The organism is Coprococcus sp. LG101-27 (genome assembly GCF_027695515.1).
GTDB classification, from domain to species: Bacteria; Bacillota; Clostridia; order Lachnospirales; family Lachnospiraceae; genus Allocoprococcus; species Allocoprococcus comes.
Genome location: NZ_JAQEUJ010000005.1, coordinates 1 through 115,343, shown reverse-complemented (window position 1 = coordinate 115,343; position 115,343 = coordinate 1). Strand labels below are relative to the sequence as shown.

General features: G+C 40.4%; 100 protein-coding genes and 3 pseudogenes (1 of these 103 running past the window's edge). 13 read left to right on the top strand and 90 right to left on the bottom strand.

The window, feature by feature from the left end; genetic code table 11:
- The 6 genes from rplA to PG766_RS06140 all read right to left on the bottom strand — a co-directional run.
- Positions 1-464, bottom strand: partial view of a 50S ribosomal protein L1 gene (gene rplA / locus PG766_RS06165; protein ID WP_008373486.1) — the 5' portion only. It extends 229 nt beyond the left edge of the window; only the first 464 of its 693 coding nucleotides appear in the window; the start codon lies at positions 462-464; its stop codon lies off the left edge, out of view.
- Positions 465-548: 84 nt separating this feature from the next.
- Positions 549-977 (bottom strand): 50S ribosomal protein L11, encoded by a 429-nt coding sequence (gene rplK / locus PG766_RS06160; RefSeq protein ID WP_055247516.1) that lies wholly within the window; start codon positions 975-977, stop codon positions 549-551.
- A 70-nt stretch (positions 978-1,047) separates the two neighbouring features.
- Positions 1,048-1,563, bottom strand: a complete 516-nt coding sequence (nusG, locus tag PG766_RS06155; RefSeq protein WP_008373482.1) for a transcription termination/antitermination protein NusG — start codon at positions 1,561-1,563, stop codon at positions 1,048-1,050.
- 36 nt (positions 1,564-1,599) lie between these two features.
- Positions 1,600-1,812, bottom strand: coding sequence for a preprotein translocase subunit SecE (gene secE / locus PG766_RS06150; protein ID WP_008373480.1), 213 nt, complete (start codon positions 1,810-1,812; stop codon positions 1,600-1,602).
- Positions 1,813-1,834: 22 nt separating this feature from the next.
- Positions 1,835-1,984: a 50S ribosomal protein L33 gene (gene rpmG, locus PG766_RS06145; RefSeq protein ID WP_081445272.1), complete on the bottom strand. Its 150-nt coding sequence runs from the start codon at positions 1,982-1,984 to the stop codon at positions 1,835-1,837.
- A gap of 301 nt (positions 1,985-2,285) precedes the next feature.
- Positions 2,286-3,536, bottom strand: coding sequence for a threonine/serine ThrE exporter family protein (locus PG766_RS06140; protein WP_270541033.1), 1,251 nt, complete (start codon positions 3,534-3,536; stop codon positions 2,286-2,288).
- A 263-nt stretch (positions 3,537-3,799) separates the two neighbouring features.
- On the opposite strand from PG766_RS06140, the gene PG766_RS06135 reads away from it, so the two are divergent.
- Positions 3,800-4,981, top strand: a complete 1,182-nt coding sequence (locus PG766_RS06135) for an MFS transporter (protein ID WP_270247090.1) — start codon at positions 3,800-3,802, stop codon at positions 4,979-4,981.
- 211 nt (positions 4,982-5,192) lie between these two features.
- Here the strand turns inward: PG766_RS06135 and PG766_RS06130 are convergent, their stop codons facing one another.
- From PG766_RS06130 to PG766_RS06015, 25 genes are all read right to left on the bottom strand, one after another.
- Entirely contained in the window at positions 5,193-5,546 is a 354-nt protein-coding gene (locus PG766_RS06130; protein ID WP_055247510.1) for an arsenate reductase family protein, read from the bottom strand.
- Complete coding sequence (locus PG766_RS06125) at positions 5,547-6,119, bottom strand: DUF3841 domain-containing protein (RefSeq protein ID WP_117834603.1); 573 nt, start codon at positions 6,117-6,119, stop codon at positions 5,547-5,549.
- Positions 6,095-6,652, bottom strand: coding sequence for a DUF3841 domain-containing protein (locus PG766_RS06120; protein WP_008373458.1), 558 nt, complete (start codon positions 6,650-6,652; stop codon positions 6,095-6,097). The genes PG766_RS06125 and PG766_RS06120 overlap by 25 nt, the downstream gene beginning before the upstream one ends.
- A gap of 121 nt (positions 6,653-6,773) precedes the next feature.
- Positions 6,774-7,091: a hypothetical protein gene (locus tag PG766_RS16920; protein ID WP_330378220.1), complete on the bottom strand. Its 318-nt coding sequence runs from the start codon at positions 7,089-7,091 to the stop codon at positions 6,774-6,776.
- Positions 7,036-7,635, bottom strand: a complete 600-nt coding sequence (locus PG766_RS06115) for a hypothetical protein (protein ID WP_330428631.1) — start codon at positions 7,633-7,635, stop codon at positions 7,036-7,038. The genes PG766_RS16920 and PG766_RS06115 overlap by 56 nt, the downstream gene beginning before the upstream one ends.
- Positions 7,625-8,737, bottom strand: a complete 1,113-nt coding sequence (locus tag PG766_RS06110; RefSeq protein WP_118199068.1) for an iron-containing alcohol dehydrogenase family protein — start codon at positions 8,735-8,737, stop codon at positions 7,625-7,627. The genes PG766_RS06115 and PG766_RS06110 overlap by 11 nt, the downstream gene beginning before the upstream one ends.
- 165 nt (positions 8,738-8,902) lie before the next feature.
- Entirely contained in the window at positions 8,903-10,483 is a 1,581-nt protein-coding gene (locus PG766_RS06105; RefSeq protein ID WP_008373449.1) for a glucose-6-phosphate isomerase, read from the bottom strand.
- 122 nt (positions 10,484-10,605) lie between these two features.
- A complete protein-coding gene (locus PG766_RS06100) occupies positions 10,606-12,684 on the bottom strand; it encodes an efflux RND transporter permease subunit (protein WP_118199069.1) in 2,079 nt (692 codons plus the stop codon).
- Between the two features lie 230 nt (positions 12,685-12,914).
- Positions 12,915-14,186 (bottom strand): cytosine permease, encoded by a 1,272-nt coding sequence (codB, locus tag PG766_RS06095; RefSeq protein ID WP_117834600.1) that lies wholly within the window; start codon positions 14,184-14,186, stop codon positions 12,915-12,917.
- A 44-nt stretch (positions 14,187-14,230) separates the two neighbouring features.
- Positions 14,231-15,319 carry a hypothetical protein gene (locus tag PG766_RS06090; RefSeq protein WP_044999117.1) on the bottom strand — a complete coding sequence of 363 codons (1,089 nt, stop codon included), beginning with the start codon at positions 15,317-15,319 and terminating at the stop codon, positions 14,231-14,233.
- A 157-nt stretch (positions 15,320-15,476) separates the two neighbouring features.
- On the bottom strand, positions 15,477-16,835 hold the full coding sequence (locus tag PG766_RS06085) for an ATP-binding protein (protein ID WP_270590612.1): 1,359 nt from the start codon (positions 16,833-16,835) through the stop codon (positions 15,477-15,479).
- A gap of 187 nt (positions 16,836-17,022) precedes the next feature.
- Entirely contained in the window at positions 17,023-17,751 is a 729-nt protein-coding gene (locus PG766_RS06080) for a GntR family transcriptional regulator (RefSeq protein ID WP_118198673.1), read from the bottom strand.
- 47 nt (positions 17,752-17,798) lie between these two features.
- Entirely contained in the window at positions 17,799-18,518 is a 720-nt protein-coding gene (locus PG766_RS06075) for a tryptophan synthase subunit alpha (RefSeq protein WP_022219924.1), read from the bottom strand.
- Between the two features lie 2 nt (positions 18,519-18,520).
- Complete coding sequence (locus tag PG766_RS06070; protein ID WP_055247497.1) at positions 18,521-19,669, bottom strand: iron-containing alcohol dehydrogenase; 1,149 nt, start codon at positions 19,667-19,669, stop codon at positions 18,521-18,523.
- 20 nt (positions 19,670-19,689) lie between these two features.
- Positions 19,690-20,478: a BtpA/SgcQ family protein gene (locus tag PG766_RS06065; protein WP_022219925.1), complete on the bottom strand. Its 789-nt coding sequence runs from the start codon at positions 20,476-20,478 to the stop codon at positions 19,690-19,692.
- Positions 20,471-21,238, bottom strand: a complete 768-nt coding sequence (locus tag PG766_RS06060; protein WP_117824480.1) for a nucleoside phosphorylase — start codon at positions 21,236-21,238, stop codon at positions 20,471-20,473. The genes PG766_RS06065 and PG766_RS06060 overlap by 8 nt, the downstream gene beginning before the upstream one ends.
- Before the next feature lie 14 nt (positions 21,239-21,252).
- Positions 21,253-22,191, bottom strand: coding sequence for a carbohydrate kinase family protein (locus PG766_RS06055; RefSeq protein ID WP_008373430.1), 939 nt, complete (start codon positions 22,189-22,191; stop codon positions 21,253-21,255).
- Positions 22,192-22,203: 12 nt separating this feature from the next.
- Positions 22,204-22,770, bottom strand: a complete 567-nt coding sequence (locus PG766_RS06050) for a cysteine hydrolase family protein (protein ID WP_022219927.1) — start codon at positions 22,768-22,770, stop codon at positions 22,204-22,206.
- Between the two features lie 11 nt (positions 22,771-22,781).
- The gene (locus PG766_RS06045; RefSeq protein WP_008373427.1) at positions 22,782-23,696 is read right to left on the bottom strand and encodes an ABC transporter permease; all 915 of its coding nucleotides are present in this window, start codon (positions 23,694-23,696) and stop codon (positions 22,782-22,784) included.
- Entirely contained in the window at positions 23,696-24,760 is a 1,065-nt protein-coding gene (locus tag PG766_RS06040; RefSeq protein WP_182438591.1) for an ABC transporter permease, read from the bottom strand. Before PG766_RS06040 ends, PG766_RS06045 begins: the two co-directional genes overlap by 1 nt.
- Positions 24,744-26,303, bottom strand: coding sequence for an ABC transporter ATP-binding protein (locus PG766_RS06035; RefSeq protein ID WP_117824478.1), 1,560 nt, complete (start codon positions 26,301-26,303; stop codon positions 24,744-24,746). The genes PG766_RS06040 and PG766_RS06035 overlap by 17 nt, the downstream gene beginning before the upstream one ends.
- Positions 26,304-26,330: 27 nt before the next feature.
- Entirely contained in the window at positions 26,331-27,524 is a 1,194-nt protein-coding gene (locus PG766_RS06030) for a BMP family lipoprotein (RefSeq protein ID WP_117557392.1), read from the bottom strand.
- 295 nt (positions 27,525-27,819) lie between these two features.
- Positions 27,820-28,752 (bottom strand): AEC family transporter, encoded by a 933-nt coding sequence (locus PG766_RS06025; protein WP_118198672.1) that lies wholly within the window; start codon positions 28,750-28,752, stop codon positions 27,820-27,822.
- A 178-nt stretch (positions 28,753-28,930) separates the two neighbouring features.
- Entirely contained in the window at positions 28,931-29,464 is a 534-nt protein-coding gene (locus tag PG766_RS06020) for a hypothetical protein (RefSeq protein ID WP_118198671.1), read from the bottom strand.
- A gap of 164 nt (positions 29,465-29,628) precedes the next feature.
- Positions 29,629-30,039: a peptide deformylase gene (locus tag PG766_RS06015; RefSeq protein WP_055247494.1), complete on the bottom strand. Its 411-nt coding sequence runs from the start codon at positions 30,037-30,039 to the stop codon at positions 29,629-29,631.
- 164 nt (positions 30,040-30,203) lie between these two features.
- Between PG766_RS06015 and PG766_RS06010 the strand changes: the two genes are divergently transcribed.
- Complete coding sequence (locus PG766_RS06010) at positions 30,204-30,764, top strand: DUF1653 domain-containing protein (RefSeq protein ID WP_179976207.1); 561 nt, start codon at positions 30,204-30,206, stop codon at positions 30,762-30,764.
- A gap of 76 nt (positions 30,765-30,840) precedes the next feature.
- Here the strand turns inward: PG766_RS06010 and PG766_RS06005 are convergent, their stop codons facing one another.
- Positions 30,841-31,665 (bottom strand): glycoside hydrolase family 3 protein, encoded by an 825-nt coding sequence (locus tag PG766_RS06005; protein WP_243014370.1) that lies wholly within the window; start codon positions 31,663-31,665, stop codon positions 30,841-30,843.
- A 30-nt stretch (positions 31,666-31,695) separates the two neighbouring features.
- On the opposite strand from PG766_RS06005, the pseudogene PG766_RS17080 reads away from it, so the two are divergent.
- Positions 31,696-32,118 (top strand): annotated as a pseudogene (locus tag PG766_RS17080) (GH36-type glycosyl hydrolase domain-containing protein); the annotation flags it as partial.
- Positions 32,119-32,418: 300 nt separating this feature from the next.
- On the opposite strand, the gene PG766_RS05995 reads toward PG766_RS17080, so the two are convergent.
- From PG766_RS05995 to PG766_RS05965, 7 genes are all read right to left on the bottom strand, one after another.
- Positions 32,419-33,036 (bottom strand): YesL family protein, encoded by a 618-nt coding sequence (locus PG766_RS05995; RefSeq protein WP_117557386.1) that lies wholly within the window; start codon positions 33,034-33,036, stop codon positions 32,419-32,421.
- Positions 33,037-33,049: 13 nt separating this feature from the next.
- Complete coding sequence (gene arfA / locus PG766_RS05990) at positions 33,050-34,564, bottom strand: arabinosylfuranosidase ArfA (RefSeq protein ID WP_118198669.1); 1,515 nt, start codon at positions 34,562-34,564, stop codon at positions 33,050-33,052.
- A 42-nt stretch (positions 34,565-34,606) separates the two neighbouring features.
- Positions 34,607-35,455, bottom strand: coding sequence for a carbohydrate ABC transporter permease (locus PG766_RS05985; protein ID WP_117557374.1), 849 nt, complete (start codon positions 35,453-35,455; stop codon positions 34,607-34,609).
- Between the two features lies 1 nt (position 35,456).
- Entirely contained in the window at positions 35,457-36,341 is an 885-nt protein-coding gene (locus PG766_RS05980) for a carbohydrate ABC transporter permease (RefSeq protein ID WP_117557372.1), read from the bottom strand.
- Positions 36,342-36,440: 99 nt separating this feature from the next.
- Positions 36,441-37,811: an ABC transporter substrate-binding protein gene (locus PG766_RS05975; protein WP_117557370.1), complete on the bottom strand. Its 1,371-nt coding sequence runs from the start codon at positions 37,809-37,811 to the stop codon at positions 36,441-36,443.
- A 65-nt stretch (positions 37,812-37,876) separates the two neighbouring features.
- A complete protein-coding gene (locus PG766_RS05970) occupies positions 37,877-39,826 on the bottom strand; it encodes a glycoside hydrolase family 127 protein (RefSeq protein ID WP_118198668.1) in 1,950 nt (649 codons plus the stop codon).
- A gap of 311 nt (positions 39,827-40,137) precedes the next feature.
- Positions 40,138-41,184 (bottom strand): LacI family DNA-binding transcriptional regulator, encoded by a 1,047-nt coding sequence (locus tag PG766_RS05965; protein ID WP_117557366.1) that lies wholly within the window; start codon positions 41,182-41,184, stop codon positions 40,138-40,140.
- 171 nt (positions 41,185-41,355) lie between these two features.
- Between PG766_RS05965 and PG766_RS05960 the strand changes: the two genes are divergently transcribed.
- Positions 41,356-42,822, top strand: a complete 1,467-nt coding sequence (locus tag PG766_RS05960; RefSeq protein WP_270590608.1) for a family 43 glycosylhydrolase — start codon at positions 41,356-41,358, stop codon at positions 42,820-42,822.
- Positions 42,823-42,903: 81 nt separating this feature from the next.
- Here PG766_RS05960 and PG766_RS05955 read toward each other — a convergent pair whose 3' ends face one another.
- From PG766_RS05955 to PG766_RS05935, 5 genes are all read right to left on the bottom strand, one after another.
- A complete protein-coding gene (locus PG766_RS05955) occupies positions 42,904-43,803 on the bottom strand; it encodes a dihydrodipicolinate synthase family protein (protein ID WP_117557362.1) in 900 nt (299 codons plus the stop codon).
- A 50-nt stretch (positions 43,804-43,853) separates the two neighbouring features.
- Positions 43,854-44,741, bottom strand: coding sequence for a fumarylacetoacetate hydrolase family protein (locus tag PG766_RS05950; RefSeq protein ID WP_243014365.1), 888 nt, complete (start codon positions 44,739-44,741; stop codon positions 43,854-43,856).
- A gap of 17 nt (positions 44,742-44,758) precedes the next feature.
- The gene (locus PG766_RS05945; protein ID WP_330412027.1) at positions 44,759-45,931 is read right to left on the bottom strand and encodes a UxaA family hydrolase; all 1,173 of its coding nucleotides are present in this window, start codon (positions 45,929-45,931) and stop codon (positions 44,759-44,761) included.
- A 34-nt stretch (positions 45,932-45,965) separates the two neighbouring features.
- Positions 45,966-46,256, bottom strand: coding sequence for a UxaA family hydrolase (locus tag PG766_RS05940; protein WP_243002802.1), 291 nt, complete (start codon positions 46,254-46,256; stop codon positions 45,966-45,968).
- A gap of 95 nt (positions 46,257-46,351) precedes the next feature.
- The gene (locus tag PG766_RS05935; protein WP_118198667.1) at positions 46,352-47,326 is read right to left on the bottom strand and encodes a 2-keto-3-deoxygluconate permease; all 975 of its coding nucleotides are present in this window, start codon (positions 47,324-47,326) and stop codon (positions 46,352-46,354) included.
- Positions 47,327-47,607: 281 nt separating this feature from the next.
- On the opposite strand from PG766_RS05935, the gene PG766_RS05930 reads away from it, so the two are divergent.
- Positions 47,608-48,381: an IclR family transcriptional regulator gene (locus PG766_RS05930; protein WP_117557356.1), complete on the top strand. Its 774-nt coding sequence runs from the start codon at positions 47,608-47,610 to the stop codon at positions 48,379-48,381.
- A 50-nt stretch (positions 48,382-48,431) separates the two neighbouring features.
- Here the strand turns inward: PG766_RS05930 and PG766_RS05925 are convergent.
- From PG766_RS05925 to PG766_RS05915, 3 genes and pseudogenes are all read right to left on the bottom strand, one after another.
- A pseudogene (locus PG766_RS05925) lies at positions 48,432-49,172 on the bottom strand (alanine:cation symporter family protein); the annotation flags it as partial.
- A gap of 16 nt (positions 49,173-49,188) precedes the next feature.
- Positions 49,189-51,120 (bottom strand): diguanylate cyclase domain-containing protein, encoded by a 1,932-nt coding sequence (locus tag PG766_RS05920; RefSeq protein WP_118198666.1) that lies wholly within the window; start codon positions 51,118-51,120, stop codon positions 49,189-49,191.
- Between the two features lie 222 nt (positions 51,121-51,342).
- Entirely contained in the window at positions 51,343-53,466 is a 2,124-nt protein-coding gene (locus PG766_RS05915) for a CocE/NonD family hydrolase (protein ID WP_182438590.1), read from the bottom strand.
- A 258-nt stretch (positions 53,467-53,724) separates the two neighbouring features.
- On the opposite strand from PG766_RS05915, the gene PG766_RS05910 reads away from it, so the two are divergent.
- The gene (locus PG766_RS05910; RefSeq protein WP_118198664.1) at positions 53,725-54,825 is read left to right on the top strand and encodes an endonuclease/exonuclease/phosphatase family protein; all 1,101 of its coding nucleotides are present in this window, start codon (positions 53,725-53,727) and stop codon (positions 54,823-54,825) included.
- Between the two features lie 64 nt (positions 54,826-54,889).
- Here the strand turns inward: PG766_RS05910 and PG766_RS05905 are convergent, their stop codons facing one another.
- From PG766_RS05905 to PG766_RS05880, 6 genes are all read right to left on the bottom strand, one after another.
- Positions 54,890-55,327 (bottom strand): cation:dicarboxylate symporter family transporter, encoded by a 438-nt coding sequence (locus tag PG766_RS05905; RefSeq protein WP_330428599.1) that lies wholly within the window; start codon positions 55,325-55,327, stop codon positions 54,890-54,892.
- A gap of 35 nt (positions 55,328-55,362) precedes the next feature.
- Positions 55,363-56,553 (bottom strand): GntR family transcriptional regulator, encoded by a 1,191-nt coding sequence (locus PG766_RS05900; protein ID WP_118198663.1) that lies wholly within the window; start codon positions 56,551-56,553, stop codon positions 55,363-55,365.
- Between the two features lie 59 nt (positions 56,554-56,612).
- The gene (locus PG766_RS05895; protein ID WP_118198662.1) at positions 56,613-57,584 is read right to left on the bottom strand and encodes an ABC transporter permease; all 972 of its coding nucleotides are present in this window, start codon (positions 57,582-57,584) and stop codon (positions 56,613-56,615) included.
- Between the two features lie 10 nt (positions 57,585-57,594).
- Positions 57,595-59,094: a sugar ABC transporter ATP-binding protein gene (locus PG766_RS05890; protein ID WP_118218637.1), complete on the bottom strand. Its 1,500-nt coding sequence runs from the start codon at positions 59,092-59,094 to the stop codon at positions 57,595-57,597.
- 19 nt (positions 59,095-59,113) lie between these two features.
- Entirely contained in the window at positions 59,114-60,064 is a 951-nt protein-coding gene (locus PG766_RS05885; protein WP_118198660.1) for an ABC transporter permease, read from the bottom strand.
- A 102-nt stretch (positions 60,065-60,166) separates the two neighbouring features.
- Positions 60,167-61,327, bottom strand: a complete 1,161-nt coding sequence (locus PG766_RS05880; RefSeq protein WP_270590605.1) for a sugar ABC transporter substrate-binding protein — start codon at positions 61,325-61,327, stop codon at positions 60,167-60,169.
- A 538-nt stretch (positions 61,328-61,865) separates the two neighbouring features.
- Between PG766_RS05880 and PG766_RS05875 the strand changes: the two genes are divergently transcribed.
- From PG766_RS05875 to PG766_RS05865, 3 genes are all read left to right on the top strand, one after another.
- A complete protein-coding gene (locus PG766_RS05875; RefSeq protein ID WP_173825243.1) occupies positions 61,866-62,321 on the top strand; it encodes a MarR family winged helix-turn-helix transcriptional regulator in 456 nt (151 codons plus the stop codon).
- Positions 62,322-62,324: 3 nt separating this feature from the next.
- Complete coding sequence (locus tag PG766_RS05870; protein WP_055247477.1) at positions 62,325-63,656, top strand: MATE family efflux transporter; 1,332 nt, start codon at positions 62,325-62,327, stop codon at positions 63,654-63,656.
- Between the two features lie 590 nt (positions 63,657-64,246).
- Positions 64,247-65,464 carry an aminotransferase class I/II-fold pyridoxal phosphate-dependent enzyme gene (locus tag PG766_RS05865; RefSeq protein WP_173825288.1) on the top strand — a complete coding sequence of 406 codons (1,218 nt, stop codon included), beginning with the start codon at positions 64,247-64,249 and terminating at the stop codon, positions 65,462-65,464.
- A gap of 258 nt (positions 65,465-65,722) precedes the next feature.
- Here the strand turns inward: PG766_RS05865 and PG766_RS05860 are convergent, their stop codons facing one another.
- The 4 genes from PG766_RS05860 to PG766_RS05845 all read right to left on the bottom strand — a co-directional run bounded on the left by PG766_RS05860 (position 65,723) and on the right by PG766_RS05845 (position 71,696).
- Positions 65,723-67,207, bottom strand: a complete 1,485-nt coding sequence (locus PG766_RS05860) for an AAA family ATPase (RefSeq protein WP_117834585.1) — start codon at positions 67,205-67,207, stop codon at positions 65,723-65,725.
- Between the two features lie 283 nt (positions 67,208-67,490).
- Positions 67,491-70,283, bottom strand: coding sequence for an SbcC/MukB-like Walker B domain-containing protein (locus PG766_RS05855; RefSeq protein WP_270590603.1), 2,793 nt, complete (start codon positions 70,281-70,283; stop codon positions 67,491-67,493).
- Positions 70,280-71,416 (bottom strand): exonuclease SbcCD subunit D, encoded by a 1,137-nt coding sequence (locus PG766_RS05850; protein WP_270590601.1) that lies wholly within the window; start codon positions 71,414-71,416, stop codon positions 70,280-70,282. The genes PG766_RS05855 and PG766_RS05850 overlap by 4 nt, the downstream gene beginning before the upstream one ends.
- A gap of 88 nt (positions 71,417-71,504) precedes the next feature.
- Positions 71,505-71,696 carry a helix-turn-helix domain-containing protein gene (locus PG766_RS05845; RefSeq protein WP_195255902.1) on the bottom strand — a complete coding sequence of 64 codons (192 nt, stop codon included), beginning with the start codon at positions 71,694-71,696 and terminating at the stop codon, positions 71,505-71,507.
- A gap of 174 nt (positions 71,697-71,870) precedes the next feature.
- Here PG766_RS05845 and PG766_RS05840 point away from each other — a divergent pair, with 174 nt between their 5' ends.
- Positions 71,871-73,058 carry an MFS transporter gene (locus PG766_RS05840; RefSeq protein ID WP_270590598.1) on the top strand — a complete coding sequence of 396 codons (1,188 nt, stop codon included), beginning with the start codon at positions 71,871-71,873 and terminating at the stop codon, positions 73,056-73,058.
- Between the two features lie 37 nt (positions 73,059-73,095).
- Here PG766_RS05840 and tnpA read toward each other — a convergent pair.
- The 3 genes and pseudogenes from tnpA to PG766_RS05825 form a co-directional block, all read right to left on the bottom strand.
- Positions 73,096-73,574 (bottom strand): annotated as a pseudogene (tnpA, locus tag PG766_RS05835) (IS200/IS605 family transposase).
- A 430-nt stretch (positions 73,575-74,004) separates the two neighbouring features.
- Positions 74,005-74,790 carry a GTP pyrophosphokinase gene (locus PG766_RS05830; RefSeq protein ID WP_270590596.1) on the bottom strand — a complete coding sequence of 262 codons (786 nt, stop codon included), beginning with the start codon at positions 74,788-74,790 and terminating at the stop codon, positions 74,005-74,007.
- Positions 74,780-77,563, bottom strand: coding sequence for a translation factor GTPase family protein (locus tag PG766_RS05825; RefSeq protein ID WP_270590595.1), 2,784 nt, complete (start codon positions 77,561-77,563; stop codon positions 74,780-74,782). The genes PG766_RS05830 and PG766_RS05825 overlap by 11 nt, the downstream gene beginning before the upstream one ends.
- Positions 77,564-77,730: 167 nt before the next feature.
- Here PG766_RS05825 and PG766_RS05820 point away from each other — a divergent pair, with 167 nt between their 5' ends.
- Complete coding sequence (locus PG766_RS05820; protein WP_270590593.1) at positions 77,731-79,386, top strand: DUF885 family protein; 1,656 nt, start codon at positions 77,731-77,733, stop codon at positions 79,384-79,386.
- 365 nt (positions 79,387-79,751) lie between these two features.
- Here PG766_RS05820 and PG766_RS05815 read toward each other — a convergent pair whose 3' ends face one another.
- The 30 genes from PG766_RS05815 to PG766_RS05670 form a co-directional block, all read right to left on the bottom strand.
- A complete protein-coding gene (locus tag PG766_RS05815) occupies positions 79,752-80,369 on the bottom strand; it encodes a DUF4317 family protein (RefSeq protein ID WP_270590592.1) in 618 nt (205 codons plus the stop codon).
- Between the two features lie 96 nt (positions 80,370-80,465).
- On the bottom strand, positions 80,466-81,482 hold the full coding sequence (locus tag PG766_RS05810) for a M20/M25/M40 family metallo-hydrolase (protein ID WP_270590591.1): 1,017 nt from the start codon (positions 81,480-81,482) through the stop codon (positions 80,466-80,468).
- Positions 81,483-81,503: 21 nt separating this feature from the next.
- Positions 81,504-82,703, bottom strand: coding sequence for a MalY/PatB family protein (locus PG766_RS05805; protein WP_270590590.1), 1,200 nt, complete (start codon positions 82,701-82,703; stop codon positions 81,504-81,506).
- A gap of 3 nt (positions 82,704-82,706) precedes the next feature.
- Positions 82,707-83,552, bottom strand: coding sequence for a carbohydrate ABC transporter permease (locus tag PG766_RS05800; protein ID WP_055155463.1), 846 nt, complete (start codon positions 83,550-83,552; stop codon positions 82,707-82,709).
- Entirely contained in the window at positions 83,553-84,467 is a 915-nt protein-coding gene (locus PG766_RS05795) for a carbohydrate ABC transporter permease (protein WP_055155464.1), read from the bottom strand. It abuts the gene before it with no gap.
- Positions 84,468-84,576: 109 nt separating this feature from the next.
- The gene (locus PG766_RS05790; protein ID WP_055260325.1) at positions 84,577-85,935 is read right to left on the bottom strand and encodes an ABC transporter substrate-binding protein; all 1,359 of its coding nucleotides are present in this window, start codon (positions 85,933-85,935) and stop codon (positions 84,577-84,579) included.
- Between the two features lie 294 nt (positions 85,936-86,229).
- On the bottom strand, positions 86,230-87,054 hold the full coding sequence (locus PG766_RS05785; RefSeq protein WP_055260326.1) for an AraC family transcriptional regulator: 825 nt from the start codon (positions 87,052-87,054) through the stop codon (positions 86,230-86,232).
- Between the two features lie 231 nt (positions 87,055-87,285).
- Positions 87,286-88,311 (bottom strand): DUF3878 family protein, encoded by a 1,026-nt coding sequence (locus PG766_RS05780; RefSeq protein WP_118198651.1) that lies wholly within the window; start codon positions 88,309-88,311, stop codon positions 87,286-87,288.
- Entirely contained in the window at positions 88,312-89,340 is a 1,029-nt protein-coding gene (locus tag PG766_RS05775) for a transglutaminase domain-containing protein (RefSeq protein WP_270590589.1), read from the bottom strand. It lies immediately after the preceding gene.
- Between the two features lie 268 nt (positions 89,341-89,608).
- Positions 89,609-91,330, bottom strand: coding sequence for a sensor histidine kinase (locus PG766_RS05770; protein WP_182438589.1), 1,722 nt, complete (start codon positions 91,328-91,330; stop codon positions 89,609-89,611).
- A 77-nt stretch (positions 91,331-91,407) separates the two neighbouring features.
- Positions 91,408-93,000 (bottom strand): response regulator transcription factor, encoded by a 1,593-nt coding sequence (locus PG766_RS05765; protein ID WP_055260329.1) that lies wholly within the window; start codon positions 92,998-93,000, stop codon positions 91,408-91,410.
- Between the two features lie 116 nt (positions 93,001-93,116).
- Entirely contained in the window at positions 93,117-94,103 is a 987-nt protein-coding gene (locus PG766_RS05760) for an ABC transporter permease (protein ID WP_055247455.1), read from the bottom strand.
- Between the two features lie 35 nt (positions 94,104-94,138).
- A complete protein-coding gene (locus PG766_RS05755; RefSeq protein ID WP_227119754.1) occupies positions 94,139-95,329 on the bottom strand; it encodes a sugar ABC transporter substrate-binding protein in 1,191 nt (396 codons plus the stop codon).
- A 35-nt stretch (positions 95,330-95,364) separates the two neighbouring features.
- On the bottom strand, positions 95,365-96,306 hold the full coding sequence (locus tag PG766_RS05750; RefSeq protein ID WP_055247451.1) for an ABC transporter permease: 942 nt from the start codon (positions 96,304-96,306) through the stop codon (positions 95,365-95,367).
- Between the two features lie 11 nt (positions 96,307-96,317).
- Positions 96,318-97,811 carry a sugar ABC transporter ATP-binding protein gene (locus PG766_RS05745; RefSeq protein ID WP_118198647.1) on the bottom strand — a complete coding sequence of 498 codons (1,494 nt, stop codon included), beginning with the start codon at positions 97,809-97,811 and terminating at the stop codon, positions 96,318-96,320.
- Between the two features lie 34 nt (positions 97,812-97,845).
- Positions 97,846-99,372: an arabinosylfuranosidase ArfA gene (gene arfA / locus PG766_RS05740; protein ID WP_055247446.1), complete on the bottom strand. Its 1,527-nt coding sequence runs from the start codon at positions 99,370-99,372 to the stop codon at positions 97,846-97,848.
- A gap of 285 nt (positions 99,373-99,657) precedes the next feature.
- A complete protein-coding gene (locus PG766_RS05735) occupies positions 99,658-100,017 on the bottom strand; it encodes a DUF1667 domain-containing protein (protein WP_118198646.1) in 360 nt (119 codons plus the stop codon).
- 3 nt (positions 100,018-100,020) lie between these two features.
- Entirely contained in the window at positions 100,021-101,289 is a 1,269-nt protein-coding gene (locus PG766_RS05730; protein ID WP_118198645.1) for an NAD(P)/FAD-dependent oxidoreductase, read from the bottom strand.
- Positions 101,290-101,306: 17 nt separating this feature from the next.
- On the bottom strand, positions 101,307-102,743 hold the full coding sequence (locus PG766_RS05725; RefSeq protein ID WP_118198644.1) for an NAD(P)/FAD-dependent oxidoreductase: 1,437 nt from the start codon (positions 102,741-102,743) through the stop codon (positions 101,307-101,309).
- 144 nt (positions 102,744-102,887) lie between these two features.
- Positions 102,888-103,601, bottom strand: a complete 714-nt coding sequence (locus tag PG766_RS05720; protein WP_022220047.1) for an MIP/aquaporin family protein — start codon at positions 103,599-103,601, stop codon at positions 102,888-102,890.
- 60 nt (positions 103,602-103,661) lie between these two features.
- Positions 103,662-105,158, bottom strand: a complete 1,497-nt coding sequence (gene glpK / locus PG766_RS05715; RefSeq protein ID WP_008373317.1) for a glycerol kinase GlpK — start codon at positions 105,156-105,158, stop codon at positions 103,662-103,664.
- Positions 105,159-105,297: 139 nt separating this feature from the next.
- Positions 105,298-105,867: a glycerol-3-phosphate responsive antiterminator gene (locus tag PG766_RS05710; protein ID WP_117557314.1), complete on the bottom strand. Its 570-nt coding sequence runs from the start codon at positions 105,865-105,867 to the stop codon at positions 105,298-105,300.
- A gap of 541 nt (positions 105,868-106,408) precedes the next feature.
- Positions 106,409-106,738, bottom strand: a complete 330-nt coding sequence (gene cutA / locus PG766_RS05705) for a divalent cation tolerance protein CutA (protein ID WP_055260335.1) — start codon at positions 106,736-106,738, stop codon at positions 106,409-106,411.
- A gap of 223 nt (positions 106,739-106,961) precedes the next feature.
- The gene (locus PG766_RS05700) at positions 106,962-107,759 is read right to left on the bottom strand and encodes an energy-coupling factor ABC transporter ATP-binding protein (RefSeq protein WP_118198643.1); all 798 of its coding nucleotides are present in this window, start codon (positions 107,757-107,759) and stop codon (positions 106,962-106,964) included.
- Between the two features lie 4 nt (positions 107,760-107,763).
- Positions 107,764-108,615, bottom strand: a complete 852-nt coding sequence (locus tag PG766_RS05695; protein ID WP_055260337.1) for an energy-coupling factor ABC transporter ATP-binding protein — start codon at positions 108,613-108,615, stop codon at positions 107,764-107,766.
- Entirely contained in the window at positions 108,603-109,358 is a 756-nt protein-coding gene (locus PG766_RS05690; protein ID WP_055260338.1) for an energy-coupling factor transporter transmembrane component T, read from the bottom strand. The genes PG766_RS05695 and PG766_RS05690 overlap by 13 nt, the downstream gene beginning before the upstream one ends.
- A 24-nt stretch (positions 109,359-109,382) precedes the next feature.
- Entirely contained in the window at positions 109,383-109,979 is a 597-nt protein-coding gene (locus PG766_RS05685; RefSeq protein WP_118198642.1) for an ECF transporter S component, read from the bottom strand.
- Positions 109,980-109,990: 11 nt separating this feature from the next.
- Positions 109,991-110,956, bottom strand: coding sequence for a nucleoside hydrolase (locus tag PG766_RS05680; RefSeq protein WP_117824694.1), 966 nt, complete (start codon positions 110,954-110,956; stop codon positions 109,991-109,993).
- 1 nt (position 110,957) lies between these two features.
- Complete coding sequence (rbsK, locus tag PG766_RS05675) at positions 110,958-111,881, bottom strand: ribokinase (protein ID WP_118198641.1); 924 nt, start codon at positions 111,879-111,881, stop codon at positions 110,958-110,960.
- On the bottom strand, positions 111,881-113,788 hold the full coding sequence (locus PG766_RS05670) for a PfkB family carbohydrate kinase (RefSeq protein WP_055260342.1): 1,908 nt from the start codon (positions 113,786-113,788) through the stop codon (positions 111,881-111,883). The genes rbsK and PG766_RS05670 overlap by 1 nt, the downstream gene beginning before the upstream one ends.
- 291 nt (positions 113,789-114,079) lie before the next feature.
- On the opposite strand from PG766_RS05670, the gene PG766_RS05665 reads away from it, so the two are divergent.
- Positions 114,080-114,760: a helix-turn-helix domain-containing protein gene (locus PG766_RS05665; RefSeq protein ID WP_207662346.1), complete on the top strand. Its 681-nt coding sequence runs from the start codon at positions 114,080-114,082 to the stop codon at positions 114,758-114,760.
- Positions 114,761-114,978: 218 nt separating this feature from the next.
- The coding region (locus PG766_RS17230; protein WP_442872519.1) for a DDE-type integrase/transposase/recombinase at positions 114,979-115,343 on the top strand (365 nt) is incomplete at its 3' end.

Sequence of the window (115,343 nt, the reverse complement as noted above, 5' to 3'; positions counted from 1 at the left end):
TCGTTGATAGCTTTTGTAACGTCCATTGTTACTGTACCAGCCTTCGGGTTTGGCATTAAACCTTTTGGTCCAAGTACACGTCCGAGACGTCCAACAACACCCATCATATCCGGTGTAGCTACAACTACATCGAATTCGAACCAGTTTTCATTCTGGATCTTCGGAATGAGTTCATCTCCGCCTACGTAATCTGCTCCGGCTGCTTTAGCTTCTTCAGCTTTAGCGTCTTTAGCAAATACAAGGATACGAACCTTTTTACCAGTTCCGTGCGGAAGAACTACAGCGCCACGGATCTGCTGATCTGCATGACGTCCGTCACATCCTGTTCTGATATGAGCTTCGATTGTTTCGTCAAATTTAGCTGTCGCGCTCTTCTTAACAAGTGCGATTGCTTCATCTCTATCATAGAGAGTTGCTCTGTCGATTAACTTTGCAGCTTCTACGTATTTCTTTCCTCTTTTCATTCTAAATACCTCCTAGTGGTGATTACGGGAATTCCCTCCCACGTATTTTTTCAGTTTCCTTACATTCTGCTTATGCAGTCTGAATTAGTCCTCTACTACAGTTACACCCATGCTGCGGCATGTTCCTTCGATCATGCTCATAGCTGATTCTACGGATGCAGCGTTCAGGTCTGGCATCTTGAGTTCTGCGATTTCCTTTACCTGAGCTTTTGTAATCTTAGCAACTTTTGTCTTGTTCGGAACACCTGAACCAGATTTAAGGTTGCAGGCTTTCTTAATAAGAACTGCTGCCGGAGGAGTCTTTGTAACGAAGCTGAAACTTCTGTCACTGTAAACTGTAATTACTACAGGAATGATCAGATCTCCCTGATCAGCTGTCTTTGCGTTGAACTGTTTTGTAAATTCAACGATATTTACACCGTGCTGTCCAAGAGCAGGACCAACCGGTGGAGCCGGAGTAGCCTTTCCAGCTGGAATCTGTAATTTGATATAACCTGAAACTTTTTTTGCCATTTTAAAGTACCTCCTTGTGGTATTTGCGGGGATTTCCCTCCCACGTGTTCATTATGCACTGCGCATAAAGTTACATTTTTTTGACTTCTGCGAAACTGATTTCTACCGGCGTTTCGCGGCCGAATAAATCAACATTGATCGTCAGGCTCTGCTTAGCCATATTGATAGTCTGAATCATGCCGACTGTTCCTTCCCAGGCTCCGCCTGTTACTGTCACAGTATCTCCTTCTTCAAAATCTACCACGATGTCTTCTTTCTGGATACCAAGTGGTGCCATCTCTTCATCTGTAAGCGGAACCGGTTTGGATCCAGGACCTACAAATCCTGTAACACCTCTTGTGTTTCGTACCACATACCAGGTATCATCGTTCATGATCATGTGGATCAGAACATATCCCGGAAACATCTTTTTCTGAGACGCTTTCTGTACGCCGTTCTTCAATTCGACAACTTCCTGCATCGGAACACGGACCTCAAGGATCTCATCTTCCAGATGACGGTTCTCGATCGTTTTGTCAATGTTGGCTTTTACCTTGTTTTCATACCCTGAATAGGTATGCACAACATACCATTTTGCTTCTGCCATAAACTCACCTTTCCTGCATTACCATTTATCAGTATCTTATCTAACTAATAAATCTACCCCGAATTTTACCAGGATATCACAGATCGTGATAATCGCTCCTAAGATAACGGAAACAACTACGACCGCAGCTGTCTGTTTGGTAAGTGTGGTTTTGTCTGGCCAGATAATCTTATTAAACTCAGCTTTCAGACCTTTGAAGAAAGGAGTTTTCTTCTCTTTTGTCTTCGCTTTGTCTTTAGATTCGCCCATAACATTCACTTCCCTTCAACGACTATTTCGTCTCTTTGTGTAATGTGTGTGATTTGCAGAATCTACAGTATTTTTTTGTTTCCATGCGTTCCGGATGAGACTTCTTATCCTTTGTCATGTTGTAGTTACGATGCTTGCATTCTGTACATTCCAGTGTAATTCTTGTACGCACAACTTCCACCTCGCTTTTTATGTTCTAATTTTTAGTTGCATGACAGCTTGCGAGGCTGTCGTGAAAGCTTCACGCCTGAAACTTTCTTTGTTAAAAATAGGCATAAAAAAAAGACCTATACTTCCATTCGCTAGGTTAGTGTACCATACCGAAAGTATAAAGTCAAGAAATTAAATAATTTTTTGTGAAAGCCTTCGGACTGTCTAGGTACATCCGGAATCTGCTCTCATCCAGGCATATTCCCGGTGCACCAGGCTAAAATTTCAGCCGCAGAATGAAATCCGCGGCTGAAACTTCTTATTTATCTGTCACTTTTTCCAATGTGATATTCTACCTTCATACCACGCATGATAGTTCTTGATGCGATATCCACAAAGTTAAATCCAAATGCAATTGCAACACAGGTTGCAAAAAGTGTGATCGTCTGTTCCAGAAGCATATGCATATTCCCACTTACGCATGCGTACATTACATAGTACAGATTCGGTCCAGGAATCAGCGGGAATACAGACGCTGTCAGGAAAATTGTTGATGGAGCTTTATTTATCCGTGACATGATAAATGCATAGAATGCAACGAATGTCGCCGCAATTGTAGTTGCAAGGAAGTTACTTGGACGCACCTCATAAACAAGTGCATAAATCAGCCATGTAAAAAATGCTCCGATTCCGCAGTAAACCACCTGCATGCCCCGGATCTTAAACCACAGTGCAAATCCCACGCAGGCTGCGGTACAGGAAATCAGCTGTACGATCAGATTCGGGGTAAGGATAAATCCTTCCGCCTCTACACCACCAAAAAGAATCATCGGTATTGCCGTACCAAATGCGATTCCGGACGCACCAAGCATAGAATTCATGATATTGATCGATCCGGAAATAAAATCTTTCTGAAGCAGATCACGGATTCCATTCGTCGTACTCAGTCCACTGATCAGGAGCATGACAATTCCGATCATGATACGCTCCTCATGATCCGCAAATCCAAATTTGACAGATAACAGAATGATCATCTCTGCAATAAACGATAAGATCAGGTTATATGCCATCAGGTTCTTCTCACGTTCGGCAAGCCAGTTTCCTACTGCAACGATCACAATTGATACAATCACCGCAATGATCGCATCCCTTACATTACATCCAAAGAATACCGCGAATCCGGTACCTCCTAAAATACCGGCCGCATAATGGGTGTACCACTTCTGCTCCGGTCTTCCCATCACCTCTTCAAACTGTCTTCTCAGTTCTTTTGCATCCGGCTTTTCTTTACAGACTTTACGGCACAGATTATTCAGATAATCCAGCTTGTCAAAGTCACATTCCCCTATTTCTACCAGCCGAATCTGTGTAATAATCTGCCCTTCCGGTGTCTCTACCGTAATCTGGATATTGCTTGGTATAACAAAAATATCATACTTTACAAATCCATAACTTCTGCAAATACGGTACAGACTGTCCTGCAGACGGAAGTTCTCCGCTCCGCATCTAATCATAGCTTCCCCAATGTCCAGGATCCCCTGTACAATTCTCTCGTAATCGTATTTCACATTCATTTTCCTTTTCCCAAAACCTCTCTCTTTTGTTCTTCTTACAAAGCCAGTTGTTCCGCCCTCCCGAACACTTCAGCCATACGAAGTAATGATATCATGATGTATCAAAAAGTCAACTAAATTCGGAGAATTTTTTCTAACCATGCCCATTCAATCTCATTATACCTTTTGTGTTTTGAAAATATTGTACTATGTTTCTGCGATATTCGTCAAGACATCCACCCTTCAATATGATATAGTACTATTTTGAAAGGAGCTTTTAAGAAATGAAAAAAAACACAAATTGTATGCAGACCATCTACGCTTGTTTTATTGGTTACATCGTTCAGGCTATCGTAAATAATTTTGTTCCTCTTCTTTTTGTCACTTTCCAAAATAATTACCATATTTCACTAGAACGAATTACCTTTTTGATCACACTCAACTTTATCATTCAGCTGTTTGTCGATCTTCTATCCGCATTCTTCATCGACAGGATCGGATACCGCATTTCGATTTTAATTGCGCATATTCTTTCTGCGGCAGGACTGATATTACTCACCGTTCTTCCGGAAGTTTTTTCCTCCCCTTATACCGGACTTGTAATCGCAGTTATCATTTATGCGATCGGCGGTGGACTTCTCGAAGTACTGGTAAGCCCGATCATTGAAGCCTGCCCTACTGATAACAAAGAAAAAGCAATGAGTCTCCTGCATTCCTTTTACTGTTGGGGGCATGTGGGCGTTGTTCTGTTATCAACCGCATTTTTCTGGTTTTTCGGAATATCGCACTGGAAAATCCTCGCACTTATGTGGGCTGTCATCCCAATATTTAACACTTTCCTCTTCAGAAGTGCACCAATCTACTCCCTTCACGAAGAAGGTGAACAGGGACTTTCTCTCAGAGAATTGTGCACATCTAAAATCTTCTGGATGTTAATGCTTATGATGACCTGTGCCGGTGCCAGCGAACAGGCAGTCAGCCAATGGGCATCCACTTTTGCCGAGACAAGCCTGCACATTTCCAAAACACTCGGCGATCTTGCCGGTCCTCTTACCTTTGCAGCCTGCATGGGGGCTTCCCGGCTACTTTACGGGAAATATGGAGACAGGATCCGGCTGGATCTGTTCATGAGAGGAAGCTGCATTCTTTGCATCCTTTCCTATTTATGTATTTCCATCCTTCCATTTCCTGCGCTGAACCTTTTTGGATGTGCGCTTTGCGGATTCTCCGTTGGAATTATGTGGCCGGGACTTTTCAGCACCGCATCCGTCTCTATTCCACGTGGCGGCACAACAATGTTTGCCCTCCTTGCACTTGCCGGAGATCTGGGATGTTCCGGTGGCCCGACGCTTGCAGGTCTGGTATCTTCCTACGCCGGCGGCAGTCTGAAAACCGGAATTTTCGCAGCCATTACTTTTCCGGCCGTCCTGCTCCTTGGTCTAATAAAATCAAAAAAATCTGAATAAAAAATAACGGGTTCCTCTTTTCATTGAGTTACCCGTTATTTTTCTTTTTAGTTTATTGTTTTTTCAAATCGGTCCTCTTCCGGAGCCGTATCCTGTCCAAACCATTTCTTACTCAGTTTCGTAAGTGTTCCGTCTTCTTTCAATTCTTTTTACACATTCTTTACAGGCAGAATAAAAAGATGAGCACCTTTTACAGCACTCATCTTCTCCACTACTTCAACAATTTTTCTTCCCATTCTTTTTCTTTAAACCCGGTCAGTACAAATCCGTCCCCAACTACAAACGGTCTTTTCACCAACATACCATCTGTCGCCAGCAGCTTTATCTGCTCATCTTCCGTCATCGTCGGAAGCTTGTCTTTCAGCTGCATCTGCTTATAAAGCATCCCACTTGTATTAAAAAACTTTTTCAGCGGGACCCCACTCATCGCATGCCATTCCTTCAGCTCTTCATAGGTTGGATTTTCCTCCACGATTGCCCGTTCCTCAAATGCAATCTCATGCGCCTCCAGCCATTTCAGCGCCTTCTGACAGGTGCTGCATTTTCTGTATACCAATACTTTCATCTATCTGATCCACTCCTTTTTTATTCTCCAAAGTCCTGCTTGTACATCCCTTACAAACTCTGTATTTCCATGTACCAATTCTTCATGATACCGTGTCAGACGTTGCCAGCTTTTCAGGATCTGCTGCTTCTGTAACGGATAAAAATTACTCAACACCGCATCCATCTCTTTGATCCCATACATCTCCAGCTGCTCCTGGAACTGCTTCTCATCTTTTTCATCTTCCCCAATATATTTGAGACAGAGAATCTTATTCCAGTCATACATATCAAAAAGCAGAACTTCATCCAATGGTACTTCCAGTGTCAGGAAGTTGCCGCCCATCGACTGATCCACATTATAGGCTTCACGGAATGCCCAGTACGGATACTCCGCACCATCCGGCTTCTTCACATATTTCTCCATCTCACGCACAAACCAGGAATAGGCTGTTGTGAAAATCTTTGCACTCTCCTGATATTTTTTCCGCACATACGCCTCTTTGGAATAGCACACGCCATTCCGCTCAATTGCTTCGATTACCGGGTCTGCCTGTGATGCATATAAGGTTATTGTATTACATTTTTCACCCATTCTCTTCGCACCTCCCAGATGTTTCCATAACATCCATCACTTCCGATCTGGATGTCATCATCAAAAAGCCTCTTCCAGCTCTCCCGGATCTCCCGTTTGATCTCCGGATAGAACTGCGACATATACGCCTGCGTGTCGCTGACTCCATAGGCTTCCAGAAGCTCTTTGTGCCGCTTTTCATCCGCCTTGTCTGCCGGAATATAGGAATAGTTGAGGATCATTCCCCATTTTGTGAAATTCACTCTGGTAATCAGGGATTCTTCGATCTCCAGTTCCAAGATCACTCTTCCTTTTTCCGGAAGCATCGTTGCATCCTGCCTGAAGGATACCCATACCGGAAATTCCACATCCGCCGGTTTATTCCCGTAGTCCGGTCCGTTCTTGACCAGCCATTCATAAGTATCCAGAACCAGCTCCGAATGTTCTTTGAGATCCTTTATGATATACTCTCGCTTTACCGTATATCGTCCGGTCTCCTGAAGAACTTTCCAGACATTTTCATGCTGCTTTGACCACACTGTAATCTTTGCCATTCCATCACCTCACTAATGGTAAAATATAAGTACTCCAAAGATAACTAACCGGCATCACCATACTTACATTTACTATAACACCGATTGGCATCTTTTGTCCTCTTTTCCCTTTATTCTCTCATTACTTCGTATCAAATCTGGTCACTGCCATGTGGATCAGATATGGAATAAGGATTACCGGAATCGCCAGATACGCCAGCACACTATACGCCTTCTGGATCAGTGTCAGAAGCCCGAACTGTGCGATTCCAAAATCTACAACACAGCAGATAAATGCTGCCACAATTTCCTTTGTACCAATTTTACTTTTTTTACCTGTTTCCGTCTCTTTCTTCACTTTATTAAGACCACTGCAGATTCTTTTCACCATTGCAGCCACCATATTAACTGCCGTAGATACCGCTCCAAGAATGATCAAAACAGAAATCAGCGGCATCATAAATCCTTTTCCAACACCGCACTGCACCTGCGATGATATTCGGAATATACACGATCAGAAGACCTGCGATAATGCAGACAGACAGGACAGAAGCCACCTTACGCACCAGGTCTGTTCCAAATACTGCCACAACGAAGATAAATATGCCGATAATCAACGTACACAGCAGATACGGAAGTCCGGTCAGGGTACTTAAGGTCGCTCCGCCTGTCGCAAATGCAACTGCGGGAGCCACGCACATCACACAAATATACAGTACTTCAAACAAATTGGAAAATACCGGCGCAAACTTCCCGTAAAACGCATTGTTATAAGACCGGTAATCATATACCTCATGCTTTCTCGCAAACCGGAGGCAGTACGCGAAAAATACAGCATTATATCCCATTGCCAGAACCGGCATCAGAAGACACCAGATTCCATAACGCACATAATAACTGTAGATCTGCGCACCCGAGGCAAATCCACCTCCGAAATGTGTTGTAAACCAGACAAACGCTACCCCAAGAATCATAGAGGAAGCTGCGGATTTCTTATTCTTCATGGCTCTGATCCTTTCTGACTCTTTCTTTCAGTTTCTGCATTGCATCTTCCAGCATTTCCCGGGTTACCTTATATGGGTAATGTGCTACATCCGACATTTTCGTAATATGTCCCATACTTTCTTTCCATTCATCCTCTGTAATCTCAATTTCTTTCAAGGACACCGGAAGCCCTATCTCGCGATTCAGCTGATATATTTTCTCAAATTCTTCTTCCTGTCCATCTACAAGAAGTGCCAGAAGCACACCAAATCCAACTACTTCCCCGTGCAGATGCCGCTGCTCGATCACCGGATACTTCGTCAGAGCATAAAAAATTGCATGTGCAAGTCCACTGTTATAATCCGGTGTGAAATCTTTTGTAAGGAAAATGGATGCAATTCCGGTTGTCACAACGATCGCCAGAACCACCTGCTCTACATCGTATGTACACAGTCCCTTTTTATGGTCTGCAAATGCCTTCGGTCCATATTCCAGAAGAGGATTCCTGCACATCAGACTGACTGCTACACCAAGTGAGGTAAAATGTTCCAGTCTTTCATCCCTTGATGAGATTGTTGCTTCATAGTATTTTGCATAGGTATCACCAATTCCTGCCCACATATACTGACTCGGTGCTTTTGCTATGATTTCTGTATCGATAAATGCATGCATGACCGGACGCACGAAGAAATTCGGTTTCAGAAATGTACCATCCTCGTTATACATGATCGACACCGATGTACATGCCGAACAGTTGGATGCGATTGTCGGGAAGCTGAACACCGGCTTATCATCTGTAATACACAGACATTTTACCGTATCCAGTGCTTTGCCCCCTCCTACTCCAAATACCATATCTGCTTTCTGATAAACCGACATCCGGCGAAGCTTTTCTACCGTCTGATAGGTACAGTCTTTCCCATAAAGTTCTTTTCCAATAATCTCCAGATTCGTCTGGTCGACCGCCGCTTTGATCTTATCAAAAGCCGCATCAAGTGCCCTTTTTCCGCCGATCACAAGTACCGTTTTTCCATAAGATTCACAGACCGGTCCGATTTTATCGTAAATTGCATCTCCGATGGAATAATTCGGGAGATGCACCTCGTAATTTTCTAATTTCATAGTCTTTCTCTTTTCCTGGTTTTATGTCTTTTTCCTAAAAAACAATCATTCAGCCGGAAATCCTGACAGAATATCCTGGTAGCTTCTCTTGCATATTTTCGTATCCAAAAAGCCGGTCCGAATCCTAAAATTCGCACCGACTCTGGTCTCTTTCATTAATTCTGATTAGATATCTAAAAGATCACTGTATACTTTCAGTGCTCCGTCTGTCTCATGGGCAAGTACACGTTTGGCAAGTACTTTCCCAAGCTGAACACCTTCCTGGTCGAAGCTGTTCACATTCCATACAAATCCCTGGAACATAACCTTATTCTCAAAATGTGCAAGAAGTGCACCGAGTGTCTCTGGTGTCAGTTCTTTACCGATGATAATACTTGACGGACGTCCACCTTCAAAATTCTTGTTGCGGTTCTCGTCTGATTTACCGCATGCAAATGCTACGATCTGTGCAGCTACGTTTGCGCAGAGCTTCTGCTGGCTTGTGCTGTCCTGGATCACAACATCGGTTCCGATCTGGCTGTTCTTGAAGCCGATGAACTGGAGCGGTATGATGTTGGTTCCCTGGTGGAGAAGCTGATAGAAGGAATGCTGTCCGTTTGTTCCTGGTTCTCCGAAGATCACCGGACCTGTCGGGTAATCTACCGGCTCGCCAAAGCGGTTAACTGATTTACCATTGGATTCCATATCCAGCTGCTGCAGATGTGCCGGGAAACGGCTCAGTGCCTGTGAATATGGGAGAACGGCTGTTGCCGGATATCCGAGTACATTACGCTCGTATACACCGATCATCGCATCCAGCATTGCCGGATTCTTCAATAAATCTTCATTCTTGGAAACTTCATCTACCTTTGCTGCTCCTGCAAGGAACTGTGCAAATACTTCCGGTCCAAATGCCAGCGAAAGTACGGCACCACCGACTGCTGAAGTAGATGAGTAACGTCCTCCGATATAATCATCCATGAAGAATGCTGCAAGATAATCATCGCTCTTTGCAAGTGGTGATGTCTCGCTTGTAACAGCGATCATATGCTTGGAAGCATCCAGACCTGCATTCTTCAGGGCATCTTTTACAAATGACTCATTGGTAAGAGTCTCAAGAGTTGTTCCTGACTTTGATACCAGAACAAAAATAGAATGTGCTACATCAATTGAATTCAGTACTGCTGCTGCATCATCCGGGTCAACATTGCTGATGAATTTGGCTTCCATCTTGAATGTGCCGTTCTTCTTAGCCCAGTTCTCAAGTGCAAGATACATTGCGCGAGGACCAAGGTCACTTCCACCGATACCGATCTGTACGACTGTTGTGAATTTCTCACCTGCTGCATTTGTAATCTCGCCGGCATGTACTTTATTGGCAAAATCTGCGATCCTCTGCTGCTGCTTAACATAGAATTCTCGCTTGTCTACTCCGTCAGCTTCTACTTTATCTCCAAGCTGTCCACGGGTGAGCTGATGAAGAACCAGTCTCTTTTCTCCTGTGTTGATCACTTCTCCATTGTAGAGTGCTGCGTACTTTTCTGTCAGCTGCGCTTCTTTTGCAAGCTTTGCAAGTGCTGCAAGTACTTTATCATCTACTGCTTTTGCAGCGTAATTGTAAGTAAGATCCTCTGTCATCGGAACGCTGTAATCCTTAACACGTTCTGCTCCGTTCTCACCGGACATCACTTCTGCAAGATTGACACGTTCTACTTCCGAAAGTTCTTTAAATGATGTAAGTGTATCCAAATTGTTCCAATTAATCATAGTGGATTCCTCCTTATTCCTTTTATGATAGCAGGATTGTATCAGCCCTTTTGATACGCACGGATCTTTTTCTCCGTTCCTTGTATCATATAATAATCCAAGAGAATTATACTATGATGTGGTTATGATTTCAAGTCTGACGGTCGGAAACCTTTGCTCGTCTTTACGATAATCTTGTCAAATACCATGAATAAGGACGGAAGGATCAGCACAACAACCACCATACTGATCAGTGCACCTCTCGCCATCAGGATACACAGTGAACTGATCATATCGATATTGGAATAAAGTCCGACACCGATCGTTGCAGCAAAGAAACTGAGTGCACTGACGATGATCGACTGCGCAGAGAACTTATGCGCTGTTGTGATCGCGTCAAATTTGCCTGCGCCGCGGCTTCTCTCTCTCTGGTATCTGGTAGTCATCAGAATCGCATAATCCACGGTCGCGCCAAGCTGGATCGTACCGATTACGATTGATGCCACAAACGGCAGCTTTGTTCCAGTGTAAAACGGAATACCCATATTCACGAAGATTGCAAATTCGATCACACCGACCAGGATCACCGGAATAGTAACTGATTTGAACAGAAGCAGAATAATCACAAATACAATTCCAATAGACACTGCACTTACACGCTTAAAGTCCGTGTCTGTAATGTTGATTAAATCTTTTGTCAATGGTCCTTCTCCTACCAGCATTGCACCCTTATCATATTTATCCATGATCTTATCAATCTGCTCAATCTGTTTGTTTACTTTATCCGTTGCTACTTTGTACGTAGAATTTACCATCAGCAGCTGGTACTTGTCATTTTTCAGCATACCGGTGACAGATTCCGGGAGCATATCTGCCGGAACACCGGAGCCGACCAGGTTATCCAGTCCAAGTACCCATTTAACACCATCTACTTTTTCAATCTCCTGTGACATCTTCTTGACATCAGAACCTGCAACCGAGCTGTCCACCAGGATCATATGTGTGGTGTTCATATTGTAATCTTCTTTTAATTTCGTGTTCGCAATGACACTCGGAAGATCCTTGGGCAGTGACTCGTCCAAATTGTAATAAACACCCGTGTGGTTGTTTCCGTAAATAGCCGGAAACAGAAGGATCACAAATGCTACTACATAAATCACGTAACGCTTTGTCACCTTATCTGAAATCCTTCCAATATCCGGAAGCAGCGGTTTGTGTTTCGTCTTCTCGATCAGTTTGTCACAGCACAGAATCATGGACGGAAGAACGGTTACACAGACCAGGACTCCAAAGATAACACCTTTTGCCATAACGATACCAATATCTTTTCCAAGCGTAAAGCTCATAAAGCAGAGTGCGATAAATCCGGCAACCGTCGTGACTGAACTTCCGATTACGGATGAAAAGGTCTGGGAAATCGCGTGTGCCATCGCCCGCTCTTTATCCCCGTTATAGCGCACCTGCTGCTCCTGATAGCTGTGCATCAGGAAAATAGAATAGTCCATAGTGACACCAAGCTGTAGTACCGCTGCCAGTGCCTTCGTGATATAAGAAATTTCTCCAAAAAATACATTCGTTCCAAGATTATATACAATTGCGATTCCGATACTCAAAAGGAACAGTACCGGAACAAAAATCGATTCCATCGTAATTGCCAGAACCAGTGCAGAAAGTGCGACTGCGATCAGTACATAAAGCGGTGTTTCCTTTTCGGCAAGCTCTTTGGTGTCCTCTACAATCGCAGACATTCCACTTAAGAAGCACTGCTCTCCGGTAATCTTACGGATCTCGGTAATCGCTTTCATGGTCTCATCGGATGAAGTTCCGTCTTTGAAAAATACCGCCATCATTGTTCCGTCTTCTGTGTTGTACTCATCATACAGCTTTGACGGAAGCATGCTCTGTGGAACCGAAATATCAGCCAGTGAATCATACCAGAGTACATTCTCTACTCCGTCTACCTTCTCTACCTTTTCTTTCAGCTTCACAATCTCTTTATCTTCCATGCCGTCTACCATCAGCATCGAAAATGCCCCGATCCCAAAATCATTCGTCATGATCTCTTGTCCCTGCATTGTCTCAATGTCTTCCGGAAGATAAGTCAGCACATCATAGTTGATCCTGGTGTTCACATACCCCCACACAGCCGGAATCAAAAGGATAATACTGAGTATCAGTATCGGTACTCTGAATTTAACAATCTTTTTGCCAACCTTTACCATACTTTATTCCTCTTTTCTTTTTATTCTTTCTCTCTTAATGACCGCCAGTCATTTATTTTACAAAACCAATATACAACAAAACTGACCATAAGTCAATTTGTTTATTGACTTATGGTCAGTTTTTTTAATAATATTGTTTAGACTGATAACCTTATGCGTAATCCTGCTCCATAATATAACAACGGGCAGACTCTGTCCCCCGAATCTGCCCGTTCATTTACGCTATTCATTTATGCATTTTCTGCCGCTTCTTCACGATTTTTGCAAAGCACCTGTCCAGCCACATAGCAGACCGCTGCAACTGCCATACCATTGATCGAAGCAATTCCCCATGACACAAGATTTGCTACCACTGCACCTGCGATCACACCGATCACAGCAAACCAGTTCACAGTTTTGATTTCTACTTTATCACTGTCGTACTCCTTCTTATTTATAAAGTACGAGAGCACCAGGATAATCCCTACCGGCGGAAGGGTACAGTTCAGTACGTTCAGCCAGTTACAGAAATTGTAATACAGCCATACAGAAAGAAGTGTTCCGATAATTCCTGAAATCAGAACCATCGGTTTCTTCTTCTGCCGGAAAATATTTGCCAGTCCAAGACCTGCTGAATACAGCGCATTGTCATTGGTTGTCCAGATATTGAGTCCCAGAACCAGAATCGCCATATAGAACAGATTCAGACGGATCATAACCTCAAAGATATCATTTCCGCCAACGAAAATATAGGCAATCGCCCCAAAAAAGAACATCAGTGAATTCCCGATAAAGAATGCTACAACCGTTGCAATTGTACCTGATTTGGCATCCTTTGCAAATCTTGCAAAGTTCGGAGTTGCCGTTCCGCCTGATACGAAGGAACCGACTACCATACCTGCTCCACCGATCACGGTCACAGATCCACTGGATACTGCAAACTGGTCAACGATCGTTCCATTTCCCTGCCGAACTGCCATCACCATTGCTACCGTTCCAAGAATCGCAACGAGCGGAACTGCAATATAGCTTACCACCGTAAGGGAATCAATTCCGAAATATGCAGAAGCGGTCATACAGCCTCCTGCAACCAATACCAGAGCCCACATCGCAGCCTTACTTCCACCGAGAAGCTCTCCTGATACCGGGATTGCAAACATCGCAACACCCACACCGAACCATCCGATCTGAGTGAAGCTGATCATTGCAGAAGAAAGATAAGATCCTTTTTCTCCAAACGCTCTTTTTGCCAGAAGATCCATGCTAAGTCCGGTCTTTGCACCTACATATCCCAGAAGTCCTGTATACACACCAAGGATCGCTCCTCCAAGGAGAAGGGACTTGATAAATCCCCAGAAATCAAGTCCTGCTGCCATCTGCTGCCCAACCCACATACTTGCCGAGAAAAATGTAAATCCCAGCATGATCATAAACATGGTCAGGAAACCTTTTCTGCCCTCTTTCGGGACTGCCTGGTCCGCATAGTCAATATCAACAGTTGTATCTTTCGTGTTTTTGCTCATTTTTTACCTCATTCCATTCTCTGTGATCAACAAGTTCATTCTTTTTATAGCATATATTTCTTCAAAGAATCGGTAAATTCGGTAATTCTCTGATCTGCCAGTTCTTTTAATGTAATATTTTTCATACTCTCGATATATCCCTGTTCCTGACGGTACAGCCACTTGGTGTCTGCCGGACGGATCTTCTCATAGTGGTTCTTCTCGATCCAGTCCTCATAACTGATCGGTGTCGGGTATCCAATCTTTTCATCAAGCAGTTCTTTAAAATCGATCTTATCTGCTCTCTCTTTGATTCCTTCCCAGAATTCCAGAACTTCCTCTACATGCTCATGAATCTCATAGCGTCTTGCCCCGCCATCGTAGATGATACATTTTTCAAAAAGCGGACTGCACATGGAAAGTGTCTCTCTTCTGAACTCCGGCGCGATGATTCCGTCCTTCCAGTAGAAGTCCACATCCGGAAGGTTGATTCCTGACACACCTTTATCCTGATAAGTACTGAAAATTCCTTCATAATACACGGTAATGAACCCTTCAAATTCCGGCCAGAACTCACGGATCTCTCTGGTAAGATTCTCAAGAATCTCAATTCCCTTTGTTCCACCAATTGTGAAAATGATAATATTGCGAAGCTTTGCTCCGTTCTTCCTGTAAAAATCTGTCACATAGCGCAGGCAGTGGATCAGAGTCTCCCCACTTGCAATGATATCTCCGATCATCAGTGTGCTGTCCGGAACCATGGTAAGCTTACTATATTTGATTTCAAGCCCTGCAATCTCTTCATCCGCAAATACACGCTCACTGGATAAGAAACTGATATCGTGTACACGGATGTGCTCTCTGTAGCAGCTTTCCTCCAACGGATAGTTCAACGCTCCTCTCAAGATAGAAAGAATATTTGCAGTTGTCACTTTCTTCTGTTCCTTAAAATAGTAAAGCATCTGAGATGTAGAAGGAATCAGGCAGTCATATACCTCATATCCGACGATCTCCGGTGTATTCAGAAGCTTTCTTGTCTCTGCTTCCGATACAACATAATATTCATTTACATAGTTTCCACCGGCCAGTTTATAACAAGCTACACCCTGTTCATTAAATTCCGGCACCAGCTTAACCTGATTCCAATTTTTCATCTGTGATTTTCCCCTTTTCTGTAAGTCCATTTTTCATTGACAATAAACATTCTACAAAATGGTATGATGAAAGTGGGGGAATGTCAAGTGGAAAATGAGTAGTGAAAAATAAGCAGATGTAAAAAATACCCTTTTTGCATCAAAGAGCACTCTCTTTTTATAACAATCCCGACAAATCCACTTCATATTTATATTCTTTTGGTTCTTTATTCACCTGGTAAAACATTGCCAGATACCACGGAAGATATTCCATTCCTTCTTCTTCCTCTACATTTCCGGAACAGAATATGATTTTTCTTCCAAACTCCCAGTTTTCTACTGCCGACACTTTTGATAATGCAAAATGTTTTTTGTAATCTTTTCCGGATTTTATTTCCAGCAAATCTACTTCCATTCCGTTTTGAATCACAAAATCTAATTCTCCATATTTTTTCGATTCAAAATAATTCAAACTAAAACCGTTGCTTTTAATAATCTGTGCAAATACATTTTCCAAAATGCTTCCCATGTTCACTTCCATATTACCATTCAACAGCGCAAATTGAATATTTTCCATACATGCTGCACACAGAAGCCCTGTATCTCCCATAAATAGTTTAAACAGATTTCTTTTTTCATTCAGACGCAATGGCGGCTGAGGTTCTTCAATATTGTAAGAAGGAAGTGCAACTCCTGTATCACTCAGCCATAAAAATGCATTTTCATAACGGTTCATCCTTCCTTTATCATCTATTTTATTTAAAATAAATCTCCGATTTTTGCTGTTAAGCTGTGCCGGAATACTGTCAAAAATTGCCCTGATTTTAATTTTGTCTGACCCTTCTGCATATTTTCCAATATCCAGACGATACAATTCTAAAATCTCTCTCTGAAGTGCAACGACTTTTCCTATATCATGCGTATTCACATAAATCTGGACAACTGCAGGCATTCCTCCGACAACAATATACGTGTAAAATAATTTCAACATAGTCTGATGAACCACTTCCGGGACCTCACTGTGTTCAGAATAACATGTTTTCAATAATTCAATTGTAGAGTCCTGAACTCCATTTGCTCTTATATATTCCTCAAAATCCATCGGATACATATAGCAGATTTCTTCATAGCCAACTGCATAAGATGGTACTTCTTTGTATCGTACTCCTAAAAGCGATCCTGATTCAATATAATCAAATCTTCCATCCTCAACCAGAAACTTAATTGCACATCTGGCATTTGGACATTCCTGAATCTCATCTAAAAAAATCAAAGTTTTTCCAGGTACAAATTCCTGCATTTTAAACGCAGTCAGATTCGTAATGATTGTATCTGCATCCAAATTACCATCAAATATTTTCCCCGCCTCTTTATCTAAGATAAAATTAACTTCAACATAATGCTCATAATTTTTCTTTGCAAATTCTCTTATAATGGTAGTTTTCCCTATCTGTCTGGCTCCAATAATGCACAGTGCTTTTTTATCTGATGTCCGCTTCCACTCATCTAATTTTCTGTATATCTTTCTTTCCAGCATGCTTTTGCACCTCCATTATTAGTATTGTAACATTTTTCCATCTATATTCACACCTGTTTGCCACTTTTTTCTTTGTTTTTTGTATTAGATTTGTAACATTTTTCCAAAAATTGAAAAGTCGCCAACATTTCTGCTGACGACTTTTCGAAGAGCTCGATGTGCTCAATTTTACTATTTCCCTGATTTTTTATCTCACCTGATCAATATAAAATTTAAATTTATCTGTTCGATAATAGCATTTAAAATTCTCGATCGGAATTTCTCTTCCATTCACAATACCATATGTAATACAACGGAACAGAATAATAGGTGTCCCTTCCTCGATATCCAGATACTCAGCAATTTCGTCCTGCGCACCAATCGCTTCAATCGTTCTTCTGGCCTTCGTTATCTTAACACCATAAACTTCTGTTATAATCCGATAAAGAGATTCCTCTTTCAAATCATACTTTGATAATCCCGGAAAAATCTTCTCTGGCACAAAAGTCAGTGTATAGTTTAAAGGTTCCTTATCTGCATATAAGATTCTTCCTATCATATAAACATTATCACTGCTTGTAATCTCAAGTGCTTTTGCTCTCTTTACATTTGCATTGACCAACTCTGAAACAACAACTTTTTTACTTGGTATCATCCCCAGTTTTAATACATCCTCTGTACAACTCGTAATTGAAAAAAGATTGTTACTTCCTTCATCCGTCTTTACATAGGTTCCTTTTCCCTGGACTTTGTACAAATATCCTTCTGTGACCAATTCATCAATCGCTTTCCGGATCGTAATTCTGCTGACCTGATAAGTCTCCATCAATTCTCTTTCGCTCGGAATCGGCTCCTTTGAATCGTAAACTTCATTATCAATATTCTCTACGATTGCCTTCTTCACAAGATAATATTTAGGTAACTTTTCGTCGAACATCTCCTTCACCCCATCTCACCTTTTTTAATCACAGAATATTCCAAGTGTTAACACATAGCTTTAAATTCCCTGATCTTTTCTTTCATTGCAGGAATATTTTCATGAAGTTTTAGAATTGTACTGCCAACGAACGCTGCATCCCCGCCTGCCTCTCTTACTAGTCTTACATCTTCTGGTGCATGAACGCCTACCCCACAATAAATAGGTCTTTCAATTCCACAGCTTCTTAAATACTCTACACAATCTTTTAATGTAGGATATTCCTCATTTTTTTGCTGTGTATCATACGGCTTCGCCTGTAAATATACAAATCCATTTGATTGTTTTGCCATTTCCACTTCTTCTTTCGGTAAATGGAACTGTACATAACAAGATACCTGAAGCCCCGCTGCAATTATCTTATTTTTAATAATATCATCTTTTAAGCCAACAAGCAAAATATCTTTTAAATTATTTGTCAGGCAGAACTCAATAAATCTGTCTACACCAATCTCTTCAACTGTATTTTCATATGCCAGAACCAGAATCTTCACATCTGGAAGTCTCTTCTGAATGGCAACAATTGAATCCATATATTTTTCATAATCATCGCAAGCCTCCAGTGCTTTTTTCATTCTTCCTGCAATATAATCACTCTCCAGGTATGGATTTCTGGATGGAAAATCCACTTCCATCATTCTGCATCCTGCATCTGCATATTCTACTGCCATATTATAACTTGCTTCAATTGTAGGATATCCATTTGATAAATAACAAATAATCTCCATTTTTATTCTCCTCTGTACACCTTGATAAATAATTCTTTAAATTCGTCAATTTCCGGAATAACCGGATTTGTTTTTGTGCATCCATCAGCTTTTGCAAGCGGAGCCATCTCATCCAGTTTTGCCATATATTTTTCTTCATCCGGAATGATCTCTTTAAAGCATTTTGGAATATTTAACTTTTCATTTAACGCTTCTACTGCTTCATGAAGATTTTCTGCTCCGATTCTCTTTGCAAATTTTGCATAAACTTCTTTCGCAGTTTCATTCTGCTCATTATATCTGATGATGTACGGCAAAATAATGGCGTCTGCCAGACCATGTGATACATGGAAAATACCACCGATTGTATGCGCCATAGAATGTACAATTCCAAGCGATACATTGGTAAATGCAATTCCAGCTACCATAGATGCCTGTACCATAGTCTCTCTTGCTTTTATATCATTGCCATTCTCATATGCAGTCGGTAAAGTTTCCATAATATCCTGGGCTGCCTGGCTTGCAAGAATATCTGACAGATAATTTGCACGGTTTGAAGCAAGTGCTTCCAGTGCATGGGTAAGCGCATCCATTCCTGTCTCTGCGGTAATCTTAGCCGGCATAGACATTGTTACTTCCGGATCACAGATTGCGATATCCGGCATCATTTCCATATTTCCAACACCATGCTTTAATCCTTTTTCATTATCTGAAATTACGATAGAACGTGAAACTTCACTTGCTGTTCCACTTGTCGAAGGAATACAACACATTCTTGCTTTACCTCGTAATTTCGGAAATTCATTCGGCGGAAGAATATCTTCCATCTGAGTCAATTCCGGATGTTCATAAAAGATCCACATTGCTTTTGCAGCATCCATTGCTGATCCACCGCCAAGTCCGACAATCAGATCTGGTTCAAATTCCAGCATTTCATTTCTTCCTCTGAGTACAGTTTCAAAAGACGGATCTGGTTCTACGCCTCTGATAACCATTGTTTCAGCACCGGTTTCTTTAAAATATCCTTCTACCTTTGCCAGCATTCCACTCTTTTCCATGCTATGTCCGCCAATAACAATACTGACTTTTTTTGCTTTAATTGTCTTAATATATGCAAGACTTCCTTCTCCAAACATCAATTCTGATCCTGCAAGTTTCATTGGTCGCATCATTTTTATCTTCCTGCCTTTCTCTATTTCAATCCGTCTAATACTTTCTTAACCAGTTCATAAGAGATTGGATTTGTTAAAATTCCTCCCTCTTTCAAGCTGGAACCGATAATCGCACCATCTGCTGTCTGAAGCTGATCATGAATATTTTCTGCATTTACACCACTTCCTGCAAACACCGGAAGATTTACTACATTTTTCACTCTCTTAATCAGATCCAGTGGTGTCTCTTCTCCAACCTGTGTACCTGTAACAATAATTCCGTCTGCTCCGTTTGATGCAGCATCTTTTGCTGACTGCTCAATCGTAATATGTTCTCTTAACATATGCGCATGTTTTACCTGCACATCGGCAAGAATTTTAACATTTTCCTGTCCCATCATCTTGCGATATTCCATACATTTCTTTGCACATGGCTGAATAATTCCATCTGTAAACAATACTGTATCCACAAATACTGGAACTCTGATAAAGGATGCTCCTACCATTGCAGCAATCGCAATATCTGCTTCACAGTCATTAAACGCTGCGTCAAGTCCTACTGGAATCTGAACTGCCTGTTTCACAGCATATGCTGCAGCTGTAAGCGCCGCTACCTGTGCTTTATTTAAAAAAGCGGAAAAAGGTGTATCCCCCATATTTTCTACAATAACAGCATCTACCCCTGCTTTTTCAAGTGTAACCGCATCCTGAACTGCACGGTCAATAATTCTCTGATAATCCCCATCAAATCCAGCTGTTGTCGGAAGCGGAAGGCAATGCACCATTCCGATTACTGTCTGTGAATTTAAAGTAAGTATCTCTTTACTCATGTTTACCATCCTCTCTTTTTATATGATAATTATAAATTCCTTCCAGCGCTGTTCTACAGAGTAAATCCTCTGCATCTACACGATCCTGTCCCTTTAAAGTTTCCTTCAAATTTTCAAGTACCGTAACCACTGTTAAAATACAGGTCTTAACTCCCATCAGTCGTCCCAGTGTCAGAATACATGAAGATTCCATATCGATTCCTGTTACCCCAAGTTTCTTGACCTCTTCAAATGTTTTTGACATATCACGTCCACACTCCAGAGAAAATTTAGAATCATGCATACAACTGTAAAATCCATCCATCGTACAATTAAGTCCATTCAAATACCGTTTTCCCATTTGTTGAACTGTTTCGTTCATCACATTAACAAGTTCAATATCTGCAACCGCAGGGTAACTCAGATCCACATAGGTCTGACTGGTTCCCTCACGCCTCATTGCGGCAATCGGAATCATAAAATGTCCCAGCATATCATCCTGCATAGACATTACTGTCCCCATTCTTACAGCGACCTGCATTCCAGACTCATACATCTCTTCCATCGCAATCGCTGCGGACGGTGCCCCGATTCCCGTCGACGTTACTGTAATCTCTACTCCTTTATAGGTTCCTGTATATGTATTGAACTCTCTCATGAATGCAACTTTTTTGGGGTTATCCAAATACTTTTTTACAACTTCTACTCTCCATGGATCTCCCGAAAAAAGTACATATTTCGCAACCGTTTCTTCGCTTGCTCCCATATATAATGTACTCATCTGCATTTCCCCTTTCAACGTAATGTTTCAAATTTCTGTAATAATTCCTGTTCTGTTGGCGCATTTGTACAGCACCCTTCTGCCTGTAAAACAAAGTAAGATAATACACTTCCAAGCCTACAGCAGTCTGCCGGAGAATATCCATGTAAATATCCATAAACAAATCCTGCCATGTAAGCATCTCCCGATCCAGTTGCATCTACTACCTGTTCCACTTGACAAATTCCAATCTCTTCTTTCCGTATTTTTCCGTCTTCCCGCACATAACAAATGCTTCCGTCTTTTCCCAGAGTTGTCACAATGATATCTGCTTTTCCAATTTTAAACAGCTCTGTAATCGTATTTAGTCCGAAAAGCTTTTCAATAATTTCACATTCTACTTCATTTGTGAAAATGATTTTGCTTTCTGTTAACAACTGTTTCAAAAATGGTTCTGGAAATGCATCAAAATCATCTTTCATTCCAAAAACTACCGGTACATGATGCTTTTTACATTTTGCAAAAAACTCTTCATTGTCTGGTCTTGATGCAACGGTTATCACTCCCAGCTTTGCCGTTTCAAACAAGCTGTCTTTCATTTTCTGTGCATATCTTCCATCCATTGCTCCAGGATAAAATATGGTAATATGATCGTTATTATTATCCTGTAACAAATAACATACACTGGTTGCTTCCTCTGCTATTTGTGTAATCCCATCCTGTGGTACATTTCCTTCTTCCAGAAACTTTTTAAAACCATTACTTTCATAATCTCCGCCTACTCTTAAAACTGGCATTGCCTTCATTCCAAGCCGGCAAAGTGCATAGGCAATATTTACAGAACAGCCTCCGTAAAAAATTTTTGAATTGGATTTATTTGTAACCAGTGATGTAAATCCCACTTTGGCAGGTGTTGCTATTTTTATAATGTGATCCATACTTACATAGCCGCTTGTCAGAACATCTACTTTCATTATCCGTGCCTCCTACAACTGTCCCTCTTCCAGCATCTTGCTGAATGTATTCATATCGATGACTTTTCCCAGATACTTATCAATATCTGTCAGATGAACTTCATTAACTGTTTCTGAATTCGTTGCCACACATTCCCGGATAACATATGGGTTGTAATTCAGATAAAATGCATCTGTCACCGTTGCCCGAATGCAGCAGTTTGTTTTCGTTCCAACAACGACTACATTTTCCACTTCATTTTCCCGCAATACCAGATCCAGGTCTGTGCCGAAGAATCCACTGTACCTTCTCTTTCGGATGACATAATCTTTCTTTTCATCAACTTCCAACATTGGATCAATTTCAATTCCAAAAGTCCCTTCTATACAATTTGGTCTCATGGACTGTGCTTTTTTATCTACTTTATCTTTTCTGTTACAGTGCTGTAAAAAAACAATCAGCAGTTCATGTTTCCGGCTTTCATCCAGAACCTTTTTAATCCGTGGAAGAATCTTTTGATTCTCAGGATAAAATACCAGACCTTCCGGATCCGTAAAATCGCGAACCATGTCCACAATAATCAATGCTGTCTTTGCCATTTTCCTCCCCCTTAGTCGAACTTGTATCCTCTTACCTTAACATCCTTAAATTTCATAAATGAAACAACTGCAAGCACCGCTACCATGATGATATATGGAATTGTATCGAACATTCCTGCTGCCGGTCCTGCATATACACTTAAATTGACCGCAAGTGATCTTGCAACACCGAATAAGATTGCATAGAGTGAAGACTGTACCGGTTTCCCCTGTCCACAATAAATTGCTGCAATTGCGATAAAGCCTCGTCCTGCTGTCATATCACTTGTAAACATTGCCATTCTCTCCATTGATAAATTGATTCCGGCTAATGCACAGCAAAATGCTCCAATCAGAACAGCAATATATTTGTATTTCTGTGTTTTCAGTCCAAGACTGATCGCTGAATCTTCATTTTCACCAACAACTCTGACATAGATTCCAAATTTTGTTTTGTACATCAGAATAGCTGCTGCCGCAATTCCAATAAATGCCAGATATGTAATGACCGGATGACCACTTACGATTCCACCAATCAGCGGAATACTCTTGATGCCCGGTATATTGATCTTAAAATCTGCAACTCCTACATCTTGAAGACTGATATTAGCAAGCTCCATAACTTTCAGTACAAATTTTGCAATCGCTGGAACAATCAAGTTAATTCCAAGACCGATAACAATAACATTACCATTACAAGTAATTCCTAAGAATGAAAATACAAGTCCCCACAATAAAGTCGTTACGATTGCGGCAATCACTGCCAGAGCCACACTTCCTGTCAGATACTCGACTAACACTGAAATAAATGCTCCATTCAGCATCATTCCTTCCAGTGCGATATTCAATACATTTGCTTTATATGCAAATATTCCACCGATCACGCATAGAATAATAGGAGCACTATGGTATACTGTGTCATACAAAATACTATTTAATAATTCCATTATGCATCCTCCTTTTTCGCCTTTTTAAAACGACCAAATACGCTTGTTTTATCACCAATAAACTTAACTGCCAGGAACAGAATGATCATTCCCTGAATAATTGCAACGATTTCTTTCGGAACTGCAGTATACATATTGATGCTGTCACTACCGGTTTTTAATGCAGCATAAAAGATTGCCGCGATCAAAATACCAATTGGCGAATGTCCACCGAGCAGAGCAATCAACATACCATCCCATCCAAGACCAGGGTTTGCAGAAAATGTCAGTGTATATTTAAACTGATCACTTAACATCCATCCTGCTCCAGCCACACCGGAAAGTGCGCCACTGATCAGCATCATGATAATGATTTTCTTGCTGACATTCATACCTGTTGCTTCTGCGAATTCCGGATTTTTTCCGATTGCTGTAATTTCATATCCCAGTTTTGATTTTTTCATAACAAAATACATAATCACCAGAATAATCATTGCAATTACAAAAAACATAGTCATTCTTGATGCTCCGAATCTTTTGAACATTACATCCTCTTTAATCGTTGGTGTAGCCACATACCCTGCACTCTTATCTTTGAATACACCGGTGGTTAAAAATTCCAAAGTCTTTGAAACTGCATAGTTTAACATCAAAGTTACAACCATCTCATTTACATTACATTTTGCTTTCAAAATTGCCGGAATCAATGCAAATAACATTCCACAAATAATTGCAACTAAAAAGCAAATCAGTTTACTTATAAATGGATTGGAAATGTTAAGATATGCTCCAGTGATTCCTGCAAAGAATCCTCCCAAAAGCATTTGTCCTTCTACACCCATGTTGTACAGATTAGCTTTGAATGTAATTGCAATCGCAAGTCCTGTCAAAATAAGCGGCGATGCATAATGCAGCGTATTCATAAAGCCTTTTTCTGTCAAAAGTGATTTCCTGATCAATACCCCGTAAGTTTCCAGTGGACTTTCTCCGATCGCTGCAATAACAATTGCTCCAAATGCAAATGCAAGAATTACCGGAAGTACAGAATTGACGATTCCTTTTATAATACTATCTTTCTTTTTCATGATCCTGTTCCTCCTTTCCAATTCCGGCCATCAGTAGTCCCATAGCAGCCATAGATACTTCTTTTGGCGATACTTCACCTGAAATTTTACCTTTATACATAACAATTACCCGATCAGATAAACTCATAATTTCTGACAGCTCACTTGAAATCAGGATAACAGTATTTCCTGCATCCCTGAATTTCAGAATCTGTTTATGGATGAATTCAATAGATCCGATATCAACGCCTCGCGTTGGCTGGCAGGCAATCAGAAGTTTGGGATTTGCAGAAAGCTCTCTTGCAATGATAACTTTCTGTGCATTTCCTCCTGACAAATTGCCTATATTGCCATTCACATCACCAAGACGGATATCAAATTCTTTAATATATTTATCTCTTTTGGCATTGATTATTTTCTTATTAAAAAGTCCGTGTTTACAAACATCTTTTTCTCCGTGATATCCTGCTATACAGTTATCGGAAACCGTCATTTCCCGGCACAATCCCTGTGCATATCTGTCCTCAGGAATAATTCCAATTCCTGCTTTTCTTAATTTTTCCGGCCACCAGTTTGTAATATCTTTACCGTCAAAAAATACTGTTCCTCTCGTCGATTCCATCAAACCAGTCATAAGCTTTACAAGCTCTGACTGTCCGTTTCCTTCAACACCGGCTATTCCAAGGATCTCACCTTTATGCACTTCAAATGACATATCTGATACAACTTCTTTTCCATAGTCATTCACAGTCGTAAGATTTTCTGCTTTGTACATAATCTCTGATTCAACTTGTTGTTTTCGTTCATTATTTACAGTAAGAACAACATCTCTTCCGACCATCATCTGTGCCAGTTCTCGTTCACTTGTGTCCTTCTTTAATACATTTCCAACAACTTTTCCCTGTTTTATTACAGTAATACTGTCTGCCAGTTCCATTACTTCCCTTAATTTGTGTGTAATAACAATGATTGTTTTTCCTTGCTCTTTTAGATTTTTGAGCGTTGCAATCAATTCATCAACTTCCTGTGGTGTAAGTACGGCTGTCGGCTCATCCAGAATCAATATGTCTACATTTCTGTATAACATCTTCAGAATTTCTACTCTCTGACGTCCACCGACAGATATATCTTCAATCTTATCTGTTGCATTTAATTCCAGATGATTTTCCTGAATCAGTTTCTCAACTCTTTTAATTTCCTCTTTCTGATCGATAAACGGAGTTTTCATTCCGCCTTTTTTCTGTGTAATTTCCGCACCCAACAGTATATTTTCATATACGGTAAGAGACGGCACCAGCTTAAAATGCTGGTGCACCATCCCTATCCCGTTTGCAATCGCATCAACCGGGCTGTTCAGTGTAACTTCTTTCCCCCGGATCAGGATTTTTCCGCTTGTTGGCTGCAGCAATCCGTAGAGCATATTCATCATTGTAGATTTTCCTGCACCGTTTTCACCTACAATACATTTAATCTCCTGTTCTTTTACATCCAGATTAATATGATCATTTGCGACAAAATCGTTAAACTTTTTGGTCAGATCAACCGTCTGTATCATGCTGTTCATATTGCTGCTTCCTTTCTGTCAAAACAACTATTTTACTGTAACATTCGGGCATTTAGAAGCATCGAATTCTTCTCCACTCTGCGCATCCGTTACTACAATTGTTCCATCTGAAATCTTGTCTTCTACATCTTTGATTTCAGTTTTGATTTCTTCCCATTTGTCTTTTCCGCTATCCTGTATATGTTTGCTGATTTCTGAAAGATCTGTAATAGAAGCTGCGCCTGATGCTAATGAATATGTCTGTGCACGATCCATCTTATCAATCTTTCCATTTACTGCTTCTTTTACAATGTCATATACAGGTACTTCTGTATTTTTAATAACACTTGTCAGAACATATCCTGGCTGCTGATCATCTTTGTTAGCATCTACCTGAATTGCAAGCTTTCCTTCTTCTTTTGCCTTTGATGCAACACCATCACCTACAGAACCAGCTACTGAGAATACAATATTTGCTCCCTGATTATAATATGTTCCTGCTACTGTACTTCCTGTTGCAGAATCAGCAAATCCTGCATCATATTTTGCATAGTAATCATAATTTACACCCAGCTTTTCAGCTTCATAGTTGATACCTTCGATATATCCATAAGAGAATACCGTGATACCATTTGAATTAGTTCCTCCGATAAATCCTACGGATCGTCCGCCATTATCTGCAGGTGTGAAATTATAACCATCTGTACCAAATAAAGTTTCTGCATTTTCATTTACCAATGTAGTAAGTGCACCTGCTACGAAAGATGCCTGATGTACATCAAACAATACACTGATTACGTTATCATGGATTGTCTTTCCATCTTTATCCTGGTTTGGATTATCATTTACACATACAAATGTTGTATCTGGATACATCTCTGCAATTGGCTGTGCTCCACCAGTTCCCTGAATCAACGCTTCAAAATCATATTCCAGATTGAAAATTACATTGTATCCATCATCAGCCAGTGATTCCAGCGCCTGTGGTACACCTGTTGTAGGCTCGACAACCTTATATTCAATTCCAAATTCATCGGCAGCTTTTTTTGCTCCTTCCACAGCAGACTGATTATATCCATTATCATTCTGTCCGGCAGCCGAACAAATAATTGCAACCTTTACATCGCTTCCTTCCTTTTTTTCCGCTTTTTTCTCAGATTTTCCTCCACATGCTGTCAGGCTTCCTGCTACCATTGTCATTGCAAGTAAGCATCCCAATGCCTGTACTACTCTTTTTTTCATTTTTCTTCCTCCTTTGTTATGATGTCATGTCGTCATGACCAGTTCCTTTTTCTTTAATATACAACTTGGTTTCAAAAATGTAAATACTATTATTTATTTTTGTCATATCCAGCAATTTCATACTATATCTTTTGTGCATTTATAACAAAAACTCTCTTTCTTACTATTTCACATCATCTGTATAATATTTTCTTTATATCCATATAATCCTTCCCTAAAATCAAATATTTTTCCAATAAAAAAAGAACATCCCCGCCTCCAGGAACATTCTTTTCTCCATTTATCTATTTTTTATTTACATCACCATCTGGAACACCAACACCATCAGCGGCATCGTCACGATCGCCCCAAGTGTCGTCAGCACATTGATCGTGCTCGCATACCTGGAATCATTTCCATACACCTGACTCATCTGCGTAACTGTCGAAGCAGCAGGTGCAATGATCGCCAGAAATACGATCAGAAGGATCTTCTTCCCATCTGCATTCCATCCAACCAGTCCACTGATCTTCAGGATCAGAAGTGCAATAAACGGAAATCCGATCAGACGCATTAACGCAATAAAATACGCCTTCTTATTCGTCAGAACCTTTCTGATATTCATTCCGCCCATCAGCATTCCGATTACAAACATACTTGCCGGTCCCACCATTGCCCCGACAGAACTTAACGTACCGGTTATAATTTCCGGCAGCCGGATCTTTGCAAAGAACAACACGATTGCTGCTATGATCGTAATGATATTGATATTGGTAAATATTTTCTTCAGGTTAAATCCTTTTTCATGGCTCAGTACATTTTTACAGTGTGTCCAGAAAAAGATGGTCTGAATCCCCATAAACACACATGCATAAAACACCCACTCTTCGCCAAGCATAAATGCCACAAGCGGTACGATCATATTTCCTGAATTGGAATAATAAATGGACATGGTTTCCACTTCATTCAGATGCAAGACTTTTCCGATCAGGTTGACGATCGGGAGCAGGATAAATAAAAGAAGCAGTGACGCGATGCATGCCAGCATAAGGCCGCTCACCTTTTCCGGGGTATAATCCACCTGAAATGCATTCAGAATCACACATGGCACGATCAGATATAATACCAGTGTTGACAGTACCTTACTGTCTTCATCCTTCAGAAATCCCATTTTGACTATCGCATAACCCATGAATATCATAATGAACAGCTTTGCGATCTGCTCCATCAGAAGTATACTCAGTTCCATTTTTGCCCTCTTTTCTTTCTCATCAAAAGAAGCGGATTGCCAGACGCAACCCGCTTCCCATTATTTCATTTCTTTTCTATCGGTTCATTTCTCGTCTGTCAGATTTTTCCATCCTTTAAACAATATCAAATCCCCTGTTCTCTGTCAAGAAATCTCATTTTTTCAGACTATTCTCTTGCTACACCTGTCCAAGAAGCCTTCTGCACTTCTGGTTCATCTCGCCCAGTTCCTGCACAACCGGTAACAGATCCTCTTTACTCATTCCATAACTGATCATGCAGAGTGCCTTATAGAAAAATTCGTTCACTTCCGCATCTGTTTTCCCAATGACGACCGCCGGGGAAATGATAGCTGCCATCTCCCGGATTCCGAAAAGGATTGCAGTCTCCACGCCGCGCACATCTGTTTCGTGTTTCCAGATATTGCTCACATCATATTCGGAGGTATTGCCACACGGTGCTGCACAGACTGCGCAATCCGGTGCGACGGTATCTTTTTCTTCTCTTACTTTTTCGATCATCGCTTTTAAAGATGTTGTACCGATGTTACTGTTCGTAATCGTATGCACAAGACCTTCGACGATAATCTCATCTGTGTTTTCTGTCTTTGGATTGTTACCACAGGATCTGGCAAGACCGATCAGCGCACCGGTCAGTTCATCCTGGAGTGCTAAAATCTCCTGTCCCTGCGAAATCGTCGCTGTATTACTCATATTTTCATTCCTCGTACCTTCTTTTTTGTATGGATAAGTATACGGTTTCTGGATTTTTATTTCTGTTGTAATAACAACATCATACCTGTTTATCTGTTACAATCAGGATTTTCTTTCCATAAAATGCAAAACCATAATACCGGCTCTTTGATTTAGGTATTCCATCAAATAATAATTCCATTCAGATGATCGCACTCATGTTGAATAATCTGTGCCGTCCATCCACTGTATTTTTGTCTCTGCCGTTTAAAATTGATATCCTCGTATTCTACTTCAATTTCCTGATAACGCACACATTTTCTTACGCCATCCAGAGACAGGCATCCTTCTTCTGTCTCATACTTTCCGTTTCTCTTTACAATCTTCGGATTGAACATCGCAACATTCATAAATCCCATATTGACTGCAATGATCGCTTTATTTACCCCGATCATATTTGCTGCCATTCCCACACAGCCATCTTCGTGCGCTTTTAATGTATCCAGTAAATCAATTGCAACTGGAAAATCTCCTTTCGTTGCTTTCTCTGCCTTCTGGCGCAGAAAAAAGAGATCTCTCATAATTGGTTTTACCATTTTATCTTTCCCCTTTCCGTAGTACTAGTTACTGTTCACAGTACCTGTGACCAGCAACTAGTACTTTCCAGTATACACGATTTTTCCCATTTTTAGGTTGGAAAAATTGGAAAATGCACATATAATTAGATTAGTTTTCAAATACAAACAGGAGTGTACTATCTATGGATAAGATTAAAATTATAAAAAAGAACGATGAATATTCTTCCGAATATCAGATCGGAGATACTTTTGAAATCGAAGGCACCTGGTATGGTGGTGTCCATATTATCGGAAAGACCGGCGCACCGGTTTCTCTTGATAAAGATGAATATATTTATCTGGATGCCGATCCGGAAAATAAAGCAGATTCTGCGTCTGTAATTTTCCACCCGGAATCGTCTGCCTCAACACAAACCAGTACGGTTATCCCAGAAGCACAGCCTGCTTCTACGCTTTCTGCCAATACCGAAAAAAATGACGCAGAACCCCTCCATGAAATCCATGTTGGCGATATCGTGCGCCATTTCAAAAGAGAATGGGTATCCGAAGAGAGCACCAAATATCTCTACAATGTACTGGCTTTCGCCGAGCATACTGAAACAGGCGAAAAGCTGGTTGTCTACCAGGCAATGTATGCACCATTCAAAATCTGTGCAAGACCATACGATATGTTTATGAGCGAAGTCGATCACCAGAAATATCCGGGAATCAGGCAGCACTGGCGTTTTGAAATAAATGAATAAATCATGATTAAATAAAAATGGAGAATCTCCCAGTCCCCGGCTGATACCGGAGCGGATGATTCTCCATTTCATCTTCTTACAACACTCTCGCAATTCTTATATTCCTTGATGAGCTTCCGATTCTGACTTCAACTACATCGCTTTCTTTTCCTGCTCTGTCTCCTGTGTTGGTCACATCACAGCTGACTTGCAGCTTAGCCCCGTTCCTTTTTATCTCTGCACCTGAATAGGCAAAGGTTGTATAGGAAAGTCCATGTCCGAAACAGAATTCCGGTTCAATCCCAAAAGTATCATTATAGCGGTAGCCTACGAAAACACTTTCTTTATAACGCACCTTTTCGTCGCCCGGAAATTCTCCGACTGCATGTGCAGAACAGTCCGTATGCTTTTTGTAGAAGGTTTCCGGCAACTTTCCGGATGGACTTACTCTTCCAAATAAAACTTCGGCAAGCGCATTTCCACCTTCCATTCCGGAATACCAGTTCCATACAACAGCCTTTGCGTCTTTGATCCAGCTCCCCATCTCAACCGGACTTCCTGCCATCATGACAATCACCGTATTCGGATTTGCCTTCAGTACTTCCCGAATCAGTTCATCCTGCTCATATGGGAGTTTCATATCTGCGCGGTCAATTCCTTCACTGTCATGCTCATGGTTCAGACCACCAACCAGAATGACCTCATCATACTGCGCGGCAAGCTCTGCTGCCTCTTTTCTGAGGAGTACTCTTTCTTCTTTTACTTTCACATCTACAGACTGCTCTTCTTTTCTGCTTCCGCCGCCATCTTCCAGGCTGGTCTCCTGCCAGTTCGCCTCAGACTCTTCTTTCTTTTCATCCCGTTTGTATCCCTGTACAAATGTAACTTCTGCATTACCACCGAGAAGTGTCTTAATTCCCATCAGTGGCGTGATCTCATAAAGTGCTTTGATCTCCGTGCCTACGATGCATTTGGCGAAAAAGTCGGATCCAAAGAATACAAAGAAGGCCAGATTTACATCGAACCACAGGGATTCTGTGTACTTGCCGATGTCGGTGTAAATGACGGCCAGGCGAAAAAAGCTCTGAATTCTGTTAAAGAAAAGCTGGCTACAAAGTACGGTATTGTTCTGCTCCAGCCTGCATATACAACTTATCACCTCAACCTTGGTGAAATTTCTTCTTATTCACCGGGATATAAAGAAAATGCAGGTATCTTCTGCCACAACAATCCATGGGTATCGATTGCTGAGACGAGAATCGGACGTGGTAACAGAGCATTTGAGATCTACCGCAAGACCTGCCCTGCTTACCTTGAAGACATCAGTGATATCCACCACACAGAGCCATATGTGTACTCACAGATGATCGTCGGATGCATATGACGTGGAATCAGAAGATCTTGCACCTGTAAGAACCGATAAAGAAGCAAAAGGCGGAATCTGTATTCGACCGGATGAGAATGTGAATGAATATCATGTAGAAATTGTTATGGGATAATTTCTTCCATCAGAAAAGCCATCAAAAGTTGGAAATTTTGAAAATGAAGGAATCTGGTACGGCGGTGTCCATATTACCGGATCGGCAAAAAATCGCTATAACACCTGAATTTCCAGGCATTATAGCGATTTCTGTCTTGTCCCTGTTATATTATTTTCTATTTAGTGTTCACAACTCTATTCGTATTTTTCAAAAATCCGGCACAGCAGAAATGACTGTGCATACGATAATACTGCAAATCCGAAGAACACCCATAAAATACTTGCAACTACAAATGATCTGGATGTAAATAATGTCACTATCAGTGATCCGACGCTTAAACCTGTAATCACGATTGTAAACGGAATGTTCACTGCTGCAAGAAGTAATGCATTGCGCAATGTCGCAAAAATACCATTTTCAAATCTTGCAATATACGGGAACAGATACTGGAACATCAGTATCCACATTCCAAGAATAATTGCCAGAATCACACGCATCACACTATACATGCTTCCCTGAAAAACTCTTATGATACGAAAATCCACAAACAACAGTATGGCAACGACAGCCATGATCAGCCAGCAAATGGTTGCCTGTTTGAAGTTCCTTTTATACGCTTTCCAGAATTCCTTCCACACGGATGGTTCTTCCCCTCTTGCCATCTTCATCGCTACCGCGTACAATGCACTTAATGAAGTTCCAATGGTGATCACTGGAATGCATCCGACTACAAAGATCATATTCAATATTATAATATCTCCAAGTCGCCCAAGTACCCTCATTACCGGACTGTCAATTGCCAGAAATTTCATTATCTATCCGCCTCTACTTACTTAATCTGATTACATTCCATGATGCTTTTCCAAGAAGAGTTGTCATAATTCCGCCGTCCATCTTTGAACGGTTTACTGTCTTTGGTACTACTTTTTGTTCATAAGAACTGTTCACCAGTTTCAGATTGGATTCTTCCATTACAATATGCTCTGTCAGATGGAAGCCTTCCATACCTCTTAAATCTGTTGTCAGTTCAATATCTTCATCCAGTGTACGGTTAACAGCGAAAATTGTAAGTTCTTCTTTCTCTTCATTATACACTGCAACACTTTCTACGTCAGTAACATTTTCATGTTTTGCAGTATCATGCTTAGCTGTCTGAACAAGCGGCATTAATGCAACACCACGTCCATATCTGGATGCATGAAGGAACGGGTAAAAAATTGTCTGTTTCCAGGCTGCTCCGCCTCCCTGATCTGTCATGATCGGCGCAATTACGTTGACCAGCTGTGCCATACATGCAATTTTTACTCTGTCTGCATGTTTCAGCAATGTGATCAGCATCAGACCGACTAACAGTGCATCTTCAAATGTATAAATATCTTCCAACATCGGAGGTGCTACCTGCCATGGATGATTCTGTGTGATATCATCATCTGCCGCATTTGAATGGAACCATACATTCCACTCATCAAAACTGATATTGATATTTTTCTTTCCACGTTTTTTCGCTCTTACATAATCACAGGTTGCAATGACTGTACGGATAAATTCATCCATATCATCAGAGCATGCAAGGAAATCTGCAGTATCATCATCACGATTTCCATAATATTGATGCATAGATACATAGTCTACATAATCATATGTATTCTCCAGAGTGGTAGATTCCCACTTCGGGAATGTCGGCATATCAAGAGCTGAGCTTCCACAGGATACCAGTTCAATGGATGGATCGATCAGTTTCATTGCCTTTGCGGTCTCTTCTGCAAGACGTCCGTATTCTTCCATGGTCTTGTGTCCGAGCTGCCACGGTCCGTCCATCTCATTTCCCAGGCACCATACCTTAATGTTATGTGGATCTTTCACTCCATGTTTGATACGAAGATCACTGTATTTCGTTCCACCAGGATGGTTGCAGTATTCCAGAAGATTGCATGCATCTGCAATTCCTCTTGTACCAAGATTTACTGCCATCATCATGTTGGAATTTACTTTATCCGTCCATTTTACAAATTCATTTAATCCGATCTTATTTTCTTCCAGACTTCTCCATGCAAGTTCCAGGCGTGCCGGACGCTCCTCCACCGGTCCTACGCTGTCTTCCCAGAAAAAGTTTGATACAAAGTTTCCACCCGGATAACGGATGATCGGCACATTCAGTTCCTTTACCAGATCAATGACATCTTTACGGAATCCATCATCATCCGACAACGGATTGCCCGGCTGATATAAGCCATCGTATACGGCACGTCCGAGGTGTTCAATGAAAGAACCATAAATTCTCTCATCTACCTTGGAAATCCGGAAATCTTTATCAATGATCATCTTCGCTGTCTTACTCATTTTCAGCCTCCTATTCTATCTTACCTTCTTATTTTACAACAATTATTCTTTTACTGCACCTGCTGTCATACCTTCAATAAAATACTGCTGGAAGCATACAAACAGTATAAAAATCGGAATGATCGAGAAGAATGAACCTACAACCAGAAGACTATAATTATCTCCATATGGGTTGATCAAGGTGTTAAGTCCAAGTGTCAGTGTATATTTTTCTGAAGAACGGATTACCAGTAATGGCCACAGGTAATTGTTCCATGCGTTCATACCATTTAAGATCGCCATGGCCGCAAATGCAGGTTTCATAATCGGCATGATCAGTCTAAAAAAGATACCATACTCCGTCGCTCCGTCAATTCGTCCGGCTTCCATAAGTGATTTTGGAAGTCCAAGAAGATACTGTCTGAAGAAAAAGATTGTGGATGCATGTGCAACAAATGGTAATATGATCGCAATATAGCTGTCCATCAGTCCCCAGTTAGTCATCTGCTTATACAGAGGAAGCATGATGACTTCCAGCGGAACAGATAAGATCAGAAGAACGACAACAAACATTGCATTCTTCCCTTTGAATTCATAAGCCGCAAATCCATATCCTACAAATGCACTTACCAGAAGTGTGGCTACTACGGTAATTACAGTAAGAAAGATACTGTTAAAGAACCATCTCCAGTAGTTATGCTGTCCTGTAAACAGAAGCACGTAGTTATCCAGGCTCATACGTTTCCAGTCAATTCCGAGGTTCAGTCCATACTGCAGAAGATCTCCGCCCGGCTTGAAGCTGGCAAGAAAGATCGTATAAATCGGAAGAATAATCAGAATAGCCAGGATTGAGAAGAAAATGAGCATCAATACTGTGCAAAGCCGGTCTTTCTTTTTTCTCTTTTCACCCATACTATCTCTCCTCCTTCTTAAATGTTCCTGTTGCCGCCAACTGTATCATATTGACGATCATAACAATAACCAGAAGTACAAGCCCTACCGCGCAGGCATAACCCATTGCACGTTTTTCAATTCCCTGCCTGTACAGATATCCAACGATCGTAAGCCCGATATTCTGTGGCGAGTTATTACCTTTCCATAACATGTAACTTTCATTAAACATGGCAAGACCTGCGTAGATACTGATCGTCAGCACGTATACGGTGGTTGGCTTCAGAAGTGGAAGGGAAATTCTTGTAAATTGCTGCCATTTATTTGCTCCATCAATAGAAGCTGCCTCATAAAGGTCTGTTGAAATGCTCTGTAATCCGGCAAGGAAGTACAGGATGTTAACACCTGTCCATCTCCAGCATGCCAGAAGTAACAGTGCAAAATAACCAGTCAGATCATTCTTTAACCATTTGATCGGTCCAAGTCCGAACATTCCGATCACCTGGTTGGCAAGAGAAGTCTCCATCTCACCAAACATCAGACGGAAGATTGTACCTGCAACTACAACTGATGTCAAAGCCGGAAGAAAATAGATTGATTTAAAAAATCCTGGTTTCTTCATCAGCTTACTGTTCAGCAGCGTTGCGAAAAACATCGGAAACGGAATCAGCAGCACCAGTGTTCCGATCATGTATCGAGTACTGTTAGCCAGAGCTTTTAAAAATATCTTGTCGGACAGAAGTCTCTTATAATTATCCAATCCAACCCATTTATCCTGTAATACATCCTGAAAACTTAAAAGGACTCCGTTCGCGATTGGAACTGCCCAGAAAAATATAACAGTAAGGACAAAAGGAAGGATGAACACATAAGGAGCTAATTTCTGAGAATAGAACAGTTTCTTCATGGTTTATGTATCCTCCTTCTTAAATTATAGAAAGGGCTGCGGCAGCTTTTGCACGCAACCCCTGAATATTACATTACCAGTTACTTAATTGTAACTTTTTTATTTGCCACCAAATTCATTTTCAAGAGTTTCCTGAGACTGTTCCAATGCCTCTTTAACATCCATTCCTTCTTCAAAAATGTTATTCAGTGTTGTTGTGCAGAACTCGTTATTGATAGATGGATATTTTTCGCTTGTGCAAGAAGCAAGTGAGCCAATGCCATCCTGGAGCTCTAATAATGTATCAAACGGTTTTGTCTTGAAGTATTTTACAAACTGGTTGTCCGGATTCTGAGTAAGATCTGTATCTGTCCATACTGCTGTATTAACAGGGTCAAATCCTAATACATTCCAAACTTCTTTGTTAGCGTCTTCAGACAGTTTGATGTAAGCGAATACTTCTGCTGCAAGTTCTGCGTTTTCAGAAGATTTAACAACTGCTGTACCGGTTCCGCCACCACCGATTGTCTTAACTGCATCGTTGTCACCAAATACCGGAGGTGCTGCAATAGCGATCTTGCCATCAAGGTCAGACATATAGTTTGTGAATCTTGATGTCTGCCAGAAAGGCATAATCTGTACTGCAAAGTTGCCACTGTTGTATTCCGGATAAGCTTCTTCGTTATCCGGCTGTCCACCAGCTACGGTTGCAAGTGCGCCTGCTTCCTGCATATCTTTGATATACTGAAGTACTTCTACTACTTTATCGTTTGTAAGATCAAGTTTTCCATCTTTGTCAAGGTAATCTGTACCTTTCTGAGCTAACATCAGGTTGATCATCCACTGAGCTGTTGTTTCAGCGCAGGCAAATTCTTTACCTGTAGCTTCATGGTATTTAACACCGGCTTCTTTAAAGTCATCCCATGTCTTGATCGTTGTGTAATCAATTCCTGCTTCTTTTAACAGATCATCGTTGTAGAATGCAACGGTTGTACCAACGTGTGTTGGGAAGCCATAATATTTTCCATCTTTCCCATAGATGTCAAGACGGGATTCTACTACATTATCTTTATATGGTTCGATCGCATCTGTCAGATCCATAAGTCCGATTTCACCACTTGTAAATGCCGGGAATTTTCCAAGCTCAATATCAACTACATCCGGAGCACCTTTTCCGGATTCCAGTGCAAGAGATAATTTGTTGTGCATATCATCATACTGCATATTAGAAAGTACTAATTTAACCTTCTTATCCGGATGTGCCTCATTCCACTTCTCTGCCATGTTGGTGTAGAATTCCTGGTGTAACTCGATGAATGTCCATACATTAAGAGTGGTTGCATCTCCATCAACTTCCATCTCTTTTGTTCCGCCTGATTCCCCTTTTGCTTTGCTGTCGGAGCCGCTCTTTTCGCTTCCTGCGCTACAGCCGAGCAACATTGTTGCTGTCATAGCTGCACAAAGAATCACTGACACTAATTTCTTTTTCATATTTCTTCCTCCTTTTGGGTATTTATTTCTCCACAGGGTTGTATGTCCCCTGATAGATTCTTTAATTAAAACATCTCTTTCATCCATACCAGCATCTCACCCGTCTTGCGGTTGTCCCAGCAATGATATGGAACTGCTTTCAGATTTACTTCCTCGAATGCCATTTCCCGGCTATCATATAACGCTCCGTCTTTCCACGTATCCACGTTCAGTTTCTTTCCCTTAAACCGAAGTGTTGTCACGCCTCCAAGAAGTTCCGGTTCAAACATTTCTCTGACTTCCTGTTTCGTATCCACGAAGATAGCCGGAAGATTCTCTCCATTGTCTGTTTCTTCAAGACAGTACACCAGAGGTCCTTTCACCAGTGCAGTTTTTCCCACATCTTCTCTGACATTCGGATTTGCTCTCACAAATCTTGCAGGTACTTCAAAATCAATTACGATCTCGGTCTGTTTGCTGATTCCACCGATCGTAAGATATGCCTGACAGATATCCTGATGCTCTAAAAGTGCCCCGTCTTTCCGGATGGTGTACGCTTTCACATAATCCGGAATTCTGATCGCCAGATTATTTGTGCTTCCTTCATCCGGTGTGACCTTTAATACGATGTGACCGGTATTGGTCAGGTCGCTTTCTATCTGAATCTTTGTTGTTCCTTCATCCAGATCGATCTGTGCTTCATTGGAAATATATAAGTTTACATATACTGTGTTCTTATCTGTAAAATAGATGTATTGTCCCATAGATGCCAGTGTTCTCGCAATGTTCGGTGGACAACATGCTACTCCAAACCATTTCTGTCTGACCGGTTTTATATGTTCCTTAGAAGTACGTTCAATACAGTTATCCGGCCATACTTCCAGTGGATTTACATAGAAGAAGCTCTTTCCATCCTGCGCAATTCCCGACAACAGAGTATTGTAAAGTGCTCTTTCCACAACATCCATGTAAGACGCATCTTTTGTGATCTGTGCCATTCTTCTTCCGAAGAGCGCAAGTCCAATCGATGCACATGTTTCTGAGTAGTTACTGTTATTTGGAAGATCGTAATCCGTTGTAAACCGTTCCAGAAGTCCGGATGCCCCGATACTTCCTGTGATGTACATCTGGCGTTTCGTCATATCTTCCCACAATGTCTTACACGCTTCCATCAGCTCTTCATCCTGATACTCATATGCCAGATCTGCCATTGCACAATACATATACACAGCCCTTACTGCATGTCCCTCTGCCGTCTTCTGTTCTCTTACCGGCTGATGGGACTGTGAATATCTCGGATCATATTCGGCAAACTCCGGAAAGATCTGTTTATATTCCGGTTTCTTTTCCTCTTCTAAGAAATAATTTTCACCTACACCTCTGCGGTCGATGAAGTATTTTGCTGTCTCCAGATATTTCTTATTCCCGGTAACATGATACAGACGGATCAATGCAAGCTCGATCTCCTGATGTCCCGGATACCCGTGATTCTGACCTTCTTCCGGTCCAAATGTCCTGCAGATCAGATCTGCAAACTTTTTCATAATATCCAGAAATTCCGTCTTTCCGGTTGCTTTATAATATGCAACCGCTGCTTCTGTCATGTGCCCTGCTGTATATAACTCATGTCCCTCTTTCAAGTTCGTCCAACGCTTTGACGGATCTTTGATCGTAAAATATGTATTCAGATAACCATCTTCGCACTGGGCACGACCGATAAGGTTAATTGTTTTATCAGCAAGGTAAGATAAATGTTCATCCGGCTCTACTGCCAGAGAATATGCTACAGCTTCCAGCCACTTCGCTACATCTGTATCCTGGAATACTGCTCCTTCAAAATCGCCTTCCGCTTCTCCTGCCGCAATCCTGAAGTTTTCAATGCAATGACTGGTTTCCACATCCGGAAGCTTGTCATTTAAGATATCCCACTGATATGGAATCAGAACATCTTTCACAAGATGGGTGTATCTGTTCCAGAACCGATCTGAGATCTTAATCTTATTCAGCGGTACCGTTTTTAGTTTCTTGTCATCCATAATTTTTCCTCGGAATATTAAATACGATCTATATATACTTACTTAATCGTTTAATATTCTTTTTTACAATTTTCCCGTTTTTCTTAAATATGCAATGCTGTTTTTGTTTTTCAGGCTCATATTTTTATTTTATTTACCTGTTTCTTGCTTGTTTTAATTATATACGCACTTTTATTATAAATGCAAGTAGAACTTAAACGTTTAATTTTGTGTATTTTGCACAATCACACAATAAAATAAGCACTTACAGAGCATTTTTCTCTTCTATAAGCGCTTATTTTTTTCTGATTTCTGTTATTTTTAGTGTAAATTCATGAATTTTCTGTAATATTTTCAACCGAGCTCCGCTCTAACATATGACATCCAACACGGTATATTCCTTCCGGCTCTTTTAATCTTTTTCCTTCTACCATACGCATGATCACCTCACTCGCCGTATAACCAATATCATGCAGAGGCAGGGAAATGGTGGTAAGTGGTGGTTTATAATATCCGGATAATTCACGGTTATCATAACCGGTTACTGCAATATCCTTCCCCGGAAGTATTCCGTTCTCTTCCAGACAGTCATATACTCCACCCGCCATCAGGTCATTCATACAACAGATTGCTGTTATCCCCTGTTTCAGAAGCTGCTTCGTTCCCTCATATCCACTTTTTCTTGTCCAATCTCCATAATATACTGCCTGAGGATTATATAATATCTGATTTTCAAAAAGAGCTCTCTGCATACCAAGAAGTCGTTCCTGCATATGGATACTGTCCGGCTTACCAGTAATAATTCCGATACGCCTGTGTCCGTTTGCAATCAGATAATCCACGATCTGATGCGCTCCATCTTCGTCATTCACTACCACTGACGGAATGTCTTTATTCGCTGTATATCCATATGCCATAACGACTGGTATCGGCAAATTCTCCGGAATACAGCGCATAATTCTCTCATGTGCCGTAACATAAATAATCCCCTCTACCTGTCTTGCGATCAGCTTGTCAATCTCCTCACCGACACGTCCATAATAATCATCTCTGTGATAGTAAAAATCATTGTATTTCTTGAACAGTCTCAGATTGATCAGTAGAATCTGATAACTGTTCTCCTCGCAATGCTCTGTAATACCATCTACAATATCCGGGATACTGAAGATCGTCATATCTTCAACAATAACCCCGATTGTTCTGGTATTCTTTGTCTTCAGATTTCTCGCCACAGTATTTGGCTTATAGTTCAGCTCTTTTATCTTATCCATCACGATCTTCCTGGTTTCATCACTTGCGCCAGGTTTGTGATTTAAAATATTTGATACTGTTGCTACAGAAACATTGCATTCCTTTGCAATCTCCTTGATCGTAACCATCTCTTTGCTTCCTTTTCTCCCTTTTTTATTCTTCCGGTCATTCTTCCCATTTATTTTTCTTCTTATTCTCTATCTTAGACTATCCATTTCCGCCTTGTCAATCAGTTAATTCTATGCTAAAATTAATAAAAATCCTTGTTTTCTTATAAATGCAATGCCAAAGGAGGATTTATGAAACAATCAATTACACTTCCTATGGCAGATAAATTCTATCACGATCAGCAGGATTCTGCTTATATACGATCCGTGAATGTCTCATGGGAGATCCCTGAAGAAAATCATTATTATCTCGAATACAGCTACAACCGCAAAGACTGGTACGCCCTTAACGGCGGATTTTCAATCATCCTTCCGTGCGAAGAACTTCCTGTATCCGACGCATTAGCCAATCAAGATCCAAACGGCGAAAAAATTGCTGTCTCCGGTCTCTTTTCTTTACAAAATAAATATGGGAAGCCAGAGCCAGTATGTATACAATCTGTCTCCAAAATGGACGATTCTTCCGCAACCGTACAGGTAACTTATACCAATAGAATGAAGGAACTGCGCAGAATCATCCGCAGCGAAGATGGTATTGGACATATTCAGGACAACGACTATGCAGCACCGATCATCAGCCACCGTGCAGACCCTTATATCTACAAGCACACGGATGGAAAATACTATTTTCTCGGCTCTCATACCGACGCAGGCCATAATTTGAATGGTACTTATCAGTATCTTTACATCATCCTGCGCAGCGCAGACACGCTCGAAGATCTGACTGACAATTCCGGGCGCTACACAGAAAAAATAATCTACGAAAGAAAACCTATCGGTCCTGATCGTGTAAGTCCTCACATCTGGGCTCCTGAGATCCATTATATTCAGGGTGGCTGGTATGTATATTATACCACGACTGTATCTGACCACTCTTCATGGCGGATCCGTCCACACTGCCTTGCCTGTACCGGTGATGACCCGATGACTGATCCATGGATCAGCAAAGGGCCGATCCAGACAACTGTAGAAAATGATATTGCTTTTACAGACTTTTCGCTGGATCACACTTTTTTCCATCACAACGATACAGATTACTTTGTATGGGCACAAAAGACAAACAATATTTCCGATATCTTTATTGCCAAATTATCCAATCCATGGACAATCTGTACTCCATCTGTTCTTCTGACACATCCGGAGTATAACTGGGAGCTCCACGGATTCGCTGTAAATGAAGGTCCCGCTGTGCTAAAGCATGACGGGCGGATCTTCCTTACCTTTTCAGCAAGTGGCACAGATGCTCTTTACAATATGGGACTTTTATATGCCAGCGAAGATTCTGATCTTCTGGACTCTTCTTCCTGGACAAAGCTCCCTTACCCGGTATTCCAGAGCAGTCGCACCACCGGCTTCTTCGGACCTGGACATAACAGCTTTATCCGTTCTACCGATGACACAGAAGATCTGATGGTCTATCACGCACGCCAGGAAGAACGTTATCTGGGTGAAGGAGACTATCAGCCACTTTATGATGCCGGAAGAAATGCTTATATCGGCAAAGTTTTCTGGGATGAAAATGGTATGCCGGACTTTTCCGTTCCAGGCGCTTCTCTTGCAATGCGTAAAGAAGACCTTATATTACCTGAATCCTGGTAAGTATTCATTTCATATATAAATATGCAAAAGAGCAGACATTCCTTGCGGCGGGAAGGCAATGTCTGCTCTTACTACATATTATTATTTCAATTTCTGATATTTCTTTATAACTTTATCTAATAAAATCTCTGCTTTTTTATACACACTTTCTTCCATCTGATTGTACGGGAAGATTGCACGGTCTTCAATTTCTACACCTCTGTGCTGCATCAATTTTTTAAACAGCAATGAGAAATTTGAATCCAGATCATAAAGTGGCATAAGCTCATGCGTCAATTCCGATAACGCCATAACTCTGTCAAAATCTTTTTCCTTTGTTGATTTTACAAGATCACTCCAGATCTCAGGGACAATATTGGAAAGTGCCCCGATACATCCTACTCCTCCGGATGTAAGATTATAAAGGAACTGATCATCAAATCCTGAGAACATCTCAAACTCATGTCCTTCTACTGCCAGCATCAGTTCATTTGTATGATTTGGTTCTGATACGGAGTCCTTTAAGCCTTTAATGTTAGCATTATTTTCCACCAGCTTTTTCAAGGTTTCCGGAGCGATGGAATGTCCACTTCTTGCCGGGAAATTGTAGATATAAAGATTTCCTTTTACCGCTTTTGCAAGCGTATCATAATATACAAAAATCTTTTCCTGATCCAGTGCATAATAGCATGGTCCGATAACCATTGCTCCTTCATAACCCATTTCATTCACTTCATTTGACAACGCCACAGTATCTTCAAAATTAAGGCTTCCGGTTCCAGCATAAAGCTTTGTGCGCCCTGCAGTATAATCTGCATAGAATTTGAAGAAATCATGTTTCTCCTGTTTCGTAAGTCCTGTAAATTCACCGGACGATCCCAACACAAGAATTCCATCAACGCCTCCTTCAATCAGGAAATCAATTACCTTTTTATTCCCTTCATAATCCGGTTTTTCATTTTCATCAAAAACTGTAACAACTGGTGTAACGATTTTACACATATTTTCTACCTCTCTTCCTATCTTTATCCTAATTCACTTTCTTGTAAAAATCAGACAATATAATTCGTCAGCTGACCAATCCTGTCTATCTCACATGTAACTTTATCACCTTTCTTCAGGAACCTTGGTGGCGTAAATCCCATTCCAACACCTGCTGGTGTACCGGTTGCAATAATGTCACCAGCCTCCAGAGTAATTCCTTTGGACAATTCAGCAATCAGCCCCGGAACTTTTTTAATCAGATATTTTGTATTTGAATTCTGTCTGAGTTCACCATTCACATAACTTTTAATATCAAGTTCTAATGGCATCGGAAGCTCTGTACGGTCTACGATCACAGGTCCCATGATCGTATAATTATCCAGACTTTTTCCCATCAGCCACTGTCCATGTCTGGTCTGAAGATCTCTTGAAGAAAGATCATTAAATACGGAATATCCAAATACATATTCTTCTACTTTTTCTTCCGTGATTCCTTTTCCTTCTTTTCCTATAATGACCGCTAATTCTGTTTCATAATCCACTTTTTCATCGATATCAAATCGTCCCTGGATCTCTTCATTTGCCCCAAGAATACGGTTTGTTCTTTTTGCAAAATACACGGTACCGGATACTTCATCCGACACAGCTCCTGCCAGATGTTCCTTTGTCTCTTCCAGATGATCTGTGTAATTGACTCCGACACAGAGGATATCGTGAACCGTATGTTCAATCGGTGTCAACATCTGCTGCTCTTCCATTCTATGTACCGATCCATCTGCAGCACAGATCATCTGTGCTGCTTTTTGCGGATCACCATTTACCATATGAACAAAATCTATCAACGTTTTCCCTTTTAATTCCGGGAATAATTCATCCAGAAAAAACACGGTTTCTTCCTTTTCGAAAGCTGCTAGATGAATTTCTCCATTTTTATCTTTTACTCTGGTATAGCGCAATTTTTTCACCTCATTTTTTACATATAGTTACAAACTCTCGCAATTGCCATTTCTGTATATCCAAGAGCTTCTGCTTTTGTCAGCTTGCCATCCGCAACTTCCTTGATTTCTTTCATCAGCTCATCACCAAGTTCTGTCATCGTCTTGGTTCCGTAAATATACGGGCTTGCATCAATATCAATATTATCGGACATATTTGCAAAAGTAACTTTATTACCGGTGATCTTAATTACCGGTGCAAGCGGATTTCCTGTCGGTGTACCACGTCCGGTAGAAAATACGACAATCTGACATCCACCGGCTACCATTGCCGCTACTGATGATGGGTCATTTCCCGGAGTATCCATAATAACAAGTCCCTGTTTTGATTCTACCTGTTTTGCATAATCATATACTGCTGTTACTTCTGAATGACCACCTTTATGGATACATCCCAATGATTTTTCTTCCAATGTTGTAAGTCCTCCTTCTTTGTTTCCAGGAGAAGGATTTCCTTCACGGATATCATGTCCTACCAACTTAATCGCATGCTCATAGTCATGAACGATCTGGTAAATTCTGTCACTGATTTCTTTTGTCTTTCCACGTCGTGCCAGAATATGTTCTGCGCCAATAAATTCTGTTGTCTCAGAAAGAATCGAAGTACCTCCAAGTTCTACCATACGGTCACTCATCTCTCCGATCAGGACATTTGCTGCAAGTCCTGAAGTCGGATCCGAACCTCCACATTCTGTTCCGATGATCAGCTCAGAAAAATCAAATTCTTCTTTCTGCAGAAGAGAAGCTTCCTGTGCCATCTCTTTTGCTGCACGGACAGCTTTTTCTACTGTAGAAATCGTTCCTCCGTTTTCCTGTATAATGAAATGACGGATTGGTTTATTCGTTCTCTCTTTAATTGCATCTAACACAAGATCCATCTGACAGTTTTCACATCCAAGTGATACAACGACCGTTCCATATACGTTCGGGTTTGCTGCATATCCGGCCATTACATCCATTGTGAACTGCTGGTCTGACGGAACCTGGGAACATCCATTTTGGTTATTGAATGTAACTGCAGATTCTACCTGGGATGCGATAATTCTTGTTGTATCTGATGCACAGACACTTGCCGGTAAAATTAAAATTTTATTTCTGATTCCAACTCTTCCATCTGGTCTTCTATATCCCCAAAAAGTCATTTTTTCCATTTTTAAATTCCTCCTGTCTTCTTATATTCCGTATTTAAAGATTTTCTCTGTGATTCTGGACATTATGTACATGTACATGCTCGCCAACATGGATGTCACATGCTGCAAGACCAATGTGTTCTCCATATTTTACTACTTCCGTTCCTTTTGGCATTTCCTTGATTGCTACTTTATGGTACATTGGTACATCTGTAGCTGCTGTAATCTTCTGTACATCTCCGTTTCTGTCTCTCCAGATTATTTCATCTCCTGCATTAATCTTTTCAATTGCTACAACGACGGTATCTTTTTCATCAATAATTGCTGCGTTAACTGTTACTGCCATTTTGCTCATCTCCTATTTTCATGTTTAAATGATGTTGTGGTCAAAAGATATTTTGACCCTGGTATCTTTAAATTAATATGTTACAATATATCTTGTTACTTCGCTGCTTCTGTTTTCTTCTCTTCCAGAGGGAATTTCGGGCAGCCATATTTATGTGCCCACCAGTTTGTGACGATTGGAACAAGAATTGCTGTAATAACTACAGATGCTGCAACCTGTGCTGTTGCCTGTGGTACATATGCTTCCAGACTCTTATCTGCCAGTCCTACAACTGCCGGTACAGCTACTGCATTTCCTGCTGTTGTCGCTACTGCCCAGCCGGCATAACCCGGTCGTTTTGAAATCTTCCGATCACATAATACAATAAATGCTCCACCAATAAAAGTAGTCATAAATCCAAGCAGAACTCCTGACGGTCCTCCCTTTATAACTGCGGAAAGATCAATTCCTGCTCCAAGTGTAAGTCCTACAAAAGGAATTAAAATCGGTCCTGCCGGTGCAAGGAAATCAGAAAATGATTTATCAAGATTTCCAAGGATCATACCAACAATGATCGGTGTAATTGCTGCAAGGATTGAAAGAATCGGAATATTTGCAAGTCCTGAAGCTCCCATTGCGACCAGTGTAAAAAATGGACCATCATTCAATGAGAGTAATGCCATTGCGCCACTATCCACTTCATCACCATAAGACTGCATCAGGGAAAGATATACGGAACCATTGCTGTTTGTTACCGCACAGATAATTGCTAATGCAGATAATCCAAGAAATCCATCTGTACCGAACACTTTACCAACAACAATACCAATTACTGCTCCAGCCACAAATTTGGAAATCAAAAGGACTCCGCCCCTTTTTAACACACTTCCGAGTTCATTAAATCTTAACGTTGTTCCAAGACATACCAGCTGAATTCCCATCGCTGTTGCCGCACCTGCATTTGAAAAAGTTGCTGTTGTAAGTGAACCTACCTGAAGTACCGACGAACAGAACGTATTTAAAATTGCTCCAATCAAAAGCGGAACGATCATCATTCCAGCCGGCACTTTCTTCAAAAAGTTCATAATCATAGTTTTTTGCCTCCTCTTTACCTTTTACTTTTCACTTGTTCGTATATACGTACTCCGTATGTATTTACATACTTTATGTTCTTAAAATAGCACTCGTACACTTTATTGTCAATATATCATCAAATAAATTCATTATTTTTATCATTTTGCACAATTTTTTTAGGTAAATTTCTACATATACAACACGCAACTCTGGAATTCTATACGATTATCTGATATAATTTTTATATATTTGATTGAAATTTGAATAATTTCAATGTTAATAAAGGAGATTTAAATCAATGGCAACAACTGAACATCGCCCTACTGAGCGGGTACTTGATATACTGGAGCTTCTTTCAAACTCAGAAGATGGAATGACCCTCACTGAGCTTTCCAAAGCACTGAACGCTCCAAAAAGCAGCATTATGCCGCTTGTTCATACGATGACTGCCCGGAATTTTATTTATATGCAAAAGAATACTCTGCGCTATTTTATTGGTGTAGCAACTTATTCTGTAGGAATTACATATAATAACCGTAAGACTTCCCTACAATTCATTCAGCAGGAAATGAGTAATATCACAACACAAACCAACGAAACTTGTCAGCTTGGCATCCAGTCCCGAAACATGGTACTTTATATTGCAAAAAAAGAAGCACCTCAGCCAATCCGTCTGATGTCTTCTGTAGGAAAACAACTTCCTCTGTATTGTACTGGTCTCGGAAGAGCACTTCTGGCTTACAAATCCGAAGAAGAAATACGCAGTTTATTTCCGGAAGTTCTTACCGCATACACCCCGCATACACTTGCTACCGTCGATGATCTGATAAAAGAACTGGAGCTTACCCGACAGCGCGGATACGCATTAGAGCATGAAGAAACTAATTTAATGGTGAACTGCATTGCCGTTTCTCTGGATTACAATAACGCGCCAATCGCAGCTTTAAGTGTATCCATACCAACTTTCCGTATTTCTGGGGAAAAAGAAAAAGAAGTTGTTCAGATTTTATGGGAAGCCAAACACCGAATTGAAGCCCACTTTCAAGTGTATGGTGTTGATTTTGGAAATTAAAAAAACCTGGCAGAAAGAAAAATTCACTTTCTGCCAGGTATTTCATTTTTCTATACGCCTTTCCCTTCCCCTGCAAAATATTCTTTTACAAGTTTTACCACAACTCCTGATAACAGGAAGACTGCAATTAAGTTCGGGATTGCCATCAGTCCGTTAAATGTCTCTGCAATATTCCACATCAGTCCAAGATCCATCGTTGCTCCGACGATCGCAACCAGTGAATACAGCACCATAAACGGTTTGTTGATCTTCGTTCCAAATAAAAATTCAATACATCTGGTTCCATAAAGTCCCCATCCGATAATCGTTGAAAATGCAAAGCAGCACATTGCAACCGCGGTAAAGATCGATACCCAGCTCCCATATGTAGAAGTAAATCCAAGAATCGTAAGCTCCGCACCTGCTGCCTCCCCGTAACCAATCGGAACTCCGCTGCACAGGATTACCAGTGCGGTCAGTGTACAGATTACGATCGTATCTATAAATACCTCAAAGATTCCGAAGAATCCCTGTTTCACCGGTTTTTTTGTATCTGTACATGCATGTGCAATCGATCCGGTACCAAGACCTGCCTCATTAGAGAAAATTCCTCTGGACACACCTTTTTTCATACTGATAAAGAAGCTTCCGACTGCCCCCGGTCCTCCGATCGCGATCGCTCCTGCAACTCCTACAATATTTCCGGTTCCGACCGTTGCCGCGAGTGCCGTACAGACTGCCTGAAATGGCGTCATCGCACCATCTGATGCATCCTTTTTCCGAAGCATACGTCCGATCGTTACCTTCATGGCGGACGTTTCTTCTTTTTTATGCCTCGTAACGTATTTCTTCTTTTATTTTATCCTGGATTTCCACAAGAACTTCCATTAAAAGCGGATTGAACGCTCCGCACTCTCCGTTCAGGATCATCTTCATCGCCTGCTCATGTGAATACGCATCTTTATATACACGCTTACTCACCAGTGCATCATAAACATCTGCCACAGATACAACCTGTGCCGCAATTGGAATCTGTTCTCCGATCAGACCATCCGGATACCCTTTACCATCATAACGTTCATGATGCCATCTGCAGATCTGGTACGCGATCTTGATCATCTTCTCATCCTTATAATGCTCCAGCTTATCCAGCATAGAAGCACCAATCAGCGTATGCTCTTTCATAGTCTCAAATTCTTCTTTAGTCAGCTTTCCAGGCTTATTCAGAATCGACTCATCAATTCCAACCTTACCGATATCATGAAACGCGGATGCTGTTGAAATCAGATAGCAGTCATCCGGCGTCAAATTATATGCATCCGTATTCTCAACAAGTCTTTCCAGAAAAAGTCTCGTCAATGTATTGATGTGGACAACATGAAGGCCGCTCTCTCCATTACGAAATTCCATAATCTGGCTTAGAACTTCTACCATCATCTGATTGTTCTTTTCCTTTTCATGCATCTGATCGGATACCATGGAAATCAGCCTTCTCTGTTTTGCATACAGCTTGATCGTATTAAATACACGCTGGTATACAACCTTGCTGTCAAAAGGTCTGCTGATGTAATCGGATACTCCAAACTTGAACGCTTTCCGGATATAGTTCTCAGATTCCTCGCTGGATATCATAATTACCGGCACATCTTCAATCCAGTGATTCCGGTTCATATACATCAGAATTTCAAAACCGTCCATAACCGGCATCACGATATCAAGCAGTACCAGTGATATCTCTTTCCCGTATTGTTCTATTAGCGAAACGCATTCCTGTCCGTTCGTTGCTTCGATGATCTCAAAATCATCTTTCAGCATCTCACAGAGAATCGCACGGTTCATCTCTGAATCATCGACAACCAGGATCCGCTGTTTAATCTGGTTATGCTTCTCGTACTGCTCTCTTTCATCTTTCTGTGTAACCACTTTATTCTTCGTAGCCTTCGCCTGATACATCAGCTTGTCCGCTCTGTTCACGGCTTCCTCAATACTGTCTCCTTCCGTCAGCACGCCACCGGCACTGATAGAAAGCCGCAAATTCAGGTATCCCGGAACATTTGCATTATAGATACGCTCCTGTATCAATTGCAGTTTCTGGCTAAAAACTTCTTCCGTAACTTCCGGCATCACAAGAAGGAATTCATCCCCGCCAAAACGGATCAGCTTATCCGTCTTACGGATATTTTTCCGGATAATATCTACAACCGTATAGAGTGCCATATCCCCTGCCTGATGTCCGTAGGTATCATTATGCAGTTTAAAATCATCTAGATCGATCAGTGCAACCCCGGCATTTTTCTTCTTGTTCTTCATCTCATCCTCATAATACCGCCGGTTGTATGCATCTGTCACTGCATCTCTGTATAACCTGTCATTGTAATGTACAAACATATCTATCAAACGCTCATGATTGATCTCTCCAATCGACCAGTCACCATCCAGGCAACGGATCAGCTCGAGTACATATGGCTTCTCATCTACTTCTATATAACGTGCGATCACCTGATAAATCTTGCCATTTACAATCTCCAGCTTTCCTTTTTCTTCTTTCGTGGTCGCTGCACGCATCGCTACACAGTTATCACAGGGTGTTTCCCGTTTCCAATAATGATAGCATCTCTGCCCCTCATTGATTTTTCTCCATTCTTCATCGATATCTGATATATTTCCAATCGGGAAAAGACGGATCTCCTGAAAGATCTTCCGAAAATGTCGGATTTCTTCTTCTAATTGTTCTTTTGTCATTCGTTCTTCCGCGTTCATGTCTTTTCCTCCAGACTTCTACTACGCAGTTTCCTGTTATTTTCATTTCTAATTATTTTACAATATTTACCAAAAAATAAAAAGAATTATCCCGATATATCTTAAAATTTTTTTCTGAAGCATAGGATACATCTGCATTACTGTAAAAAAGGACCACCAAAGCCTGTTTCCAGGAATGGTGATCCTTCATGAAATAATTATATAACTATCCTTTTATGTAATTTATTTTCTCGTCATCACGCGATTTTCTACCACTGCAGTCATCGGAACTTCCGCTGTCACTGATGCATTCTCAATTTCCACAGAATAGGTCTTGTGGATCAGACAGTTGATCGGATCTTCTGTCGTGATGACCAGTGCCAGACTATGTCCAGGCTCTACCGTATATCTTGTCGCATTCAAATAAATATGGTAATCATGGTATTCACCCTTTTTCAGTTCGATACTGTTCTGTGCTGTCTCCGGTTCATATCCTGCTTCCGGATTGCACAGATCTGCAAATGCCCGTGTGATCACACGGTATTTCTTATGTACAGTAGCAAACTCCGCTTCATTCCATGCCGGAACCTCTCCTCCGCTAATAATTCCGCCTTCTTTTACCACATTGACCGGAATTGTATTTCTCTGCGGATCTACAGACTGAATGCTGTCAAATTCTTCATCGCACACGTCACAAAGAAGAAGAGTAAGCTTCACATCATCCATACGTCCTGACATTTCATGCATTCCAAGCTTCATCGTCAGAGTATCTGCATCATTACTGTTTACCGGATTGAAATCTGCTTCTGCATCTCCATCTTTTAACGCTGCTCTTAATCTTACGCAAGTTGTTCCCTGTAATGTCACTGCCTCTTTAAACGGATCCGTCACATAACGCTGTGCCATATTGCTTGATCTCACACCCATCACATCATCGAAGTTCTCTGCACTGACACCCGCTGCTTCCCAGTCTGTATCGATTACAGTTGTTCCCTGTTCTTCGCATGTAAGAGTCATCTTATATGCTGTCTCCCAGGAATCTGCTGTCTCCCATTTTCTCTGGTCATAGTTCATCTGCACCAGGATTGCCGGTCTGTTCTCTGCACCATTTTCAACTCCGTATAAATAATGAGAAATCCATTCATTGATAATATCATCATAGAATTTACCATCTACAAGGATTCCATATCGTTTCGGCATAGTTGGTGTGATATGTGCACCCTGATGAAGGATTGCTTTTACATTCTTTCCTGCCTTCTGGAAAGATTTGTACATCATCTCATACTGCTTGGTAGACACGTTCTCGTCATTCAATCCCTGTACGATGAGCGCACTGCATTTGATCCGGTCTGCATGAAGGCGATAATTTCCCATACCCCAGAATTCCGGATTATAGTCAAATCCACCCTTGATCTGCTGAAGGCTCATCTCATGATGGAATGCTGCCATATCCTCCCGCTGCTTCTCGGTTAATGTCTCATCATTGTAACGGCTGGAACAAAAATAGGCAAGGAAGCTGTTCAGCATTTCTTTCGGCCAGTACCGCTGTGCGCCCTGCATGTTCTGCTGGCTGTACCAGTCCGCGATTCCTGCGATCGGTACGATTGTCTCCAGTCCTTCTACTCCTGTTGTTGCCACTGCAAACGGCATGGTTCCGGCGTAAGATCTTCCTGTCATGGCAACCTTTCCGTTTGACCAGTCTGCCTTTGTCTCAACCGTTCCTTCGCGGTCTGCATATCCGATACGGTCTCCATGCAGCCATTCTACAATTGCTTTGAAAGCGTCTCTTTCATAGTCTGAACCAACATAATTGAATCCGTCAGATCCTTTTGAACCAAATCCCGCACTTAAAACAACTGCAAATCCACGTACAAGATAATAATCAAAGGTGTCGATATTTTCAAAAACCATAATGTTATTATTTCCTTTATCCGGATAATACCAGTCTGCCGGATCTGCTTTTAAAGAAAGATCCATTGCACTGATACATCCCTGCGGAACATGCGCATCCACTTTTTTGTCAAGATCTGCAAAATTAACCGGATGATATTCTTTTTCTGCCACTTCTTTCATATGCGGATATCCATCTTCCTGGACTCCCGCCGCATATGGACGTGCCTCATATAAAGTTGCAGCCTTATAATTCCCCTCTACTGCACTTCTTGGTACCTGGACAACAGCTTTCACAAGATCTCTTTTTCCATCTCCGTCCACATCGTAATCCGTTTCCACATAAACACAATATCTTACGATACTGGATGTTGCCGGATCATACTTTTCTCCTGTCTTTCCATCTGTAAGTGGAAATACCGGCTGTGCAAGTCCATTCTCAAATACTGGTACTTTGCTGTAATTCTTTTCGTTCATGGTAAACCTCCCAATCATTAAATAAATACTCGGATCTAATCACATATTATTTCCCCAATATTATTGTGATTTCATTTCTCCATTTCCTATTATAACGAGATGCAATAAGAACTTCAATGAGATTTTTCGCTTTATTTTATAGTTTACTATACCTGTTTTCTTTTCTCAATTCTATAGAAATAATCTTTTAGACATGCTATAGTAAACTTATATTTTACATAGATTTATCTATAATTTAACAAACAAAAAGGGGATATTATGAAAAAGAACATAAAAAAGATATTAAAAGTTCTCGGAATCTTCCTGCTTATCATTCTGGTTGCGCTGATTGCATATCTGATCTATCTCTTTGCAAGCTATCACCGCATTCCAGATAATCAGGCTTCGAAGATCGAGAAAACTTCCGGTGGAACAGCCGCAGCTGACACACTGACAACCGAGAAAGAATATTCCGCTCTGACCTACAATGTTGGTTTCGGAGCCTACACGCCGGACTTCAGCTTCTTTATGGACGGTGGAAAATCTTCCTGGGCAAAAAGTAAGGAAAGTGTCGAAGCTGATATTCAGGGTGCCGGAGAGCTGGTTGCTTCCAAAGATCCGGATTTCACACTAATCCAGGAAGTTGATCTGAACTCTACAAGAAGCTACCATGTAGATGAATACTCGATTTTAAAGGATACGATTCCAAGTTACAATACGGTATTTGCACAGAATTACGATTCCGCATTCCTTTTTTATCCATTCACACAGCCGCATGGCCGTAGCCGTTCCGGACTTGCTCTTTTCTCCAAATATCCGGTTACGGATTCTCTGAGAAGAAGCTTTCCTATATCGACAAGCTTCAGCAAGTTCTTTGATCTTGACCGCTGTTACAGTATTTCCAGAGTCCCTGTAGATAACGGAAAGGAACTGGTTATCTTCCTGCTACACATGTCTGCTTACGGCAACAGTGATGCGATTCGCGAAGGACAGATCCGTATGCTGAGTGCAGATATGGAAAAGGAATACGAAGCCGGTAATTATGTACTTTGCGGTGGTGATTTCAACCATGACCTTAAGGCATCCGAAAAAGATGCAGAAAATTGTGAGTCCTGGGCTTATCCATTCCCACGCGAAGAGCTTCCAGAACACTTTTCATTCTGCCTGGACAATCTTTCTGACAGTGAAAAGGATGCTCTCTGGGACAGTGCACGGAATGCAGATATGGAATATGTACCTGGTGTGACCTACACAGTGACGCTGGACGGATTTATTACTTCCGATAATATTGAATGCACAGAATATGAAAATGTAAATACCGGATATAGCTACTCGGATCATGATCCGGTGTATATGAAATTCCAATTATTAGATGAATAATATGTAAAAAGGCAGCTGATCTTTTCAGACCGGCTGCCTATGTTTTCGTCTATTTTCTTTCGTCCTACTTCAGATCAATCTTCTCCTGCAATACCACACAGCCTGCCATATCACCAATAACATTTACACAGGTTGCTCCCATATCGCAAAGCGTATTGATACTGATATAAACGCCCATAACACCTGCCGGAAGTCCTGCCATCGTAGCAAGTGCCTCAAAGGATGCGATCGCACCTCCCGGGATTCCCGGTGTACCGACTGACAGAAGCACATTTGCCAGAAGGATAATTATCATCATCGATACACTGACATTGACACCACATGCATTTGCAAAGAACATGATCATGAATGACATAACGATTGAAACGGCATCCATATTGACCGTTGCTCCAAGCGGAATTGCAATACTGGAAATCTGGTTGGAAACACCAAGTTCATTCTCCACACAACTCTTACTGATCGGAATGGTTGCCGAGCTTGAACAGGTTCCGAATGCATTCAGTGCTGCCGGATTTCGTCACCTGCTTTTCACTCTTTCTATATTTTCCGCACTGAATTTCCATCTCTAATTTTTACAGGAAACCGGTACGAATAATTTTTCTGCTGCCATTCCGGATCCTCCATCATCCGCAGAAGATGTTTTGCTGTGATACGTCCGAGCTGATACTTTGGATGCACCGCTGTCACCAGCTGGATACTGGTACTCGAATCCTGAAGCTCTGCATCATCAAAAGATACCAGCGAAATGTCCTCCGGCACATGCAGCCCTCTCTCTTCCAGGAACTCCATGTAATAATCCGCCACCTCATCATTGTAGACCATCATCGCCGTACAATCCTTCGTCCGTCTGTACATACGGAGAAGTCCTTTTTTACTCAGCTTTTCTTCCATATCTTTTGTTGAATACCAGCGGATACAGTCATCATCAAATTTTACACCGTAATCCGACAGACACTGAATAAATCCTTTGTACCGCTCAATTCCCTGCATATCATCATATTTGAAAATTCCACCAATCCTGCGGTGTCCGTTCTCGATCAAAATCCTGGTCAGCTCGTAAGCCGATCTGGAATCCGACATTTCCACACTGTCAAATGGCACATTTTCATAATGATTATGGATAAACAGCGTCGGAATATTTTTTCTTTTGATTTCTTTATAAAGACGAATGTTTGGATTTGGAAATGCAGATCTTGATCCCTCAATGATCAGACCACTAACATTACTTTTCAGCAGTCCCTCCAGATAAATCGCCTCATCATTCAGACGGTTCTTCGTTACTGCGACCTCAATTCCATACCCTTTTTCTGCCAGCGAAGCTTCAATCCCATCATATACCCGTGGAAACAGATAATCAGAATAATAGCTCAGAAGAAGACCTATCTGTGGTCTTTCTCCATTTACTCCATTGCTGTCGTAAGAAACATAGGTTCCGCTTCCCCTCACACGGGTAATCAGACCTTCTTCCTCTAGCTGTTGCAATGCAGTCCTCACGGTCTGTCTGGAATACCCAAACTTCTTCTGAAGACTTGTCTCTGACGGAAATTTATCCATATTTTTAATTATACCACTGGTAATCAGTGTATGCGCCCAATTATATAATTTCTGGTATTTAAGTCCTTCTTGATCTGTCTTATGCATAAACTCTCCATTTCTGCCACATAGACCAAAAATCAGGATCCGCAATCTTATTTGGACTGCAAATCCTGACTTCTGATCTGTATACATCCGGGAAATTCTTCTCGAAAATGAGAACTGTCAGTTCCCCAACTGTAAAATTTTTTATATTATTTGATTACCTGGATAGAATCTCTGTCTGCGAATACTGCAACGAAGATCAGGAATACAACGCCCTGAATGAGCTGCATCATCTGTGTTGTGAATCCCATCATCGTCAGTCCACTGTTCAATACAATGTACAGCAAAGATCCAACAACGATATTTTCAAAACGAACCTTTGCGCCACCGGAAATCGGCATACCACCTAATACCAGCGCGATCAGAATCTGTGTTTCCAGCTGGTTACCACCTGAAGATGTAACCGATCCGACTTTGATTACATTGATAAATGCCGCAAATCCTGTAATTGCGCCTGCAAGTACATAGATGAGGAATTTCATCTTATCTGTACGGATACCAGAGAACATTGCTGCTTTTTCACCGGCTCCGATTGCTTTCAGATAAGTTCCGAACTTTGTATAACGGAATGCAATGAATCCAATAATCAAAATAACTACCGTACATGCAACCTTAAGTCCTGTACTGTCATAGTTGATCAGTTTTGCAGAACCTGCAACAGGTGCATTTGTTGTAAGGTATTTGATAAATCCACGGAATAAGAACATGGTACAAATTGTAACAATGAAGGATTTAATCTTACGGAATACATAGAAGTAACCATTCAGAGCTCCAATTGCCGCACCAGATGCAATGCCACCGATAATTGCGAGTGGAATGCTTTTCTGTGAAAGAATACATACAACGATGGATGAAATACCGAGGATAGATCCCTGAGAGAAATCCAGACCTCCCATTGTCATAATGAAGAAAACACCCATAGCTGCAATCATAGTTACATATACCTGTGAAAGTACCAGTGACATATTTCCCATCATACGGAAATCTGTCAGAACATTAAATAACAGGAAAATAACAACCAATCCTACGATTGGCAGGAGCGAACGAATTAAGGTCATCTTAGATGCCTTTTTCAGCTGCTGCTCTTTATCATTTGTTTTTGCACTTACTTGACTTCCCATAGCTGCCTCCTTATACCATCATAGAAATAAGACCATTTTCATCGAGGTTCTTATCTCTATCCAGCTGACCACTGATTTTTCCATCTTTCATAATTATGATACGGTCGCACATACCGATCAGCTCCATCAGCTCTTCTGAAATCATGATAATGGATTTTCCATTTTTTCTCATCTGATTCATTAACTGGTAGATATCCTGTTTAACTTTGATATCAATACCACGTGTCGGGCTGTCCAGTACAACGATGTCAGAATCTTTTCCGATCCATCTTGCAAGAACGACTTTCTGTTTGTTACCACCTGAAAGATTTGATACAAACTGGTTTACATCTACCATCTTTACAGACATCTGTTTTGCATATTTGTCTGCAAATTCTTTACGCTTCTTGTCACTTAAGAGATGTGACTTTCCTGCCAGTTCATCCAGTGATGGGAGGCAGATATTGTCTCCGATACTCTGATTCAGAACAACAGATTCATTATCACGGTCTTTTGATGTGTACGCAATGCTGTGTTTGATCGCAGTCGGAATATCATTAATCTGTGTTCCATCTGCCAGTGTTACGCTACCTGTACGGTCATAAGATGCACCGAAAATAGCTTTTCCGATTTCATGCATACCAGATTCTGAAAGTCCACCGAATCCAAGGATTTCACCTTTATGAAGATCAAATGTTACATCTTCGATCAATCCAGGAACAGTAACATTCTTTACTGATAATACAACTTCGTCAGATACTTTTTCACCATAATCTGCACGATAATAATCACCTGTTACTTCTCGTCCTACCATCAGTTTCTTCAGATCATCTTCTGTTACATCTTTACTCTTAACAGTATCAATGTAAACACCATCCCGAAGGATTGTGATTGTATCCGACTTATCAAGGATTTCCGGAAGGTCATGTGAAATGAAAATAACTGTATTTCCACTCTTTCTGATTCTTTCCATATGTTTGTAAAGCTCTTCACGTCCTTCCTGTGAAAGAGCAGTTGTTGTCTCATCGATAACAACGATCTTCGGATCAAAATAGGTAGCCTTTACGATCTCGACCAGCTTACGGTCTTCGAAGTTGTAATTGTCGATCATGTCAGCTGCTTTAATTCTGTCAAAGCCATATTGCTTTAAAAGCTCTGTTGCTTTTTTGTTCATGGCATTTGTATTTTTAATTCCAAAATGTACGAACTGATCTTCATGTCCGAGGAAAATATTCTCTGCAACTGTAAGTCCTGACAGAGTTCCAAGTTCCTGTACGATGATAGATACACCTTCGTTGTTTGCTTCTACCTGGTTCTTCGGATGAATTTCTTTTCCGTCCAGAATGAACTGTCCGCTTCCAATGCTGTAGATACCTGTCAGCATGTTGGTCAGAGTGGATTTACCAGAACCGTTTTCTCCGATCAGCGCGTGAACCTCTCCTTTGTTTACATTGAAGGATACATTCTGAACTGCTTTTGTAATACCGAAGTTTTTACAAAGATTTTTTACCTGTAATCTTACTTCACTCATTGCTGTCTTCCTCCCTTCATTACTTGACGATTTCGCCCTTAGTAGCCTTTGTTGTCACAGTAATGATAATAAGCAGTGCAAGTCCTGTGATAACATCCTGGATTGCAGTCGGTGCTCCGAGAGCAATGAAACCGAAGAAAATGATGTTGATTACGAACTCACCGATGATGATTGCCGGAAGTGGCATTCCATATTTTTTAAATGCAAGGCCAAAGAAACATCCCATAGTCGGAACGAAGTTTCGGCTCATAGATGCCATTCCGGTAACAGCTACCATAGAAGAACCATAACTGATTGTCAAGATCGCCATAACCCCAAGGAATGCACCACTTAAGATAAATGCAAGTACTTTATATTTATTTACATCAATACCCATATTCTTTGCAACGAACTCATCACTTCCGATTGCATAGGTATAAGTTCCGATTTTAGTGTAGTTTAAGAATATGTAAGCTACTGCACAAGCCGCTAATGCAAGGATGATATCCCATGGCATCTGACCAAATGCACGAATGTTTGCCGGAAGTGTCTGCTCAACACCGCCTGCGATATAGTTTGCGACCGACTCATAAATAAGAGCCAGACCAGTTGTTACGATCATTGATGGAATACGAAGTTTTACATAGAAGATACCGTTCAGTATTCCAACGATTGCGCCTGTAAGAACGCATCCAATAATAAGTCCAAAATAGCCCATGTTAAATCTGGTTGCAAATACACATCCAACGATTGCGGAAAGCATGATGTTTGCACCAATTGAGAAATCGAACATTCCCATTACCATTACAAAATAGAAACCAACTGCACCTACGGTAGCAATCAGGCTCGCCTGAAAGTAATTGAGCATATTGGAAAAGGAACCGAAGTTATGTGGTGTCAAGATTTTAAAGATCAGCCAGGAAAGTACGACCAGACCGATTAAGATCAGATATCCCATCACTTTCCCTGAAAGTTTTTTACTAGTGCCCATATTATCTACCTCTTCATAATTGTCATTTCTGATTTAGAAAAGGTGGCATCGCCTTTGCGACGTCACCCTTTCTGAGTTAATAGTCGTTATTATTTGTCTGTCTTAGTTACCTGCACGTGATGCTGCATCTTCGATAGATACCTTAGCAGCTGCTGCCTTTAAATCATCCATGCTGAGTTTAGACATTTCAACCAGTTCATCATCTGTGTATGGAAGCTGATCTACGAAATATTTCTCATATGATTTGTAATCATCTGCTGATGATACATACAGATATGGGAACGGAACATCTTCGAATTTGCCGCCGAAGTCTTTGTAGTTTCCTTTGATTGCATTGTAAACCATCATGAAGGAAATCAGTGGGTCACAGTAATGTCCGCCAGATTCACCAGCCATAGATCCGTTTTCAAGTCTTTCGCCAAGATCTGGAAGGAAGTCTGTAGAAACGATATCAATGCTGTCTGTCTTTCCTGCACGTTCAACTGCTGCGATTGCTCCCTGAAGAGGATCTCCACCGCCACCAGCTGGGATCAGAGCATCAAGGTTCGGATCTGCTGCCATTAAAGCTTCTGCTGCTTTTGATCCACCTTCTGAAGTTGTACCTGCGTACTGTGGTTCAGAAAGAGTTGCTTTGTCGTTCGGGTTTTCTTTGTTCCATTTTTCAACGCCGGCTTTGTAACCTTCCCATCTTCCAAGCCATGTAGCATCTCCCTGCTCCCAGCCGATAAGACCGATGTTACGATCTCCTTTTTCAAGAAGGATATTTACAAGTTCTTCACCGTTTGCCGGTTCATCTTCATGTACAGCTCCGATGTAGTAATCAGAATCTTTAGCTGCCTGATAGATATCTGCGCTGTTCTCTTCGCTGATTACACGGAAGAACTGTGCAAGATATACTTTGTTGTCGTTACATGTCTTGATAGCAGATGTCATTTCTGTATCAGAAGAGTTACAGATGATGATTCCCTGGCATCCTGCTGCTGCAAGCTGTTCTACAGATGCTGTAACTTTTTCAGAAACATGTCCCTGGTCAACATACTGTACTTCGACATCAAGAGCTTTTGCTGCTTCATCAAGGATTTTCTTACACTGTGATCCAAGTACGTCTGTTGAAGACCAAATAGAAACACCAATTTTGATCTTGCCTGATTTTGAAGCACTCTTGTCAGAAGATCCACTTCCGCTGCCACCACATGCAGCAAGTCCGACTACCATTGTAGCTGCCATTGTAGCTGCTGTTACTTTTTTGAAAACTTTTTTCATATCTTCTCCTCCATCTCCGTTTTCTTGATGATTTGATTATATTATTTGACTATGGTTTTTTCAAGAAAATACAAGAAAGTTTTCTTCCAAAGTTGTATTGTAACTATATGTTTCACCCATCAAAAACTAGTGTTTTTTATCTATTTTGTGCATTATGCCATTATTTGAACCGATTTTTTTCGATAAAAACCAGTTTTTTGTGTGTTATGTGTAAAATTTTTATGAACTGACAATACAACTTTGGTTTATACATTACTTGTATTGTAAATGTATACAATCCACACAGTTGTATACCTGTTATCTTCTTTTATATTATGCAAAAGCAGTTCTTATTCTTTTATGTAAAGCTACACCTTCTATGCATTATCCACAACTCCCTCATCCTTCACCTGCAAAATTTACGCTTCATCCTTCACCTGCAAAATCAGCGCTTGACATAAGTCCGATTTCAGACTATACTCTTGTAAGTATGATTTCGGACTTACTTTGTATGATCGAAAATTCATTCATCTATATAATTGTATAAATGGAGGAAATTATGGATTCTACTATACTGATCAGCAAATATTTAAAAGAATACAATTGCTTATATAAAGAAGCAAATGAAATTTACCACGAAGCTGCCCGCAGACTGCATCTGTCTGACAGCGCTTTTGAGATTTTCTATGCACTTTTTGATATGGGTGATAACTGTCTGCAGCGTGATATCTGCAAGGCTTCCTGCCTGCCAAAGCAGACGATCAATTCATCCATCCGGAAACTGCAGGCCGACGGATATCTCACTCTTTCTCCCGGAAAAGGACGGAGTATGCATATCCATCTTACAGATTCCGGCAAGAAGCTTATTCAGGAAAAGCTGCTTCCTCTCATCCAGATTGAAAATGATACTTTAGCTTCTTTCAGTCCCGAAGAATGTGAACAGCTTCTGCGCCTGAATGCCAAATATAATCAGACCTTACGTTCTAGACTTTCTAACCTTGAGGAGGATCTATAAACTATGAAAATTCAATTATCCGAACACTTTACTTATAAAAAACTTCTGCAATTTGTTTTTCCATCTATTATAATGATGATTTTCACATCCATTTACAGTGTGGTTGACGGACTCTTTGTCTCCAACTTTGTTGGAAAAAGCGCTTTTGCAGCGGTGAATCTGATCATGCCCTTCCTGATGGGCATCAGCGCTCTCGGCTTCATGATCGGAACCGGTGGTAGTGCCATTGTTGCAAAGACGCTTGGTGAAGGAAAGATCGAAAATGCCAATGAGTATTTTTCCATGCTCGTCTATATCACTGCTATCGGAGGAATCATTATCGCAATCCTGAGTATGTTCCTTGTAAAACCGGTTGCCATTTTATTCGGTGCAAGCGGTACTCTTCTTGACAACTGCATTTTATATGGACGTATTCTTTGCATTTCGCTGCCTGCTTTTATGCTGCAGAATGTATTTCAGAGCTTTTTTGTAACTGCCGAAAAGCCACATCTGGGACTTCGCGTGATCGTGATCGCCGGTGTGACCAATATGGTTCTCGACTTTTTATTTGTAGCTGTACTCCACCTCGGACTTCCCGGTGCCGGGTTTGCGACTGTATGCGGAGAGTTTATCGGAGGGCTTTTCCCGTTATTCTACTTTGGACGGAAAAATTCCAGCTTATTAAAGCTCGGGAAAACACATTTCCATGGCAGAATCTTATTAAAGACCTGTACCAATGGCTCGTCCGAGCTTATGACCAATCTTTCCAGCTCTGTTGTAAATGCTCTTTATAATATGCAGCTCATGAAATTTGCCGGTGAGGACGGCGTTGCAGCTTACGGAACGATCATGTATGTCAATTTTATCTTTGTTTCGATCTTCTTTGGTTATGCGATTGGAAGTGCCCCGATCGTCAGCTATCACTACGGTGCCAACAATCAGGATGAACTAAAGAATCTTTTCCACAAGAGTATCAGGCTGATTGGAACCTGGGCTGTTTCCTTATTTATCATCGCGCAGCTCATCGCAACACCACTCGCCACATTGTTTGTCGGTTATGACCAGGGGCTTTTTGAACTGACACGCAGTGGGTTCCGTCTGTACAGCTTTGCGTTCCTGATCAACGGGTTCAATATTTATGGCTCTGCATTTTTTACCGCATTGAACAACGGTCTGCTCTCTGCGCTGATCTCGTTTCTCAGAACACTGGTCTTCCAGATGGCAGTGGTTCTGCTACTTCCACTGCTTCTCGGGATCAACGGAGTCTGGTGCTCAGTTGCAATTGCTGAACTTTTAACTTTATGCGTTACCGGAACTTTTATCGTCCTGAAACGTAATACGTATCATTATTTGTGAACTACTCGGCAACTCAGTTACCAGAGCATCTGAATTTTGGCGGGATACCGCCTTTTTTCAGGGTGCCGTTGCTAGAATCAAACTTTTTGAACCAAAAAATAATATTTGTTATTGAACCAAATCATTCGAAGTGCTATAATCATTTTAAGTTTTGAACTTCACTGTTTTATTTTTAAATTGAACTTTTTAGTTTGAAAGGAGATTTTCAAATGACAACTTTCTCAGATAGACTTAAAGAGGCGATGTATGCACAGAACCTGAAACAGATTGATCTGGTTCATATCGCCGCAGAAAATAATGTAAAATTAGGTAAAAGCCATGTAAGCCAGTACGTGAGCGGAAAAACTGTTCCGAGAAATGATATCCTCCATTTTCTGGCAGATACGCTTCACGTAGATGCCGATTGGCTGCTCGGTGACAGTCAGGAAAACTTTACTGCTCGGGAAAACAACTCCGTTGCCCCAAAAGCTCCGTCTACCACTAAGACTTCTGGTTCTGTCGGAGCTTCAAACTCTTCAAAAAGGGGAACTACACCGATGAAAAAGACAATAACCGACAAAAATGATAACGATAATGCAGGAAGTTCTGCCATGCATATATTCAAAAAATCATCCAAACTCGATAATGTATTATACGATGTCCGTGGACCGGTTGTTGAAGAAGCTGCCCGTATGGAAGAACGCGGTACCCACGTACTGAAGCTCAATATCGGTAATCCGGCTCCATTTGGTTTCCGCACACCGGACGAAGTCATCTATGATATGAGTCAGCAGCTTTCCGACTGTGAAGGATACTCTCCTTCTCAGGGACTTTTCTCTGCACGGAAGGCAATCATGCAGTACTCCCAGATCAAAAAGCTGCCGAATGTCACAATCAATGATATTTATACCGGAAATGGTGTCAGCGAACTGATCAACCTGTGTATGTCAGCTCTTCTTGACAACGGAGATGAAATCCTGATTCCGTCACCAGACTATCCTCTGTGGACTGCCTGTGCCACACTTGCCGGCGGCAAAGCCGTTCATTATATCTGCGATGAACAGTCTGACTGGTATCCGGACATCGAAGATATGCGCCGTAAGATCACAGACCGTACCAAAGCTCTTGTAATCATCAATCCGAACAACCCGACCGGAGCACTTTATCCGAAAGAGGTTCTGCAGAAGATTGTTGATCTCGCAAGGGAACATCACCTGATCATTTTCTCAGATGAAATTTATGACCGCCTTGTTATGGACGGAAAAGAACATATTTCCATTGCTTCACTGGCACCGGATCTGTTCTGCGTCACCTTCAGCGGCCTTTCAAAATCCCATATGATCGCCGGATTCCGTATTGGCTGGATGGTTCTCAGCGGAAATAAAGCAATCGCAAAAGATTATATCGAAGGAATCAAGATGCTTTCCAATATGCGTCTCTGCTCCAATGTTCCGGCACAGTCTGTCGTTCAGACCGCTCTCTGGGGCAATCAGAGCGTCAACGACTACCTCGTTCCGGGCGGACGTATTTACGAACAGCGCGAATATATTTACAAAGCACTAACTGACATTCCGGGAATCACTGCCATTAAACCGCAGGCTGCATTTTATATGTTCCCGAAGATCGATGTGAAGAAGTTCAACATTATAAATGATGAAAAGTTTGCACTGGATCTGTTGCAGGATAAGAAAATCCTGATCGTACAGGGAAGTGGATTTAACTGGAAACAGCCGGATCATTTCCGGGTAGTATATCTGCCACGAATTGAAGTTCTGAAAGAAGCAGTGGGAAAAATTTCTGATTTCCTGAGTTATTATAGACAGGGGTAGAATGATAAGCACCGCCGGAAAAGAAAAATAGGGTACGGGTTCCGTTGCACTGGGCATTCCGATGAGCTCCCGAAACCGTCAATTGTGTCAGCAATGGCTTCCACAATTGACTGGATCTCATCTCCATAGTGCAAAGTCACCCGTACCCTATTTTTCTTTTCCGGCTCCTTCTGCAATTTTACTGTATCTATAAATATTAACAGAAATAGAATCTTTTGCCCCTGGTATCATCATTTACATTTTCATATTTTAATTTTCTTATGAAAGCAATGCTCTCACTGCTTCTCCGTCAAACACAACTTCTTTTACATGATTTACCTCGATCTGGTACAGTGCATTTGCCGCAATATGTTCGGCTGCCTGCTCCAGATCACGGATTCCTGATGTATTGGAGTAAAGTTCAATTATCACATCAAGGCCTTCATCTGTCACCGTACACTCGTCCTGACGAAGGCTCATTCTCTTCAGGATCTTCGGAAGTGCAAATCTGGAGAAGATGATCTTCTTCTCTTCCGGTGTATAATCCGGGATATCGATAACTGCAAAACGGGACATGATCGGTGCACTGATCTGATCTTTTTCATTGGCAGTTGCAATCGGATATACGCCAACTGTCGGAACGTTACACTCAATATAGTTATCCGTAAATCCAAGGTTATCAAGGAGTGTCAAAAGTACATCCGCCGGATTCCCATTTCCTTTTCCGGATGCTGCTTTGTCCAGCTCATTGATGATAAATACCAGGTTGGATTCTCCTGCTGCCGCAAATGCTTCCATAATAATTCCTGGTTTCGCATTGGCGTATACACGGGAACTTCCTGTAAGCTGTTCCGGATCGTTAATGGAACTCATATCCAGAGTTGTCCACGGAAGCTTCAGGATACGTGCAATTGCATAAGCGATCTGCGATTTACCGGTTCCGGCCGGTCCGATCAGAAGGATTCCATACGCCGGAAGAGTGTGCGTTCTGTTGATCTGGATGATTGTTTCGATGATTCTCTGTTTGACACGTTCCATTCCGTAAAGCTCTTCATCTAGGATTCTTCTTGCCTCATCCGGATCAATGGATTCAAAATAATTGCTCTTCCACTGAATATTCATCATGATTGAAAGAGCTCTCTGCGCATGTCTTCTTTCTTCCGGTGACACTTCATGTGATCTTGCAACAGCAAGGTTTCTTCTTGCCCACAAACGGATATTGTCCGGAAGGGTTCTTCCTGCACAGTTCATAAAATCGGTGATACTCTGCAGGCTTGTCAGCTTCATGCTGTCGCCGTCCTCTTCCATTTCCTCATCCACTGCTTCTTCTGTCGGTGCACTGCTTGCGAAAAGACGCTCGATCATGAACTGTAGGAAACCATCTTCAGCTGAAAGCTTGGTTGCCCCACCGAATGCGATTTCACGGATCTTATATACTGCATAGCCGTCTGCACGGTTTTCACCGGAAAGACGGACATTGATGTGGTTCTCGCCCAGCCATTTGATCAGGCTTACAAATCTCGCATCGATCTGGAGAATGTCCGCACTTACAGTTCCATCTTCCTCGTCAAATTCAAAGGATGTCTTCTTAATCGGGTTGGTGAAAACACCACAGGAATGATGCTTCCATTTCCGGTTGCTGTTATCCAGAACCAGCATCGGTTTCTCCGCTGTCGCTTCTGTCTCATTCGAGCGGAATGTTGTATAAGTACATTCCTGGAACTTTTTTTCATCTGATGTGTGTTTAAAATCAAAAACTGGCATGATTTTTACTCCTTTTTCCTTTTATATTCGCTCTTTTCAAATTGTATATTCTTGCACATTTTATGAATAGTCTGTACCTATCTTAACACACTTGCTGCATATCTGAAAGTCAAAACCATTTCTTCATAGTATTTTTATTCACTTAGATTTTTATTTTCCTTCTGCTCCAGTCCCGCAAAAAACAGCTCATAAAAATCTTCCTCCCCATCCAGCTTCGGCAAATTCTCCCCACCTCCATTGGTGCTCCGCTTCATCTCAGCATGAAGTTTTTCTCCGGCACAGATCAGTCAATCTTAAGTTCCACTCTGCTGCCACCTGATTTTTCTTTTGTAACCACAATCTGTTTATCAATCCTTGCTTTTAATTCCTGTACATGGGAAATGATTCCCACCAGACGGTTGCCTTCCGTAAGACCATTCAGTGCTTTCATCGCCTGTTCCAGTGACTCTTCATCCAGTGAACCAAATCCTTCATCGACAAACATGGTATCCAGCTGGATTCCGCCTGCCGATGCCTGGATCTCATCAGAAAGTCCGAGTGCCAGCGAAAGAGAAGCTTTAAAGGATTCCCCGCCGGAAAGCGTCTTCACGCTTCGCTCAGAACCATTGTAGTGATCGATTACATTCAGTTCCAGACCACTCTGACTCTTCCGGTCATCCGTATCAGTCTGGCGTTTCAGCTCATATTGTCCTCCACTCATCACCATAAACCGCGTATTTGCACGGGCAATGATCCGGTCAAAATAATTGGTCTGGATGTAGGTCTCAAACTTGATCTTTTCTTTGGAACCTCCTTTGATTTTTCCGTTTACCGTATCGGAAATCTCACGCACCTGTGTCCAGTTCCGCTCAAGCTCCAGAAGCTTTGCACTCTGCTTGTCGATCGCATTCCTGATTTTCAGATTGTTTTCATAACGGATCCTGATCTCTTCCATCTGTTTTTGAAGCTCTTTTTTCGCACCTGATACTTCCTGTCGTGCCTGGACAAGTTCTTCCATATCGGTTTCTTTATTACCTGCAATCTGCTTCTCCAGCGTTTTCTTCTTCGTCTTTGCCGCTTCTACCGACTGACTGCAGTCCTGGAATGCCTTCTGGGCAGCATTCAGATTCTTATCGATCTCTTTTTTCTGCTTATCCAGCTCTTTGATCTTCTGTTCTGCTTCTGCTTTCTCCGGAAATTCCAGTTTGCCACGCACCTTCACAGCCTGCTCTTCTGCATTTGCTTTATCTCTCTCAGACACAAGGAGCTGATCCTTTCGCTCCTGTTCTTCCTCCTGAAGCTTTTTCTGCATCTGCTCCAGTTCCGGGATCTCAGCTTCCAGCTTCTGCTTTTCTGCCACTGCTTCTTTAGCTACTTCCAGCTTTTTCTGTAATTCCTTTTCTGACTTTTCAAGGACATCCATCTGTTGACCGATCAACGCCAGCGATTTTTCAATCTCTTCTTCCTGTATGCTGCTGTCAAAGCTTTTCACACTCTTTTGGATTTCTTCTTCCAGCGCTTTTAACTGGACCAGCTTTTCATTTGCCTTAAAGCTTGCATCATTCGTCTTTTTCTCCACATTGGCAGTCTCTTTCCGGTATTTTTCAAGCTCTTCTTTCTCCGGTGCACCCTCTGTCATCTGTGCCGGACATGGATGTTGGACCGATCCGCACACCGGACACGGCTCTCCCGTTTTCAGAACCTTTGCAAGAATCCCCGCCTGCTCATCCAGAAATGCCCTCTCCATCCAGGCAAGCTGTGTCTTTCGCTCTGTACATTCCTCCTGCATGACAAGGTATGCTTTCTGCGCCTCTTCCACACTTTTCTTCTGTCTTTGGTATCTTTTATATTGAATAAGAATGTCTTCTGCCGCTTCTTTTCTTACTGAAACCTCTTTCTGTTCTGCTGTAACTTTCAGAACTTTTATTTCCGCATCCTTCAGCTGTTCCAGTAAATTCCTTTTCTGTTCCAGCTGTACCTGCATCTGCGCTTTCTTTTCCTGATATCGGCTTTCCCGGTCCTTTAATATCTCAATCTGTTTCTCAAGCTCTTTGATCTGTTTCTGAAGTTTTTTCAGCTCGTCATACTCTGCAAGCTTTTCCTGCCTCTTTCCGATCTCTTCTGTCAGCTGCTCTCTTTCCGGCACTTTTCCCTGTTCTTTCTTCAGTGCCATCTCCAGTTCTTTCAGCGTTGGTGTCTTCTCTGCTATCGTCTGCTCTGCTTTTTCCAGTTCCTTTTTTGCACGGATTACTGCCTCTGCCTTTCCGATTCTCTGGTTCAGCTCTTCCAGATCTTTCTCGATCTTCGTTAAATTCTTCTTCTTTTCTTTCACCGAATCTGCATCCTGATTTGTCAGAATTTCCAACACTTCCAGAACCTTGTCCGCATGAACCACCGCTTTGCTCTCACGGATCTTTTTCACATCCGTAGCAAGCACGTCATCCTCTTCGCAGCTGATATCCTTCATGTACTGCAAAATGCTTTTGCTGACATCCTCGTACTGTTCCTGCAATCTGCCGCTTGCATTTTTCATTTTCTCCTGAAATGCAAGATACGGTCTGGTATGAAAAATTTCCCGGAAAATTTTGCTCCGCTCCTCAGTTTTTGAAAACAGAAGCTTCATAAAATCTCCCTGCGCCAGCATTGCAATCTGAGTAAATTGTCCGCGGTCGAGCCCGATCAGTTCTGTCACTGCTTTCGTGACCTCTTTTGCCTTTGTGACCGGAAGCCTGTCATCCGGAAATTCCAGTACCGCATCCGCTCTTTGCAGCGTCATGCCCTCGCCCCTGTCCTTTGGACGCATGTACTCCGGATTTCTCCGGATATGGTAGTTCTGCCCCTGATAGAAGAACTCCAATTCCACAAAGGTCGGCGTCTTCGGATCCGCATATTTACTCCGAAGCATCCCCGGCTCTCTTTCATTTCCACTCGCTTCCCCGTAAAGTGCAAATGCGATTGCATCAAAAATTGTGGTCTTTCCGGCACCGGTATCGCCGGTTATCAGATAAAGCCCCCGCTCACCAAGTTCATCCAGAATGATCTCTGTCTCTTTTGCATACGGTCCGAATGCAGAAATCGTAAGTTTTATCGGTCTCATCTCTCATCCTCCCATATTTCTTCCATCATTCCTCTGGCAATCTCTTCCTGTTCATCCGTCATGGGCTGGTTGTTCTGAAGCTCATAGAACTCTCTTAAAAGCTCCATCGGGGATTTCTCCTCTACTTCTGCCGTTCCTCTCACTGTCCCTGCCGCTCTCGTCCGCAGATTGTCATAAGACAGCTTCATGATATTTGGATAAATGCATCGTAGCTTCCCGATCGCATCCGGGATATCCTCTTCATCAGTCAGCGTAATGTGAAGATAATCGTCCGTGTTCATATCCTTGTAAAAATCCAGCGCAGTCACTTCCATATACGTGCCTCTGACTTCCCGCATATCATGTTTCGGCAAAAATGGAATCTGCTGAATATTTATTTTGCCTTTTTCTTCTACATCAACGATGACTGCTGCTTTTTTGTGATTGGTTTCAGAAAAAGAATATTTGAGCGGCGTCCCCGAATACCGCACTGTCTCTTTCCCAATCTTCTGCGGGCCATGAAGATGGCCAAGCGCCACATAATCAAATCCGTCAAATACAGCTGCGTCCACATCATCCACACCGCCTACAGAAAGCTCTTCTGAATCACATCTTGCCGCACCGGTCACGAACTGATGCGCAAGCAGGATATTTCGTTTGTCTGTGTCGATCTGCATATGCTGCACTGCCGCATTTACAGCATCCTGATAGGTGATGATCTCTTCCTCCGGATACACTCTTTTTACCAAAGACGGCTTCACAAATGGAAGCATGTAAATATTGATCTCACCGTACCGGTCACTTATCGTTACCGGTTCTACATCCGACTCAAATACCGGTGAAAGATAGATCTGTCTGCTGCTCATCAGTCTTGAACCGAAAGCAATTCTTTCTGCAGAATCATGGTTTCCGCTGATCAGAAACACCGGCAGCTCCCTCGCGGCGATCCTTGTCAGGAAATCATCCAGAAGCCTCACCGCCTCTGCGGACGGAATCACCTTGTCGTAAATGTCGCCCGCGATCAGAACCGCTTCCACCTTCTGCTCATCGATAATGTTCAGTATCTCTTTTAAAATATATGCCTGATCCTCCAGCATGGAAAATTCATTCACACGCTTGCCGAGGTGCAGGTCTGATAAATGAAGAAATCGCATGGTTTTCTTCCTCCATAAATGCCTGATTAAAGAATAATCTCTTCTATTTTACAGGTATGTTCTTTCATTGCTTTTTTGTAATTAATTCCTACAAGGTAATATCCAGATAAATCACATCGTAATGATTGAGATATTTTTCAAAAGTTGCATCTTCCGGTATCATCCAACGCTGTCCTTTTTTTACTGCACCATATATTTGTCCGCTTTTGCACAGCGCATTTACCTGACGTTTTGAAAGATTCCATTTATCTGCTGCCTGTAGAGATGTTATATATTCCATTGAATCCATCCTTTCTGACTTAATTTCTGTTATTCCAATTATAACCGGGAAGTGGGAAGTAAGCAACGCTCGCTTCCCACTTCCCTATATATTTCTTTCTTTATAAATTCATGCATGATATACTAAAGAATAACTGTATTTCATTCACAAATATTATCACAAAAAGGTACACTCATGAAACCATTTTATAAAAGCAAAAACTTACTTTTTTACACACTATATACGGTACTAACTTCCATCGCCCTGACCCGCGGAATTTTTCTGCTGTTTTTAACCAACAAAGGTTTAAGCGTTTCCGAAGTGGCACTTTATTCCATTGTGTTAAATATTTCCATCACCATTTTTGAAATACCTACCGGCTATTTTGGTGATAAATTCGGAAAACGGAACTCCCTGATGCTCGGATGCTTTTTACTCGCACTTCATTCATTTACAATGATAATCTCCAAAAAACCGGTTGCTTTTATGATTCTGGCAGGATTGGAAGGATTTGCCTACACATTTGTCACCGGTAGTAACAGTGCATTATTATATGATATTTTAAAAAGAGAGCATACTGAAAATGACTATTTGAAAATAAATTCAAAAGTTCTTTCACTTGAATCACTGACAATTGGTATTTCAATCTTTATCGGTGGAGAACTGGCTGCATATTCATGGAATCTTGTTTATGGTATTCAGATAATTACCATGCTCTTTGCAATTGTATTTTTAAAAAATATTGATGAACCGGAACATAATTCCAAAACAGTTCATCTCAAAACCGATTTCAAAGAATACAGACCTGGAACAATCTTATGCTTTTTCATCCTCATTTCCAGCATAACAGATGGTATATTTTGCGGATATTATAATATGAATCAATTGTTTTTAGATCGAATTCACATTACTGTTGCAACAATTGGACTTTTCTTTTCCGCATCGTATTTTATCAATTCAGCAGCCTACCTGTTAGTTGGATTTATTTTGAAAATATTAAACCGGAAACAGATATTTATATATGGTTTATTCATACAGGGATTTCTGTTTCTGCTATTGATGCGCATGAAAAATCCTTCTGTTTTCCTGATTTTTACAATTATTGCCTGTTTTATACCGGAAATACTTTTTGCTGTTTCTGACAGTATTATCCAGGATTATATAGACTCCAAATATCGTGCCACTATCTTGTCCGTTGTTTCTATGCTACGCACTTGCACCACTGCTTTGTGCTATGGAATTATGGGAAAGGTATTTGATCAGATTTCTCTTGGATTTTTCTTTTTGGGACTTGCTGTTATTACACTGATTTTTGCGGGGTTGTCAACTATTGCCTGTTTTATACTAAATGATTCAATTTTTCATTCTGACAAAAAGTTTTAATCAGAACCACCGGCTTAGCCGGTGGTTTGTTCACGCCCTATAAGGGCTTTTTCCCGGCGCTGGAGTCTAAAGACTCATCGAAATGGTTCGTCAGCCGCAACGTCATCTGGTCATATTCATAATCTTCTTTTAATTGATTTTGAATATATTCCTGTATTTTCTTCGCATTTTTTCCTACTGTATCTACATAATATCCTCGGCACCAGAAATGTCTGTTCTCAAATTTATATTTCAAATTTGCATGTCTTTCGAAGATTATTAACGTACTCTTCCCCTTTAAATACCCTACAAAACTTGATACACTTATACTTGATGGTAATTCTACTAACATATGTACATGATCTGGACACATCTCTGCTTCTACTATCCTGACCCTTTTTCTTTTGCATAACATGCTTAAAATACCTGCTATGTCTCTTTTTAATTGTCCATATATTATTTTTCTTCTAAATTTCGGTGCAAAACTATGTGATATTTACAATTCCATTTCGTATGTGATAAACTATTTATATCCATTTGGATACCTCCTTGTACTTTCATGTGGTTGGCGAACCATCATTATTGTATCACAGGAGGTTTTTCTGTAAGCTAAAGCAATGCTGACTCACCTTGCAGGTGGTTTTTTGGTTTTCAAAGTTCCGTTTTTCGGATCAACGAAAAACTCCACAATGAAAACAGGCCCTTGGCATAACAAAAAAAGCATAACCGCAATTTTCTGCAGCTATGCCTCTTGGCATTTGACCTTTCTGTTCTTATATACTTTAAAATGCAATTTCCCAATATATAAAACAAACGGAACATAACTTTTTGTTATGCCCCGTCGCGTTTAATAGGATGTAATTATAATTAGACAATTTTTATTTGTCAAACAAATTTTACAATACTTTATTTCCTTTTGTTTTAAACGTCTTTTGCTTTTTATTTTTAATTTTTTACAAGAGATCCTTTATTTTTTATCCGGTTCTTCTTCTCTGAGTTCTTTCATCTTTCTGAAATACGAACTCATCTCATCTGCCACTCCCGAAAGCCTGTTCAGCAGTCCGGAAAACTCCGTCAGCATCTCATCATCCTTGTAATACGGATACACAATATCATGGTCAATCTCGCTCCATCCTTCTTCAAAAAGCGTTCTGCCCTGGATTTCCAGATAGTATCCGTGATACTTGATGATATAATGCAGTGAACGGTAATACCCGCCTGTCCGCACTTCAATCTGCGTACTGTCATAAATCCTCGTATCCCCGGAACGCTTGTATACTTTTGGACGTTCTGCGATATAGCAGTGCTCCGGATCCTCATCAAAATCCCGCAGCCTGTCCTCTATATAATTGTTCGGATCATTTTCAAACATCGAAGTGATGAACTTATGAAAATGGATCCAGTCCTCCCGGTAAAGGAAGAAAACCCTGATACCAATCAAATCTGTGATGTATTTGTGGTAATTCGATTTGTTGATATGTTCAAATTTTGCATAATTTTCTTTCCGCTTCCGGATGATCTTTTCCAGAAGGTGCATTGGATTCTTGGTTCTGTAACGATAGGAATGGATCCCTGCCCGCTCAATATCATAAATATATTCATCTACAAATTCTTTTCCCAGATGACGGAACAATTTCGTTTTTGACATATAATCTTCATAGATCTCTGTCAGCTCCTCCCAGGAAATCCGGGCAGCCGTAAGGTCATCCTCTGTCAGATTACAGGTTTTCAGAAATTCCTCTTTATTGATCATTTGCTCTCTCACCCAATTCTTTCCGGCCCATGCGGACCTCTTCCATATGACCGGCAAGCTCCCTGTCCATATGATCGAACAGATAATTTTTCGCACTCTCTTTGTGAAGTTCCCATTCTTCCTGAATCTGCCGGTTCACGATCTTCACCTCTTCCAGGAACTCCCGGGAAGATATGATCGTACCTCCCTGCCCTTGTGTGATCACCTGCTCCACACCGTCTGATGTAACTACCGTCACATGATACTTTCTTCCGACTTCATGTACTACCTTTTCAATGTACATATCCGCCGTCTCAGCTTCTTTTGTATACACAACATGAATGTTATGGTATTTGAAGATTTCCATTGCTTCGCCTTCAACCTTGTAGGCATCAAATACCAGGATCAAAGGATAGTTCTTGAACCCCTGATAATTGCAAAGCACATCCATCAGTTTATTTCTTGCTGCTTCAATATTCTCTTTTGCCAGTTCTTTCAGATCATCCCATGCGAAAATAACATTATAACCATCTACCAGCAAATATTCCTGTACGCCTTCTTCATCTTTCTTTGCTTTTGGCGTTTTCCCTGCAGTCACAGTCTTTGGAAGACGATCGGCTTTTCTCTCTACCCGTCCGTAAGTCCGGATAAAAATCTCTTCCAGTTCCCTGTCTTCTCTGGCATTACGCGCATAATGCCTGCCGCCTCTGGCTGCTGCTTCTGCTGATCCACTTTTCTCCTTGCGTAAATTTACCGGTACAGTCTCATCCAGACTTTTTTCTGTCTCTCCTGCCAGCCTTTTCCGCTCTTCCAGGATCTTCGGAAGCTGTGCCTCAATATGCATATGTTCCACCACTTCCTGCCACGGTACATTATATCCTGCTCCATGAGCACAGAATACAGAACCCGTCGGATTCTCCACATCCCGCTCCGGATCGTAACCAATCACCTCTACAACCTCGTCCTGGTTATGGCATGGAAAATATCCCTTCAACGTACAGAACAGTTTCCCTCTTCCTCTGCTGTATGTGGTTACTTCTCTCTGATAATCCTGCATTTCAGACACCGGTGCACTTCCGGTGACCACAGCCATATCATCTTCCGTCTCCGGTCCGTCAAATTCTCCATTCATCCGCTGAATATCCGTAAGTGCACGGCCTGTCAGCTCTGACGGAATTTCCAGACGAAACGCATAATACGGTTCAAGCAGTACATTCTCTGCCTGCATCAGTCCCTGGCGGATCGCACGATACACCGCCTGGCGGAAGTCTCCGCCCTCTGTATGCTTCAGATGTGCACGTCCACTGGCAAGTGTGATCTTCACATCAGTAAGCACCGATCCCGTCAGAACGCCCCGGTGCTCTCTTTCCAGCACATGTGTCAGGATCAGTCGCTGCCAGTTCTTGTCCAGCACATCCTCACTGCAGATCGTATCGATCGTGATTCCACTTCCCGGCTCTCCCGGTTCCAGTATCAGATGCACTTCTGCATAATGACGCAGCGGCTCAAAATGCCCTACTCCTTCAACTGTATTTTTAATCGTTTCTTTGTAAACAATATTCCCACTTCCAAAAGAAATATCCACATCAAACCGTTCTTTTACAAGACTTTGCAGAATCTCCGTCTGCACTTCGCCCATCAGCTGGACCTGAATCTCTCCTGCCTCTTCATTCCAGACTACACGGAGCATCGGATCTTCTTCCTCCAGTTGTCTAAAATTCTGCAGCATCCGGTGGACATCACAGCCTTCCGGCAGCTCCACCCGGTAATTCAGAACCGGCTCCAGTATCGGTGCCGAAGAACTTTGCTGCATCCCAAGCCCCTGTCCCGGATAAGTCCGGGTAAGTCCTGTCACAGCACAGATACAGCCTTTTTCTGCTTCCTGCACCATCTCGTACTTGTCCCCGGAATAAATCCGGATCTGGTTGACTTTCTCCTGCAAAGGTTCTTCCTCTGCCATATATTCCAGGATCTCTTTGACCTTCAGTACTCCGTTTGTGATCTTCATATGTGTCAGGCGGCTGCCCTGTGAATCTCTGGATATCTTATATACCTTCGCTCCAAAAGCTTCTTCAGCATGCGTCCCGCTTACCGGTCCGTCCATGTATTTTTCCAGTCCGTCCAGTAATTCCTGCACACCTTCCAGCTTCAGTGCAGAACCGAAATAGCATGGAAATACCTTTCGTTCCCGGATCAGCGTCTGAATCTGACCTGTCGTGATCTCTCCATTTTCCAGATAGCTTTCCATTACCGTCTCATCACACATAGACAGCTCTTCCAGAAATTCTTCACCCGCTTCTGTAAAGTCCACACACTCTCCGCTGAGCTTCCGCTTTAATTCAGCAAGTCTGTCCTGTCTGTCCGTACCGTCCTGATCCATCTTATTTATGAAAATAAAGGTCGGGACCTGATACCTTGCAAGAAGATTCCACAGGGTTCGTGTATGTCCCTGCACACCGTCCGCTCCGCTGACAACCAGGATTGCATAATCAAGAACCTGCAGGGTACGCTCCATTTCTGCTGAAAAGTCCACATGCCCCGGTGTATCAAGAAGAGTCACCTGCTTGTCTCCAAGCGCAAAATTCGCCTGCTTGGAAAAAATGGTAATCCCCCGGCTTCTCTCCAGCGTATACATGTCCAGAAACGCATCTCCGTGGTCAACTCTTCCAAGCTTCCTGATCTGACCGGTAAGATAAAGGATTCCTTCCGAAAGCGTCGTCTTTCCGGCATCCACATGCGCCAGGATCCCGACAGATATATATTGTTTTGGCTTATTTTCAGATGTTGCTGCCATCGAAAAAATGCCCCTTTCTGCTCATAATAATCTCTTGATTATCATATCACAGAAAGGGGCATAAGTCGACACGCGAATCTTTTTATCTGTCCTGCTTTTCATTTGACATTTTCTGCGGTAAGATACAATCAGAATAAATTTCTAAAAAAGGAGAGCGCTATTTACTTATGAAAAATACTGACTTAACCAATACTTACCGCGAACTTGACAGAGAACTTGCCATTTTGCATGACCAACTCGAAAGCCACCGTTCTTTTGAAAATATCCTTTTTCTCCCGACTCCCGAAAAGATCAGATCGGTCCGCGAAAAATGGAATGATTTAAAAACACAGGTTGAAAACCTGGATGCACCGGACAATGTCTATCGTCTGGTGAAGCATCATCTGAAAGACTTCCTGGATTCTCTCAAATTTACTATCGAAGAAAAAGAACACAGTCCGGAAGCACCTCTCCTGGATTTTGTCTATTATCTTCAGGAAATCGCTCGCTGTGACCGGCGTTCTAATGAAGTACGTCTCGATGTCCTGACCAGAAAATTACAGGCATTTCATGAAAATCAGGATTTGATCCTTAATCTGATCCACACGCAATACGGAGAAAATGAAGTTTCCCTTTCTTCTGCCTTTGCCCGCGCAAGGCTGGATATGCAGCGCGACCTGAAACTGTTAAATGAATATTTCCCGGATTTCACAGAAGAACAGATTGCGTCTTTATCACAGTCCTTCCGGATTTTTATCGATCAGCTTCAGGAAATGGCAGATTTACTCGGTTCAGACTGCCAGTCTGACTCTGAAGAATTGTTAAAGGATGATCTCTCAAAGACCATCAAGATGGATCCGGAAGCTTACCGCAGCCTTCTGAAAAACCGTCTTGGTGTATCTCTCGACGAACTGCTTGCATGGCATAAAGAAGAAATTGAAAAGACCCGTGCTGAAGTATTCGAAATCGCCTCCAAATTAGAGCTTCCGGAAGGAACTCCGAAGACAATGAAAGAAGTCAGTGATGTGCTTTTCCGCTATGCTGGTCCTTGTGACAGTGCCAAGGAAATGTATACACGTGCCAGAAATTATCTGAAACGTACCCGTGCTGTCGCTCATGAATATGTACGTCTTCCGGAAGATGAAACCTGTCTGTGCGTTCCTCTTCCGCCTTGCTATAAGGATTCTTACCCTTGGGGCGGTTATGAGGGTGGCGATTTCCGTGTCAAACCGCTCCGCGGCCAGATGTTCCTGAATCAGTATAATTATCAGAACATTACCGATGGCTGGATCAAGATGAATACCATGCACGAAACTTATCCGGGACACCATGTCCAGTTTATCCGTGCAGCGATCGATCCAACACCGGAAACTGTAAAAATAGGAGCAAAAAGTGTACCTCTGGAAGAGGGAACCTGTATTCGGACTGAACGCGCATTTACCTTTATCTTTGCGGAAGACCCGTTCTTCCCTCTGTTCGTTGCATTCCGCCGTCATCATGCCTCTGTCCGTATCCTGGTTGATCTGCAGCTGTATTATTTTGGAGTGACACTGGAAGATGCTGTAAAAATCTACGAAGAAGAGCTTGGCTTTGACCGCGTAACTGCCCGCGCCCAGGTACAGGCACACCAGAATGCGCCGGGATATTTCACCTGCTATTATTATGGAATGAAGAAAATCTGCGACTGGGAAAAAGAGTATGGATATACGAAATGGGATTATACGGAACTGCTGTTCTCAGCCGGGCGGATCAGTATGGAAAGCCTGGAGATGCTGGTTAAGATGACCAAAGAAGAGCAGGGACGTTTCTTTACGGAGTTCCGGAGCTTGCTGATGGATGAATAAGGTAGGTTTTAAGGTGTTGGAGGGGGACGAAAAAACGGATAAATAAATGAATCGGGTATGCTTCCCACGCACTGAGCATTCCGATGAGCCTCTGAAAGCGTATATTGTGTCAGCAATGGCTTCCACAATATACTGAGTCTCATCTCCATAGTGCTCAAGGGAATCTGACCCGATTCATTTATTTATCCGTTTTTTCTGGTACTCCTGCAACTTGAAAATTTTCCCTTGTGGAGCATCAGTTCGCTGCGCATGGCTGATGGTGATTTGTTTGTCTAGGGTTTTAACCATATTCATAAATTTGAGTATAATGATTTGTTTTAGTTTTTAAAAATTTGTATCTTTAAAATATTTCCAACAACACATTATTATAAAGATATAAGTCTACCAAGTTCTTCACGTTTCTTTTCAGTTATGCCATAGATATTTATATGGTTCAGGTCACCGCTGCGGTCTGTAAAGGCGGGGAAGAGGAAGCCGGATGTTGGGGATCCGGGTTCGTATTCGCCGACAAGGGGACAGATAGCGCAGATGAGGTAAGGGAACATCTCTTCGGATTCTCCGAGGCGTTCTTTGTCGGTGGCTTTGGCTGGGATATCGTAGTTATCATGGAAAACATAGATCGCGTAAGGGGTGGTGATCCGGATGTTTTCCATGATGATATCATAAAGAGTATCCATCAGGGCATCGTTTTTGAGTTCACAGTCTCTGAGCGCCATCAAAAGCTGCCACATACTTCCGGTTTTCTGATTTTCCGGCTGGATCTCGTATTTTTTCAGTTTTGTGTTTGTCTCTGCAAATGGAATCGTTTTGGCGATTGCGAGATTTTTTGTTTTTTCTGACGGAGAGAGTTTGAGGAAGTTGATGTTAAAGCTTCCGTCAAAATCTCCGTCTGCATCTACATAACAGCCTGCTATTCTTGTGAATGATGTTCTTGCAGGCGTCATCCGCCGCGTCAATTCCAGCATATCTTCTCGGTTGATCATTTGTCATTCTCCTTATGCAAAATTTACTTTTTCTTCAAATATACTACAAAAAGCCTTCTCTCTGCAAATCTACTCTGCAAAGCAAAGGCTTTCCTTCTACTTAAAACTGCATAAAAACTCTGCGATAAGTTCTATACATCCTTCTACATCCTTCATATCCGCAACCTCACCTGGATTATGCATATTCCGAAGTGGTATCCCTGTAAAAACCACTGGAACACCTTTATTAGAAAAATGAATTTGATCCGCATCTGTAAAACTTCTTGAACTTGCCGCTTCTCTCTGAATACCAATACCTGCTCTTTGAGCACATTCCACCATCTTTTCATTAAGCTGTTTAGTTGCTATTGGACTATTGCAAAGTGCTGGACCATTTCCCAGAACAATATCTCCTGAAACGGCTGCATTTGGGAATCTACTATAGTCTGTACAATTTGTAACATCAACAACTACTGCAAGTGCCGGATCAATCTGCGCACTACACCAAAATGCACCATTTTTCGTTGTTTCTTCCCCCACTGTGGCAGCAGCATAAACACCTGCGCTACAGCCTTTTTCTCTTGCACGTTTAAAAGCCTCCATGATAACAAATACCCCAATTCTGTCATCCATTGCTCTCGCTGTTATTCGATTATGTAACAACTTTCTGATTCCAGAATCCAGTACAACTGTGTCTCCTAAAGAGACATGCTGTAGCGCATCTTCCTTTGATACTGCGCCGATGTCTATCAATAAGTCTGCTACTTTTACCGTTTCCTTTTTCAATAATTCTCTGCTACATTCTACAACACCGTACACGATGCCTTTCTTTGTGCAGATTTGGACTTTCTGACCCGGATAATTATGTGTCATTATTCCACCGCGTTCAATTGCCTGAATTCTTCCTTCTTCTGTAATTCTTGTTACTACAAGACCAATCTCATCTGCATGTGCAGAAAGCATGATTCTGGCAGGACTTTCCGGATTTAATACACAAATCACATCTCCTATTTCATCGGTTCTTATTTCATCTGCGTATTGTTCCATATATTCCCTTAAAACACGCTGCCCGTTTTCTTCACTTCCAGATACGGAAATCTGATTTAATAAATTCTCCAAAAATTCTATATTCATTTTCTTCTCCATACCAAAACATTATCTTCCTTGCACAATTTCATCATAATGAGCTTTCACTCTGTGCAAAGCTTTCTCCAGATACTCTCTGGAAGTTGCAATATTCACACGAATAAATTCCTCGGTATGCTTTCCATACCGATCACCCATATATACTGATACTTTAGCTTTTTCAATGAAGAATTGCTCTAAAGCTTTTGGACTGATTCCTAATTTACTCGTTTTAATCCATGCCATGTACGTCCCTTCTGAAGGAATTACTTCAAATTCTGGCATATGTTTTTGCAAATACTTAGCAAGAAAATTATAATTTCCTTCCAGATAAATGTTTACCTGTTCCAGCCAGTCATCGCATTCTGTATAAGCCGCTTCCATAATGCCCGCAGCAAAAATATTCGGATTATGAAGCCCCCACCGGTCAATTGTTTCTTTTACTTTTTCGCGGATTCTTGTATCCGGAATAATCATATTCGATAAAATTACTCCCGGTACATTAAAGGTTTTTGTAATCGAATTGCATACGATCAATCGTTCTTTCAATTCTGTTCTTATCTTTAACGTAGAAACAAATTCTTTGCCTTTCTTTAAAAAATCTGCATGAATCTCATCAGCTACCAACATTAAATTATAATCCTTACAGATTGATGCAATTTCATCAAGCTCTCCTTTGTTCCATACACGCCCGGTTGGATTATGTGGATTGCACAGCAACATAAGACTTGTATGGATTCCTTTTTTCAGATTATCGTCCAATGCTTCTCTTAACTGTTTAAAATCCATTCGATATCTTTCATTTTCTAATACTAATGAGCTTTCAATCATCTTCCGATCATATTTTTCAATTGCATTTTGCAAGGCAGTGTATGCCGGTGTATGCAGTACGATTCCATCTCCAGGATTGGTAAATGTCTCTACCACCATATTCAGAGCCATATTAATCCGCGGTGAAAAAACAACCCATTCTGGATCTATTTTTTCATGATATCTGCGTAGCATCCACTGACATACCAAATCTTGATAATTGTCCGGTAAAATCGTATACCCAAATACACCTTTTTTTACAATTTTCTGCATCGCATTTAAAATAGGTTCCGGGGAACGATAATCCATATCTGCCACACCAAGATGCATGACATCACTTCCAAATAATGCATCCATTTCATCAAATTTTGCACTGTTTGTATGGCGTCTGTCAATGATTTCATCAAAATTATATTCCATATCCTATCCCTTTACTGCACCTGACATTGAACTTTCCAAAATTTTCTTTGAGCAGAACATAAACAAAAGCAATATCGGCACTACTGAAAGTGTAACGCCAAGATATACTACTCCATAATCTGTTTTGTATACTCCCTGCATCTGCTGTACCAGAATCGGTAATGTAAACTTTTCTTGTGAGAACAGCAATATAGATGGCTGTACATAAGAGTTCCAACAACCAACAAATGTAAAAATAGCCTGTGTAGCTACTCCCGGAATAATTACTGGGAAAATAATTTTATTAAATATTTTAAACTCATTGCAACCATCAATACGTGCACTTTCAAGCAATTCATTTGGAACATATGCATCAATATACTGGCGAATCCAATATACCATAACTGGTGTGGCAAAACTCGGCATTAAAATAGCAATGTAATTATCTAACAATCTCAAATTATTCATTTCCTGGAAGTAACCAATAATTCCGAGCTGTCCAGGAAGCATCATTGTTGCAAGGACGATCCAGAATAAAACTTTATTCCCTTTGAATTTGTATTTTGCAAAACCATAGGCGGTAAGTGCTCCAATATAAGTAGAAATTGCCGTATATATCACGGAGATAACAACACTGTTTGCAAGACCTCTCCAAATATTTACATTATCTTGAAGCCGATGATAATTATCGAGCAAATGTTTTCCTGGAATCATCTGAAAACTGGTTGCTAAAGCGGCATTATCATGAGTACATCCAATAATCATATTATAAAATGGTACTATACTGATAATGGCAAGAAAAATTAAAAATATGTACGTTAAGGTGCGATAAAGTTTACCATGACCTTCTTTTTTACTTTGCATACTCATTTAATACTGCTCCTTCTTTCCTGTTGTATATTTCATGAAAATAATTGAAAATACAATAATAATTACAAATAATCCATATGAAATTGCTGCACCATATCCATAATCTAAATTTGTAAATGCGATATTATACATATACATTACCATGGTTAATAATGAAGCTTTTGTTCCTCCCATTGCACCACCAAAAGTATACGGTAAATCGAAAATCTGAAGACCACCAATAATTGATGTAACAAATGCAAACGTCATGATTGGACGCATAAGCGGTAGTACGATCTTAAAAAATGTCTGTACTTTTGAAGCTCCATCCACTTCAGCGGCTTCAAAAAGTTCATATGGAATTCCTCGAATACCCGCTGTAAAAATAATGGTATAATATCCAAAATACTGCCAGAATAACACCAATGCAACAATGAGCTGTGACAGTAAAGGGCTTCCCTTCCAGTTAATCGGATCCTTAATAATATGTAATGTCATCAGAACCTGATTCACACTACCTGCTTTCCAATCGAATAACAAGCTAAAAAGTACACCAAGTGAAACAGCTGTTACAAGATTCGGAAAATAGAATACTGTTTTAAAGAAATTACTTCCACGTAATTTCTTCTGATTCAGTAAAAACGCAAGCACCAAACCAAATACCATCTGTGGAATCATTGCTAAAAGTGCAATAAAAATTGTGTTTCCGATAGATTTTATAAACATTTGATCCTGAAGTAACCTCTGATAATTCGCCAATCCTATAAACTGCTGTTCCCCAAATCCATCCCAGGACATAAAACTTAACTTAAATGTATATAAAATTGGATATAAGGTAAATGTTAAAAAAACGATAAAATATGGTGCAATAAAAAAATATCCTGCATTATCTTTATTTATTTTGTTTCTTTTCCGCTTTCCGCTTACTGCAGCCACTTTTTGTAGCCCTCCTTTTCTATTTAAAAAGCTGCTCCAGGGAAGGTACTCCTCCGAGTACTTCACTGAAGCAGCTCCCTTTATATGATATCCATACTCATTTTATGGACTAATCAATTTCGATTTCCGGATAAATATTCTTCATATCTTCTTTGAATCCTTGTACTGCCTCTTCCGGTGTAATCTGTCCTGTCGCAATAAGATCCATCTGTGCGCCTGCACTTGTCCAAGCCTGACGGTCATATTTTGTCATTGGATCACCTTTAACTTCTTTCGCTGTTTCATAGAAGTCTGCGAAATACTGCTGATCGCCAGTTACAATATCTGTATGTCCTTCTTCGATACATTTTTCGATTGCCGGAATATATCCCGGGAAATCTCCCCATGTATCAGCAAGTCCATTTACAAGATAATCTACATTAGATGTCATAGTTTTAATCCATGCCCATGCTGCATCTTTATTTTTAGAGTTTGAGTACATTCCATACCATGTACCACCATTCTGATAAGGAATTGGTGCCTGCATGTATCCCCATGTATTGGCTGCCTTGTCCATTTCATCATCCGGGATTCCTGGTTTAATACAGAAATTAAGTCCCCATGTTGGTAAGCATGTAAGAATAAACATATCTTTTGAGTACATTCCTGATGTCCATCCTGCTGACCACATATCTGCTTCTGCATCTACTTTGTTTGAAACAACTGTTTCCATCATTTTGTACATTTCAAGCATATAGTCGTCACTGATAATATGGTTGTTATCATCTACCCATGGCTGACCTTTGTAAGAAGCATACAGCTGTAATACCGATTCAACGTCATCTAATAATGCGATCTTTCCATCGGATTTTTCGTAAACCTGTTTTCCTACTTCTACGATTTTATCCCAGTCAGATAACATTGCAGCTAATTCATCCGGATCATCTGTTCCAAGATATTCTTTAGCAAGAGCTTTCTTATACCAGAATCCTCCTGGTGTTGACTGCCATGAAAGACCTCTGATATCACCTTCCTTATCTCTTGAAAGCTCATCTACATATGGAATCATATCTTTTGAAATATCTTCTGCACCATATTTTTCTTGGCTTAAATTCTCAAGCATATCTGTTTCTTTATATACACCAAGATCCGAAATCTCAAATGTTGCCACGTCTGGTGCATTTGTTCCTGTACGGAATGCATTCTGAAGTTTTGTTCTGTACTCTTTGGATGGCATAACTGTTACTTTTACCTTCACACCAGGAACAATTTTGTTGAACTCTTCAACATAAAAGTTCATCTCTTCCTGACTCAGATTTGTCCAAACCTCGATTTCACCTTCCGTCTTTGTAACGTCTTCTGTAATCTTCTGATCATCCGATTTCTTGGAACTATCAGATGTTTTCTGCCCACTGTTGCCCCCACAACCTGTGAGCAAGGTTGCTGCGCCTAATGTCACAGCAAGAATTCTCGCTAATCTCTTTTTCATTTTCTTTCCTCCTACTCATATGGGTTTGTTTCTTGTTATTTTGAATTATAACAATCTTCATATCTTGTTTCTACCACTATCTTAACCTCACGATGTCACATTCTTGTCATTTTCTACTATTTTCTGGTTTTTTTGATATATTTTTAGTGCATTTTTTGATTTTTTGTATTGCTTTTATTTTTATAAAACCATCTAATTGTATATTTTTTTTGATTTACACAATCTTTTTTATGCACATTGCCGCATTTGACAATTCAACGGGTCTCACAAAAAAATTTTGTAAGGCCCGTTGCTCTATTGCTTCATTCTTTTTCTATATTCACTTGGAAGAATATCATTTTTCTTTTTAAATGCTTTTGCAAATGCTTTACTATTTGCAAAACCATTATTAATAGCAATATCACCAAGCATATGATTAGTATTCACAAGTTCAGCGCAAGCTCTCTCCAATCTAATACTCTGCAAGTATTCCCTATAACTAACTTTCGCATACTTTTGAAACATCTTCGACAAATAGGTCGGAGAATATCCAAATATTTTTGCCAGACTTTCAAGAGAGATATCTCCCTCATAATTTTCTTTAATATAATTTGTTATATCTGTCAGACGATTCAAATGCTTATAACTTTTTATTCTTTCATCACTTACATCTGTTATCCTATACACTGTTACCATTAAATATAACAAATGATAAAACTTTGTTTGAGTTAGGAATTCATACCCGCACTTCTTTGCTACATAGGCTCTGTACATCTCTTTCATTATACCCATCATATCTTTATCACAATAATTGGAATCATGTGAAAATGTAATGAAATTTTTCTCAATATAATACTCTTCAAAAACAACAAGTGGAATTTGAATAACTAATGTCAAATTTAAATCTGGTGCAAAAATAGAATGCACTTCATTTGAATTTACAATAACAAATTCACCTTCTTTCAAATAATATTCTTCATCATTTAAAAAGAATCTTACTGAACCTTTAAAAACAGCAAAAATCTCTATTGATGTATGCCAATGTTTATTTCTTACATAATTTCCGTTTTTCCCTTCAAATATAAACATTTTAAATGGTAATCCTTTATTAGGTATAATAATTTCATGATTAGCATCCATGCATTTTCCCACCTTCTAATAACATACTTTACACATTTTGCCTTTTCTATTCCTCAATATTCAAGAAAAATATGTCTTTTAAAAAACTAATTTTCCTAAAATTACTTTTCTATTTTATCTTTTATTCTAACACTTATCCTACTGATTTCAACCATCTATCCCTATTTGCCTCATCATCAAAAAATACTTTTTATTTTAAATTATTTTTCTATTTTATTTATTTACAAAAATTCAAAGAAACTCTTCGATTTCCACGATCCGATCTCCCCTTTTTTCTTTCCATATCATCAGATACACCTTAAAATCCACCAAATCTCTTGCAGCAGAAAACGGTTCCTCACGCACAAGCGTCACTTTCTGCCCGTTTATCTCCAGTTCTTCTTTTCTTTGCTCTGCTTTCTGTAAAACTTTTTCGTACTTCTGGTTAAATTTCTCTCCAAAATCTCTTCGTGGATAATTTTTTGCTTCTTTTGCAAGCTTTTTATCCAGCAGGTCAATCATATCTGCATGGCTTCTTCTGTGTAACAGCCTTGCAAGCCATCTGCTCATCACTTTTCCGTGATGCTTCCGGTAAAAACGAAGCCACCTTACCATGCTTCTGTCCCCTTTCTCCACAGCAAGCTCTTCCATTACATCCATTGCCTCTTCGGTCGGATTCCACGGATCTTCCATCGGGACAATATATTTTGCCGGAACTGCCGGATAACAGGTATAGTTCAACGGTGGAAAATGTACCAGTTTTGCAAGTTTCTGTTCTGTATCACTTGTTGCCTTTTCTCCAAGGTATTCACATTTATCGTTCAGAATCGCCAGACGATATTCCAGAATCCGCAGATACTCATACCCTTTCACCCAGAAATGTCCCACATCTCCGTAATTATAAAGGTTCACCTCCAACTGAAGTTCCCGGAAGAAAATGGTCACAACCGTTTCGCCCTGATATACGACAAGTACATATTCTCCATCCTCCTGGCTTAAAGTTGCGTCCAGCTCTCCTTCATAATCCTTCTGATAATGTCCGGTCATCCTCGCACCGATAAAAACCAGAAAGCTTTCCACTGCATCATTCATCAGATACACCAAGCGGATCTCATCCTGGTTTTTGGCATCTTTATCTGGAAACAGAACTTCAAACTGATCCTGACCGAGTAACTGGGCAAGTTTCTGGAAGGCCTCCGGAATTTCTTCATATGCATTTTCTGTATCCATGAACGCTTCCTCTGCTGACATATTTTCCTGTATTTCCAGTTCACTCATCTATTCCTTTTCTCCTTCATTTGCCTCTTCCATATCCACACAGGCAAGTCCTCTGTTCTCCACATAACTGACACGGATCACTGCCTGCGACCAGTTGAGGCTGATCCTGGCAGCCTTCTGCTTCTCTTCTCCGGCTTTCCGGAGCAGATCCAAAAGTTTCTCCAAAACTTCTCTTGTCAGATAGCCACCTCTCCACTGAAAGGTCAATGTCCTGCCCTTCTTAGCCGCCTGCAGCGACCGTTTATAGACATCTTCTTCTTTTGTAAAGGAAAGTTTCTTCTCCCGATAATAAAAATGATCCCCATTCGTACAGACCGGTGCCGGTGCGATCAGCGGTTCATGATCCCGGAAAATCTTCTTGTCGTCCAGATTGAAATAATCATAGCGGATCTCCTGTCCTGCCGCACTGTGTTTACCAAGCGTATTGTCAAAAGTTGCATCCAGATGATAATATGTACCACCAATTTTTATGATATTCCAAGTATGACGGTACTTGATCCCTTTTTCCGGATTGTTACCACAGACTGCGATCATGCACCAGATTCCAAGCGCATCACAGAGTACTTTCACAGATTTTGCAATCCCTTCACATACGCCAACTCCATGTCCAAGTGGACCGATAATCTCATGGGAATACGCCTTTTTCAGCTTATCATAAGTCACATTTTCACAAATAAAATCATGAATATATTTCTCCTTTTCCCATTCGGACAAATCCTTTGCCGCTCTTGCCAGTTTCTCTACCCGGGCAGTCATTGCCTTCTGGTGCTCCCGGATTTTATTTTTGTCAAACAGATACTCCGGTACAAAGATCAGATTCGGAGAGTCCTGGTAGTATTTATATTTGAAGCCTGTCATCCAGAAAATCTCCGGGTGATCCAGCCGGAGCCTGAAAAAGACATCATAAAGCTCCGCACTTTCTATGCGCGGTATCTGAAATTCATCCGCAAGCGCATTCGCTCCCTGCATGATTACATGGTATGCTGCCTGCTGCTGTTTCGTCATTTTGTGATAATAGAATGGTTCCATGAAAGTCCTCCTGCGCAATGTTTTGATTCTCCTATTATACATTTTTTCACGAAAACACGAAATGTTTTTCCTTGCTTTTTAACGAAAAACAGAAATGTTTTACGCTAGTTTTTAACGAAAATAGAAAATGTTTATACCCATTTCTTAACGAAATCACAAAATGTTGGCCCTTTTCCGCTTCTTTCAGACACATAAATTCCCTTCATTACTTATATAAAAAGGCTCCATATAACAGTTTTTACTGCTACATAGAACCTCTTCCATTCTTTTATTTCTCAGTTTCACTTGATACAATTGCCGGAATCCGGATCGTAACGATCGTACCTTCGCCCTCTTTTGACCATATCTGAAATCTGTATTTATTTTCATAAATATAGTCAAGTCTTTCTTTAATATTTTTTATACCGATATGTTCTCCTCTTTCCATACTTGACAGTTTACGCTGCGGTTTGCTTAATTCATCTAGTTTGTCCTGAGACATCCCTGCACCATTATCTTTTACAATAATCTCAACTTCATCTTCTTCCATTCTGATACGAATCGTAATGCATCCGTCTATTACTTCGCCTTCTTCATCCGTATTACATAGAATTCCATGAAAGAACGCATTCTCTACAAGTGGCTGCAAAATATTTTTTGCAATCAGATATGGCTCAACCCCCGCTTCGATATCAATAACACTTTTAAATATTCCTGTATATCGATATTTCTGAATCAGTAAATATTCTCTCACTACTTTAATTTCCTGCTCTACTGTATCATAAACATTATCCACCTCTATACGTAGTCTGTCCCTTAAAATCTGAATCATAGCTTTATTCACTGCAATCACATCTTCATTCCGGTTTTTCTGTGCCAGATATGTAATCATATTCATGGTATTATAGATAAAATGTGGATCCACCTGCGAAATCATCAGACCATACTTCAGTTGCTGCTCTCTCTTTTCCTGTTCGACCATTTCAACAATATTTTCCTGCAAACGTTTTGCCATAACATTAAACGAAGCGCCTACTTCTCCTATTTCATCTGTTGAATTCACCTCAATTCGTGCATCCAGATTTCCTTCTGCTATTTCATTCATTTGTTTTGATACATCCGTAAGCGGACCAGTAAAATGATTTACAATCGGAATCATAACTAACACAATTCCAAGTCCAAAGCATAAAATCAGTATTTCTACCAGAAAAATCAGCGAACGGTTATTGTCCAGAATATCTTTTCTGCTCTGCCTGCAAATAATCTTCCACCCATCTTCTTCTGAAAAACGTACTGTAGTAATCCCATCTTCCTGCTGCCAATAACCTTCCTTATAGCTTTTTCCATACTTCATGTTTTTCAGAGTTGCGTTTACATCTATTTGTGTTTCCTTAACACTTGGCTGTAAAATCTGATTATTTTTATCAAGAAACAGATAATCGTTACTGTAATCTTTCATCTGGTTTGCAATATAGTACAACTGGTCAAAAGATGCTATAACAGTAAGATTGCCTTTCTGCCCATGATATATATATTCCATCGTATATCCATAAACCATGTTAAATATATTTCCAAATGCTGTATCTGATTCCCCGTCATAAGCAAAAGGATTCAAAAAACTTGTCTTTTTCCCTTTTAAATCTAATTCTTTTATTTCACTACAAATATGTTCTTTTACTTTATTCGAAAATCCTACTGTTGAAAAATCATATATTTTATCCGCCTTTTGGACATCCAGATAAATCCCGATGATTCCATATGACTGAATTTTATTTTTTACACCAAGCTGGGATAAAAAAAGACTTATTTTCGCATTATTTGCTTCATTCGGCTCCGACATATATTGATCTATTTTCTGAATAAGTTCTGGTTCTTCTGCCACAATCTTTGTAAATCTTACCAGCTCTTCAAAATTCTGATCTAACTGAGACATGATCTGCTCATTCAGAATCATGGTATCCTCTCTGTCTTTCACACTGATATTTCTATATACCAGTTCCGGTAATGCCATGAGCAATATTCCCATAATTACCAAAAACACACATAATTGTGCTATAACCAATTTATTTCTTAATTTCATGACCTCTTCTACTCTCCGGCTAATAATTTCCTGCGATATTGGTTCGGTGTCAGTCCTGTATATTCTTTGAAAATTTTACTGAAATACTGACTGGAAGTAAAACCTGTCTTTTCTGATACTTCATAAACCATATATTCTTTATCCTGGAACATTTTCTTTGCATTTTCTATTCTGACATTATTGATAAAATCATTTACCCGTATTCCAGTTTCTGTTTTAAATTTCGTTGATAACCAGGAAGACGTCACACCAACATGCTCCGCAACTTCTGCTGCTGTAATACTTGCATCACCATAATTCTGATTGATATAAGCCATTGCATTGATTGTCACATCGGAATAAATCATTTTTTCTTTCTCATTTTTCATTCGACAAATTTCTTCTATCTTGTATTCAATATATGCCTGAAGATCTGTTACTTTTCTAAAATCATAAGAACTGCATCCCTCGGTCATCAAAAATCTCTGACCGCTTGTTTCTCCAATCAGTTTTCCATCAAACAAACTAAGAGCCTCCAAAATATGTTCTATATATTCCAAGTATTCTGTAACATTCTGTTTTTTTTCTGTTTCATGCAATCGGTTTTCTATTTTTTCAATTTCTTCTGTTTTTCCCTGTTGTAAAGACTGATAAATTTCTTCTGATGAAATTCCTGACAGTTTCTTCTCATTTTCCTCTTTTCCGTCATAACGCAGCTCCTGTAACTCTACTTCATTTTTTAAAATATTATTTTCCAGTTGTCTTTGATAATTTGTAAAATTAGACCGGAACTGCCTTACCATACTTCCATGCAAACAATAATATACATGATACAGTTTTTCTTCTCTGTTAATATATTCATACAGCTTTCTTGCAAAATCATAAATTCTGTCATTTATTTCTTTTTGTGAAACAATTCCTTTTCCGAATTCAAGCAAAATCAGATATTCATCTTCGTTTACCGGAAACCTGGCCCCTACATGAATCCCAGTATTTTCAGATACATTTTCGCACGCTCTTTTTATGAGCCGATTATCCAATGTCATCTGATTGTTATCAAGTGGAATATATTTCTTTAAAATCTTCGGAACCTTTCTTTGAGAAACGATAATATAATAATATTTCTTATGCAAACCTATATAATCATTTTCATCAAGAATATCTTTATATACCTCTTCTGAAATATTTTTTCTAAATAATTCCTCTAAAATTGCTGTAATTGTATACTGCTTTTTTGCTTTTTCTTTTATAATTTCTTCTTTTAATTTTAGTATTTTTCTTAAAAATCCATCTTCCTCCAGATCACTTTTTAAGATATAATCATCAATTCCTAACCGGATTGCCTGTTTTACATAATCAAAATTTTTATATGCTGAAAGGAACAGAATATGTGTATTTCCACCATATTCGCGAATTGCATCCCCTAATTCCAATCCATTTAATCCAGGCATCTTTACATCTGATATCACCAGATCCGGTCTGTGTGTCTTGTAAATTGCAAGTGCCTGTTCTGGATTTGTCGTTACCCCGATCAATTCAAATCCATGATACTCCCAATCAATAATATGCTCCAAATACTCCAGTGCCAGCTTTTCATCATCCACTAACAATACTTTTATCATATTTTCTTCCTCCCATTATGCCCTGTCAAATGCTGTCTATTCCGATTATACAGCGACACCCGGAGTATCGCAAGCTGACAGGATGCGTATACTCCGGGTGTCATTTAAATTATTTTTTATTGTGCGTTTGTTCTCACAAGCTCTTTTTTCAGCTTTCGTTCACTGATAAAGTTCATTACTCTCTGGTTGTTGTAAGTAAAGATCATAATAACCAGAAGGAAGATTCCAGATGCTGTATCCTGCAGCGAAGCTGAAAGTCCCATGCTGAGAAGTCCTGTCGTCAGCATATTTAAAATAAAGTTTCCGATAAAGATTCCGATTACCAGATTACAATACTGTTCAAGTGCCAGTCCAACATAAATTCCAAGCATGCAGTTGAAAATAATATTCGTACTTGACATGTACATCGGCGTATCAATTGATCCCTGTATAGAAATCTTCAAAAGTGCCGCAACTCCAAGGAATAATGATGAAACTACATAGCAGAGGAATGCTGTTTTCTTGGTATTGACACCTGAATTTTTTGCAATTCTCTGTGAACTTGCACATGCTCTTACATTATATCCAAACTTTGTATAGTTGAAAATGATGTAGAACAGTACAAACATGATCGCAAAAATAATCAAACAATACGGAAATCTTCCAAGTGTTGTAATTTCTCCGTTAATAGCTGTTACCCATGAAATACTTGCCAGGTTGGATAATGTCTCATATACCATGCAAACACCAAGTGCTGTAACAATTGCCGGAACTCTCAGTAACATATACATAACACCTGAGATTGTTCCAAGTACAATGCCCGCTCCAACCACAATCAATGCAAATGGTATCAATCCGATTCCGTAAAGATATACCATTTTTGCTCCGAACATTGCCGAGAGCATTACAACCGCACCTGCACTAAGATCCATTCTGTTACACAACATGTTCGAACACATTGCGAATGAAATTAGCGTAGGGGCCAGCGTTTGCTTCAGGTTCATAATAAGACTCGCCGGTTTTCCAAATGCTCCGCCGGAGCATATGAAAAACAGAAGATATACAAATACCGGGAGCATAACGACTTTGCATACATTTTTAACTGTATCTGATTTCGTTTTCATACGCCTTCCCTTTCCATATCCGTTAAAGTAGTAATTTATTTTCCATGTCTTGCAATTGTATCTTCAATACTGTAGTTCTTGCCCATTTCAAGCAGCTCATCAGAAGATGCATTTTTATTTTTTGATTTAATCAGCTGATCAACTTCATCTGTTGTCCATGCATATACACCATCATTATGAAGGTATGTCATGTAATCAGAGAATTCCTGACCAGATTTACATACAATAAAGTTAACCGGTACTTCTACTTTGTCAAGAGCATTTCCTTCCAGTGCATTGTAGATAAGTACGAACGGGAATACTGCATCAGCATACTGTCCACCGATTGCACATACTGTTTCACCATTGTCAAGGCTTCCCTGACAATTTTCTGAAAGGTCACAGAATGCGATCTTAACCTGACCTTCACGTCCTGCTGATTTGATTGGTTCTGAGCAGTATTCAATACCAAGAAGTGTAATTGCAATACCATCGATAGAATCATCTGCTGCAAGGAAATCTTCTACTGCTTTTGTGAATTCAAGGCCTCTGTATTCACCAGCTTTTTTAACTTCCGGATGATCTTCAAATGCTTTCATCATACCTTCCCATCTTCTGTCATGGCAGGTAATTCCAGGTTCATAGCCAATTGCTGCAATGTTCTTGCATCCTGAATCAATAAGGCTTGTTACAATTTCATATCCTGCATCGTAATCTGCTTCATAAGATCCCCCAACAAAGTAATCACTCTTGTAAACCTGATCTTTGATGCTTTCATCAATCTGTGACCAGCCTACACCAAGATAAACTTCATTTTCTTCACAAATTTTTAATCCCTGAAGGACTGCTGTTCCTGAAAAGTTTGTTGTGATAATACCATCAACACCCTGTGCACAGAGGTTTTCAATTGCAGAAAGATATGTTTCATCTGCAAAGTTTTCAATAATGTAATAGTTAAATTTTACACCATATGCTTTTCCAAGATAATCTGTGTATGCTTTGTATTTTGCGCAAAGGAAATCTGTTGTTGTATGGATAACTACACCAATTGTGTATTTACCATCCGGATCTCCACAAATTTCATCCTGACCTGATTTGTTTCCCCAGACTTCCTCTGTCTTTGCATCTTTTGTCTCTTTTGAACTGCTGTCTGATTTCTTGCTTCCTGAAGAACCACCACAACCGATTACAGAGAATACCATCATAACTGCTAATAAAACAGCTACTGCTCGTTTAATTCTTTTCATTTCTTTTCCTCCTCTTTTTCTCCTTGTTTCATCTGTTACTCCAGTACACCATCTTTGTTCTTTACATATGTAAGGAATACTAACAGTAACAGTACCAGTCCCTGAATTCCTTCAACCACACGTTCGTTAACACCCAGGATAATCAATCCATTTCTCAAAAGGATAACAGAAAAGCTTCCGACCACAGCTCCGATCATTTTTACTTTAGAACCTCCGGACAATGGCACACCTCCAAGTACCAATGCTGTGACAACGTTCATTTCCATTCCCTGACCAGTTGAAGTACTTACACTTCCGGCTCTTGCCATAAGGATAAATCCTGCAATACCTACCGTGATACCACTGATAATGTAAGCGATCATTCTGGTTCTATTAACGTTTACGCCTGCCTGCTTTGCAGCGGCTGGATTTCCTCCAATTGCTTTATTATCTTTTCCAATTGCTGTTTTTTCAAATAAGATATAGCAGATAATAAAGACTCCTAACAGCATTCCCAGCTTAAATTTCTGATTATCAAATTCAAAAAGTTCAACCGGAATACTATATTTCTGTGATGCACATACCGTATTTAAGATTCCACGACACATGTACATGATGCATAGTGATGTGATAAATGGCGAAACCTGCAAATATACGGAAACAACTCCGTTCAATACGAACCATACCAGTGCTGCAAGAATGTTTGTAATAAATACTACTCCTGCCGGTACTCCTGTGTTCGCAACTAAAATCGCAACTAAAACGCTGAAACCGATAACACCACCGTATGACAAATCCATTCCGCCATGTGAGTATACGAAAATTGCACCAAATGCCATAATCGCTATATATACGGTCTGATTCAGAATACTGTTAATATTACCTTTTGTCAGCAGTTTCCCTTCTCCTCCGACCTGAAATATGATAATCATTAAAATGATTCCAAGGAAAGGAATTATTTTCTGAAGAATTTCTTTTGCCTTAGCTTTCTCTTTCACTTTTATCCCTCCTAAACCATCTTCTTGATTAATACAGATTCATTTAACTCTTCTGACCTGGTAAATGAATCTTGTATCTGACCATCTTTCATAATCAGAATACGATCACTCATTCCAATCAGTTCCGGAAGTTCTTCTGAAATCATCAAAATAGATTTTCCTTCTTTTTTCAGGCGGTACATCAGCTGATACATAAATGCCTTTACACCAATATCAATTCCTCGTGTCGGGCAGTCCAGGATATAAATTTCTGCCTCATTACCAAGCCATTTTCCAAATACAACTTTCTGTTTATTACCACCACTTAAATCACCTACGTTTTGTCCAATCTCTCTGCATTTAATGCTCATATCTTTTACCTGTTTATCGGTAAATTTCTTTTCAGCACCTTTGGTAATTACACCACCTTTTGCGATCATTGACAAGGATGGTAAAACGGTATTTTCCATGATACTTGCTGATAAGATCAGTGCTTCCTGGTCTCGGTTCTTGGATACATATCCAATCTTGTTCTTGATTGCCTGTTTTTCTGATGTAATCTTTTTTCCATTTCCAAGTTTTACTTCACCATACAACGGTTTAACATTTCCAAACAACGCTTTTCCAAGTTCATGCATTCCGCAATCTGTTAACCCACCTATTCCAAGGATTTCTCCTTTATGAAGTTCCAGTGAGACACCTTTAAGGCTATCTCCTACATACAGTTTTTCTGCTGAAAGCACAACCTCTTTCCCATAGCTTCCATCGTAATCACTTCGATAATAATCTCCGGTAAGTTTACGTCCTACCATCAACTCTTTTATCTTTTCCTCTTCAAACTCAGATTTTTCAAGTTCAGCAACAAACACACCGTCTCGCAAAACAATCAGCTTGCTGCAAACCTCCATCAGTTCTTCCAGGTCATGGGAAATAAACAGTACTGTCTTATTTTCCTTCTTCATGTTCTTAATAACCTGGTAAATGATATCCCTTCCTCGTTGAGACAAGGCAGTTGTTGTTTCGTCAACGATGAAAATCCTTGGATTCGTATACAATGCTCTTACAACTTCAATCAGTTTTCTTTCTTCCAGACTGTATTTTATGATCGGATCTTCCGGATGAATATTGTCAATTCCGATTTTTTCAAGTGCCTTTCTTGCTTCCTGATACATCTTTTTTCTGTCAACAACACCATGTTTTGTAAACAACTGCTCTTTTCCGATAAAAAGATTATCTGCTACTTTAATTCCCGGAAGTGTTCCCATTTCCTGGGCAATCATACTGATTCCATGATTCTGTGCATCCAGTGTGTCTGCTGGTTTATATGGTTTTCCGTCCAGAGTAAGCTCTCCTTCAGATTGCGGATAAACTCCGGAAATAATAGAGGAAAGAGTTGACTTTCCGGAACCATTTTCTCCGATCAGACCAATAACTTCTCCTTCATCAATGGTTACAGAAACGTCTTTCAATGCCTGAGTAAGTCCAAAGTTTTTTGAAATATGTTTTGCTTCCAAAATCACGCTCATTTCGTTGCCACCTCCCTCTTTCCTTCTTCTTTTATTATCCTAAAACAATTACATTCCATGACATTTTTGGTAATACCACAGAATTTGCAGCTGTTACCTCTTTCTCTTCCATTTCAACTGCATCCGGATGTTCAATTGTGTTCATTACAGAATAGTCATTTCCGGCAAGTACCAGATGTTTCTTTACTTTCTTATCTCCATATCCCTGTAAATCAACTTCAAATTCAACGTCCTCTTCCTGATCGCAGTTCAGAACGAAGATTCTTACTTCATCATTTTCCTCATTATAGATAACTGCTGGTTCAACAACATTTAATTCACCTAAATCGCACTGATATTTCGGTGCATCCACAATGGCTTTCTTAACAGTTCCATGTCCATATTTGCTGAGCATATGGAACGGATGATAAATCGCCTGTTTGAAAATTCCGCCTCCCGGAATTGTTGTAATCGGAGCAATCACATTGATAAGCTGTGCCAGGCAGGCAATTTCAACTGTATCTGCATTGTTCAGCAATGAAATTCCAAGTCCTCCAACAACAACTGCGTCCAGCAGACTGTATTTTTCCTGCAGAATCGGTGGCGCGATTTCCCATTTTCCAGCTGATGTCATCTCGAACGTTGTAAGTCCCATTAAATCATCCAGAGAATCCAGTTTGATGTCCTGGAAATTCCACACATTCCATTCATCCAGACAAATCTTTAAATCTTTATCAAAATGATTTTTAGCCTTTACATACTCAATAACTTTTGCGCTGTTTTTAATATGAGAATCCAGCTGTTTATAGGAAGCAAGATAATTTGTTGTACCCTGCCCAGAGTTCATTGTATAGTTATGAGTTGATAAATAATCAACCTGATTATAAAGATCTGTCAGCATTGTTCTGTCCCATTCCATATAGGTTGGTAACATTTCATAACTGCTTCCGCAGGCAACCAGTTTAATAGAAGGATCAACCCATCTCATGATCTTTGCTGCTTCAAGTGCTTTCTTTGTATAATCTTCTGCTGACAAATGTCCTGCCTGCCAGCTTCCTTCCATCTCATTCCCAAGGCACCAATATTTGATATTATATGGTTCTGGATGTCCGTTCTGGGCTCTCAAATCACTCCAATAGGTTCCACCCGGATGATTGCAATATTCAACCAGATCGCCGGCATCTTTAATACTTCCTGTTCCAAGGTTGACTGCAATCATCGGTTCAATACCAACTTTTTCTGCCCACTGGCAAAATTCATCAATACCGAACTGGTTTGTTTCAATACTTGACCATGCATAATCCATACGTTTTGGTCTTTTTTCTTTTGGTCCAATTCCATCATGCCAGTCATAGCATGATACAAAGTTTCCACCTGGATAACGAATTACCGGAACGCCTAATTCTTTTACTAATTCCATGACATCTTTACGATATCCGTCTTCATCTGCATTTGGATGCCCCGGCTCGTAGATTCCTGTATAAATGCTTCGTCCCAGATGTTCTGTAAAAGACGAGTACATTTTGTCATCAATTTTTCCAATGTCGTAATGGATGTCACTAAAGCATTTTGCTTTTTTCATTTCTCGTTCCTCCCTTAAACTTTCATATTCTCCTGTCGTTCATTTCAAACGATTCTTTGTTATGTGAATATTTTAGAATGGTGCCTGTTTTTTCACTATATTCATTTTTTATGTGAATGTATAAAATTTTTTGGTTTTATAAATTTCTTCCAAAAAATGTGTAATTTTTTTAAGTTTGTTAAGTATTCTGCATAATTTCAAACAAAAGTCACAGTCTTTTACATTAAAAAAGTCCCATATGGCAACCCTTTCCGTCACCATACAGGACTTCTCCTTCTTTTCCTTTTATTCAACATTCTTCGTCGCAACAATATCCACACCCGTGTCCGCCACATTTTCAAGAATCACATCCCCAATATGAACCGGAGCCGGAACTTCAATTCCTTTGAGCGCCTTCACACATTCAAAGATCTTGCCCTTCGGGATATCTTCTTTCGTCTTCACCGATACCATATCGATGCTTCCGCCGGACACCCGCACGGTCGAAGTTACGATTCTCGTCGGATTCGTCACTTCTTTTCTTGCGTATACATCACCGCGTTTACAGGTATTTCCCGTGACACTCACTATTTCTTCCCCATTCATTACAACTGTAAGAAGGCAGCCCATCGGACAGCCGATACATGTCAATTTTCTCTCTTCCATCGTCTACGCCTCCTCAATCTTTACTGTGATGGTCTGCAGATCCGGATATTTCAGAAGCTGCTCTTTTGTCAGCTTAATCTCTTCCATCTCACCTGGTGCAACAACCGGACGTTTTCTGTGGATCACTCTTTCATCATCAAAATATGCGCTGATATAACAATTCTTATAGACACCGCCCACACGGAAACGCACGGTCAGATTTTCATCCATCCGGTCTACGTTAATCGTTCCCGGAACTGTATAACGGACACCTTCGACTGGATTCATTTTAATCTCTTTTCCGCCCTGTCTGCGTTTTTCTCCCTGTTTGACGTATTCCGCAGCATTTCTTCCTGCAGTTCCGGCTTCTTCCGATACAAAATCAACCAGGTCATGCACATGCAGGACATTTCCACAGGCAAATACGCCTTCGATGTTTGTCTCCAGGCTCTCATTTACCTTCGGTCCTGATGTGACAGGGTTCATATCCACGCCCATACCTCTTGAAATTTCATTTTCCGGAATCAAGCCTACGGAAAGGAGGAGGGTATCACAACTGTATTCTTCTTCGGTTCCAGGAATCGGTTTTCCGTGACCGTCCACCTGTGCCAGTGTAATGCCTTCCAGACGCTCTTTTCCTTTGATATCAACAACCGTATGGCTCAGCTTCAGCGGAATGTCATAATCATCCAGACACTGTACGATATTTCTCTTCAGTCCTCCGGAATACGGCATCAGCTCTGCAACAACCTTAACCTTTGCGCCTTCAAATGTCATTCGTCTCGCCATGATCAGTCCGATGTCGCCGGAACCAAGGATCACGACCTCCCGCCCCGGCATATAGCCTTCGATATTGACCAGTCTCTGTGCCGTACCTGCCGAGAAAATACCTGCCGGACGATAGCCCGGAATATTAAGTGCACCTCTGGAACGCTCACGGCATCCCATTGCCAGAATAACTGCCTTTGCCTGAATCTCGAAAAGACCTTCCTCCCGGTTCATTGCGGTGACAACCTTCTGTGGGCTGATATCCATAACCATTGTATTCAGCTTGTATTCAATATTCAGTTCTTTCGCCTGATCAATAAAACGTCCTGCATATTCCGGTCCGGTCAGTTCTTCCTTAAATGTATGGAGTCCGAATCCGTTGTGGATACACTGATTCAGGATTCCGCCAAGTTCTTTGTCTCTTTCCAGGATCAGAACACTGTCCACTCCGCTTTTCTTCGCCGAAATTGCAGCCGCAAGTCCTGCCGGTCCTCCTCCAATGATAACAATATCATAAGCTCTCATGATGCAATGCCTCCCTCTTATAACGAATCCTTATTAGTACCTGTAATTATTTTAGAATCTCCACCGGATTTTGTGATCTCGAACATACTCACATGGCGTTCTCTCGCCAGGATCTCCATCGTTCTCGGTGAACAGAATCCAGCCTGACATCGTCCCATTCCGGCTCTTGTTCTGCGTTTTACCCCGTCCAGAGATTTGGCGCCGAGCGGTCTGTTGATCGCATCCATGATCTCACCCTCTGTAACCATTTCACAGCGGCAGATAATATTTCCGTATTCCGGTTTCTCTTTGATCAGTTCCATTCTTTCTTCCTTGCTGAGTGTATTCGGATCCAGAACGCCTTTTCTTGTTGCGATAAAATCTTCTTTTTTTTCCAGATTCATTTTCTCTTTCAGGATCTGTGCCACCATTTCTCCGATTGCCGGTGCACTGGTAAGACCCGGTGATTCAATGCCTGCACAGTCGATAAATCCTTTTGCATCCTCCACTTCCCCGATCAGGAACTCATGTCCGTCCTCATGTGCACGAAGTCCGGCAAAAGAAGTAATCACCTGACGGAGCGGAATATTTTTCACATTCATCTCTGCTCTTTCAATCACCTGATCCAGTCCTTCTCTTGTCGTATTAGTTCCTTCTTTATCTTCGATATCGATTGCCGTTGGTCCAAGGATCAGATTACCGTGAACCGTCGGTGCAACCAGAATGCCTTTTCCATATTTTCCCGGAAGTGCAAAAATCGTCTTGCTCACATGACTTCCCGCACTCTTATCAAGCAGACAGTAATCTCCTCTTCTAGGGGTAATATGGATCTTCTTCTCACTTACCATATTATGAAGCCTGTCTGCATAGACTCCAGCTGCATTTACTACATACCTTGTCCGGAAAACCCCGTTATTTGTATGGATCTCCCATCCCTCATCTATTGGTTTAAGATCCGTAACTTCCGTATCAAATTTGAACTCCACACCATTTACATTTGCATTCTCAGCCATTGCAATGTTCAGATTAAACGGACATACAATTCCGGCTGTCGGTGCATAAAGTGCGGCATACGCCTGATCGGAAATATTCGGTTCCATTTCTTTCAATTCCTTACAGTTAAGAATTCTTAACTCCTTAACACCATTTGCAACACCTCGGTCATACAGTGCCTGAAGATTCGGCATATCCTCCTCATGCAGACATACAACCAGAGATCCATTTTTCTTAAATGGGAAATCCAGATCCTTTGAAAGCTGTTCCATCATCTGATTTCCCCTGACATTCAGTTTTGCCATCAGCGATCCTTCTGCCGCATCATAACCGGCATGGACAATTGCACTGTTTGCCTTAGAAGTACCACAGCATACATCCTCTTCTTTTTCGATTACACATGCCTTCACTTTATAACGTGACAGCTCTCTTGCTGTTGCTGCACCGGATACTCCAGCCCCGATAATTATTACATCATACATTCCCAGATCACTCCTTAATAACTGTTTTTTCTTCCTGAACTTCCTGCTTATGAAAAAGAGCCTGCCAAGTAAACGCATTTCCCTATGCGGTTATCCTGTCAGGCTCTCTCATCTCATGCCATTACCATTTTCAATTCTGAATTTTTACCACGGAATTGCTCCATACAGTAATACTGCTGCGATTGCTCCGATGATTGGTCCGATGATCGGTACAACCAGACCGTATCCGAAGTTTGAATCACCTTTTCCCTTAATTGGAAGTACTGCGTGTGCAAGTCTTGGTCCAAGATCTCTTGCCGGGTTGATCGCATAACCGGTCAGTCCGCCAAGTGACATACCTACTGATACGATAATTCCGAATACAAATAATTTGTCAACGCCTGTGGAAAGTCCTGTCACATTTCCAATTCCCTTAATCGCAAATACAAGGATAAATGTTCCAACTGCCTCACTGAAAATATTCAGTCCTGTGTTTGCAATCGAAGGTCCTGTACAGAATACACCAAGCTTTGTTCCCGGATCTTCTGTTGCGTCAAACTGTCCTTTGAAAAGTAAATAAACGATACATCCGCCTACGAATGCTCCTGCGATCTGGGCGATGATATATCCAGGAACCATCGACCATGCAAAACTTCCGTCCACTGCAAGTGCGATCGTAAGTGCCGGATTAAAGGAAGCTCCTGAAGCCTCTCCGAAAATAAATGCCGGAAGCAGAACTGCAAGGCCCCAGGCAAATGTAATCTGAACCGCGCCGGCACCTTTCATACCGGATTTGTTAAGGTTCACATTTGCTACTACTCCATCTCCAAGAATAATAAGTATCATTGTTCCAAGAAACTCTGCTATATAAGGTAACATAATAAGTCCCCCTTTTCCCTATTCAATGTTCTGTTTTCATTTCCTTTTTACTGTCAAAATCTAATCTTCTTTCGCCCATCCGTAAGCATATTTGACAGCCTTATTCCAGCCTTTGATCCGTTTTTCTCTTTCTTCATCTGCAATCTTTGGTTCGAATGTCTTATCAATTGCCCAGTTCTTAATAACATCCTCTTTACTTGCCCAGTATCCAACTGCAAGACCTGCAAGATAAGCAGCTCCCATTGCGGTTGTCTCTACACACTGCGGACGGTTAACCGGTGCATTGATGATGTCAGACTGTGTCTGCATCAGGAAATCATTTGCACTTGCTCCACCGTCAACCTTAAGTGCTGCAAGTTCAATTCCAGAGTCAGCCTTCATTGCTTCCAGAACATCATTTACCTGATAAGCAAGGGATTCCAGAGTTGCGCGGATAATGTGATATTTATTAACGCCACGTGTAATTCCTACGATCGTTCCTCTTGCATACTGATCCCAGTGCGGTGCTCCAAGTCCGGTAAATGCAGGTACTACATAGCATCCGTTTGTATCTTTTACTTTCTTAGCCATGTATTCTGAATCCGGTGCGGAATCAATAATACGAAGTTCATCTCTCAGCCACTGAATTGCAGCTCCTGCCACGAAAATTGAACCTTCCAGTGCGTAATTTACTTTTCCATCCAGTCCCCATGCGATGGTTGTTACCAGTCCGTTCTTTGAGAAGATCGGTTTCTCACCGGTATTCATTAGCATGAAACATCCGGTTCCATATGTATTCTTTGCTTCGCCTGCATTGAAGCATGTCTGTCCAAACAGTGCGGACTGCTGGTCTCCTGCTGCTCCTGCGATTGGAATCGGTCCACCAAGGTAAGAAGGATCTGCTTCTCCATATACACAGCTTGACGGTTTTGGTTCTGGAAGCATGCATTTCGGAATGTTCAGCTCTGCAAGAATCTCATCATCCCATTCAAGTGTATTGATATTGAACAGCATCGTACGGGAAGCGTTTGAATAATCCGTTACATGAACTGCACCTTTTGTCAGTTTCCAGATCAGCCATGTCTCAACTGTACCGAATAATAATTCTCCCTTTTCTGCTCTCTCTCTTGCTCCCGGCACATTGTCAAGAAGCCATTTTACCTTTGTTCCTGAGAAATACGCGTCGATAACAAGTCCTGTTTTTTCTCTGAATTTATCGGTAAGTCCTTTTTCCTTCAGACTGTCACAATACTCAGAAGTTCTGCGGCACTGCCATACGATTGCATGATGGATCGGCTCTCCTGTCTCTTTGTCCCAGACGATGGTTGTCTCTCTCTGGTTCGTAATACCGATTGCTGCAATGTCCTCTGCTTCTGCCCCAATCATGTTCATTGCTTCAACGGCTACACCAAGCATACTTGCCCAGATCTCATCTGCATCATGTTCAACCCAGCCCGGTTTCGGGAAATACTGTGTGAATTCCCTCTGTGCAACGCTGCACATTTCTCCTTTTTCATTGAACAGGATACATCTGTTACTTGTTGTTCCCGCATCCAGTGCCATTACATACTTAGCCATACTCTTTTTTCCTCCTTTAAAATAAAAATCGTTGCTTTGCATGTTTTATAGTAAAGCGGATATTCTATGCCGCTTCGCTACTTACTCATCCTCAAATACCTGTACTTTGTTTAAATACATTACTCCTGTTACTTTTGTTTTACATTTTCCAGACTTCGTGATTCGTAGATGAAACTGCGATCGCTCCAGCTGAAAGTGCCGCCATCACAGATTCTTTGTCCGAGATCAGACCGCCTGCAATGATCGGCGTCTTTGACATTTTACAGACTTTTCCGATCACCTTCGGCATCACCCCCGGAAGTACTTCGATATAATCAGGCTTCACGGCGTGCTGTTGCTGCCTGATATTCTCATATGCCATCGAATCCAGAAGGAAATATCTTAGGACTGTGAACATCTTAAGTTCCTTCCCCCTTTTAATCAATGCAGCTTTTGTGGAAATTATTCCATCTGCTTCTGTATTTTTCCGGATAAAATCTACGACAATTTCCTTACTGCTAAGACCGCTTATCAGATCTACATGAACCATCGCAACCTTCCCGGAATCTTTTATCTGTTGGACGATCTCACGGATCGAACAGACATCTCCAAATAAAATAAACACAACCCGGATATCTTCCAAAGAACAGCAGATTTTTAAATCATCCATGTTCTTTACTGCTGCAATGATCGGATTTTCTTCTACTGCTTCATAAAAAAATCTGCTCATTTTTTCACCCCTCATACTATGATCGAGTAGGATGCTCCTGCCCACTCTGTATACTTTGTACAGCCTCTGCACTTGGCGCATCGTATAATCGAGCAGGCTGACTCCTGCTCGATCTGTATACTCCGTACAACATCTCACTTAGCAGCTCGATGATGTACATTCGCCAAATGTAGATCCTTGTGCAAGCACAAATCTGCACTTGGCTCATCGTATACACAAAAAAAGAGCGCCTCTTGTAACAGCCTCACGGCTGATATAACATTCGCTCTCCTGTCACGGCATCTCTCTTCAATTGCTTTTTCAACTTGACTTCACTATATCATATTGCACAATTATTTGCAAATAATTTTTTCAAAAATATACTTTTTGTACAGTTTCTACAATTTTTTTGCCAATAATCAGGCTTGTTATTTGAAAAAAGATGTTTTTCTTTATGCAACTTTTCCGTTACTTTATTAACAAATTTTAAAATCAATTTTCTTTAATCTGAGCGCTCACTTTTTACCATTTCTGTTCTGACTATTAAGCTTCTTTTTTTACATCAAAATGAAGTTCTCAGGATCGGTATTGCATTGATCACCGGTTCTTCATACGGGTGAATTTTCTTGATTGCTTCAATCGTCCTGTCAACTGCTTCTGTAAATACAGTGACTTCAACCTTTACTTCCGGTTCTTTACTGATCTCTCCTTCATTTCCAATATAAGGATTGCAGCCTTCAAGCGGACGCCAGTATCCGATCACTTCACTTGATGACATACAGGAATCGTAGTTCCCGATATGTCCGGCATCTACTTCCCGGAGGGTTTTCTGGAGAGCCGGAAGATGTGTTTCCGGGATGAAAATTTCTAATTTGCAGTATTTGAAATCCATGGTGTGTTCCTTTCTTCTTACTATGCATTTTTATGATGATACCAGGGTCAAAAGGTCAGAAAGCCGATGCATTTATAATATACTACAATTCTTTTTCATGCAAATTCTATAGAAATTTTCAACTCGTTAATCAATTTTTACTAATTTTTTAATTATATGAAAAGGGTCAGCCATTTCAGCTAACCCTTACTAAGTTTCTTGAGCCTAGAAAATCCATCTAGCTCTAAACAAAATATTTTAAGAATTCCTCAATTGTAACTGCGGTCTCATTTAAGTTTAATTTATCACACAAATCCCCGATATAAGTCTTTTTCAACATACTTTCTTTTAATAATTCATCATCTGAAAAGATTTCTTTTGCATTTCCTACTCTTAGCAGGTTTTTATGTGACATTACAAATATTTTTTTAAAATTATTTACTGCGAACTCCATATCATGTGTTATAGTAACCACTGTTCTATTCTCTTTTTTCAGCTCTGTAAGAATATTTTCCAATCTCTTAATTCCAATTAAATCTTGTCCGGCAGTTGGTTCATCTAAAATCAATATTTTATCATCCATTGCCAATACAGATGCAATAGAAACAAATTTACGAATTGAAAGTGGAAGATTATACGGATTTTCCTGCATTTGTTCTGATAATCCACATAACTTAGCTGCCCATTCCGTTTTCTTCACAATTTCTTCTTCTGATAATCCTTGTTTTTTAGGTCCAAATCTAATTTCATCTTCGACATTATTATGAAAAATCTGATCATCCGGATTTTGGAATACATATCCTGCGATTTTTGACAGTTGTGCTGTTGTATAATCTTTTGTATCCATTCCATCAATCAAAACCGTTCCATGCGTTGGCTTTAATAATCCATTTATCATTTTTACAGTTGTTGTCTTTCCAGCACCGTTCTGACCTATAATAGCGATTGCTTCTCCTTCATTAATTTCAAAACTAACGTTTTCAACAGCGGAAAAACCATTCGGATACTGAAAACTCACATCTTTGAATTCAATAATCCCCATGTTGCTACTCCTTCTTTCCTATTTTTTGAAGCTGATCAGCCATTTCGTCTGAAGTAATAATGTTATCTTTCATTCTTACTCCATGGTTTTTCAATTCATTTGCGAGATAAACTGTTAACGGCAACATAACTCCAAATTTTTCCAATTCAATCTCGGATAAAACGTCATGTTTATCACCATGACGAATTACTTTCCCCTGATGCAGAACCACTACTTCATCACAATATTCAGCCACTAATTCCATTTTATGTTCGACCAGAATGATTGTCTTCCCCATTTTTTTCATTGTTTTGATGATTTCAAAAACACGCTCTGTTTCCTGTGGATCAAGCTGAGATGTCGGTTCATCTATTACTAAAATATCCGGTTCCAAAACCAATACGGATGCCAGTGCAACTCTCTGCTGCTGTCCACCAGATAATTCAAATGGATTTTTTTCCTGCAAGTACGTTGTATTGGTAATTTCCATGATTTTTTCTACGCGCGTCTTTATCTCCTCTACAGGCACTCCAAAATTTTCTAATCCATATGCAATTTCTCCATAGACAGTATCCCTGGCTCCTGTAATCTGGTTAAACGGATTTTGAAATACATATCCTATCTTAGAGGCTATTTCTCCCATCTCATATTCTTCGAGATTCTTTCCGTCAATAATAACCTTTCCTTTCATTTCTCCTTGGAAAAAATTAGGAATAAAACCTCTTATAATATTACACAATGTTGTTTTTCCACTACCATTTGCACCTAATATCGCATAAAATTTCCCTCTTTCAAAAGATAAATTTACATCAGCAATACTCGGGGTTTTAGTCAAAGGATATGTATATGTAACATTCTGTATATCTATATAAGCCATAAAGCAACCCTCCCTGCAATACCTAAAACTCCTAATAAAGTAATTATTACAACTGCTTTTTTATCTGCTTCTGTTTTTTCTATATCATATAAATGTGTTGGCTTTATCCCAGATGAAAATCCTCTTGCCTCTAATGTCAATGCTCTTTCTTCTGTTCCGGCTATCGAGCTTAATACAAGTGGAATAATCGTCGGCACAAAAACCTTTGCTCTTACTAAAAGATTTCCTTCCGTTTCTACTCCTCTTGCTTTTTGTGCATTCATAATTGTCTGTGATTTTTTCTTTAAAACAGGAACCATTTGAAGTGTTGATAGAACCACATAAGAAGCTTTTGCGCTCATTCCGCTCTTTTCCAAAGCTAATACAAAATCCTTTTCCTGTGTAACCGAAAAGAACCAGATCAAGCTACCGCCTACTCCCATTAATGTAATTCCAAGTTTTAAAGCAAATAGAATTCCTTCTAACTTTGCATTAAATATCCAAAAAGAAAATATTACTTCCCCTCTTGGGTAAAAAAATGTCTGTATGAACAACAATATCACAAATAGAACACCGACTGAATTTCTCACTTTACGGATGAAGCTCTTCCAGACATCACTTAGTGCAGCTATGATATTAATAATTACAAACACAACCAACTTACTTAAAATCCCCGGCATAATGATATCTAAAACAACCAGAACTATTGCTAAATAAAATTTTGTTAACGGGTAGAGCCCGACAATTTTATTCTCTTGCTTCATTATTCATTCTCCTTAAAATATGTACTAGTTACCCTTTGTTTTAATGAATTTTTCTCCATATTTGTATTTAACGAGAGATCTTTCCGGTATTGCTTTAATGATAAAATATGCAATAAAGACTGAAATTAATTTACCGACACTTTCTGTTACAATATAAACTGATAAAACTGACTCTAAAATCTGTTTTCCGGTTGCCATTAATCCTGCTGCTAACATGGAAGCACCACCACCAGTTGCTCCTCCAAAGAAAAATACAGTGATCGGTGTTGCTGTAATAGTTCCTACTAATGCAATGATAATTCCTGAAATAACTAATTTCCAAACCTTTGTCATCATATTATATTTTGATAACAATCCTGATGAAATTCCAATAAAGAATGCACAGAAAGCATATGGAATCCATGTTGGATCAAAAATACCGTTAATTAAGTTTGTTAATACACCCGTAACAGCTGCCGGAAGTGGCCCAGCCAATGCACCGACTAAAATAACACCTATCATATCCAAATCTACCGGTATTTTTAATATCGAGGTCATCTGCCCTCCGACAATATTAATTGCAATCGCTACCGGAATTAATAAAATTACCATCATTGAAAATGTTTCATTCTTTTTCTTCATTTTTATTCCTCCTATTTTCCCTCAACTAAATCTGTAATATCTTCGTTAAATATTTCCTTATAAAATAACTTATAAAACTTAACTACATCAACATCATATGCATATTTTGCATTGCATTTGTTTTCGTTCCAGTGTCCACCAATATCTACAATTGACTGACCTCTGGCAATTCCTTCTGTCACCACATCAATATATGCCGGTTTTAGCTTTACAATAGAATTGTCCAAGAAATATGCCACCGTTAATACATCATGCATCGGTGAAACTGCTTTTCTTCTTGATCTCCAGTTTTCATCCATTCCTTCTTGCGTAATATTATATACAAATGTTGACAATTTAGTATTTAACATTCTTAATATTTCTCGCATACTGCCATCTAAAGCAATTTTATTTGTAACATCAAGTCCAATCATTGTCACATCCTGAATACCAGACATCAGGACTTCATGTGCTGCCATTGGGTCTGCCCAGAAATTATACTCTGCCACAGGACTCATATTTCCTGTATATTTTGCCCCACCCATAATAATTAATCGTTTTAGATTTCCGGCAAAATCAGGCGATTTACGAATTGCATGTGCGATATTGGTACATGGTCCTATGGCAAAAAGTGTAATCTCTTTCGGATGCCCATTTACATATTCCACAAGAAAATCAACTGCATTCTGATCCTCTTCTTTTTTATCCGAAGCGATAGTATGGGCAAAACCGCCTAAACCATCATCTCCAAATGCACTCACTGTTTCCGGCTGCTTCTGGTCTAATGCAACCGCAGATCCCCGATATAACGGAATATCCTCTCTGCCACACAAAGATAGAATATTCAATCCATTCCTTGTCGTTGTATCCAATGCTCCATTTCCGGTAACGCTACATACTGCTTTTAAATCTAATTTTCCTGAGTATAACGCCAGTATAATAGCCAGTGCGTCATCTGAACCCGGATCACAATCAATAATAATTTTTTCCTTTTCCACCTTACATTTTTCCTCCTTTCATTTCATCTACCTCTTCACGAGTCGGAATTGATGTTTGTGCACCTTTTCTTGTTACTGCTATGGAAGAAGCTTTTTGTCCAAATTCAATTGCTTCTTTCCAATTTTTGTTTTGACTTAAAGCCAGTGCAAATGCTGCTGTAAAGCAATCACCTGCTGCCGTTGTATCTATGGCTTTTACCGGATATGCCGTAAAAAATTCTTCTATATCTTTATTGATATACAAACAGCCATCTCCACCCATAGTAACGATTACATTTTTTACTCCTTTCTTTATTAATATCTTTGCTGCTTCAGTTATATCTTTTCTGTTCTTCACTTCCATTCCTGTCAATATCTGTAACTCAGTTTCATTAGGCTTAATATAGTCAATACCTTTCAGTATATTTTCAGGAATATCTTTTATCGCTGGTGCCGGATCTAAAATTACAATTTTTCCATCCTCTTCCACTATTTTTTTCACATATCCAACTATCTCTAATGGAATTTCTAATTGCATAATTATAATATCACTTTGTTTAATCAAATCCAGATTACTGTCAATCAGCTCTTTTGTGACTTTACCATTAGCACCGGCAATAATTATAATTGCATTTTCTCCCTGGTCATCTACTGTAATAAAAGCTTGTCCTGTTGGAATATCATTCATTACTTCTATTCTGGAAATATCTACTCCAACACCTTTTAAGCTTTCAAGAAGTTTTTCACCTTTTTCATCATTACCGACGGCTCCCATCATGGCAATGTTTCCGCCCAATTTACCTGCTGCAAATGCTTGATTGGCACCTTTTCCACCTGGTATCTGGGCAATACTTTTCCCTGCAATAGTTTCACCAGCTTTCGGCATACACGGAGTTTCTATAACAATATCCATGTTTAAACTTCCAACTACCAATATTCGTTTCATTACTCTTTTTTCATCCTCCTTCTATCGTTATACTTTTTATGAATTTCTCCTTCATATATATCTACCGACTTTCTATCTGGCAAAGCCGGCTGTACACCATAACGTGTAACGCTGATTCCTGATGCATAAATTGCAAAATCAATAGATTCTATTAATTTATGACCTTCACTTAAATAAACTGCAAGTGCACTAATAAATGAATCAGCCCCTCCCGTTGTATCTACGGCCTCAAATCCTGTTCCTTCAAAAAAGAGTGAATACTCGTCATTCTTTAAATAACACCCTTCTTCTCCCAATGTAACAATTACGTTTTGTATCCCTTTATTTCTTAATATTTCAGCCTTTTCTTCAATCGTTGTACCTTCTGGAACTAAAGTAAATAATTCTTTTTTATTAGGTACAAAATAATCAATTTTATTTAAAATTTCATCCTTTACCTTTGAAGTTGGTTTAAGTATGATTTTTATTTCATTTTCTTCGCAATATCCGACCGTATATTCTATAATAGATTCCGGTATTTCTGTAGATATCAGGCAATATTTTGCTTTTTCAAATATATATTCATATTTTTTTAGATGTTTAATACTTAAATTTGTATTCGCACCGGCATAAACCGTAATAGCACTTTCTCCTCTTTTATCCACATGGATATAGGCTTTTCCACTTGGCAAAACCGAATCAAATCGTACCCCCTCCATATGAACATGATTTTCAATCAAATTTGTGTATATTCTTTTCCCATCTATATCATTTCCCAAGCAACCGATCATATACACCTGACCACCTAATTTACCAACACCCACAGCTTGATTTGCACCTTTGCCACCAGGGAAAACATACACTTTACTTGCCATCTGATTTTCCCCTTCTCCTGGAATTTTATCAGCTTCTATCGTAACATCTATGTTCATACTTCCCACTACGATAATCTTCTCTCCTTGTTTCTCTCTCAACGGTGGTGCAACACTATTACGATGTATGATTTGAGGCGAACACATTCTAACCGTATCCGTTTTTTGTCCTGTTTTATCCATTTCGAATAAACATTTTGTTCCCTCACTAACCATCTCTTCAATTGGGAAATCTATAGCTGTAATCCCTCCACTAACATACTGTAGTTCTTTTCCTTCGCCTATAGCGATAATTGATAGCTCCTCTGGAATATTTGTTTTTCTTTTTTCTAAAATTCCTGCTACACGACATGCTATTTCAGGAGTACCACAAATAATAGCTGTTTCGCTTTCTCCAATAAACTGTGATATCCCAAACTCTTCTATTTCTTCATAAATATACATCCATGCTGGGTTTATTTGCATATTCTTATTTTGCATTGCCAATTTATAATCTTTTAAAAGTCCAATCTGGCTCTTATTCACAATACAAGCTATTTTCTGATGTCCTTCTTGAACAAAATTTTCTACTGCCAGTTCTACTGCTTCAGATATTTTATAATAAAAAATCGTTTCATTCAGTTCATTTAATCCACTGGTATCATTGTAATTAACGATAACCCCCTTTTCTCTCTTATCCGCTATGTTTACAAAATCTTCTGTTAAAATTCCTGATACCTTTTTCAAAATCATGTCCTGACACAATATTTTTGTATCATTCTCATCTTCCGAATATCCAATAACAAGACCATAATTATTTTCACGTGCTATTCTTTCAGCAACTGCTATGTATCTTTCTTTTTCCTGATTATTCTTTTGCAAAATCAAACCAACAAGTCGATTTTTCATACCGGCTTTATCAAGAAATTTAAAATATGGAACATAATGTTCTCGTTCTATTACCTCCAAAACCTTTTTTCTTGTTTCTTCGCTAATATCCTTATCTTTCCCATTCATTACCTTCGATACCGTCGAAGCTGACACACCTGCCAAATTGGCAATATCTCGTATATTCATTTTTCTCACCTAGCTTTATCTAAAGTCTTTAGTAAACTCGTTTTGTATGTTTCAAGCTTATCATTTTGTGCATTTCATTGCAATGCCTCATGTAAACGAAACTTTTTTCCGACATGTTGCACAATTTACAGTTTTACTAAACAATGTTTTGCACAGTAGGATAGTTCTTCATGATGTTCTTCAAAGAAAACAAAAGCCTTCAAACTGATCTTTTTCAATCAATGATATGCTCCCTTTTAGGTAGACAAGTAAAATAATATAAAACTTGTTACCTGAAAGGGGGTATTTTTATTGGGAAGAAAAGCAAGATACAGTGCTGAAGAAAAGATAAGTGCAGTTCAAGAATATTTAGATGGAAAAGGCAGTATGAAGACGATTGCACAACGTTTAGGTATAGCCTTTCAATCATTCAAACAATGGGTAAAAAATTACGAAGCGATGGGAATAGATGCGTTTAAAACCAATCATAACAAACATTATTCCAAAGCAGAAAAAGAGCAAGCAGTCGCAGCATATTTAGCTGGCGAAGGTTCTCATGTGGAAATTTGTCAAAAGTTCAAAATTCTTTCGACCAGTCAACTCAGAAGCTGGATTAAGAAGTATAATGGTCATGAGGAGCTAAAAGCTTCCAGAATGGGAGATACAGGCATCATGACCAAAGGAAGAAAAACGGCATTTAATGAACGGGTAGAAATTGCGGCATATTGCATTAGCCATGATCATAATTACACTGAAACATCTGAAAAATTTAAAGTTTCTTATCAGCAGGCACGAAACTATACGGTTAAATATGAAAACGGTGGAATTAATGCACTACAAGACAATCGTGGCAAAAGGAAATCAGAGAATTCTCTTTCAGAAATTGAAAAACTTCAAGCAGAATTGAAGATGGAAAAAGCCAAGCGGAAAAAAGCTGAAATGGAGACATCATTCCTAAAAAAACTCGACGAAATAGAGAGGAGGCGTGGTTAAGCCTGTTAAGGCAAGGACAGATTTATCAGGCAATTAAAGAGGAAAACGAAACATACGGTTACCCAATCAGTGCACTTTGCAAACTTGGAAATGTAAGCAGATCTGCTTATTATAAATGGCTTCATAGAGAGATTCCAGCTAATGAAATTAAAAACTTTCGTATTTCAGATGCAATCGAAAAGATACACACGGATTCTCCTGACAAAGGCTATCGAAGAATACGAGATGATCTGGAACGCTATTATGGAATAAAGGTAAATGACAAACGGGTTCTTCATATTTGCAGAAAGAAAAATATTAAATCCACAATTAAATATGCTAACAATGGATGCACACGTCAATCTGCAAATCCACAATACATAGCGGAAAATGTATTAAACCGAGAGTTTTTTGCAGATGCACCTAATCAGAAATGGCTTACAGATGTGACGGAATTTAAATATTACATCGGTTTGGAAAAACATAAGGTGTATCTTAGTGCAATACTAGATTTGTATGATAGACGGATTGTGTCCTATGTAATTCGAGATAACAATAATAATGCATTGGTCTTTGATACTTTCGACAATGCCATTGCCAGTAA

Bases quoted from the DNA above. Each gene is read 5' to 3' on its own strand.
- rplK (WP_055247516.1), bottom strand. From the start codon at position 977: ATGGCAAAAAAAGTTTCAGGTTATATCAAATTACAGATTCCAGCTGGA.
- nusG (WP_008373482.1), bottom strand. From the start codon at position 1,563: ATGGCAGAAGCAAAATGGTATGTTGTGCATACCTATTCAGGGTATGAA.
- secE (WP_008373480.1), bottom strand. From the start codon at position 1,812: ATGGGCGAATCTAAAGACAAAGCGAAGACAAAAGAGAAGAAAACTCCT.
- PG766_RS06140 (WP_270541033.1), bottom strand. From the start codon at position 3,536: ATGAATGTGAAATACGATTACGAGAGAATTGTACAGGGGATCCTGGAC.
- PG766_RS06135 (WP_270247090.1), top strand. From the start codon at position 3,800: ATGAAAAAAAACACAAATTGTATGCAGACCATCTACGCTTGTTTTATT.
- PG766_RS06130 (WP_055247510.1), bottom strand. From the start codon at position 5,546: ATGAAAGTATTGGTATACAGAAAATGCAGCACCTGTCAGAAGGCGCTG.
- PG766_RS06125 (WP_117834603.1), bottom strand. From the start codon at position 6,119: ATGGGTGAAAAATGTAATACAATAACCTTATATGCATCACAGGCAGAC.
- PG766_RS06120 (WP_008373458.1), bottom strand. From the start codon at position 6,652: ATGGCAAAGATTACAGTGTGGTCAAAGCAGCATGAAAATGTCTGGAAA.
- PG766_RS16920 (WP_330378220.1), bottom strand. From the start codon at position 7,091: ATGATGCCGCTGATTTCTGTTTTGATCATTCTTGGAGCGGTATCTACG.
- PG766_RS06115 (WP_330428631.1), bottom strand. From the start codon at position 7,635: ATGAAGAATAAGAAATCCGCAGCTTCCTCTATGATTCTTGGGGTAGCG.
- PG766_RS06110 (WP_118199068.1), bottom strand. From the start codon at position 8,737: ATGAAATTAGAAAATTACGAGGTGCATCTCCCGAATTATTCCATCGGA.
- PG766_RS06105 (WP_008373449.1), bottom strand. From the start codon at position 10,483: ATGATTAATTGGAACAATTTGGATACACTTACATCATTTAAAGAACTT.
- PG766_RS06100 (WP_118199069.1), bottom strand. From the start codon at position 12,684: ATGGTAAAGGTTGGCAAAAAGATTGTTAAATTCAGAGTACCGATACTG.
- codB (WP_117834600.1), bottom strand. From the start codon at position 14,186: ATGAGCAAAAACACGAAAGATACAACTGTTGATATTGACTATGCGGAC.
- PG766_RS06090 (WP_044999117.1), bottom strand. From the start codon at position 15,319: ATGAAAAATTGGAATCAGGTTAAGCTGGTGCCGGAATTTAATGAACAG.
- PG766_RS06085 (WP_270590612.1), bottom strand. From the start codon at position 16,835: ATGCTGGAAAGAAAGATATACAGAAAATTAGATGAGTGGAAGCGGACA.
- PG766_RS06080 (WP_118198673.1), bottom strand. From the start codon at position 17,751: ATGTTCGACGAAAAGTTACCTAAATATTATCTTGTGAAGAAGGCAATC.
- PG766_RS06075 (WP_022219924.1), bottom strand. From the start codon at position 18,518: ATGGAGATTATTTGTTATTTATCAAATGGATATCCTACAATTGAAGCA.
- PG766_RS06070 (WP_055247497.1), bottom strand. From the start codon at position 19,669: ATGATGCGACCAATGAAACTTGCAGGATCAGAATTGATGTTTGGAGAA.
- PG766_RS06065 (WP_022219925.1), bottom strand. From the start codon at position 20,478: ATGAGTAAAGAGATACTTACTTTAAATTCACAGACAGTAATCGGAATG.
- PG766_RS06060 (WP_117824480.1), bottom strand. From the start codon at position 21,238: ATGAGTACATTATATATGGGAGCAAGCGAAGAAACGGTTGCGAAATAT.
- PG766_RS06055 (WP_008373430.1), bottom strand. From the start codon at position 22,191: ATGAAAGTAGATGTTCTGACAAGCGGCTATGTAAGTATGGATCACATT.
- PG766_RS06050 (WP_022219927.1), bottom strand. From the start codon at position 22,770: ATGGCAAAGACAGCATTGATTATTGTGGACATGGTTCGCGATTTTACG.
- PG766_RS06045 (WP_008373427.1), bottom strand. From the start codon at position 23,696: ATGGAATTATTAAATAGTATTTTGTATGACACAGTATACCATAGTGCT.
- PG766_RS06040 (WP_182438591.1), bottom strand. From the start codon at position 24,760: ATGAAAAAGAAAGATAGTATTATAAAAGGAATCGTCAATTCTGTACTT.
- PG766_RS06035 (WP_117824478.1), bottom strand. From the start codon at position 26,303: ATGAACAGCATGATACAGACGGTTGATCTGACCAAAAAGTTTAACGAT.
- PG766_RS06030 (WP_117557392.1), bottom strand. From the start codon at position 27,524: ATGAAAAAAAGAGTAGTACAGGCATTGGGATGCTTACTTGCAATGACA.
- PG766_RS06025 (WP_118198672.1), bottom strand. From the start codon at position 28,752: ATGGAACTGAGTATACTTCTGATGGAGCAGATCGCAAAGCTGTTCATT.
- PG766_RS06020 (WP_118198671.1), bottom strand. From the start codon at position 29,464: ATGAGTAATACAGCGACGATTTCGCAGGGACAGGAGATTTTAGCACTC.
- PG766_RS06015 (WP_055247494.1), bottom strand. From the start codon at position 30,039: ATGGTAAAACCAATTATGAGAGATCTCTTTTTTCTGCGCCAGAAGGCA.
- PG766_RS06010 (WP_179976207.1), top strand. From the start codon at position 30,204: ATGGATAAGATTAAAATTATAAAAAAGAACGATGAATATTCTTCCGAA.
- PG766_RS06005 (WP_243014370.1), bottom strand. From the start codon at position 31,665: ATGGGAATTAAGACACTTCTCGGTGGTAATGCAGAAGTTACATTTGTA.
- PG766_RS05995 (WP_117557386.1), bottom strand. From the start codon at position 33,036: ATGAAATTTCTGGCAATTGACAGTCCGGTAATGAGGGTACTTGGGCGA.
- arfA (WP_118198669.1), bottom strand. From the start codon at position 34,564: ATGAGTAAGACAGCGAAGATGATCATTGATAAAGATTTCCGGATTTCC.
- PG766_RS05985 (WP_117557374.1), bottom strand. From the start codon at position 35,455: ATGGGTGAAAAGAGAAAAAAGAAAGACCGGCTTTGCACAGTATTGATG.
- PG766_RS05980 (WP_117557372.1), bottom strand. From the start codon at position 36,341: ATGAAGAAACTGTTCTATTCTCAGAAATTAGCTCCTTATGTGTTCATC.
- PG766_RS05975 (WP_117557370.1), bottom strand. From the start codon at position 37,811: ATGAAAAAGAAATTAGTGTCAGTGATTCTTTGTGCAGCTATGACAGCA.
- PG766_RS05970 (WP_118198668.1), bottom strand. From the start codon at position 39,826: ATGGATGACAAGAAACTAAAAACGGTACCGCTGAATAAGATTAAGATC.
- PG766_RS05965 (WP_117557366.1), bottom strand. From the start codon at position 41,184: ATGGTTACGATCAAGGAGATTGCAAAGGAATGCAATGTTTCTGTAGCA.
- PG766_RS05960 (WP_270590608.1), top strand. From the start codon at position 41,356: ATGAAACAATCAATTACACTTCCTATGGCAGATAAATTCTATCACGAT.
- PG766_RS05955 (WP_117557362.1), bottom strand. From the start codon at position 43,803: ATGTGTAAAATCGTTACACCAGTTGTTACAGTTTTTGATGAAAATGAA.
- PG766_RS05945 (WP_330412027.1), bottom strand. From the start codon at position 45,931: ATGGAAAAAATGACTTTTTGGGGATATAGAAGACCAGATGGAAGAGTT.
- PG766_RS05940 (WP_243002802.1), bottom strand. From the start codon at position 46,256: ATGGCAGTAACAGTTAACGCAGCAATTATTGATGAAAAAGATACCGTC.
- PG766_RS05935 (WP_118198667.1), bottom strand. From the start codon at position 47,326: ATGATTATGAACTTTTTGAAGAAAGTGCCGGCTGGAATGATGATCGTT.
- PG766_RS05930 (WP_117557356.1), top strand. From the start codon at position 47,608: ATGGCAACAACTGAACATCGCCCTACTGAGCGGGTACTTGATATACTG.
- PG766_RS05920 (WP_118198666.1), bottom strand. From the start codon at position 51,120: ATGAACGCGGAAGAACGAATGACAAAAGAACAATTAGAAGAAGAAATC.
- PG766_RS05915 (WP_182438590.1), bottom strand. From the start codon at position 53,466: ATGAACGAAAAGAATTACAGCAAAGTACCAGTATTTGAGAATGGACTT.
- PG766_RS05910 (WP_118198664.1), top strand. From the start codon at position 53,725: ATGAAAAAGAACATAAAAAAGATATTAAAAGTTCTCGGAATCTTCCTG.
- PG766_RS05900 (WP_118198663.1), bottom strand. From the start codon at position 56,553: ATGTATACAGATCAGAAGTCAGGATTTGCAGTCCAAATAAGATTGCGG.
- PG766_RS05895 (WP_118198662.1), bottom strand. From the start codon at position 57,584: ATGGGAAGTCAAGTAAGTGCAAAAACAAATGATAAAGAGCAGCAGCTG.
- PG766_RS05890 (WP_118218637.1), bottom strand. From the start codon at position 59,094: ATGAGTGAAGTAAGATTACAGGTAAAAAATCTTTGTAAAAACTTCGGT.
- PG766_RS05885 (WP_118198660.1), bottom strand. From the start codon at position 60,064: ATGGGCACTAGTAAAAAACTTTCAGGGAAAGTGATGGGATATCTGATC.
- PG766_RS05880 (WP_270590605.1), bottom strand. From the start codon at position 61,327: ATGAAAAAAGTTTTCAAAAAAGTAACAGCAGCTACAATGGCAGCTACA.
- PG766_RS05875 (WP_173825243.1), top strand. From the start codon at position 61,866: ATGGATTCTACTATACTGATCAGCAAATATTTAAAAGAATACAATTGC.
- PG766_RS05870 (WP_055247477.1), top strand. From the start codon at position 62,325: ATGAAAATTCAATTATCCGAACACTTTACTTATAAAAAACTTCTGCAA.
- PG766_RS05865 (WP_173825288.1), top strand. From the start codon at position 64,247: ATGCATATATTCAAAAAATCATCCAAACTCGATAATGTATTATACGAT.
- PG766_RS05860 (WP_117834585.1), bottom strand. From the start codon at position 67,207: ATGCCAGTTTTTGATTTTAAACACACATCAGATGAAAAAAAGTTCCAG.
- PG766_RS05855 (WP_270590603.1), bottom strand. From the start codon at position 70,283: ATGAGACCGATAAAACTTACGATTTCTGCATTCGGACCGTATGCAAAA.
- PG766_RS05850 (WP_270590601.1), bottom strand. From the start codon at position 71,416: ATGCGATTTCTTCATTTATCAGACCTGCACCTCGGCAAGCGTGTGAAT.
- PG766_RS05845 (WP_195255902.1), bottom strand. From the start codon at position 71,696: ATGGAATATATAACATCTCTACAGGCAGCAGATAAATGGAATCTTTCA.
- PG766_RS05840 (WP_270590598.1), top strand. From the start codon at position 71,871: ATGAAACCATTTTATAAAAGCAAAAACTTACTTTTTTACACACTATAT.
- PG766_RS05830 (WP_270590596.1), bottom strand. From the start codon at position 74,790: ATGATCAATAAAGAGGAATTTCTGAAAACCTGTAATCTGACAGAGGAT.
- PG766_RS05825 (WP_270590595.1), bottom strand. From the start codon at position 77,563: ATGGCAGCAACATCTGAAAATAAGCCAAAACAATATATATCTGTCGGG.
- PG766_RS05820 (WP_270590593.1), top strand. From the start codon at position 77,731: ATGAAAAATACTGACTTAACCAATACTTACCGCGAACTTGACAGAGAA.
- PG766_RS05815 (WP_270590592.1), bottom strand. From the start codon at position 80,369: ATGATCAACCGAGAAGATATGCTGGAATTGACGCGGCGGATGACGCCT.
- PG766_RS05810 (WP_270590591.1), bottom strand. From the start codon at position 81,482: ATGAATATAGAATTTTTGGAGAATTTATTAAATCAGATTTCCGTATCT.
- PG766_RS05805 (WP_270590590.1), bottom strand. From the start codon at position 82,703: ATGGAATATAATTTTGATGAAATCATTGACAGACGCCATACAAACAGT.
- PG766_RS05800 (WP_055155463.1), bottom strand. From the start codon at position 83,552: ATGAGTATGCAAAGTAAAAAAGAAGGTCATGGTAAACTTTATCGCACC.
- PG766_RS05790 (WP_055260325.1), bottom strand. From the start codon at position 85,935: ATGAAAAAGAGATTAGCGAGAATTCTTGCTGTGACATTAGGCGCAGCA.
- PG766_RS05785 (WP_055260326.1), bottom strand. From the start codon at position 87,054: ATGGATGCTAATCATGAAATTATTATACCTAATAAAGGATTACCATTT.
- PG766_RS05780 (WP_118198651.1), bottom strand. From the start codon at position 88,311: ATGAGTGAACTGGAAATACAGGAAAATATGTCAGCAGAGGAAGCGTTC.
- PG766_RS05775 (WP_270590589.1), bottom strand. From the start codon at position 89,340: ATGGAACCATTCTATTATCACAAAATGACGAAACAGCAGCAGGCAGCA.
- PG766_RS05770 (WP_182438589.1), bottom strand. From the start codon at position 91,330: ATGGCATTACCGGAACTGGTATATAGAAATATCAGTGTGAAAGACAGA.
- PG766_RS05765 (WP_055260329.1), bottom strand. From the start codon at position 93,000: ATGATAAAAGTATTGTTAGTGGATGATGAAAAGCTGGCACTGGAGTAT.
- PG766_RS05760 (WP_055247455.1), bottom strand. From the start codon at position 94,103: ATGAAAACGAAATCAGATACAGTTAAAAATGTATGCAAAGTCGTTATG.
- PG766_RS05755 (WP_227119754.1), bottom strand. From the start codon at position 95,329: ATGAAAAGAATTAAACGAGCAGTAGCTGTTTTATTAGCAGTTATGATG.
- PG766_RS05745 (WP_118198647.1), bottom strand. From the start codon at position 97,811: ATGAGCGTGATTTTGGAAGCAAAACATATTTCAAAAAACTTTGGACTT.
- arfA (WP_055247446.1), bottom strand. From the start codon at position 99,372: ATGAAAAAAGCAAAATGCTTTAGTGACATCCATTACGACATTGGAAAA.
- PG766_RS05735 (WP_118198646.1), bottom strand. From the start codon at position 100,017: ATGGAAGAGAGAAAATTGACATGTATCGGCTGTCCGATGGGCTGCCTT.
- PG766_RS05730 (WP_118198645.1), bottom strand. From the start codon at position 101,289: ATGAGAGCTTATGATATTGTTATCATTGGAGGAGGACCGGCAGGACTT.
- PG766_RS05725 (WP_118198644.1), bottom strand. From the start codon at position 102,743: ATGTATGATGTAATAATTATCGGGGCTGGAGTATCCGGTGCAGCAACA.
- PG766_RS05720 (WP_022220047.1), bottom strand. From the start codon at position 103,601: ATGTTACCTTATATAGCAGAGTTTCTTGGAACAATGATACTTATTATT.
- glpK (WP_008373317.1), bottom strand. From the start codon at position 105,158: ATGGCTAAGTATGTAATGGCACTGGATGCGGGAACAACAAGTAACAGA.
- PG766_RS05710 (WP_117557314.1), bottom strand. From the start codon at position 105,867: ATGAGCAGATTTTTTTATGAAGCAGTAGAAGAAAATCCGATCATTGCA.
- cutA (WP_055260335.1), bottom strand. From the start codon at position 106,738: ATGGATTTCAAATACTGCAAATTAGAAATTTTCATCCCGGAAACACAT.
- PG766_RS05700 (WP_118198643.1), bottom strand. From the start codon at position 107,759: ATGGGGATTATTGAATTCAAAGATGTGAGTTTTCAGTATCCGAATGGT.
- PG766_RS05695 (WP_055260337.1), bottom strand. From the start codon at position 108,615: ATGGCTTATATAGATATACAGAATGTTACATATACATATCCTTTGACT.
- PG766_RS05690 (WP_055260338.1), bottom strand. From the start codon at position 109,358: ATGAAGCAAGAGAATAAAATTGTCGGGCTCTACCCGTTAACAAAATTT.
- PG766_RS05685 (WP_118198642.1), bottom strand. From the start codon at position 109,979: ATGAAGAAAAAGAATGAAACATTTTCAATGATGGTAATTTTATTAATT.
- rbsK (WP_118198641.1), bottom strand. From the start codon at position 111,881: ATGAAACGAATATTGGTAGTTGGAAGTTTAAACATGGATATTGTTATA.
- PG766_RS05670 (WP_055260342.1), bottom strand. From the start codon at position 113,788: ATGAATATACGAGATATTGCCAATTTGGCAGGTGTGTCAGCTTCGACG.